This window comes from Pedobacter sp. TM02 (assembly GCF_059705275.1).
Genome location: NZ_AP046530.1, coordinates 805,883 through 921,225, shown reverse-complemented (window position 1 = coordinate 921,225; position 115,343 = coordinate 805,883). Strand labels below are relative to the sequence as shown.

Genomic DNA, 115,343 nt, shown 5'->3' with positions numbered 1-115,343 from the left:
TTAATCCAGCCTTTAAGTTTAAATGAGCCGGACTCGATTTCCATATCATCTTCATCAAAATAAGGTAGCTTATAATCGTATGGATCGCTACAAGTCGCTAATGCCCGTAAAAGAGCATCTGACGTTTTAGGTGAAACAAGTGCAGTTGAAATAAAAACAGTTTCTGTTCTTTCGTTATTCTTTTCATGCCAGCCTCCTTTTACATTGACCCACAATTCCCCGTTTGTTTTTGCCTGCATGTAATTCAAAAAATCCCCCTCTGTGATTTCAGTTTGCCAGGTATCATTCTTTTCTTCTGAAACCCACAAGGGCCTGTTTAGTGGCAACGGGTCTCTACAATCTGCCAGCCATTTGCCATCGGGACGTGTCAGTAAATGTCTTGATAGCCAGTAAGACCATGGTTCATCGTCCGAGTCATCTCTTGTTATGATTACCGGCATTTTTTGAATTAGCCTTGCAGCAACAACAAGCATAGCATGGTAGGACAAGTAAAAATCTAAATTGTCGGCTCTAGGGTAACTTCCATGATCATGCCATGTCTCCCGATCATTGTTGGAACGGTTCCAAAGGATAACTCTTGGATCATTATTATATCCATTTTTTTCTCCGAAATTCCATTCCTTAACAATAAGGTTCGCGGCCAAATCCTCTATTTGTTTACTGGAAATCCCAAATACATCGCCAAGCGGTTCATACCAGTATTTATCGAAATCCCATCCAAAATGGAAATCAATGCCAGGTTCAACTTCTCCTTGCTGATGCCAATAACTGCTGGTAGAATAATGGTATTTTTCCACCTGAACTGGCAGGTTGCTTTTTCCCACATTCATTATTGTTGCTAAAACCCCTGCTTCATAGGTTCCGGGGAATGCATTTTCAATCGCTACAATGATATCTGAAGCGAATTTTTGGATAATAACGTGATCCTGGGTTAACGCATATTGTAAAAACAAATCGTAGTGCTTAAATAGTATGGTAGGCTTTTCAATAGCTATCCTGGCAAATGCTATCAAAATGTACTGCCTTGCATGTAGGTTATAGAATGGAAACTTATGGTGTCCAAACGCACCTACTTTATCTCGGTTCAACCAAAAGACCAAAGCATCAATGATATCGGTACAATTAAAGTCTGCCAGCTTTCTGACACAATGTGCTGCATTCCATCTTACCGCTGCTCTTGGTGAACCGAGGGCTGACCATATAAATCCTGCGATGTTTGTGCAGGCATCACTGGTAACCTGTAAATCCTTACTCCATGTACCATCGCCAAAATCTTCTCCGAGGTGCAACTCAAAACGGGACAATGAATAATCAGTTAACTCAGCGGCATATTGTTCGCTGATATAGGATGACACCAGAAATACAAAACCGAAAAACTGTCGTGCATCAGCAATTTCATCACCATTTGCTAAGCCGGATGTGATTCCTGCAATCAATTTCTCAGTTAAAGGCTCATCGAGATTTAATGCCTTTTTGAAAGAGTTAAAAGAGTATTCATTTGTCAATTCATGCGCATAATGTTCTCCGAACCTATAGACAATGCCAGGGAATTTAGCCTGGTAACTCACTTTGCCTTTCCATTCCTCAGGAATGGAAGAAAGGATGTCCTGAACATCATAATGGTTAATGTCTTCAGAAAGGAAGATCATATCAATGAAGAGCCAAAGTGATTTTTCTTCCAACCTAATTATGGCGTCTTTTAATAAGTCTCTCAAGTCCCATCTGAAATCGTCTTTTTTCTGCTTCGATTTAAATCTCTCTATTAATGCGGCAAAACCTTCGGGTGTAACAATGTTTAGATCCTTCAAAAGATCGTCCCAATCTTGCTTAGATTCCCGCTTTTGCTGATTGCCGGATATATCTTCAGGGCTTTTAGCTTCTGTCTTTTGCTGTGCATAGAAGCCCGTAATAGACTTTAGTACTTCATTGCTTATGTTATTCTTAACTGCAATTTCTTCCAGTTTATCCCAATATGCATTGCCCGTGCCTTCTATCTGGAGCAAGTAAACAGCATCAACAACCAAGCTTTGCCGGATACTTTCAGATGCCTCGTTTTCTAAGCAGATTGTTAGTAGCCCATTCAATTGATGATAGGAGAAAAAACGGCTTAATGCCCAGCCTGCACTGGCCGAAATTGTGTTGGAACCGATTAATTCCATTAGCACTGCTTCCAATTGGTATTCAAAGCGGCCTATGTCCCTATCCCGCCACCTGCTTAGGGCCGATATAGCTATGCCTGGCGACATCTTGGCGCAAACACGGATCGCTTCGCTTCTGCTCCAATGCTTTTCCCTGGAAACATTTTCTCCCACTAACTCCGCACACCTGATGAAGCGATAACCCAATTCATCAGGGACTGTTTGCTTTATGCATGCTCTCTGAGCCAACGCAACAATAGCTTCCCATCTGGGAATAAGCTCTTCTCCAAATTTAGAAGCGACCTCAATAGCTTTATCAAAGTATACACTGGCATCATCAGGTGAAATGACCAAAACCGCACGAGCGATAGCAATGTATTTACTAGCAATTTCATCAGGTCCGTCGTCATGATTTGTTTTCGTTAATTCATAGGTAGCCTGTTCTAATGGCTGCCTTATATCTTGTAAATGTGGAGCCCTGCAAGCTGCACGAAGCAGTTGGGATTTATCCTGTAATCTGAAGGCTTTGTCATTAAGGAGAAATCTTTGGTAAAACTCAGTTATATCTTCTTTGCTTCCTTGTTGATAGAACGTCAATATATCAGCACAGATTTGGGAAATCTCGTAAGGAAGCATATCATAGCTCCTGTATCTATTGGTTCGAGCCTTTGTTGAAGTTTCATTAACTAAACCAACGACGTCTAGAAGTTTTATTTGTTTGTGAAATAGAACCTGAGCCCTTAACAAATACCAGGGAAATAAGCCATAGATTACCTCTTTAAATTCTTTAAAGTCACTGTTCAGCTCATGGTTTTTCGTCGTGTAGGAAAATTCATCTGGTGAAATAGCTTCTATATCTACTTCTGGTTTGTTCAACAATACTGCCCGTATAGCAAGCGCTCTAAGATAAATGGTTCTTTCACCTGATGGGTGAGTGCTATAAACCATTCGGTTAGCCTTGAGCGGCACATAGTGATTTAAAGCCCGTAATATCTTTTCCGCAGGTAAATCATTATACATGCATGCTTCGAGGAAGGAAATGATAGCTGGCGTTATCCTGTCATTGAAAAAGCCTCTCGATTTTTCAATTCTACTTTTCCGGGAACAGAGTAGATTTAGACATGTTTCTATTTCATTCGGTTCAGGAAATCTTCCAATTGCTACAAGCCTGCTAACTGTGGCAACCAGGTAATACGGTTCACGAATAAACCTGCCTGTCAGATCATTTATCTCATCAAACCGCCCCAGATCAACAAGCCTTTCTGCTAAATCCTGCACAGTCCTGAATAAGGCTTCTTTAGGCTTTAAACCAAATAGAAAATCAGTACAACCGCTTACACCATGAATGTTTAAATGGGCATAGGCAAGCTCCAAAATGTCATCATCCTGAACGCCGTCTTGGTTATAGCGGTCATCATTTTTTCTCTGCTCCTCAAATTGAATGTGAAGCCAATTCATAGCAGCCCGCAGGTAGCCTCTTCCTTCTCCTCTATAATCTGATATTCCCGAAAGCAATGAAGCGGAATAAACATTTTCAGAACCATCCCACCTGCTGCTTAATAATCTTTTAAAAGCAATTTCCTGAACTTTTTCCTTGCTTTGAAGAGTAGCAAGTAAGTCGATATTTGATCTGAAAAGCCCCATTTGCCGCTGATTTCCTGCTACTTCTTCGCCGGCTCTCATCGCCAGCTTAATGGCATCTTTAAAATTTTTGAGTTTAAGCGCTGCTTTAAAAGCAAATTGCAAACGATATACCCGAATATTACGGGCATCTATAGGGTTGTTTTCCGGCAAATAGTCATCTGAAAGTGCAATGGCAATTAGCTTATCGTATTGACCGGCTTGCAGGTATAGCTGCGGTAAGACCTCTGCCACATAAGATAACAGATGAGCGAGCGGCTCTAAAGCCGTTATATATTCTTCGTAGTTTTCTTTAGTAGCAAAGAATGTATTTCTAAACCAGGTTTCTGTTGGCTCATCTCTGAACTGTACAGAAGTATCATACAACCACAAGGAACGACCAATGTCGGAAACAAAACTTTTTACATGATCTATACTGACATTAGCCACTTTTGACAAAACATCAATGGGAATATGAGGAGGCAAGCTGGCTAAGCCCAGGCATATTGAATTAATTTGATGATGATGCTCCTGGGGAATCAGGTCTTTCATTTTAGATATAGCATCATTTAACTGAAGCTCTATTTGCTTTTCTACAGAGGTTCCCGACGGTCCTAATGAGGCTAATAACTTATGAATTGAGTCATGTTTTACATCCAAAGCATTTGCCTGCACCCGCGGATTTCCAGAGGTTAAACGGTGGAATTCAATCCCATCCTTTTCATTTGCATCAGGAAACCATTTTTTTAAATTTGCCAAAGTTTCCTCCTCTGAAAATGGTTCAAGCTCTAATTCGGTAATAAAGCTTTGCGGCTGTAATAAATGGATGCGCTCGGTTCTGCATAACAGCACCAGCTTACATCCATCCGGCATATTCTCACGTAATAACTCATGAGCAAAACAGGATTGCGTGTATTCTAGGGCTGCCATCTCTGCATTATCTGCAGCATCAATTAAAATGAATAGCAGCGCATCATCAGTTACTTTTTTTAAAGACTTCACAGAGGCTTCAATTCGTTGAAGGAATTTCCGCATGATATCTTCATCCAGTGTTGTATTCTGTACAATCAGCGGATCACATAAACCTTTGGCCGAAAGTTCATTTACGATTTGCACTAAAGCATCCCTATGTTTATGCCGGGATTCACTTCGATTTCTGTAGCTTCCTGCACCAAAACAATCATAAGCAATGCCTAGAGATCCTTCCGGCAAAGAATTGATTAGCTGACGACAGAAAACGGACTTGCCTACGCCACCTGCTGCATGCACGATAGCAGGATGTGATAAGCCAGCAACTGTGTCTTTAAGAATTGCGTGTTGCCTGCGTTCGATTATGTTAGTAAGTTCATCCCATTTAGCTGGCGCAGGGTATAGCTCTTTTTCAGAGGTTATACCAAAGCGCTTTAAAACGTCTTCCCGATTAATCTTGCCATCAGTATCGGGTAGCACCTTCTCTTGTACTAATGCAACAAGATTTTCAATTTGTGCATTTTCTATAGAACCTGCAATCAATTGAGCTAATTCTATTCTTAATTCATCTTTTTGAATATTGTAGTTCCCTTCACCATCCTCTAAATGGAGCATATTGCAGAATGACACCAAATCATCTTCAGAGAGATTTGTATAGGCCTCTATTGTTTTCTTAAAAACAGGGTTGACCTGCTCCTTTTTTATGATTGCCGATAAGTTTGCCCTGAATGAGTCTGCAACTTTTCTGTTTGTAATGATAGTAAAGGAAATAGAAACATCTGCGTTATTCTCATTTTTATGCTGGACATATCTTGCAGCAAACCCAGTGACGGTATCTTTTAGGTCGCTTATTGTAAATGGCTCATCTCCCTGAACAGTTGTGTGCTTCAACTGATAGTAGTCTATTTTTTTCTTCCCTGCATCTTCAATACTGTATTCCGAAACGTCTATTACATACTCTCCGGCTTTTTCCGTTTCGGGCGACCCTTCAATATATACTCCTGTCAGACAAGAGTTGGGGTATATTAGCCTTAGGCAGCGCCTGGCAGCCCACCTATAATGAAAAACATCTCCTGCCCTTGAATATGCTACTAAATCGTTTGGCATGTCAATAATAAAATTATGTAAGAATCAAAGATGGCTGTTGTCCTGCCTTTACACGTATCCTGGCGTAATCTCAAAATCTTTAGAGCTGATGAAAAATCATCATCCAACTTGATCGAAAACGGCTTCGTCATATAATCGTTCTTGTTGTATCGAACCATTGATTGATCTGTCATATTAAAGCAGGGGTTTGAGTCTTATATTTTCCGACAATCTAGTCTTGACTTTATTCTATATTTTGAGAAATAAATATATAGATTTGTTCTTCACAAATATTTCTATTGAAGAATTAATTTCAGAACATTGAATTAGTACATAACGGTGTTTCAGGATCTGATTTTAATAGATGAGATTGGTCTACAATCAAATATTGCAAAAGAACCGCTGAACGTTTGCAGGCTACCTATGACAATTTTGATTATGTCGAAACATGGTGCTCAATTCAATCCATTCTTGTAGCTGCAGGAAATGGATCAATAAAATCAATAAGATATCCTAGTCGTGCTTTCTTATACTATCTTCTGCTTTCTCCAAGGTACAAGTGGCTAAACGTTGCAAATTTTGTAGTGTCCGACCTAAAAGTTTCATCCACCACCTGATATCCTAGAATAATCGTTTGGATTACATCATTCAGTAAAGGCATTTCAATTGTATCAGGAACTTCTATTATGGTACAAGGGCCAAGCGTATGGCCACGGGCCTGCATTACAGAAAAGGACAGACGGATGCAGACCATGTAATTGCGCTGTCGCTTTACAAAAAAGGGCTTTACGCCGAAGCATTGGAGCTCTTTGGCAAAGCTCTATCAAATTACAAGAAGCTCGGAGATACTTCAGGCATGCCCCGGACATATATGGATATTGCCGTTCTGATGCGAAAGGGAATCGGCAGCCAGACCAAGATCAACTCCTATATGCAAAAGGCAATCGGGATCGGAAAACGCCTTGAAACAGCGTTTTGCACACCTTTTCCGGACATTTCACCAAAATGTCCTGGATTTTTATTGCTAAAATCGAACACATGATCCAGCAGAACAAAACTTTCTGACTGCCAATTATTTACGGACATAAAAAAACGGAACACCTCTATAAAGGTGGTCCGTTAAGTGCTTAACTGGACAAACATCGAACCGTTTTGTCGAGGATTTGAATAAGATTGCATCAATACTCAAGGAAAAAGCTATTGAAAATCAACAAGTCATAAGTTACCTCAACAAATACGAGTCTCCACCAAAAAAGAAGCTTGAGGTAAAGAGACAGCTTTAGGCACTCGGTACGACGCATTTATTTCACTGTAAGTGGATATGGCCACCAGTGACCCTTTTGCCTTTCTATTATTGTTCCCCACTCTCTTCAACTTCATGGTTGTTTTCAACGGCGGTTTTCCTGGCATATGGACGCCAGTAATCATTTGCATGCCTGATATCGTCAATTATTCGTTTCTCAGCCTGTTTAACTTCTGGACTTGTTGCAACGCCTATTTCATTGAAAGCATCGGTAATGCTTTCAGTCAGCTTAATAATAGAATGCCCTGTACCTTTGTGAAAATCTTTCACCAAAAAGCTGAAATTGTTGGTGTAGGTGTTATCCCTTCCAACTATTACAATATCTTCGATTACATTTTTCAGTATTATTTCCCAGTTGATTTCATCGCCGATCGAATATTTATCGGATGTTGGCGGATTACCGATGAGCTTTCTTTTTTGGGCTTGGGCAACAATTTCATCTGTTGTAAAAAGAACTAGATTTTTTCTAAGAGCCTCATTTACAAAGTCAGTAAAGAAAGATGCTATTGGATCAGTGTCAGGATTTTGCAGAATTTTCTGGAAAGTAGCAATAACCTCTGTCCTTTTGTCCTGATACAGTTTTTGCAACTCTAGCAGTTCTTTAAATGCACTTAAATTTTTAACATACGAACTTGAAAAGTTATCTAATTTGGATTCTGTTTCAAAACGCTTTTGGATAGTTTTAATAACCACTTCCCGGCTTCTTTCGAACTCTTGGATAATCTGATCAGTCAGAATAATATTTTCGATGTTATTGTAAACCTCCTTTAGCAATTCGATTGGATTATTGTTCGATCGATAGAAGTCCAGAAAGATATTTGTGTCGATAAGTATTTTCATATAAGCGTCCTGATAAATAACCGCAGATTACCATTCGGATGAATCTGCGACGGGCGCCAAAGGGGCATTCTTTTTAACAGATTCGATTCCGTTATCACGTCCGCTTGGCGTTTCGTATATTTGGCTGGTACCGATTACCTGATCATTACCTGCAACTAAGACAAAATAATACTTGCTGTTCGAGGAAGTTTTACGTTGGTAATTGCCATCGTAAGGAGCATATCGTTTCACTGTTTCAATACCATTTCTACAGCTTTGTTTTGCTATATAGCCCTCGCTTGTCAAGATTATCTCGCCATTACCGGACTTTAGGTTAAATTGGTATTCTCCATTAATTCTCTGACGTATCACGAACTGTCCCATTCCTTACTAAATAAATTTCTTCAAATTTAGAAATTTCAGGTTCTTTTTCGAATTAATAATTATCAGGATGAAAAATGCCTTCATTCTATTTGTTGTTGCCATTTAGAATCACTCCCATTTGTTAATTACATAAACCGTAGTAAACAATTTTGGTAGCATAACAAAGAGTACAGCGGATGATGGACGACCTTGCATTGGAGCATTTGATCATCAGAAAGTAGTAATGAAAAACTCTTTGAAGGAAAAAATGTTCTATTTCTTTACATTTCGTTTGTCTGAACGTTCCGGTTATATCAGAAAAGACGCAAGGTTTTGATACTACGGAAACCCTTTTTGATTTCCGGTCAGGATATTTTTATATTAGGACGAATTATATAAACCAACGCTCATGGAATTAAAGAGAATCGGAAGCAACCTTGATCTAAAAGGTATTGTTATCCACCAGTTGAAAAAGTCTGCAGGTGATCGAAACGTAGGCTTTAAAAAAGCAAAAAAGATCCTTGCAAAAAACGAAAAGGAAAGGACCTTTATAGGTAAGCTTAACGAATCGTACCACAAAAAATCAAATCCCACCTACGGGATTTTTGCCGGAGCAAGCCCCCAGTTCAAAAATATTTTAGAGGACTATCTAGCCTCGGGCCAGTTTTATGATTTTTCGGTCGACGCTGCTTCATTGTATAAAACCACTCTGGAAAATACCGTTAACGCAACAGGAGGATTTCTCATCTTCACCGATTTCACAAATACCGATACGCAGAACAGGTACATGCTCATTCTGACCATCAACAATAAGGACGGCTACGTCGTAAGCGAGGCAGACCTGACGTTGGAGGATATCAAAAATCTTGACCTCAGTAAGGTAGATGTTGCATGCATGATCAATCTAACCAAATGGAAGGAGATCGAAGAAGGTGTGGATACCGAAGCCAGGACATATCTTTCGTTTGTCAGGGGAAACAAGGGAGTGAGTTACTACTTTATGTCGTTTATTGACTGTGACAATAAGACCACGAATACAGAATCAACCAAAAGGCTGACCAGGGCCTTGGACGCATTCGCAAAGGAAAAGGGTTACGATCGCAAGTCTACAATCCAGATGAAGAATGCGGTCTACGAATACTGCAAGAACTGCATGAGGGACAAAAAAGAAATCCATCTCGCGACTATATCCGCACTATTAGATCCAGAAAACACAGAAGATTTCCTGCAGTTTGCGGCACATGAGGATTATGGAGTTAGCGAAACCATCAAGGGCGATAAGGCACAGTTGAAGCGGATCAAATACATCATGTACAAGGACAGTAAATACACGTTAGAGTTTGATTCCAATCTGCTTGGCGAAGATATTATTTACAATGCTCAAAAGAATGAATTGACCTTTAAGAAACTACCTGAAGGCCTAATCAGTCAAATCACATCTTAACGCAATGCTGAAAGAGGTAGTAGACATTATTGAGGCATCCAATCCCAGGATCGCAGATGGGGCGCTTTTCTGCTCGGACATTACTGTCGATGCGCAGACGAAAAAATGCATCGAATTTCTTGAAAAGGGTTCCGTAATCGAAAATACCGATTATGATAACAAGGTTGGTGAGCGCATTTCCTTGGAACTTTCCCTAGCTCGTTTGAACGGCATCGGCTACTATGAAACCAGTGAAAAACTGGTTCTCAAAAACAAATATTCTTTTCCGGACAAAGAATTCTATGTCGCTGACCAGAAGGCATTCAGTGACGACAGCAAGAATGAATTCTATATTAAACTTAAGGCTGTGCTCTCCTTGATGGTTGCAATTGAGCAGGTGGCGCAACATACATACGTCGATGTTGACGTCAAAAACTCTCTGATATTTAGGGACGACAAATCACTGATCATTTCCTTTTTATATAAATCGGCTCACATAGTCTCGTTGCGATCGGAAGACGTAGATAACATTGCTATCGTCGTGTCTACTTTGAGTGGAGCAAGCACGGAAAAGAAACTGCTATTCATCAATGAATTGATTGATATGCTTAACCCGGTTACGAAAACGGTTCGATTTGAATTCCTATTGAACAATGTTGACGTTTATGTCGATAAGTGTAATAACGCTTATCAGTACTACCTAAGGGACTTTTCATACAACAAGCTTAAGATCGAACTGGATTCAAAAGCATTGGAATTCACGCAGAAGATCCAGTCTGTTATCAATGATTCTCAGACTAAACTCATAGCCATTCCGACAGCGTTCGTCCTTGTCTTTGCCTCTTTTGACTTTGAAAAACTGGACTCCGCGAAGAACATAATCGCTATTATCAGCCTTTTCATCTTCTCTTTTATCATTCAGTTGTTCTTGAATAACCAGACCAGTTCTTTGAAGTTCACCAATGTGAACATCGAATCGTACAAGGAAACCTTTCAGCAGAAAAATATCGAAAAATTCAACGAAAGGTTTTCTTTGGTCAAAAAAGAGCTTGAAAAACAAAAGACCAGACTACTGTATGTAATCATCATCTTATGGTCTTTACCGGCGATTCTGCTCTTGACATGGCTATGCTTAAGATGAGACAACTAATGAATGGGTTATGCTATTTTAATATTCGGCTTAAATAAATTAAATATGATATTTATAGTCACGGGCAGGTTTTCTAATATAAGCAATGCTGCACCCGACACCGTACTGCTGACCTGGGACAATTGGAACGACTACTCCTACTATACACTTTTCGGCATTGAATACAAAGATACCAAATCTCGGACCCACGATCTGGGCAATGTACGAATCGGGCATTTTGGACAGGTAACTGTAAAGCGCCCGTTGGCACAAGGCGATCAATTTCCTCAACTGGGTCCTGACTATTTCTCTCTCGGTTCTGGAACGGAGTACTATGAAAATCTCAATAAGTTGCACCCGGATACCAGACGACAAATACTGACTGGCTTAAGAGATCTAGCCTTATTCCCAGATTTGCTGGAAAAAGCAAAAGACGAAGAAGTAACAAAAACTTCGCTCTTAAGGGGCCTTGACCTTGAAACGGTGAGGGGGCAATATAGAAGAATGGCCCTTGGAGGAGCTAGGCTTACCGCATTTCGATTTTCTTTTGAAAGCCCGCCCATTTCCAGCAATAGCCCTAAGATGGAACTATCATTTAAAGTTGTTCCCGAATCGAATCCTCCTACCAACGTACACGTAATCATCGGCCGAAATGGAGTTGGTAAAACTCACATGATAAACAACATGGTGGGATCACTGTACCATGCAGAAGAGGCAAAGTACGGACAGATATACTTCAATGAACGTGACGAGGACGTTTTTGTAAACGTGGTATTTGTGTCTTACAGCGCCTTTGATGCCAGCATACCATTCTTTGATACAACAAGTGAGACCACCAGGATGAAGTTCAGGTACATTGGCCTTAAAAAACCAGACACGACCATTAGAACTGGCTTCAGCATAAAATCGGCTGAGGAGCTAGCAGAAGAATTTATTTCCAGTTTTATGGAGTGTATGGAGAGTTTCAAAACCGAGACCTTACGACAGACCCTCACAGCATTAGAATCTGATTACAACTTTCAGGAAGCCAATATCGTGAAACTGCTAGAATTGAAACCTACGGAAGTTAGAGAAATAGGTCCGGTCGTCTTTAAGAAGTTAAGCTCGGGACATAAGATCATTTTACTGTCTATAACACGATTGGTAGAAACAGTGCAGGAAAAGAGCCTTGTATTTATTGATGAACCTGAGGCCCACCTGCATCCGCCATTATTGTCGGCTTTCACTAGGGCACTTTCAGAATTGCTTACTAAGGTGAATGGCGTAGCTATAATTGCAACACATTCCCCTGTAGTTCTTCAAGAAGTTCCGCGGAGCTGTGTATATAAACTGTATCGCGTTGGAGCAAATGCCTCTGCACAGCGACCAGAAATCGAAACCTTTGGAGAGAATGTAGGTGTCCTGACCAGAGAGGTCTTCACCTTGGAAGTTACCGAATCGGGATTTTATCAACTCCTTAAAAAAGCTGTTGCTGAGCTGGAAGATTATGACGCGTTACTGGAGCATTTTGATGATAGGTTGGGAATGGAAGCACGGTCGTTGGCAAGGGTTCTTTTCGCCAACAAACAGTCATAGCTGAAGTATGAGGTATCTGAATAAACCAACTGATAAACCGAGGACAGTATTTTTAAGATGTATCTCAGGCATACCAGATCCTGATCTTGTGACGAGATTGACAAATTGCGCAAATTCTGTTAACGCTGCCAGTCACGAGTTTGAAAGCAAAGTGGCGTCCAATGAACTCTACACGATTGTAAAGAACAAGGCGACAAAAGCCAACAAAAAAATACGCGTGCTGGATGGCGAAGTGACGATCGAGGAAATGAAAAATGTCTACACAGAAAATTTTGCTGCGATCGGATCTCCAGGACGACCCTTGTATGACACGATTATGGGATTACCATTGAATAGCAGATGCCCCTATTGTTTTCATAGGCAGGTAAGCACACTAGACCACTATTTGCCCAAAGCATATTATCCTTACCTTTCCGTAGTTCCTTCCAATCTTATCCCCAGTTGCAAGGACTGTAATATGAGCAAATTAGCAGGGCTGCCCACTAGCTCTACAGAAGAGATCTTGCATCCGTACTTCGACAACGTTGAGAATGAACCTTGGCTTATGGCAGAGGTAGTAAAGACTTCACCGGTTTCACTACGTTTCTTTGTGAAGCCATATTCTGGCTGGACTGTAACGCTTCAACAGAGGGTACGAAATCATTTCGATTCCCTGGACCTTGCAACGCTCTACGGCTCCGAGGCTGCCAACGAACTGATAAATATTAGATATCAGCTGAAAGAACAACTGCGGATCGGTGGTGGGAATGCTGTTCATAGGCACCTGCATACGGAAGCAAAAAGCAGGCTGGCCGCAAATGTTAACTCGTGGCAGACAGCTATGTATCTCGCAATATCGACAGACCCTTGGTTCTGCGATGGAGGATTTGAAAAATAAGCGCCAATGTTGTTGTAACTATCGTAACTAAACACCGATCCAGATGCTCAACGTTTTCCATAAATCGACGCTTCGATCTGAATAAGGGATTCTTGACGTCTGACTATGCTTGGCCTTGTTCGTAAATAGTACTGATATCCTCTCCATCGATTAATTTGACAGTAATACCATCGTCTACTTCAGCCCCAACAAATGCCTCGAGGTCTGAAGAGCTGAACCACACCATCGCCCTTTCGATTTGGTACAAAAATCCCAAGATGTTACCATCAGCACTATGAAGATTGTTCGCACTATTCATATTGTAATTGAGAGGCTTATATTATGGCAAACTTTAAATTTAGCAGATATTTGCCAACAAAAAAATATTTCTTTAAAGACTCCAGTTTGCCTTTACTATGTTGCGTCGTCATTCTAAGCAGCAGTTAGCCCCAACGTGCCACAAGAACATTGCAAATCTGCCTGATATTGTCATTATTTAAATTATTAACAATGATATATTTTACAATGAACTGATGAATTTTGATATTTAATTGCTCTTCCCATTTTAAGTAAACCGGGTGTTTAGACTTAGTCGTCAAAAGGCATTTCTTATTTTTTTTATCTCGTAGTTTATTAAGCCTCGACCTTTCAGGAAATCGTCCGTTAGACTATTACACTGATTTATCAGCACCTCCGGGCTCAGTTCCTGATTGAGAAATCGCTTCAATTTATTTATCGCCGAAACCGGAATGTCATATTCCATCAATGCGGCAAGGCTGGATGGCAAAAATGTGTGTTCCAGCAACCCGGCAAAAAAGGAATAGTTTCCAAAAGGCAAATTGTTCTTTTTAAGTACATATTCCTGCAAGTCTGAAATAACCGAAATCCATTTAGGCAACTTATAGTCAAACCAGTGTCTGGTTATGTTAAGGGCAAAGAACGTCAAAGTATTGATTCTGGTCTGCTGATCCGGATAGCGATTGATCTGGAAGGGGTCATTGATAATGTCGGTTATCAAAGCCGGTACAGACTTTAATTGGCTGTATTTTATAGTTAAGAATGCCAGCTGTTGTGGACTTCTGATGTCTGCTTTGTTTTCGCCTGGCTTTAATAGATTGTTCCATGCCAGATCTATAACAAGCAAAATTTGCTCATAGGTCGGATACGTCATCCAGTTTAACAAGCCTTGATACTGCCGAATATTCTCTTCTATCAGTTTTACGACCTTTAACTGACCGTCCAAATTGACACTGGAGTTTTTTCTGAGCACTTTTTTTAGATCGTCATCGAGATTGTTGAAGGCATCGAGCCTGTGCCTAACTCCTTTATCTACGTCCGCATCATCCAATGCTATCAGAATTTCAAGCGGTGCATTTTCCTGGTCAAAAAGAGGAATGTCAACAAATAGCTCCATCTGATCAGGTTGCTTTTCAAAACGGATAACATTTCCAATGAAATGCTTGTTCATGCGACCCGAGCGACCTGCTATGTTCTTATAGTCAAAAAAATCAATTTGCTTAGTCCCCTTTTCCTTGTCAAAAAATACAACGTTTTTCGCTGACGTATTTACTCCTTCGATAAGTGTGGAAGTACAAAACAGCCATCTGATGGACCCACTGTTAAAAGCATCGACAATAGAACTGCCTAAATGGCGTGGTAAGGCTCCATGATGAAACGCAACGCCTGATTCTATAGCTTCGATAAGTGACCAACGAGAATTGACGCTTTGTGCGATCCACTCGATCGTATCCTGTGTATCGTCCAAGTTACTGATTTGCGGGTCTATCGACAATTCTCTTAGATACGCAATAAACTCGATACCCAGTGTAGTTGCTTTATTGGGAGAAGAACAATAGATCAATGTCTGGTCTGTCAGCTCAGATAAATAGCTAAATAGATTTGCTTTCTTTTGCAGTTTTTTTTCGGTTGCTTTGATTTTGTCCTTTATTTCCAGGCTTCTTTCATCAACCGCCACAGTTGAAAACTCTGTTGGGAACCAAGTTAAATCGAATTTTTGCTTAAATGAAGCAGGAATGTTCTTGATCATTGGCCCAAGCAGGTAAAACTTGTTAGTTAATTTGAGTAACCTGCTGAAGGCCTGGTTAAGCGCAATGGCTCTATCGTCATCTCTATCTATACTAAGCTTGTAAAATTCGTCTATTACGAAGAAGTCAACATTGTCAAAATGTTCATATTCGACAACGCGTTCACCTGTGAACAAAAAAATATTGCCCCTCTCTTCTTCTGGCTCCTGGTTTGTTGATACAATTATTTTATATGAATCCCTGTATTTTAGCAATTTCTTCCGCGTTTCATCCAACAGGGCTAAAGTGGGTTGTATAATAACGATTTGTCTGTACAGTCGACTGGCAACTACTTCCTCGATCAGTAAACTTTTGCCAAAGCTGGTTGGCGCACTAACCACTACCGCTTTTTTACTTTGAAGCTCCACCGAAAGACGTTGCTGCTCCTCATGTAAAAAGACGCCTTCTATGTATGGTGATTTATGATACTCATATCTGAGCTGACTGCTCCGAGATAAGCTGTCTATTTCCAGATAAGGGTATAATCCCGCCGCTTCTGTTAGGTCATTCCATATCGGTTTTGTATTTTCTTGAAGCTTGGACCAGGCGTCGCGTACTCGAATTACGATGTCGCGACCGTACTTCTCGGCTTCCTTATTCCGCAGCAATTGGGCACAATATTTTGATAGATCAAAACTTTCGTTATACCCGATAAACTGTGATTCTGATATAAATTTTATTGCCTCTGGAACTGATTGGAATGTCATATACGCTGCATTGATTTTAATCTTGTGTCGAGTTCTGTATTTAGAATATCCTTATCAGGAACAGGCAATAGCATTAGAATTATCTCAACATTGATCGACCCTTTAAGTTTCAAAAATTCCGTATTAAGTGTATTCCATTCCGTAATAAAATCGGTAAAGCATTCTGGAGTATTGTCGTCATGAGCAGTAAACAGGTCGCTACTGTATGTGCAGACCATTGGTATCACAATACTGGAAAACACCACATCAAGCCGTTGATTTTTATCCATCAGACTGCGCCAATATTCTATTTCAGGAATTTCATTGGGAAGTTTTTTGGATATCAGATTGAATTCTCGTCGTAAATAGTCTGCATTGACATGTTTAACAATATCCTTTGCGAGATCTTTAACCCCGCCACTACCTGATTTATACAGTTTTGACTCTCCCAGCCATAGTTTTTTATCTTGACCATTGATACTGATCTGAACACCGTCAAAGCCATGGGCTGGAACATTGTGGGAATCTTTGAAATAAATCTTTGAAACCAGTGGTATGGTATTATGAAAGTCCCGCAATAAAAGATGCAAAATCAATTCGCCAAACTCACCTCTTGTCTGGTACTTGTCGGTCGTGTAGACTGTTTCTGCTGCTTCTTTCAGCCTATCAATAATCTCAGTTAGATGTATGTGTTCTCCGTTGTGGTAGCCTAAAGCAAATTCCGGAATTACACTTCTAATCACATCGACCAATGGCTGTAGTCGAAATTTCTTTTGATCAAATCCTACATAGTAGGCTTTAAGGCCAGGATCTGAGATTTTTTCTTCAATTACTAGTTCGGATTTAAACGGGCGAGGCATTAATATATAATCTGTAAAAAGGTTTATCAAATAAATATAGAACAAAACTTTAAAGAATATCAAATCGAAAATAATTCGTAAATATGAGAAGTGCATTTTTAGTGATGCTGATCAGCTTCTCTGGCCTACAATCTAAGATGTTCAAAATTTTGACAGATAATTGCGCTAATAAAATATTCTCATTCTATCACAGAATCCAACGAAGGAAAAACAATCCATTCGGTGAAATACCTACAACATTTTCCCTTTCGGACTGTTCTACCTGTAGCACAGGCTTCAAAATCTGGAAACTATAATTTTCATATGGAAACGGCATATCTATATGTGCGCGTCAGCACGGACGAGCAGAAAAGAAAAGGCTATTCGCTTCCGGAACAGGAAGACCGGCTCCTGAAATACTGCGGTCAATGTGACATAGAGGTCAAGGGCATTTTCCGGGAAGACTTTTCGGCCAAAAGCTTCAACAGGCCGGAGTGGAAAAAGCTTATTGCGATAATAAAAAAGGATCGTTCGGACAAGGGGAACAATATCCTGTTTATAAAGTGGGACAGGTTCAGCCGCAATATCGAGTATGCCTATGAAATGATTGGAATATTGCGAAGGTACCACACCACGGCAATGGCCATCGACCAGCCGGTCGATTTCTCCGTTCCGGAGAGTGCCGTAATGCTTGCCGTCTATCTTTCCGTCCCCGAGGCAGAAAACGCTAGACGGGCACTGAACACTGCAAACGGCATACGGCGGGCAAAACAGATGGGACGATATCCAGGAAGAGCACCTTTGGGCTACATCAACATGGCGGAACAGGACGGCAGGAAATATATAGCACCCAGAGAACCCGAAGCTACCATAATCGCCTGGGCATTCAGGCAGCTCGCCAAAAACTGCTATACCATCGACGAGGTCAGAAGGATGGCCGTTGCAAAAGGCCTGAAATGCTCCAGGTCCAATTTCTGGCAGATGGCGCGAAACCCTGTCTATTGCGGCCTTGTCGGCCTGCCATCAGAATCCGGAGGCCGGCAACTGATAAGGGGCATCCATGAGCCGTTAATCTCTGAGGCTCTGTTCTCCGAAGTGCAGAATATTATCGGAACAAAAAGAAAAGTAGCCGGCAAAACGGAAGAGCTAAAATCAACCTTTATGCTCAAGGGCTATCTGGCCTGTCCAGCATGTGGCCTTAAGCTGCGCGGAAGTTTTTCCCGCGGACGCACCAGACGGTACCCTTATTATCACTGTTCGGCAAAATGCGGCACAAGGTTCAGAGCGGAATCGCTCAATGATAGCTATATAGAGGAGCTGCAGCAACTGGTTCTTTTGACAGGCACTGCCGAGCTTTTCCGCCTTGTCCTGGAAGACGAGAATACTTCAGTGCAGAAGGCAAATTACCTGCATGACCGGAGATTGCTACTGAGGCAGCTTGAAGAACAGGAAACGGTGATATCCAAGGCAAGGCAGATGTTCGTAGCGGACAAACTGAAATTTGACGATTTCATCGAACTCAAACGGGAATACCGTACCATTTCCGGCCCGCTGAGAAAAGAGCTGGATACGGTCTCGGCCAAGCTGAAGTCCATCAAACATCATTTTATGCTGGACAAAAGTCCCTTGACGCATGTATTTTCCTGCTTTGCCGACTTGGACACTTCCGACAAAAAGCACATCATAAGTCTGGTTCCTCCAACTGGTATTGATGTACAGGCAGGGAAAGTCTCTATAGGTCCAAACGGAATAATATCAAAAATTCTTTCCCCTGGCACCAAGACCTCGGGGTTAAAGGGCAGGTCAACATCTTTGAAAATGGGTACTCCCACATTTAAAATAGCAAACTTCATCGACAGAAAGGTCTCGGTCAGACGAGCATCGGCCATACTGGCCAAGAATGGGATACAGGTCGATGACAGTGAAGCTGCCGCAGTATTGGATTTCCTATACCATATCGCAAGGACGTGGAAAAGACCTGGCAGCAATAAAAAGAAGCCAGAACCCTAAGCGGATATCGAACCTCGGGAAAACCGCGCTAATACTATCAGGAATAAGCATTTTCATCCGTCCAAAGGAAAAGGCCATAGAATTTTATGGCAGAAATCGAACCATATGGACAATCAGTTCTAATTGACTGCCCTTCAGCCATTTGCGGGCATAAAAAAACGAAACACCAGCATTGTGGTGTTTCGTTAAGTGGAGAATACCGGATTCGAACCGGTCACCTCTTGCCTGCCAGGCAAGTGGGCTAACGCCCAATTGAGCTAATCCCCTTGGTTTTTCCTTGTAATTGTCAATTGTACTAACTATGTACTAACAAACAGCCTGATTAAAAATTCTATTTATTGCATTCCAAATTTAACACTTAAATCATCCTTTTATCAGCAAAGCTATAGTAGCTTTCGCCATTTATAATCAAATGATCCCATATTACCATATCCAATAACCTGCCACCCTCAACCATTTTTCTTGTTAACTGAATATCTGCATCACTGGGCTTTAGGTTGCCACTAGGGTGATTGTGACAGAGAATTATTGAACTGGCATTAGCCTTTAATGTTATGGCAAAGATAATTTTAGGGTCAACCACTGTACCGCTAACGCCACCTTGTGAAATATCGGCAATCCCAAGTACCCTGCTGTTTCTGTTGAGCAGAAGTATCTTGAACTCTTCCAATAGCTCGATCTTTCCCTTGCTCCATCTTGATAAGAATAAATTGTAAGCCTGCTCTGATGTTGTAATCTTAGGCCTTTCCTGTGCCCTGAACTTTGGCCTGTAGGTCACTTCGACCTCGGCCACTTTGAATGTGTTTTCTTGTTGTACCATATTATTTTATTAATTATGGTACTGTATAAAGCTATACGCTCAACTAAGTCAAGAAGCAACGCAATAAATGGACAGTGCGTAGGCTACAGGAGGGTTTATGGCGGAATTTCTTGAAACGTGTTGAGGGTACTGGCTTAACTTTGTGCAAATGATTAATGCATTAATACTAAGGTACTCCTTTAATATCCAGTTTTCATCTAGTATTTTCTCTTTAAGGGGACAGTAAAAGTTTTGGATATTGGGTGGAGCTGTTGTTGATTTACCTCCCATCCCTCTACCGTTTACAAGGTAAAATAGCTGAAATGATTAACGGTGTTGACCTTATAAACAGGCAACAATCAGATATCCTATTATAATGGTTCTATTCAATGCCAGCCTTTGTAGGCCATAACAGCTTTTATATGACCCTTTGGCATGAAAAGAAAGTCCGAAAGGATTAAGTATAAGCAGTCAGCTATTTAACTGACGGCTCATTTCATCATTTTTAAGGGTGATTTATAATTTGGGTGGTTCTAGTATGAACTGCACCACCTACAGCTGATACATTAGTTGTTATAGTTCTTGCAGGGACAGATGTAAATGTAATATCTATAACATACCCTTCATCAGCATGAACATCACATAAATAAGCGACAGTATTTGGCGCCCATATAGCTGAAGTGTCAGGTCTACGGCAACGGATGCTTATATTGTTCTCCCCGTTATTTTGGCAATTTGGAATGATACATTGTGGCATAATTGAAATCGATTTAGAGTGTGAACTACTTTGATGAATTGAATATCGTTAATTTATTCCAATCAATTGCACCATTCTCATCACAAAAGTGAATCGCAAACTCTTTTGTAAACTTATTGAGCATTTGTGAATAAGATTCAATGAAATCATCATTTCGCTCCCTAGCTTTGTAACCTAATGGTTCAATTAATTCTGTATATAAACTAGGATCGCCAGAGATAAACTCCCAGAAACGCTGACCACAGTACTTAAAATAATCCCCTTTATCGGGCCTTTTATCTTTTCCGTAACAGCATCCATTAACAGCGACAACCTGCAATCCGGAACTACTAGTTCTAAGTGTTCTTTGGGCAGTTTTAAAGCTAGTCCTCATTTCAGCAAGCTGACGACTATTAGCCCAATTAGGGCCGGATTTTATTGTAACGATATATCTTATTCGATCCTTGTCAAACTCTAGATCAATTCCAGCAATACCAGACTTTCTACCTGCATAGACCTTTTCATTTATAAAAATTGCAAGTCCCTCAAGCCAATCTCCAAAGATTGTTTCTTCATTAGAAGAAATATGTGCATCAACAATACTCCTAACGATCTGATCGGCAGTCAGCATGTACTTTGCTTTAAAAAGATATGGGTTTTTGCGCTTAAGAACCTTGGTCAATTTCAAATCATCAAGGCTCTGTATTCTTTTAAGATGAAAAGAGCCAATATTTGCTTCAACATATTGCGAAACATCAATAAGGTTTAGCTTGTTCATATATTACTTAGTTCTTTCTCCGCCTTATTAAGTTCCTTTTCCTCTGGCTCTTTGTTTTGTTCTAGCTCTTCAATAGCAAGCTCTTCCTCCAATTCTGGCTTAAGTTCTTCTTTTACCATTTCATAATACTCTGGAAGTATCTCTATTCCTATACAGTTGCGGTTCATTCTTTTCGCTACGGTTAATGTTGTGCCTGACCCCATAAATGGATCTAACACAGTTTGACCAGGTTCTGAGAATAATTTGATAAACCATTCCGGTAATTCTTCTGGAAATGCGGCGCTGTGCTTTTTATTATTACATTCTGTAGCTAAGTGTAGCACGTTAGTAGGATAGGCCTTGTCGCGTTCAAGCCAATTTGATACATTCTTACCAAATCCACTTCCAACTTTAGAATTATCTCTTTTCTTATCAGTATCGCTCAGATTTTTTAGTCGACTTTTGGCCCAATCTCCCATAGGTACCATGACCTCGTCCTGGTACATGTTAAATTTTTTATGCTTGTTAAACTGCAATAACCTCTCCCAGCTATCCCTAAATCGATTAGGCCATTTGCCCGGATAGCTATTCTTTTTATGCCAGATAAACTCTTCTGTCCAAAGCCATCCTTGTTTTCTCATGCCAAGAATTAACTCCATAACATACGTGCTACGTTCACCTTCCACCACCTTCTCCTTGATGTTTAATATGAATGTCCCTGTAGGTTTTAAAACTCTCAGCAACTCTTTCGATATCGGTAGAAACCATTTTACATATTTATCGTGTGGTATTCCTCCATAAGTAGTTTTCCTTTGGTCTGCATATGGTGGTGACGTAACAATCAGGTCTACGGAGTTATCCGCTAGGCCTTTTAAGACATTTTTACAGTCTCCATTGAATAAATCGATTTGTATTTCCATAATGCCTTGCTTACAGCAAAGATATAACTTTGCATATCATCGAGTAGGTAATAATTGTGTAAGATTTGAAACTACTTATTTAAATTGAGATGGTTAATAAGCCAGTTGTCTAAATCATTAATTTTTGTCGCCCCATTTCTTATTGCATACCCACTAGGACTTAACGAGTCGAAAACAAATTCAATACCCTTATCTTTGCAAAGATCATGAATCGACTGCATAAAGCCTTTGAAACCATCTAATCCTAATGAATGTTCCTGAGGCTTGGTCTTCAATTGGTTTATTATCCTTCTGTTACCCATTGTATGTATCACTTTGGTTATCGACATGGTATCTCTTAAGGTACTTAAAATTGATTGGTTGTAAGTTCTTGTCAACAAGATTTGCTTTTTATCAATGCTTCGGCTCCATATTGTTTGATCTAAGAAATTAGAGAGCACATGGTCTTCTATAAATGAGTTAACCAGATCAAGATTTTGACCAGCAAAGGTTATGGCATTAATAACATCTAAGCAACAAAACCTATTAGTCATAACATGTAGCTTTCTATTAATGCCTTCTGTAATATCAAAGAAATAGTCTTTTTCTAAGCCCAGTACTGAAGCGATCCTAATCCAGAAATAATTACTTTTCCTACCATAATAATAGTCCAACTCATCATTTCGACTGTATGGATTGAAAGAGCCTAACACTAAAGTTTTTGGGGCTGGGATCTGCTGGGAGTAGTCCAGTTTAATTGAATGGATTGATGATAAACAACAGGCATATTATAAGTGATTGTGATTATTAAGATTGACAAGATAGGTCTATATGGCCTAATGATGAAAACGAAATATGTCTATTTTATGTTGAATAGTCAAGCGAACCGCCTGCGAACCGAAATCAATTGCCAACAGAGACAGTACACAGTATAAATGTTGGAGCGCTTGTTAGCTATCTCGTTTACTTTCTACTTAACCCATAACAAAGGCTAAGCTAAAATTATAATTGCCAAATAATAGACTATTTCAACTTGAAGTTGATTAATCTATGTAATTCGTGTACTTTTAGAATAATGATGGATTTATTATGCCTATATATTAAGATATGAAAACAGGTATTGTTTGTGTATTAGACGCATTAGCAACTAAAGGGGTTTGGAGTGTAGAAGAAACGAATATTTATATTCGGAAACTACATTCAATACATAAATTACTTAATGAATTTAAAACCTATGCGAAAGCTCAAGGGAAAATCATGTCACTTGACTTCATGACGTTTTCAGACACAATAATTATTACTATCCATATGAATGGAGAGCCCCATCCATTCATGATACCCCATTTCGCGAGGTCTATCGATGGGGTATTTGACAACTGTTTTGCCGAGGGATTATTAATGAGAGGTGCAATGTCTTACGGTAAATTTGTAAAACGGAAAAATATCATAGTAGGACCAGCTATAGATGATAGCGCATATTGGCACGATAAGGCTCAACTAATAGGCTGTGTACTTACACCTAACACCTCATTGTTATATGACGTTGGATTAGATTATTTAAAACATCATGGAAAGGATGATTATGATGTTAGCCAACATGTAATTAAATATAAAACCCCATTCAAAGACGGTAAATTTCATGAACTTTATAATATAAATTGGCCTTTAAGCACATATAAAGCCATTGCTTCTGTCGAAACACGTACACCAGTTTTTTCCCTAATGGAACTATTGGGCTCAAATCCAATACCTGCTGACGCATATGGCAAACATATAAACACAATCGATTTTTATAATTATAGTATATCAGAAGCACGTTCTAAAAGATATATTAAATAAAAAGATGGATTGGCCCATCACTTTATGGTGCGAACCGCCTGCGAACTGAGCCGAGGTGTTAAAGAAAAAGCACGATAGTGCGCCTTTAACTATGTTCTACACAAGCAAACCCTGTTTGCGAAGCCAAGGCGATTACGCAGGTTCGCCGAAAAGTGGAAAGCGGTTACAGCGGTACGCTGTAAAGAGAGCTTTCACGTAGCAAATTTCTTGAGCAATGCAAAACGAGTGACAAATAAGGGTGGCCAAGCCAGGATAAACCTATCCTAGCTGATAGCATTGGCATTTGGCATGATGTTTTGCGCTCACAACCTTTGCGTAGTACCGATCTTCCTAATCATTAACGCACTTCCCCAACCCAAAACCTACAGGCTGAAAAGTAAACGCAGTTGCCTTGTAGAACGTCAGTACCGATGATAAAGCCACTAAACAAAATGACTGGACTTAGCCTTTCCAATCTCTAAGCCGAAAAGAGTGAAAGGCTGAGTTCAGGAATGACATAAAGTAAAAATCATGAACACGCTTTTCTACTTCGAAACACTACGTTTTTAAGACAAAATATCCTAAATTAGAGTACCCATCCAACCGGAAAAAGAATGAACAAAAAGACGCTCCTGTTTGCCTTTACATTCCACATTATTTGCGGAATGGCCTTAGCGCAAACTCCTACAGCTTCAAGGAATTATGTAATGGAAACAACGGTAAAAACAAATGGAGTTACCGATGCTTCACAATTGGCTTCGTTAGATGTAGATTATGCCAACCGTACCATCACCTATTTTGATGGACTTGGCAGGCCAATCCAAATTGTTCAGTGGAAGGCAAGCCCGAACAGAAAAGACATCGTGCAGTTTATGGTGTATGATGCGTTGGGCAGAGAAGCCGTCAAATATCTTCCATACGCGGAACAGACAAGCAATAACGGAAGCTTTAAAGAAACTGCTTTGGCCAACCAGACGGGCTTCTACGGCTCGGGAAGCTGGGATGCAAATGTTGCAAGAAGTCAATACCCGTTAAAAAGAACAGTCTTCGAGGCATCCCCGCTCAATAGGGTTTTGGAGCAGGGTGCAGAAGGTGCTTCTTGGCAACCTTACAGTTCCGGCATATCAAACTCGGGCCATACCATTAAGGCAGACAGCAAATTCAATGCTGTCAACGAAGCGCTTCGCTGGACAACAACAGGCTCTGGAGCAACGGCATCTTCAACTTTTCTGCCGAACACTTTATATAAAACAATAACCAGGGACGAGAACTGGACAAGCGGGAAAGGTGGCACTGTCGAGGAGTTTAAGGATACGGAAGGAAGGCTGGTGCTAAAGAGGATCTGGCAGGACGAAAGCACTGCTCTGTCAACTTATTATGTTTATGATGAAACTGGAAACCTTAGATATGTAATCCCCCCTGCGGTTTCTTCGACAACCTTTACAGAGACTGATGCCGTTTTTAAGAATTTTGTCTATGGCTATCACCATGACGGCAGAAAACGGGTCATAGAAAAGAAAATCCCCGGAAAGGGCTGGGATCATCTGGTATACAACAAGCTCGACCAGATCGTAATGACGCAGGACAGCGTTCAGCGCATCAACGGCAAATGGTCTTTTGTGAAATACGACGCGATAGGGAGAACCATAATAACAGGAACAGCAAACAGTTCTTCAAGTCGCGCCTCTTGGCAGGCCAGCATCGATGGGCAATCCGTGCTTTGGGAAAGCAGGGACGACGCCAACAGCAATGGTACTGGCATAGGCTACAGCAATCTCTCCCTTCCTGTTGCAGGAATAGCCGAATACCTCAATATCAGCTATTATGACGACTACAGTTTCTATGGAAACAGCTTTGGCCAGCCTGTTTCTCCTCAGGTTGCAGACGGACGTACCAGAAGCCTTGCTACAGGAACAAGGATCGGAATATTGGGAAGTGGCAACAGGTTGCTCGCTGTCAATTATTACGACGACAAGGGCAGGATTGTACAGGCCAAGAGCGAAAACCATTTGGGTGGTACCGATATTATCGACAATGCATATAATTTCGCTGGAGAGCTGATTGCCAGTACAAGAACACATTTGGCCAATAGTATAACTACTGTTATTGCTAATTCCTACGTTTATGACCATGCGGGACGTAGGGTCAGCACCAAGGAAAATATAAACAGCCAAGGCGAAGTTGTGCTCAACAAGCTTGATTACAATGAAATTGGCCAACCGAAACAGAAAAGCCTGCACAGTACCGATAATGGGAGCACCTTTTTGCAGTCGACAAAATTCTCGAACAACGAGCGGGGCTGGCTTACCGGCAGTACTTCTCCCGAGCTGAGTATCAGGTTGGGCTATGACACAACGGCTAATCCACAATATAACGGCAATATCAGCACGCAGCTATGGGGCACTGGTTTTGGAAACAAATTCATGTATGCCTACGATAAGCTTAGCAGGCTGACGAATGCAACAAGCACGGGCATCTACATGAGCGAAGCGATAGGCTATGACGCAATGGGAAACATCAGCTCGATGAGCAGGGACGGTGCGACCGCAGGTGTATATGCCTATACGGGCAATCAATTGTACAACATTACTGGAGGGCCTTTTGCCTCTTGGAACTATGCTTATGACGGCAACGGAAACGCTACCACTGCTACCGTTGGTTCAGCGAGGACAGCGGTATCGATGGTCTATAACCAGCTAAATCTTCCTGTTGCCATAACGGGATCTGGCATCAGCCTATCTTACGTTTACGATGCCGTAGGGCAGAAACTGAAAAAGACGAATGGTTCGACAGGAACAGTATCAGATTATGTAAGTGGTATCCAATATTCAAACGGCTCTATTGAATTTATCCAGACGGAAGAAGGCCTTGCAAGAAATAATGGCACAAGTTACAGCTATGAGTATAATTTGACAGATCATTTGGGAAATGTGAGATATACTTTCAGCAAAAATCCGGTTACAGATGCTATCCAAAAACTTCAAGAAGACAATTATTATGCTTTTGGGCTTAGGAAATCTTCGCAGTTTGGCAATAACAAGTATCTTTATAATGGAAAAGAGCTACAGGAGGAACTAGAGCAGTACGATTATGGTGCGCGGTTCTACGATCCTATTATAGGTCGATTTAATGTTGTAGACAGGTTCGCAGAGAAATATGGAAGCCTAGGGCCTTATCAATATGGGGCTAATAATCCTATTATTAATATTGATGTGAACGGGGATTCAACTTGGACAACAACAAGGCAAGTTAAAAATGGCAATGATATTACCATCTATAGAACAACACACATAACAGGAAAAGTTCTAAAATCTTCTTTAAGTTATGGCTCTTCGTCAGATTTTGCAAGCGCTTTAAACCAGAAACTAAATAGTCAAACTGGTAAAAATAGTAGAGAAAATGGGTTAGGTGGGACAACAACAACAATTTACAATATTGATGCAAATTACACCGGCGCTAATTCAATGGATGATGTTAAACGAAGCGACCATTTGGTGGTTTTAGTTGACGATGTATTAGGGACTGCAGATCCACAACTAGATGGCGGAGAGTCCTCGGGTGTCGCAAAACTACCAGGAAAGATTGCTTATGCAGAAGCCGGAAGTGATGCACTAAATACAGCATTTCATGAAGTAGGCCATAATTTAGGGTTAAGCCATCCAAGTAAAAATTCGAGTTCAGACCCAATGTCTTACACTGGAAGAGGCGCAAAGTTTTCTTCTCTTCAGATGGAAATTATTGCTAATAATTCTGCTGTTGGGGCTCCTAACCGAGGGTATAATAGTGCAAGAATTACAAATATAAATAGTGGTAATAATAGTGTTTCTACAAATGAAAGGCCCTATTTAGGGAAGCGAACACAAGGAATGCGAATTCCGTTGCCGATAAAAAATTAATTATGTTAAGCAAAAGATTATTAGCAGTCATTGTGGCTATAGTCATAATTGGTTGTAAGAATTCAAATAGAAATGTGAGATTATTTTTTAATCCATCCCATGCATTTAATGTGGAAGAAATTCATTTAATCGCAAAGATAAATAATATGATTATTGTGGATACAATTTTGAATAATGATCATATTGACAAAAGCCACCTAATAAAGAATGTTAATTTCGAACTTAAGAACGATGATATTTTCTATTTAAAAATTAATGATAAAATAAAAAGCATCAAAGGCTCAGATTTCGGCAAAGATTGTTTAGATATTTTCACATTCTATGATGATCATACTGTAATAAACAATGTTGCTTCAGAAATGGAAGCTAAAAAAAATAATAAAGGGCTAATTGCCGATTATAAACAAATTGTTGATAGCCTAAAAAAAATATCAGAAAATAATTTCTACGATAAAATTGAAATCAATATAAAACCAAGAAACTGCGGAGAGTAATAAAAATTGATTAAACAAATTAAAAGTATAGCAGGTACGACAAAACCGTGAAGAATTGACCAACCTTGGTTAATTATTCTTAATATTCTTGAAATTGTAGTTTTTCAAAAAGAAAAATCTATTCCGATATTATTAAATATTTCAATCCTGCATATTGATATGAATAATATAAACAGAATTCTTGCGGGGTTAGTTATTTTGATCCTGCTTTTTCAACTCATTGCCATATTGCAAGGCGTATTAACCTACAGGCAGGGCAATTTTCAAGTCTTATTACTACTCATCATTGCATTACTACTTCCAGAAAAAGCTTCAAGAATATCATTACTGATTATCTCAGTTTGTGGAATTGGAATAATATTTTATTATGTCGAACAGCATCAGCACCAACTATGATGGAATTTACTTACGGAGTAAACCTTGCCCTTTTTGAAAGTGATGAAAGATCAATATGGAAGTTCCTAATACGTGTATTTCCATTTTATTTCTATCTAACGCAGATTATATTAACAGCCGTTTTCTTTTTTAAAAGAAAAAAACTCTTGCTCACTAAGTTTAGGGGAACTCTCTAATCGTAATAACGAAACGGACAACAATCATAATAAATATCATTTTTTACTGATGTTTAACAGTACCTGCCAGATGTAAAAATCCAAAATGAGCTGAAAAAGAAAACCTATAGCCGAGCAGACAAAGTAAGTTTTTACTATGAAGATCAAATACTACAACAATGATGAATAAGTTTTTTTTGTATAGCTACAGGATAGTCCTATTGCTTTCTATTGTATATATATGGAGCTTGATGTATTGGGCGCATAAAAGTGAATACGATGAAAATTATGGCTTTTTTATTAATGCAATGTTGGTATCTTTTATTATCACACTTAGCATTGTAGTTGGGTGGATATGGAAGCGAACGACGATGATTAAACATAGATTCTTTTGGATAATATTTCTAGTACTTGCATCTCCTGTATCTATTTTATTGTATATATATGTTTATCAGTTTTTTATTGGCCAATATTTTAAGGTGTAACATCTGAATTTAAGATATTACTTTGATAATCGGTAAAATCATAAGTCAATGATTAATTATGAGTTTATTAATCTAATTTTTATGCCATGAAATTATGCTTGTGCTTTTTATTGACCTTTGCGCTTTGTTCGCACGCTGACCTCTTTTATGAAAGGCTACTAAATGATTTTGACCGAAACAGCTGGTTTGTATGTATAAACGCAAGTTTTGGTACGGAGAAGAAGCAAATTATTATTGAGAACGACGACTTGTATTATCTAGTCAACGAAAAAAGCAAAACTAGCAAGGCAAAATATGACGAGCTTATCAAGGGAAAACTGCTAAAGAATGAAACAATATCATTGCCAAAAATCAATTTGGACAAATTGAATATTCTTGAAATGCAAAAAGCTGACAAAATCGAAAAAGATGCTAAAAAAGGTTTAGATGCATTTCTTAAGATATATTTTAAAAATAGGATGCTAAAAAAAGAGTTCATAGATTATCAAAATGCTATTATCTACCAGTTGTTCAAATGGAAGGTACTTTCCAAAATAGATGATGTTAGTGGGTTTCTGATTTTCTACCGTTAAAAGGAGCCATATTACTATGCCCCCTAAAGTTGTTCAGCTTTTATAACATCAGTTGAACTGGTACACCTTGCCGTTGATCGGAATGTTGAGTATCACTCCGTCTGCCTTTTCAAACCTGATGTTCACGTAGCCAGTGATCCGTGTACTTGAAAACAGCGTGTTCATCTTTAGGTAGCCTTCCGAAATAGACTTCCTGATGCTGTACTGCCTGTTTGCATACTTTTCCATGTTTGCATTCGTGGTCTGCTGTGCCTGATATTGGTTTGCTCCGCTGTAGGCTACGGTTGCCGAACTTCCAGCTACAACTGTATTGGTATTGGTCGTTGCGCTTGCATTTACAGGATAGATATTGTTTTCCTTTTTGTGCTTAACAACACTTTAAAATAAACCATAATACTCGAGTTATGATTGTTTGATGTATAACAGTGTACTAACAAAATCTAACAGTAGGTTAGTGCTTTGGACTTTCTAACAAACAAAAAAGCCTTTCAACTTTCGTTAAAAGGCTTTGTGTAGTGGAGAATACCGGATTCGAACCGGTCACCTCTTGCCTGCCAGGCAAGCGCTCTAGCCAAATGAGCTAATCCCCCATTTTTGCCCAAAGGTTTTACCCTTTGGGCTGGCAAAAATAATAATTAGTTTGTTTAATACAAATAATGTTTGCAATAAACTGATTAAATAATGCTGTTATTTACAAATCTGCTTTTCCTTGGAAACGATAAAGCCCCATCAGCCACATACGCCAACTTACTTTTTCTCGCTGGCTACGATAGCTAGTTTTAGCGTATTCGTTTTTTCTTTGCTTTTGGTAATCAGCCTGATACGGTAAATCTTATTGCCCCACATCTTTACAATGCGGTCATCGTCAATGGCCTGCTCGTCTACCTTGGCTTCTAGCTGGTTCGTATCGTAATTCATGGCTGTTCCCGTTTGGCCGAAAACAATTTTTCCAGGTTTTAATTCAACGGCATAAGGTGTGATGAAATTAAGTTCGGAAGCTTCCTTAAAGTTGTTGAGCTTGATGGCCTCGGTCAAGTTGATGGTATTTTTAGTCCGGTTGAGGCTAATGGTCCGCTCCCATTGCTGCACATCGGCTGTTGCCGGATAGGCCTTTGCAATGTCCATGGCAACCATAGCCATACCGGCAGTATTGCTAAACCTGAAATTTGTGGCCGCAAATTGCCTTCCGTCTTTTTGTAGCACGCCATTAATGGTGGGACAATTGTGCCATTGCGATTGGACATTCCAAAGTTCATAGCGCCTGCTGCTAAACGTTTTGCTGGTATAGGTACCTACGCCCACATCAATCAGCAAAGGTTTTCCATCATAATACACAATAAAATTCCCAATATCGTTATGGTTATGGCTCTCGGCATTATGGCCTCCCTTAGCGGCGAAAAAGAAGCCTTTGGTGCTTCCGGCAACCGTACGGGCATTAAAAACCTGTAAATCTGGAAGTGCGGCATAAAGCGGATATGGGGCTTTGGCCGGCGTATTATTCAAAGCTCCATAAGCTGCTGCAGTAGCCAGAAAATCGGTAATATCATTGCCCGACACTTGCTTGCCCCTTGCCTTGAACAAAAACGAAGCGTAGTCTTTTAGCGTTTCATCTTTAAACAATACCCCATATTGATAAACGCTTTCGGGGTTTTGCGTGTAGGTCGGAAAAGCATCGGCAAAATTAACCATATACGTATCGCTGATCTGCATTTTATAGGCATAGGCTCCAATTTGGTGCAACAGCTCCTTGTCACTCCAATTCAGTTTACCCTCAGAAACCTGATTAAGGAGCGACAGCAAACGGATCAGTCGGCCACCTGCCATGTCCCAGTAAGACGGACCTTCATCACATCCCCCATCTTCGGGATATTGGTTAATGAAAATATCAGTGCTTCTGAGAACCTTGGCGCTCAGCGAATCGAGTTTTTTGCCTGGTTGCAGCACCTGCAAGGCCGCTTGTAACGTATTGCTGTTCACATAGGTATTCCAGTTGTTTACCGAATTGCCCTTAAAGCCCATCCAGCCAAAACTGTATTTGAGGTAGGGATCAAAAAGCCTACGGTTCAGTTCGTAAACAATCCTGCCATTAACCACCTTTGAATATTTGGCAAATTTGGCCGACAACATATTATAAATAGTAGCTACGGTAAGTCCGGTGCTCGAGGCATGCAAATCAATGTATGGGTTTTCGATATTCGGCAAATCGGCGCCCTCTTTTTGTACAACGATATGCGCAGGGGCTACCCAGGTACTCTCTTCGAGCACCAGCCACAAGCCGTTTACAATCTGCGGTATAAACCTTTCCTTGTTTTCGATCAGTTCGCCTGCCACCAGCAACGATAACATGCGCCGACGTTCATTGACCAGGTTTTCGTAAGTGGTGCGGGTACCTGTAATTTTATAATCGAGATATAAACTTGCCGGCAACGAAGGCCATTTATAGCTCAGAGCGGCTTCGGCCTGTTTCAAGATGCGCTGCTTTACCGAGTCGGGCAGGTTGGCCACATTTTTCAGGGCATTCGCATTTTGTTCTTTTTGCCAATTTAAAAGACCGGGGAAGGCATCGCCATTGGCATAGGTTTGCTGATAGGCTTTGGTGAGCCAATTTCTTTGGGTTGTTTTTTGAGCGTATACACTCAGCGAAATGCTCCACAGGACGAAGCAATAGCAGGCAATTTTTTTCATATGAAGAGGATATTGGAAGGGATTAAGGTTTTAAAAAATATAGGCCAAATTCGGCCAAGGTTGGGTTTAGTCTGGATGAAAGGATATGAAACCTGATTTGACTGGTGGTCAATTCGTTAAACTTGAGCAACCTTTTATAGCCCACTGTAGTTCCTGTTGCAAATACCTTCCACGACACCCCATCAAAATATTCGGCTTCAAATTTTTCGATCCGTTGTCCAACCGCAATATTTTCCTGCAATGCCAATACATTAAAAGTAACGGGCTTAGCCCAGTTCAGTTGAATGGTGGTAGTAGTATCTTTGGTTGTGGTGGTAAAATAGGTTTGCAACTTGCCATCAAATAAACTACTTAAGTTTTTTCCGTTTGCGGCCTGTAACTTAGCTGTTTTGGCTAGATTTTGTCTAAAGGTAGTTTTCATTTGGGTGGCAAATCCTTGGAGGCTCTTGCGATCGGCCTCGGCAATAAGGCCTTGGGTATTTGGCGGAATATTAAGCAACAACACGCCATTGCGACCAACCGAGGTGAAGTAAATATCCATCAATCGCTTATCGCTCTTCACTTTGGCATCTTCTGCCGGATGATAAAACCAACCTGGTCTGATGCTTACATCGGTTTCGGCGGGGTACCAAACTAATCCGCTGGCATTAACCAACTTATCACGACTTCCCCTATCTTGGTCTTTATAGCTGCCCAACACACCCGGTATCACGTTTACTTCTTGTTGCGAGGCGGCCGCGATTTTCTCTTGGCTCTGCTCAGAAACCGGCAATACGCTCCACTCTGTTTCCCGGCCTACGCCACTTTCAGTGCCTACCCAACGTACATCAGGGCCTTGTACCGCAATAACGGCCTGTGGTTGCAGCTTCCTGATCAGGGCGTACCAGCGGTCAAAATCGTAAACCTGTTTCTTGCCGTTTGGCCCCTCGCCATTGGCTCCGTCAAACCAAACCTCATCTACTTTTCCATACTGGGTGAGGAGTTCTGTTAATTGATTAACGAAATAAGTATTGTAAGCCTCAGTTCCGTAACTGGGCGCATTTCTGTCCCATGGCGACAGGTAAACGCCAAAACCCACATCCAATTTGCGGCAAGCCGCGGCCACTTCTTTGACGATATCACCATGGCCGTTTTTATAAGGTGTGTTTTTGATCGAATGCTCGGTAAATCTGCTAGGCCACAAACAAAAGCCATCGTGGTGCTTGGCCGTGATGATAACCTGCTTAAAGCCGGCATCCTTCACGGTTTTAACCCATTGCTCTGCATCAAGTTGTGTGGGATTAAATTGGGAAATGTCTTCTTTGCCATCGCCCCATTCGCGATTGGTAAACGTATTGATGCCAAAATGGAAAAAAGCGGTGAGCTCCAGCTGCTGCCAGCGCAATTGTCTGGCCGATGGGGTTACGGATGCGGCCTTGGCCACAATCGTGTGGAATGTGTCTGTTTTTTTGATCTCGATAAAATGATGTTGCTGGGCTTGGGTAGCCAGGGCCAGACAACATAAAATAACGATCATGCTGTTTTTCATAATCAAGAAATGATTTAAGGTAGTTTAATCTTGTAATAATAAGTTTTTTGGAAGAAAAACCCATCGTGCAAACATAAAAAGGTTGTTATAAAACCGAAACTACGCAAACCCAGCTGATGCGAAAACACCAGAGCTGGTTAAATTGTTGTCGGACTTGTGCCTTAACACTTTAGGCATTGTTGATTTTGCCCCAATACAATACGCAATTATTGTTATTTTAGGGGCAAATGATCCGCTTTAAACCAACCTTGCCAACCTTCGTATTCTTGCTGCTCTTTTGGGTGGCCTGCCCTAGTTATTGGGCAATGGCGCAAGACCGCATACCTCCTCCTGCCAAGGATATTGCAGAGATCAGGCAACTTTATCCCTCGACAGAAAAGACCATGTACTTGTTGCGGTATGTACGTAACCCCAAAACCATTTATACGGAAGAACTTAAGAATCTGCTCGAAGAAGCTTTGCAGCACTCGAAAAACAGTGCCCGCGAAGACTTGGTTGCAAGTGTATTGGCTACCCAAGCCATTACCGAACTGGGACTAGGCAACCGCGCACAAGCCCTCACCTTGATCCAGCAAGCCGAGAGTTACCTGCCCAAATTGCCTGAACAGCTCATCATGAGCGTACTCAACGACCTCTCGAGGGTATATAGCCGTATTGAAGATCCAGAGAAAAGCATTTATTATTACAATAAAATTGAAGCCTTTACCAAAGACAAGCCTCAGTATATTATTCCTCGTGTTTTTAACCTCAGGAACCGTTCTAACTTCGAAATCCGAAGGGGAAATCCAGCAAAAGCAAAAGAATATCTCCAAATGGCCCTTAGTCTGGCCAAACAGAGCGATAATGCAAGTCTCTATAAAGATACCCGTTTCGCCTATGCCAATCTGTTGGTCAACCTCGACAAGGAAAAGGAAGCTTTCGAGTTGCTGAAGGAACTGGTTCCAGACCTCGAAAACAATATTAATGACCGTACCGTTCAGTTTTTTGGAATATTGGCTCGCAACTACGAATCCCTTGGCGACTACAAGAATGCTTTTCTTTATACGGAAAAAGCCTTTAACCTGCCGAATGTCAGCACACAACAGCTTGCGAACAACATCAATAAAATGATATTGCTAGCCTACCGACTGCAAGACTTTAGCCGTTTTGACGATTTTTTTGCCCTACACCGCAAATATGGCATGGACCAAAACAGCCTGCATTCGAAAAAGATGTATGAAATGGCCGAAGCCTATTATTACGAAGCCAAAAATCAGCCTAAAAAAGCCAAGGCCAGCTTTATAAAAGCCTATCGTTTAAAAATAGGCACCCAGCAAGTACCTGGACTCGATTTGGAAATACTAAGTGGATTGGCCAATTTGTACGCCAGCGAAAACAAGCGGGATTCTTCCGACTATTATTTTAAGCTGGCCGGCGCCATTTTAAAAAAACACGACATGCCTCCTGCGCTCAAACTCTTGTATTCGAATTCGCTTAAAACTGCGCACCAAGCCAATGGAGGCAACCCCGACACCTTGATCAAGAGCTTAGAGCAACAAATACAGCTTAAGGATACCCTGTACCAAATGGCCATGCAACAGGCATCGAAAGAGTTGGAAACCAAGTACAAGGTAAACGAAAAAGAACAGCAGTTGGCCTTAGCCCAAAAACAACAGGAAGTACAAAAACTGGAACTGCAACAACAAAAACAACGCAATTGGATCATTTTTATAGGATCGGCAGTTGTAGTATTGCTATTGAGCGGCCTTGCCTATATTTTGTTTCAGCGCAAAAAACAGGCTGGTATTTTACATCGGGCTACTTTGAATAACCTCAAGCAACAGCACCAGCTCGATTTGATGAATACGCTTACCGAAGTACAGGAGCAAGAGAAAAAGCGCATCGCCACACAGCTGCACGACGAGGTTGGCGCCATGCTTTCTATTGCCAAACTCAATATCAATACGTTAAACGAGGAAGTGTTTGCGGCAGGCAGTGGGGCCAACAAAAAACTGGAAGTGGCACAAAACCTTTTGGGCAACATCAGCGAAACCGTGCGCAACATCAGCCACGCCCTGATGCCGATAGCTTTGGAAAAATATGGGTTCAAAGCGGCTATCCAGGATTTGATCAGCGCGATTAAAACAGCCAATCGCTTAACCGTTGAGCATATAATTGAAGGCTTTGAACATACCGAAAAATGGCCACCGCAATTTACGCTGAGCACTTACCGCATTATTCAGGAAATACTGAACAACGCCATTAAGCATGCCGAAGCCAAACATCTGTTCATCCAGCTCATCGAACTGGAAAACAGCCTGACCATTTATGTAGAAGACGATGGCAAAGGTATTGCGCAAGAACGCGACACAACTGCCGGTGCCGGCATGAAGCTATTGCAAACCAATATTGCCTACCTTTCGGGCAAACTCGAAATAGAAGGCAAGCCCAACGAAGGAACTTTTGTATTAATTGAACTTCCTATCCCCCCCATTAAGTTGCCATGAAAATCCAATTGATATTAGCTGATGACCACCCCGTTGTATTGCATGGCATCAAGGCACACTTTGACAACGACGAGCGTTTTGAAATCATAGGCATGATGAACAATGGCCTCGAGTTGCTCAATTCGCCTTTGCTCGTTCAGGCCGATATCATTCTACTCGACCTGAATATGCCTGGTGTGGACGGGTTAAAAGCCTTGCAGGAACTAAAAAAGCGAAAAATCAAAGCCAAGATCATTGTGCTCAGCAATTACCATTCGCAAGAGCTGATCAAAAATACCAAGGTTAATGGGGCCAATGGCTATATCGTCAAATCAGATGAGCTGCACAAGTTGGCCAACAGTTTACTGACCGTGATAGACGGCCAGGATATCTTTCCGGATTTCAATCCAAAAGCGCCCAACGAAAGTCCTTTCTCTTATTTCGACGATTTTCTCAAAAAGCACAAGCTTACGAAAAGAGAAGTAGAAATTATCAGGCTGGTTTGCCAAAACCTGCGCACCAAAGACATTGCCGAACGCCTGTTCCTTTCAGAATTTACCGTTCATACGCACCGCAAAAATATCATGCGGAAACTCGACCTGACTGATTCGACCGTTGCGCTTTACGACTTTGCCTTGAAGGCGAATTTGATTAATCCCCAATAAAGGTTAAAACAGGGGGAAGGTGGAGGGTTGAAGGCTGGAAGGTTGAAGGTTTAAAGTTGAAGGTTAATTGACGAAAGGTCTTTTATGGCCTAAATTTCGGTTGCCCATCGGCCAGTGAACTCATGAATAAAAAAGGCAGCACTTTCGTACTGCCTTTTTGCTATTTCGCTGTTGAAAAAGAGTAAGGGAATGCACTTTCGCTGGTTCCTCTGGTTTTGTTTGGCGTGGCCGACATGCTGAAATCGAGCACAGCTCCTTTTTGCAAGGCCGAATGGCTCAGCCAGTTTTTATCGTAGTTGGCCCCATTTACTTTGAGGCTTTGGATATAGCGGTTATCTGCGCTGTTGCTAGGCGCATTGATCACCACCGTTTTGCCGTTTTCCAAGTTCAGGGTTACTTTCTTAAACAATGGCGCACCAATTACATATTGGTCAACCGCTGGCGTAACCGGATAAAAGCCCATGGCCGAAAACACGTACCAAGCCGAAGTTTGACCGTTATCTTCATCACCACAATAGCCATCTGGTGTAGCATGGTACAGCCTGTTCATGGCTTCGCGCACCCAGTATTGGGCTTTCCAAGGTGCACCACCATAGTTGTACAGGTAAATCATGTGTTGGATGGGCTGATTACCGTGCGCATATTGGCCCATATTGGCAATCTGCATCTCCCTGATTTCGTGGATTACACCACCATAGTAAGTGTCGTCGAAAATTGGAGGCAGCGTAAATACCGAATCCAGTTTTTGTACAAATTTCTCCTTGCCCCCCATCAGCTTGGCCAAGCCGGCAATATCCTGAAACACCGACCACGAGTAGTGCCAGCTGTTGCCTTCGGTAAAGGCATCGCCCCATTTAAACGGACTAAACGGCGATTGGAAAGTGCCATCCTGGTTTTTGCCACGCATCAGGCCGCTTGCCGGATCGAACAGGTTCTTATAATTCATGGCTCTTTTGGCGTAAATGCCGATTTCGCTTTCAGGTTTGCCTAAAGCTTTGCCCAATTGGTAAATCGCAAAATCATCGTAGGCATATTCCAAAGTACGGGCTGCATTTTCGTTTATTTTTACATCGTAAGGCACATAGCCCAATTCGTTATAGTACTTCACGCCTTTGCGGCCAACAGCGGTCATTGGGCCTTCATTGTTGGCACCATGTTTTACAGCTTCCCAAAGGGTTTCGATATCATAACCACGGATACCTTTGATATAAGCATCGGCCACTACCGAAGCAGAATTGTTGCCAATCATGATATCGGCAAAACCTGGACTGCTCCACTCGGGCAAGAAACCGCCTTCCTTATAATCGTTGATGAGGCCTTCCTGCATCTCTTTATTGATAGACGGATAAACCAGATTTAAGAAAGGGTACAAAGCCCTAAAGGTATCCCAAAAGCCGGTTCCGGCAAACATATAACCAGGCAATATCTTGCCATTGTACGGACTCCAGTGCACAATTTTGTTGTTGGCATCGATCTCGTACAATTTATTGGGGAAGAAAAGCGTACGGTAAAACGACGAATAAAAAGTACGGGTTTGGTCAACCGTGCCACCTTCTACGCTAATGCGGCTCAGGGTTTTGTTCCAAATGGCTTTGGCTTTTGTTTTGGTGGCATCGAAGCTATCGTTGGCCAACTCTCTTTTCAGGTTCAATTCGGCTTGTTCAAAGCTGATGAAAGAAGAAGCTACCTTGGCATGAACTTTCTCGCCATTTTTGGTCTTAAAGCCGATAACCGCACCGGTATGGTCGCTTTGCAGCTCTAAATCTGTTGCGTTTAACTTATTGCCCGACCAGGTTTTGGCCACGGTAAAGGCTTTATCAAAATAAATAACGAAGTAGTTTTTGAAATTGCTCGGCAATGGTCCGCGGGCATATTTAGAGGTATAGCCAATAATTTTGCGTTCTTCAGGGATGATTTTGATGTATGAGCCTTTGTTCAGCGCATCGACCACTACAAAAGCGCTATCGGTTTGCGGATAGGTAAACCTGAACTGCGCAGCCCTTTCGGTTGGTGTAATCTCGGTGGTTACATTGGCATCGGCCAGGTACACGCTGTAGTAGTAAGGCTTGGCTACCTCTGCCTTGTGCGTAAACCAGCTGGCGCGGTCGTCTTCGGTAAACTTCAGCTTTCCGGTTACGGGCATAATGGCAAACTGGCCATAGTCGTTCATCCAAGGCGATGGCTGATGCGTTTGCTTAAAGCCCCGTATTTTATCGGCATCGTAGGTATAAGCCCAGCCGTTGCCCATTTTGCCGGTTTGGGGGGTCCAGAAATTCATGCCCCATGGCACTGCAATGGCCGGATAGGTATTGCCGTTAGACAAATCGGGCTTTGATTGGGTACCCATTAACGGATTGATCCATTCTACAGGATCGGTAATCTTGCCCACAGTTTGTGCCGAAAGCCCCAAACCTGCAAGTACCAATGTAGCGGTGAGTAGTTTCTTGATCATTTTTAAATATTGAGATAAGAGAATATTTTAAGCATTCGGATTAGCGGCATAAGCAGCCCAAAGTTCGTCGACAGTTTTGCCTGTCAGGTCTTTCCAAACGGTTGCTGCATAGGTATGGCTGCGCATAATGTTGTCGAGCTTTACCACGATGCCTTTATTGCCATGCGTTTCGAGCCAGTTTAAAAAACGTGCTGTAATGCGATAGGCATTTTTATAGCTCTGCTCTGGCTTAAACGGCGTTAGGGTCCAACCCGCACCCGGATTGTCAACGCCATATTTAAAGCGTACATAATCGGCAATGCCTTCGGTTAGCCAGCCTGGTCCGCCACCATTACCATAATTTTGTACCACGTGCATGACCTCGTGGGTTACCACATCGATATCGCCAGGATGTTTTACAAACCACTCGGGATTGTACACAATACGGCCGCCGCCGGTAGCGGCTACGCCTTTGTAGGCGGTATCGATGCTAAAAGTTACGGCTTTATCGGCATTTTTGTTAAAGTCTTTGGCCAATACGGGATAAACCTTAAAGAAAGTTTCGATCATGCGCTGCTTCAAAGCCGGATCAAAAGAAGCCGAATTGCTCAAAAAAGTTAAGGTATAGCCTTTTCTGGTTATCGTTTCGGGGTTTTGGGCCCTTACGCCAACCACCATTAAAACGAGTGCTAAACCTGTTAAAATTGTTTTGTTCATTGTGCTGTTATGTTTAGGGGTTATAGTTTAAGGCTGATGGTGGCAAATTAGTACTGCCCCAAGTTTTGTTGGGCAAACTGCCCATCTGCAAGGTTAACACGCCGCCGTTGGTTAATTCTTGATGTGTAAACCACGAACGGTTCAAAACCTTGCCGTTTAAGGTTGCGCTTTGGATATACTTGTTGCTTGCCGAATTGTTTTTGGCCAATACCGTAAAGGTTTTGCCATTATCGAGCCTGATGCTCATTTCATTAAACGTAGGACTGCCGATGCTGTACACCGGAACGCCTGGCGTAACCGGAAAAAAGCCCATCATAGAGAATACCACAAAGGCCGTCATGCCACCCCCATCTTCGTCGCCCGGAATGCCAAACAGGTTGTCGGTGTACCAAGTGTCCATCAACATGCGGATGCGTTTTTGTGTTTTCCATGGGGCACCCAAATAATTGTAGAGATACGGAATATGAAAGCTCGGCTCATTACCCATTACAAATTGACCCACCAAGCCCGTAGCATCCGGGAAGGTGTACCAGAGGTTATATTTGCTCCGGCCCAAGCTGGCCCTGAACAAGTCGTCGAGTTTTTCTTCGGCCTTGGCCCTGCCCCCCATTAACTGGAAAAGTCCATCTAAATCGTGTTTTACATCCCAGTTGTAGGTATAAGCATTGTTTTCGGTAAAGTATTCGCGACCGCCTTGTCCGCCAGAAAACTTAGGATCGAAAGGTTCTATCCAATTGCCATCGCTGTCCTTGGGCCATACAAAGCCCTTGTCTTCGCGGAACACGTTTTTGTAATTGGCTGCGCGTTTTAAAAACAAGGCTCTATCGGCTTCGTTGCCACTTTTGCTGGCCAGTTGGGCCAGGCACCAATCATCGAAACTGTTTTCTAAAGTAACCGAAACGCTCTGTCTTTTTTCAAAGCCATGCACTGCGGCCACGGTTTCCTTTTCGCCGGGCTTGAGTGCCGGCATGTAGCCTTTTTCGGCATAAAAAGTATCGAGCACAGTTGCCTTGCCGTTTTTCCAGGGCAATAAGGTAGCTTCGAGCGAATTCTTTTTAATGCCTTCGTAGGCTTTTTGAAGGTCGAAGCCACGAACCCCTTTTTGGTACGAATCCAAGAACCAGGCGGCGGCGTGGTTGCCCGTCATGCAAGGGTTATCGCCAAACACGAGCGCAAAAGAAGGCATCCAGCCACTCTGCTCGTACATCTGCACATAAGAGTTAAGCTTGTCGCCCTCCATTTTTGGATTTAAAATGGTTTGCAAAGGTTCAAGTGCGATGTAGGTATCCCACAGCCAATTGTCTACAAAAAAGGGACGGTTGGAACGATGCACCTGATGATCGTAGGCACTGTAGTATTTGCCGTATTCGTTAATGTCGACCATCCGCTCGTAAGAACGATACAGCGACGTATAAAAAACCCGTTTTTGTGCAACTGTTCCACCTTTTACATTCACTTGCGACAGCACTTTGTTCCAAGCTGCTGTAGCTTTGCTTTGCAGTTTGGCCCTGTCCCAGTCGGCAATTTCCTTGTTCAGGTTTTCTTTGGCCTGCGCCATGCTGATGAAGGAAATACCATATTTAAAGGCTACCTTTTGTGCCTGACCTTCAATTTTGATCAATGCACGTTTTTTGCCTTGTCCGTTTTGGTAGCTGACATCGCCCAAGGTTACGTTCGTTTCGGCGTAGAAATAGGCTTTCATCCCCTGAAATTCTTCAATACCACTCAGGGCATGTTGGTTTTCGAGGTTGATTTCGCCGTTGTTCAAAATAGTAAGGCGCAGATAGTGATCCACCTTATCGGCAAAGGCAAATTCAAAAAAACCGGCTTTGGCACCTGGTATAAAACTGATTTTGGTGCCGTTATCTTCTAGGAGGCCAGTATAGGAATCGGGGCTGATCTGCTCGTTGTCTGAAGTAAATTTCTTGCCCCAAGCCTGTTCGTTAATTGGCCCCGAATAAGGCATCAACCCGAAAAGCCAATTTTGGCGATGCGAAGAAATGGTGAGCGGAAAATAGGCAATTTGATCGTCCAGCTGATCGGCACGCGCCGGAAAAACCCGCACCATGCTATTGGGCAGGTGTACCGCTGGCCGGGTGGGCTCTAAAATGAGGCCTACGCTGCCTATGGTGGGATCTACATAGGACAAATTGCTGGCTTGCTGCTGTGCCAAGCCTTGCCCAGCCAACAGCGATAGCGCCAAAGCGGCCACGCATTTCAGTTTGCCTATTTTTACTGTCTTCAACATATTTTATTTCAGCAAGGCTGGTTTTTCGTTATAAATTTTCCATAAAAACTCGCCAAACAGGGTATTGGCCCAAGCAAACCAGCTGCGCGTAAATTTAGTCGGGTCGTCTTTATGGAAGCTCTCGTGCATAAAGCCTTTGCCTGCATGCGTGCTTTTCAGCATGGCGATACACTTTTTGATTTCGGCGTCGCTTACCGAAGTTATTCCCTGCAAAGTAATCGCCATTGGCCAAATCATATCGGCACCAACGTGTGGCCCGCCCACACCTTCGGCCGCCTTGCCTTTAAAAAAGAAGGGATTGTCGGTTGACAGGATAAACTTGCGGGTATTTTTATAAATTGGATCATCCACTTTGATGGCTCCCAAATAAGGCATAGACAGCAAGCTAGGCACATTGCTATCATCCATCAAATAGGCACTGCCAAAACCATCGACCTCAAAGGCGAATATTTTGCCGTAAACCGGATGGTCTTTGGTGGCGTATTTTTTCAAAGCCGTTTCAACCTCATTGGCCAAAGCGGTTAACTTGCCGGCCAAAGCGTTATCATTATACAAGGCAACAAGCATCTCGGCCGCTTGCCTTAAGCTGCTTACCGCAAAAAAGTTAGACGGGATCAGGAAAGGATAAATGGTGGCATCATCGCTCGGACGGAAGGCCGAGCAGATCAAACCGACTGGCTTTACCGGAAAGCCATAACCCGCCATGGGCAACGAATCGGTTGGAGCCGTGGTTTCGCGCTGGAAATGATACGGCCCTTTATTGTCTTTGCGTTGCTGCTCTACAAAGGTTTTATAAATCAATTCGATGGCTTTTTTCCAGTCGGCATCGAAAGGCGATTTGTCGCCTGTTTTTTTCCAGTAGTGGTAAGCCAAACGGATGGGATAGCACAGCGAATCGATTTCCCACTTGCGTTCGTGTACGCCTGGCTTCATATCGGTTTTGTCGCTTTTCCACTCGCCTACTTTATTCGGATCGTTGTAAAAGGCATTGGCATAAGGATCTTTTAACACATAGTGGGTTTGACGGTTGATCACGCCTGCGATCAAATCCTTCAGTTTCGGATCTTCGTTTACAAACTGCAGGTACGGCCAAACCTGCGCCGAACTGTCGCGCATCCACATGGCATCAATGTCGCCGGTAATGACATAGGTATCTGGCTTGCCGTTTTTCACCGCATAGGTTACCGTGGTATCTAAAGTATTCGGGAAGCAGTTTTCGAACAGCCAAGCCAATTCTTTATCAGCCACGTGTGCCTGAAAGGTTTGAATGGCCTTTTCTACAGATGCACTGGTAAAGTGTCGCTTAGCGGCCGCAACCCTAACTACCGGAAATTCGGGTGTCAAAGCCGAAGCAAAGGAAAACTTCGAAGCCAGCACGCCGGCCCCCAATAAACCTGTGTTTTGAATAAACTTTCTTCTTTTCATAGCTTAGGTTTTTGTTTTATGGCGCGTGGTTCGTGCGCCTTTATTTTTTATCGATTATTTTTCAGTTTGAGAGGTCTCCAGATTCCAATTACTGGCTGCGCCAATTAAGGCGGCATGCTCATTCAGCTCCGTTAGCTTAATGGGTATGTTCAGCCCCTGCTTGCCCAGTCCAATATTTAAGCTTAGCGCAAAGAGATCGAAAGCCCGTGCAATATTCCCTCCTAAAATTACCACTTCGGCCTCATGTTTTTTAATTATCGGAGCTAAAAATTGAGCCAGGTTAGCCCCAAATTCTACAAATACCTGTTTGGCCAGAGCATCGGTTGCTACCAAACCCGCCAATTCCTTTACGCCATCCAAGCTTTTGTGGCTCAATTCGTTGTAACGACCTACAAACCAGCGGGTAGAAAGGTAATCTTCGGCTATGCCATCCAAAAATGCCGAATCCCACAACTCGGCGTCAGAAGCCATGCCATTGATAGACAATGCCGAACCTAATCCCGTGCCTAGGGTTAAGCCCAGTACCCGGCTATGGCCTTTGGCCGCGCCACTAAAAACTTCGCCCTGCATAAAGCCGGCTGCATCATTAATAAAGCGGATGGCACTTGGCTTAAGCTGCAGACGCTTGGCAAGCTCTTCTTTGATGTTGGCCAAATAAAGGGCATTGAATTTATCCTGCTCCTTGATCAGCGAAATGCCATTTTCATAATCGAACGGGCCAGGCATGGCAATGCCGATGTATTTTTCATTGCCATTGGCATTGGCAAAAGCAGCTTCAATTACATGGCACCAGGCCTTTAATATATCTTCCTTCTCTTGTTTAGCATTAACTGCGTTACGCTTTATCGACTCTTCAATTAATGTTCCTTTTTTTAAATCTACCAGTGCAGCCGTAATATGCGAGCCACCTATATCAACACCCAATACAGCAGGTTTTTCCATTTCTATATATTTATTATATTCTTCTTTTCGCTTACTAAAACCTTTTACTTAGTGAGCGAAAAGGGTTTATCTTCTTTATGCAGCCCTCTGTTCCTGGCTGGCTGGCTATCCATTTCTAATTTCAGTGTCCCTCCACTAACCAAATCGGCATGGCTAATGTAATTGCGCGTGTAGGGCTTGCCATTGAGGGTTGCAGACTTAATGTATACGTGAGATGCGTCATTAGCCGGTGCTTCAATTACAAATTTTTTCCCATTCGCTAAAGTAAGGGTAATTTTTTTAAAAAGCGGACTTCCCAATACATATTCGCCGGTGCCAGGGGTTACGCTGTAAAAGCCCAAAGCACTGAGCACATACCACGACGAGGTTTGGCCCTGGTCTTCGTCGCCAGGATAGCCGTTCTCGGTGGCATTGTAAAGTTTTGTCATGACCTCGCGGGCATGAAACTGCGCTTTCCATGGCTCATTGGCATAATTGTACAAATAAACCATGTGCTGAATGGGTTGATTTCCGTGTGCATACTGGCCCATATTGGCCATCACCATTTCGGCCATTTCGTGAATCATGCCTCCGTAAGTGCCCACATTTACCTTGTTGGGCTCTGAAAAAACAGAGTCTAACTTGGCCGTAAAATTTTTATTACCTCCCATTAAATTGATGAGGCCTTGGATATCTTGAAATACCGACCATTGCCAATGCCAGGCATTGCCCTCGGTAAAAGGGCCTCCCCATTCTGTAGGGTCAAACTTAGGCGTCCATTGGCCATCAGCATCTTTGCCACGCATAAAACGGGTTGCCGGATCGTACACGTTTTTGTAGTTATACATTTGGCGGGCAAACACCGATTGGTAAAAATCGTTGCCGGTTAGCCTGGCCAATTCGTAGCCGCAAAAATCGTCGTAGGCATATTCGAGGGTCTTGGCGGTGGCTTCGCGATACTTGGGATAAGGCACATACCCCAGCTCAAAGTATTCTTTCCAGCCATCGCGGCCATTTGCCGGCCCCCAAGGGCCTTTGTTCATGGCTTCGTGGGCATAGGCTTGCAGGGCTTTTTTCGGATCGAAAGTTTTAATGCCTTTTACCCAGGCATCGGTAAACAGCGAGATGGCATGGTTGCCAATCATACTGCCTGCTTCGCTCGGAAAAGACCACGAAGGCAACCAGCCACATTGTTCGTAGGCATCGAGCATGGCTTGCAGGTAACGGCCGTGCATTTCGGGATGGATTAAGGTATTTAAGGGGAATTGTGCCCTAAAGGTATCCCAAAATCCGGTATCGGTAAACATGTAACCAGGATGCACCTTGCCATCGTAAGGGCTGAAATAATAAGGCTGGCCATCTTTGCCGATTTCGTAAAACTTGCGCGAAAATAGGCTGGCCCTAAAAAAGCATGAATAAAAAGTGGCGATATCCTCTTCGCTGCCCCCTTCAACCAAAATCTTGCCTAACGATTCATTCCAAACCGCAGCCGCCCTGTCCTTAGTCTGCTCCAGGTTTTTGTCATTGCCCAGTTCTTGCTGCAGATTGAGTTCGGCTTGCTCGGCACTGATGTAAGATGAGGCTATCTTAGCCTGCACCTTAACGCCCGCCCTAAATTCGATGTAGGCGCCCTTGCCTAAGCCTTCGGCCGTAGTAGAATCGGCTTTAACGGTATTGGTTTTGTTATCCCAAGTGCCATAGGCTTGAATGGGATGGTCAAATTTGATGACAAAATAGCTCTTCCAGCCTTTTTTAAAGCCCTCGCCATTGTTAACATAGCCCGTAATTTTTTGTGCCTTCGGAAAAATCTGCACACCACTTAAACGGGTATAGCCATCAAGCACCAAATAGCTCTTTTTGCCTTTAGGGTAGCTGAACCTAAGGTGCGCACCACGCTCGGTTGGGGCAATTTCGGTGGTCAGCCGGTTATTAAAGGTTACCTTGTAGTAATTGGGCTTGGCCACTTCGTTTTGATGGCTAAATTGGGCCTCGCGCTTGTTTTCGTCAACTACCAATTCATCAATCATGGGCATGAGCGAAAAAACGGCATAATCCCTGGTCCAAGAGCTGCACTGATGTGCCTGTTGAAAGCCACGGATCTTATCTTTAAAATATTGATATTTCCAGCCATCACCATTTTTGCCGGTTTGTGGTGTCCAGGTGTGCATGCCAAAAGGCAGGGCCGTGGTTGGATAAGTATTGCCTCGGGTAAGTTCGTGTTTGGAATTGGTGCCCTGCAAAGTATTGACATAGCGTACCAAATCTCTTTCTTGCGCCGTTAAGTTGGCAATCGTGCAAATTATTAAAAAGCCTAATAGTTTAAGTTTCATGTGGTGTGTTTGTGTTGTTGTATTTACCAGTTGATGTTCACATTTACGCCTTCGCTGTAATTGTCGAAGCTCAACAAAAGAGTTTTAGACGGTTCGTCCCAGTCATTTTTAAAGAGTTCGAGGTTTTTACCGTTTAACTTGGCCGTTACCTGTTTTGGCTTTTTGGGCAACAAAATGCGCATGGCGTTAACGGTATTCGATGGACTCTTGATTACAAAAGCATAGCTGTTTTTGGTAATTTGAACAGATGCATCGTCCAAACGTCCCGCAGCGGCCAACACTTGGGGCTTATTTTTGGCTGTAGCTTTGTTTACATCGTAGAGGTAAGCCTGGGTGTTTGGGGCCACGGTTTTTTGGTGCAGAATAGGTAAAGCAGGGTCGAATAGGTCGATGAAAGTTCCGGTTAAGGTTAGGGGTTCGTCGTTGGCGGTTTCGTTTAAAACGGCAACCATTTTAAATGGTCCGCGATCGAGCATAAAATTGTTTTTGAAGAGCAGTTCGCCCGCATGGGCATCTTTTTCGTAGGCTTTTTTAACGTTGGCCAAGAAATCGGCATCGCCATTGGCTTGCATTACCAGTTCTTTGGGGTCTTTGCGGATGATGAAAACCTTGCCTTTGCCCACGCCATATTCAGCCTGATTATCGTTGGGACCCAAGCCAAACAATTTGAACAAATGTTGCGAAGGTGCCGTAAAATTATTGCCATGGGTATTCCACCACTCTTTTACGTTTTGGAAAGGATCATTATCACGGCCGTAGTACAAAAGAACGCCTCCGTTTCTCACCCATTTGGCCAGTTCTTCGTGGTAACTGGCCGCTAAAGGCTTCATGTTGGCGTAGCTCATAATGAGCACTTTGATGTCTTTTAGGGTGTTTTTATTAACCAGGTTTTCCATGTGGACAGTCTCCACCGGAATGCCTTTTTTGAGCAAAGGGATAGCCATGCCATAAAAGTTCGACAAATACGGATCGTCATAACCTGCATGGGTAGGAAAACGCTGAAACATCATGGAGTTGGCCAACAAAATGCCAATGCCATGGCTACCGTTCAATTTATTGTCGGATAGTGGCATTTGGTTGAGCGAATTGACCATCACCTGCATTTGGGTGGCATAAGCCTTTGAAATAGGCTGTTTTTCTTTTTGACCTTCTACGCTGAATTTGCCGTTGTAAATGCGGTTTGGCCAAGGCATCACTTCATAATTATCAACCATGGGGTACAAGAGCTTGGCCGTAAAAGTGGCTTCATAATTTACTTTGTAATCGTCCCAGCTACGGGCACGGTCTTCTATCGGGTCGGTTAAGAAGAAGATTTTCCGACCGGTTGGGGCGGTCATCGATACCATAGAACCGTATTCTAAAAAGGCATTTTCAAACACGCGTTCCTTGGCTTTGCCATTGTAGTAAACCGGCTCTCTCGAAGTGCCTGTCCACACCTGTGCGATGTAGCCATCCATGCCTTCCAAATTGGCCAAACTAGCTTCCGGGCTCACGATTTGCCATGAAGAATAGTTGATGAGCGAATGTGTAGGCACATAGCATTTTACCCTTTTGCCCAAGCTTTCGCTGTAGCTTTTCACATAAGCGAAAACTTCTTTCAGCGCATTGAAATAAAGCTGGTATTTAAGCTTTGACGAAAGGTAAGTGGCTTCTGGCGACTCGTGCTGAGCCATCCAAGGCGAGCCATAATAGTTTTGCCATTCCTTTTTAAAGGCTTCGCCGTAACCTGCACGTGCCCAGAACTCGGGTTCTTCCAAGTAAATGGCGCTTACGCCGGCATCGATAGCACGTTTGACATGGGTTTTCATGTAGGCCAGGAAATTGGCCGACGGCACGATGTAAGGTACGTTTTTGCCATGCCAAATGGTTTCGCCGCTGCGCATGACCTGGCCTTCGTCTAAGTGGTTTTTGCCATCCCACTCGCCTAAAAAGTAATCCTGGTATTGGCCCCAGGCAATGCCGGTCATAAACTGTACTTCGTAGCCCTTATCGCGGTAACTTTTTACCCTTTCTTCAAAATTGCCCCCGGCGTCGTTAATGCCGTATACCATGGCAATGTCTGAGCGTACGTCGTAATTGGCGCTCCAAGGGGCCGCTACCTGAAAAGAGGTTTTCTGTTTCGATTTGTTTTGTGCAAATCCGTTGGCCGATACAATCAGCAGCATCACGGATAAGATGCCCATTAGCTTTTTCATCGCATGAAGTTGTAGGGTTAAAGCAATTCAAATCAAGGTAGCGCAATCACTCGCACTACCTGATCAATTATTAAGATTTGGGAATAATTTACCAGCCTGGGTTTTGTACCATCAGGTTATCCGCATTCACATCCTTAGCCGGAATTGGGAACAGGTAATGCCTTTTGGTGAAAGTCCTGGTTTCGAAAACGGTTTTTTGGAAGAAATCAGGCAGGTTTTTGGTGATGTTCAAGCCATACATCGGACCGTTATCGGTGGTTTCGGCAATTTTCCATCTTCTGGTATCGAAATACCTTACGTTTTCGAAGGCCAATTCAGACCTGCGTTCTTTCCTGATGGCATCGCGCATAGCAGCCTGGCCAACCGGTGCCGGTATTTGGCCTGCACCGCTGCCATACTCTGGAATACCCGCCCTGTTTCTAATCTGGTTCAAGTAAATTAAAATATCAGGGTCGCCAGGAGTTGATTCGTTCAGCGCTTCCACATAATCCAAAAATAAGTTACCTACACGATACAAAATTACCGGGCGGTTGCTTTCTCTCCAGTTGCCCAAGCCCATGGCTTTTCTTACCGCATAGCCGGTAACGCTGTAATCATTGCCACCGGTTGCCTTGCCAGAATTGCCGTTGTTGTTAAACTGGGTAACCACATTGCCAAAATTGGTGTTCAGCCACACACTGTTATGATAGGTAATGTTTACGTAGAAACGTGGTTCGCGGTTTACCCATTGGTTGTAGGTATCGGTAGCAATAGGACTGCCTGGAGCCTGATACATGGTAGTTCCGGTTTGTACGTAGCCACCCAGCGGATCGTCGATGCTACGGCCATTGGCCATAAAAAAGGCATCCACCTGATTTTGGGTTGCGCCCAAACCCGCCGAACCTCTTACCTCCGAGTTGTAGCCGTTGTGGTAAGGAGTCATCTCGTACTGACGGGCCTCGATAGAAGATTCGACGCGCATCATGATGATTTCGCTGTTGAAACGATCAATAAAGATATCCCTGCACGATAAATACGGATCGAAAACACCCAACGAGTTGTTTTTTCTAAACAAACTGTAAGTGCCCGGCACGAATTGGGTGATATAAGCCTTGTAGGCATCCGCTGCTTTTTTCCATTTGTTGACATCGTAGGTTTGACTGATCAATTGCTTGCCGTCCTTGTTTTTCAGGCTAGCCAAATCGGTATTGCCATTGTATAGCGGACTTGCGGCCAACAACAGGGCCTGCAGTTTGTAGCTTAAGGCCATGCCTTTGGTAATGCGGCCATAGTTGTTGTCGTTGGCCGGATTGGTTGGCAGGTTAGCCGCGGCGGCATCCAGTTCGGCAACAATATAGTTGATGCATTCGTCCATGCTGCTGCGCGGCAACCTGATGCTTTCGGTTGGGGCATCCGGCTCTATTACGTTTTCGCCGATAAGCACCACCGGACCATACATACGCACCAAGTAAAAATAGTACATGGCACGCAAAGCCCTGGCTTCGTTTTTATACTGTGTAACCAATTGGGGCGTAATATCCTGGGTTACTTTGTCAATATTGGCCATAAAGAAGGTAGCCGATCGGATGCCTCTATAAAAGTTGTTCCAATAATCGTTAACAAAACCAGAGTTGGAATCCCAGCTTCCGATATTGATGTTATTGCACTGGTTAAAGCCCCAAACCCATTCTGCCTCGTCAGATGAACCTGTCCATACACCTGCATTACGGCCGGTATTGGGGTTACGCTGTCCAAATTCGTCGGGGATTTGGCTGTATACGTTGTTGAGGAATTTTTCGGCGGTTGCCCTGGTTTTAAAGGTTTCGTCGAGCGTAAGCCTATCGTTAGGCACTTGATCTAAGAAGCCTTTTTTACATGATGTAGCCAGCGTTAAAGCCAGTACAAGCGAAAGATATATATACTTTTTCATGTTCGTAAGAATTAAAATTTAAGGTTAACACCTAGAGACAAAGTTGCGGTTGTTGGATACCTGGCTCCATTTGCCCTTCCGTTCACGTTGGTATTCAACTCTGGGTCCCACAATTTCCAGCTGCTGAAAGTAAGCAGGTTGGTGCCGATGAGGTAAACGGCTGCGTTTTTGACATGGATTTTACTGGCCCATGATTTAGGCAGGTTATAGCTGAGCTGTGCCGTTTTTAAACGCAGGAAGTTCACGTCTTTTACCCACCAAGAACTCTCCTGGGTATTGTTGGTGTTATCAGCTTCGCCGTAGGCCAAACGTGGATAAAATGCATCCTGACGCGGATTTTCAGGTGTCCAGCGATCGGTAGCAATAGAATACGCATTACTTAAGCCACCACCACCGTTAAACGGAAATATACCCGAGCCGCCCAACATGATATCGGCGCCGTGTACCCCCTGGAAGAAGGTGCTCAAGGCAAACCCCTTGTACGAAACATTTACGCCAAAACCATAGACCTTGTTCGGCACATCGCCACGGCCAATCCTGGTTTTATCATAGTCGTTAATTAAACCATCGCCGTTCAGGTCTTTGTACTTGATATCGCCGGGTTTAACAGAAGCTTTGGAGCCTGGCGTAGCGCTGTTATTGATCTCGTCTTGCGAATCGAACAGCTTCTCGGCAACGTAGCCATACCTCGACAATACATTATCGCCAATACGGTTCATCCACGGATAAGGCTGTACCGGACGATCGTCTTCTACAATTTTATCTTTGTTATAGGTAAAGGTAGCACGGAAGCCCAAATCTACCTGCCCTAGTTTGGTGTTGTATTCTAAAGTGGCATCGATACCCCTGTTGTCAACAATACCCAAGTTGCCGTAAGGCTGGTTGGTTAAACCCACATAGCCCGGAATAGATTGGCGCTGGAAGAAAATGCCTGTTCTGTATTCCTTAAATAAATCAACGATCAGGTAAAGGTTGTCTTTCAGGGTCCTGATTTCCACACCCAAATCCTGCTTTCTCGATTCGGCCCAGCTCACATCAATACCATAATCGGTTACGTTGATGCCACCAGTATTGGAAAAATTTTTGCCAAATTGATAGCCATTGGCATTATCGGCCACCAAAGTGAGGTAGGCAAACCTACGGCCCGGCAAATCGCCTATACCGGTTTTACCATCAGAGTACCTGAATTTTAAGAAAGAAATCACGTTTTTAATATTACCCCAGAACTTCTCGTTAGAAGGAATCCATCCCACACCAAAGGCTGGGAACGAGCCGAAACGCTTTTTGGGATTGAAGTTTTCTGAACCGTTATAGCCGAAGTTGAACTCGGCAAAGTAGCGATCGTCATACGAATAGGTAGCCCTTGCCGCAGCGGCCAATTGCCTGAAAGGAATAGAAGCCGTAAAATCGCCGGCAAAAGGCTCTGTCCTGTCCTCAGAATAGCCCAAAATCAAGCCTCCTACACGATGTTTGCCAAAGCTCCTGTCGTAATTGATCGAAGCCTCGGTATAAAACTTGCGGTTGCCGCCTCTCGCGGGTTCGTAGGTCAGGTAATTTTGCGAGCTGGTATAAGTCTGAATCAGGTCTAAGCTCCCATCAGCTTTGTAAGGATTGTTGATATCCCTTAAAAAGTAAGTACTCTCCCTTTTCGATCGCTTGATGGAGTTGGTATTGGTCGCATCGAAAGCAATCATGGCCGAAGCACTCAAGCCTTTAACCAGGGCGCCAATATCTTGCGTTACCCTTAAATTACTGTACACCTGATTGGCAAACTCCGTTCTGTAGCCCCTGCGGGTTAAATCGGCATAAGGGTTGCGAAAACCACCGTTTGACGAACGGCCCGGAACCGAACCATTAGGATAGATTTTGGGATATTCAACCGGCGACACATCCAGGGCCGAACCGAAGATGCTTTCGGTAGTCTCGCCCGGATAGTTGCCATTGGCGGCGAAACCTTGTATGCCCAGGTCTAATTTGGTGGTTCCGGTAATTTTGAGATTCAAGTTACTGGTAAAGTTATAACGGGTATAATTCATGGCCGAATTATAAGCCGCCAAGTCGTCGGTTTTTAAAAAGCCATTTTCGTTATAGTAAGCCAACGATACATAGTACTGTGCATTTTCTACGCCACCTCCGGCATTCAAATTGGCCCGGCGCACGCTGCTGTATTGCTTAAACAGTTCATCCATCCAGTTTACGTTTGGATAAACCAAAGGGTCGACACCCGAAGCCGTTTTGTTGATGTAATCTTGGGTATATTTTGCAGGCTGCCCCCTACCGGTTAAAGCTTCGTTGGCCAAGTTCATATAGGTAACTCCGTCCAAAGCTTTGGGGTGGCGCGTAAAAGTGCTCAAACCTTCATTATAATCGAAAAAGATAGAGGGCTTGCCTACCTTGCCCGTTTTGGTCTTCACTAAAATTACACCATTGGCACCCCTCACGCCATAAACCGCTGTTCCAGATGCATCTTTCAATACGGTAAACGATTCGATATCTTCTGGGTCGATGTTGGAAATGCTACGCTGCACCCCATCAACCAAAACCAATGGCGATGCCGAACCGCCACCAAAAGTAGAAATACCACGTACCCAGATATCGGCAGCGCTACGGCCCGGTTCGCCGCTTCTTTGTACGCCAACCACACCGGCAATCCTACCGGCTAGCGATTGGGTAACACTGGCCACGGGCAATTTGAGTTCTTTGGCATCAACGGTTGATTGGGCTCCGATCAATGATACCTTGCGTTGCGTACCAAAACCCACAATGGCCACTTCTTCGAGCGCATTGCTGCTGGGCTTAAGTTGTATGGTGATATTTTTTTGGGTGCCTACCGTTATTTCCTGTGTTTCGTAGCCTACATAGCTAAATACCAGCACCGAATTTTCTGAGGGCACGGTAATGCTGAAACTACCGTTTACATCGGTGGCTACGGTAGTTAGGACACCTTTTACCCTCACGCCTACTCCTGGTATGCCCGCTCCGGTTTCGTCTTTAACAATACCTCTGATTACTATGTCTGCAAGCGAGCGCTGCAGTTCGTTTTTAAGGAGATGCGGTGCTGGCGCATTCTTGGCATCTGCCGATGCGTTGAACGCCAAACAAACCGCCATTGAAAAAGCACCAACCCTAAGGGTGCTCTCTTTCGGCATCAGCCTGCGCCTGATGAGTCGAGTAAATGTTTTGTTCATCATGTTTTGTTTATAGTTGGTTTTTATTGATTTTTTTAAGCTGTTATGTGATGTGGTTTTTCTCTTTTTATTTTTCCATAGGCTATTGTTTCTATTTTTTTTCACCGGTCTGTGGTCACAGACCGGTAACATCGATTAGTTTTATTTCCCTGGCCTGTGAGCCACAGGCCAGGGATGTTCGGTGTTTAGCGTTTATTTTTCCACTGGTCTGCCAATAATTTGATGAAGTAGCCCCCCACTACGCTCCTGGCCTGAAAGCCAACCATTTTGCCGTTGGTGGTTTCGTGCCAATCGCTGAGAGGCACCCTGCTGGTGGTTTCGCTCGCATAGCGGAATACCGGATTAACGAGTTTTTGAAAATCGGTTTCCTGATCGGCCAAGGTAGCAGTCCATAAAATCCAGTCTGATTTGGTATAGGTTTTACGGCTGTCAAGCGGAAGGCCATACGCTTGTTGCTTGGTTAAGTAATAGCTGATTTCCTTTTCGTACACTGCCTTAGGGAACAGGTTCAGTTGCAAAAGCTTGTCCCAAACCAGGTTATATTTCTGGCTCCAGGTACCTTTGCCATTAAAGGTTAGGGCATAATGGTCGCCATCGGCAGCCAGCTCCATCCATTTTTTGACCATAGCCTGTGCTTCGGTTCTTACTTTTTGGGCTTCTTCGGTTTTACCCAATGCCTGGGCCAATTGCGCATAGCCACCCAAGGCAACAATGGCTTTAACCGATAAGTTGGCATTTCTGGCCAAATGACCGGCAAAATCGTCGGTGCATAATTGGTTGGCCGAATCAAAGCCTTCTTTTAACAAGTAATTGGCCCAGGTAGAAAGTGTTTCCCAGTGTTTTTTGGCATAATTGGCGTTGCCTTCTGCCTTGGCGATGGCCGCAGTGAGAATAATCATGTTGCCAGCTTCCTCAACCGGCATGTCTTCGCCGTAGGTTTGTCCGTTGGCCAATGGATAAGTACCCAAATCGTGCGCGGCAAAAGGTTTTTTCCATTTGCCACTTTCGGAATAATAGAAAATGCCGTTCATCATGCCTTTCAGCAATTCGGGGTTATACACCAAATATTGAGGTGCCGAGGGATAAGTGATATCAACCGTATTGATAGAGCCGTTGCTAAAGTTTTCTTTAGACAGGAACAAAAGGTCGCCATTTGGCGCATAAGCAATTTTATGCGCAGCTATGCTCTGTCTGTAGGCCAGCTTGCACAAATCGGCATAAGCCTTGCCTCCCGCACGCAAGGCATCGGCATACAGCTTTTGGTCAAATTGTGCACATCTTTGTTTAATAGAGCCATAATCCCTACTCGCTTTGATCAGCTGGGTTTCGAAGTTCCGACCGGATTTTTTCCAGATCGGTTCAAGCTGCGTCCCAAAATACTCTACCGATTTCACATCATCGTAACCCAGCATCAAGTATTTGTAAACAGGAGCTTTGCCCACTTTTCCGAAGGGGATGACCGAAGCCAAATTCAGTTGTCTGCTGTTGGTTATTGCTTTGGCCGTTGGATATTTCTGACTAATAAACTGCAGCAGGCTCTCGTTTTGCGGGGCCAGGTATTGAACTGGTTTAAATTGTGCGGGTACAGCCACATACATGTAGCCCCAATCTATCCTGACATCGTCGCCCCTCTTTTGCAGGATAGGCTGTTCTACCGTTCCAGCTTTTTGCATGGCCAGGCCGTTACTATTGCTCTGCCAGGCATTTACCGGCTGATTGGGCTGGTTAACGGCCAAAGTAGAAGAAGCACTGAAATAAAGGTCTACCTGATGAGGTTTTGCATCGGCCGATTTAACGGCATAGCTGATGTAACTGATGGGTCTGGCAGTTAACTCGATATCATTAAGCAACAAAGGCGAGGTGAAACTTACTTCGAGCTTTACTGGTCCACAGGCAAAATTATAAACGGTACTGGTAGCGGTCAGCTTTACGTTTTGCTGCACGGCCTCCAACACTTTAGCGCCATCAGGAATTTCCTCCACAAGGCCTGCATCCAAATGCCTTCCACCGGCCGTATTCTTGCAATGGATGGCCAAAGTGTTCTCCCCGGCTTTTAAAACTCCGGCCGCTATAGGAATATAGCTGTACTCATGCACCCAGCCTTCTTTTTGGTAAATCGTTTTACCATTTAGGTACACAATCACATTATCGTCGTGGTTTAACTTCAGGTATTTTGGGGCAGCCGACAATTTTTCGATCGAAAAGGTTCTGCGGAAATAGATATCATCTGTATTCCATTTGGTTTTGGCTGTGCGATCGTCGCCAAAAGGTGCATCGGCTTTGCTCCAGCCCTGCTCGTTAAAACCTGTCTCTATCCAATTGCTGGCTGGCGAATTAAAAGTATAGCTTGCTTGGTAGGCCTGCTCGTCGGCTGCAGGCAATAGGCTTTTATAGTTTTTGGCAGCCGCGCCTAGAAAACGGTAAAACAGGCCATCAACTTTGAGCACTCCCAATAACGACTGCTCTCTTCCGGTCCAGTGCTTGGTTACCGAGCCATTAAGCTTATCGCCAAAAGACCATATGCTAAAATAGGTATCGTGGGTAATTAAGGGATAGGCAGGTGCTTTATCCTGCGCTTTGATGGTTAGGGCTAAGATCAGGCAGCAAAGTGCCAGAAGACATTTTTTCATCATACAGTTTATTTTTGGTTACGCCTTATTAAAACGTTTTAGTTAAGCTAAAAACAAGTATCTTATTGAATGTGCGCGAGGCCTTAAACAAAAAACTACTTGGAGGGCGATTTAGAGCTGAAAATGCTAAAACGTTTTACTAAATCAATTTTAAACAAAAAAATACTCAGATGAAATACACCTTTGTAACTTTAATGATACATTTTTAATTATAAAGAAATATTGGGGTTGCCTTATTTGCGCAAAATCAACTTGGCTGGAATAATGACCTGCTGATCGGGAAGCTTGCTTTTAGAGGCCAGTTGGTTGAGGATAAGCTTGATGATGGTCTCGGCAATTTCTTCCAAAGGTTGTTGAATGGTAGAAATGCTGGGGGTATGCAGTTCGAAAGCCTCGTGGTCGTCGTAGCCGATTACCGCAAAGTTCTCACCTATGGTTTTATGCAGTGCTTTCAGCACTTTTAAGCCACTAATGGCCAAATAATTGGTGGCAAACAGCACGGCATCTACCTGTTTGTTTTTGAAAAGCTGTTTGATCTGCTTAATGGTATCGGATTCTGCTTGGTTAAAAGGAATTTTGAGCAACAGTTCTTCATCAAAGGCAATGGCATGATCAGCCAGCGCTTTTTGATAGCCTTCGGCACGTTCAATAATCTGTGGCACATTGATATCGGTTGTAACCAGGGCTATATTTTTCTTGCCTTGCTTGATAAAGCTTTCGATGGCCTGGTGCGAAGCTACAAGATGGTTGGCACCTACATAATTGGTATGGAGTTCGGGCAGGTTCCTGTCGAACAAAATCACGGGTTTGTTCTCGTTCAGCAAAATCTGGATGTCTTCCTCTATGCCCTTTATCGGCGAAATGATATAGGCATCTACCTTTCTCGATTTGAACATGTTAATAAGCTCACGGGCTTTTTCTACACTGTTCTCGGTGCTCGAATAAATAATTTTGTAGCCTCTTTTATAGGCCTTGTCTTCTATTAAACGTGCAATCCTGGAGAAAAACGAGTTGGAAATATCTTCAACAATAAGCCCAATGATGTTCGAATTGCCGGTTCTTAGGCTTCGGGCAATCTGGTTGGGCTTGTAACCGCTCTCGGCAATGATTTTTTGTACCTTCTTGATCACCGCATCGCTAATCGACTTTTCTTTGGCCTTTCCATTAATGATAAATGAAACCGTGGTAATAGATACCTTGGCCTTTAGTGCTATGTCTTTAATAGAGAGGGCTTTCATGTTTAGATTTTGCTGATCGCTTCAAATATATCATTAAAGTTCGAAAATAGCTTATTTAGAGCAGTTGTAGCACTTGCCATTTGTTAAATTATGTTATTTCAAGGCATCCACAATAAGCTTGGCTGTTCGCTGCGAAGCGCCTGCACTACCCATTTTAATGGCCAGTTCTTCATAATCGGCCAACATTTTTACGCGCCCCTCTCCTTCGGTAACAAGTTTGAGGTTTTTTGCGATAAGTGCCGCATTGCAGTCTTCCTGGATCAGTTCTTTGACCACTTCCCTATCCATAATGAGGTTAACCAAAGCAATAAACCTGATTTTTACCAGTAAACGCGCAATGGCCACCGACACGTTGCCGCCACGGTAAAGCACTACTTGGGGCACTTTGAACAAAGCGGTTTCTAAAGTGGCCGTGCCCGATGCTACCAAAGCTGCATGGGCATGGTGCAGCAACTGGTAGGTTTGCGAGAAAACCAAGTTGGCCGGCCTCTCGTTAATGTACTGCTGATAATACTGCTCGCTAAAGGTTGGTGCCGCGCCAATCACAAACTGATAATCGGAGAACTGGCTTACCACGGCTAACATATCGGGCAACAAACGCTCTATTTCTTGTTTGCGGCTGCCTGGCAACAAGGCCACAATCGGTTTATCGCTCAACTGGTTGTCGGCCCTGAAATTAGGATTAGGCACAAACTGTCCGATTTCATCCAACAGGGGATTGCCCACATAATTTACCTCCATGCCCCATTCCTTGTAAAAACTAACCTCGAAAGGCAGGATGCAGAACATCTGGTCGACTATACGTTTGATTTTGAGCACACGTTTTTGGTTCCAGGCCCAAACCTTTGGCGAAATATAATAGCAAACCTTGATGCCTTGCTGCTTGGCAAACTCGGCGATTTTGAGGTTAAAGCCCGGAAAATCTATCAATATCAGCGCTTCGGGCCGGTAGACTAAGATGTCGGCTTTGCAGGCTTTGAGGTTCTTGAAAATAGTGCGCAGGTTAAACAGTACTTCGGTAAAGCCCATAAAAGCCATATCGGCGTAGTGCTTAACCAGCTCGCCACCTTCTGCCTGCATCTTATCGCCACCAAAATACCTGAACGTGGCGGTTGGATCTTCTAATTTCAATGCCTTCATCAAATTGGCTCCATGCAAATCGCCAGAGGCCTCGCCTGCTACAAGGTAATATTTCATTTGGTTTGGTTCATTAGTATCATTGGTGTCACCAGTTCATTAGAGGATTAGTCATGGGTTGATTGCCTTGTTGTTCAATTGCTATATTGTTTAATTGTAAACTATTCAACTTCGGGCCCCCATTTTAAAGCACCTTATAAAAAAAGAAGGCAAAGGCCCATAAAAATGTGATGCTTAAAATGCCGCGCCCCACATGCTCCTTATTGATTTTAAAAAAGTAGTTCATCAGAAAGGCATTGATGGCTACGCAACCAATGAGCAATAAATCGGCATGTTGCAAAGCTTTAACATGTTGCATCAGGTACCAAACCAGGAAACCCGGCACCAGCGGGGCCAGCAAACCAACAGCCATGCCCATCCAAACGTTGTTTTTGATTGCCTTGATTTTTTCTTGCATGGCTAACCTAGATTTGCGCCATCCGGGCCTGCGGTTTTCTCCACTTTCGATTGTGCCTTTGGCCTGGCGTTGAAGTCCCAGCCATTCAAAATTGGGATGGCATGGTGTGCAGTCAAGTCGAACTGAACCGGCACCACCGAAGCATAGCCATGATCCAATGCCCAAACATCGGTATCTTCGCCTTTGTCGTAGTTTTCGAACACACCGGTTAACCAGTAGTAAGGCCTTAGGTAGGGATCTTTTCTTTCTTCAAAATCTTCGGCCCATTTGGCATTGGCCTGCCTGCAGATTTTAATGCCTTTGATGTGTGCCCCTTTTGGAAAATTGACATTGAGCAGCGTAGCTTCAGGCAATCCGTGGCTCAGCACTTGCAGGGCGATAGTCTTGATAAATGGCTTGCAGTGGCTAAAATCGGCATCCTGGGCAAAATCATCGAGCGAAAACCCAATAGAGGGGATTTTCTCGATGGCACCTTCTACCGCGGCCGACATGGTACCCGAGTAAATGACATTGATCGAGTTGTTCAGTCCATGGTTGATGCCCGATACGCAAAGATCTGGCTTTTTGCCTTTAAACACCTTGTTGACGGCCAGTTTAACGCAATCGACCGGCGTACCCGAGCATTTGTACATCTCTACGCCAGGATAAAGGTCTACCCGATCGAACCGCAGCGGCTTGCCAATGGTAATGGCATGGCCCATGCCCGATTGGGGGCCATCGGGTGCCACTACAACAACATGTCCGATTTCCTGCATCACTTCGATGAGGTTTTTAATACCGAGAGCGGTAATTCCATCGTCGTTAACCACCAAAATGGTAGGCTTTTGGGTATCTTTATTCATACGGTAAAAATACGAGAAATAATCAGAAGCCCGGCTCCCGTTTTACAATAGTTAATTTTCATCCCATTTTTTTGGAAAAGTAATCGCCAGCCACTTATATTTGATCACTAACTTATTGGCCATCAAACATTCTTAACCGCAAGCCAGGCTTGTCTTCGAATCTTGACCCACTTAAATCATATAAAACTGATGAAAACCAAACTCTTACTCTTTGTCTGTCTTTTGCTGGCGGGCAATCAATTATTGGCGCAGTCTACCTATCAATGGAAAACGGCCACCTCTGGGGGATACACTTATAAATATGTAACCAACGACCCTTCTAAAACCCGTTTTTATACTTTGAAAAATGGACTGACCGCTATTCTTTCGCCCAACAACAAAGAGCCTAACATCCAATGGCGCATGAGCGTAAGAGCCGGCAGCAACACCGACCCTAAAACCAATACGGGTTTGGCGCATTACCTGGAGCATTTGCTTTTTAAGGGTACCGACAAATTTGGCACTAACAACTGGACCAAAGAAAAGCCCCTGCTCGACAAAATCGATGCGCTTTACGAAAAGTACAACAAAACAACCGACCCGGCCCAGCGCAAGGAAATCTACAAAGAAATAGACAAAACTTCTGGCGAAGCCTCGAACTTCTCTATTGCCAACGAATACGACAAAATGATTGCCGGCATTGGTGGCAATTCTTCTAATGCGCATACCTGGTACGAAGAAACCGTCTATAACGAAGATTTTCCTTCCAATGCCATCGATAAATTCCTGGCCATCCAAAGCGAGCGTTTCCGCAAGCCTATTTTCCGTATTTTCCATACCGAATTGGAAGCAGTGTATGAAGAAAAGAACCGTGGCTTAGACGACGACGGCAACAAATTGGATGAAGCCATGATGGACAAGCTTTTTCCTACGCACAACTACGGGCAGCAAACTACCATTGGTACCATCGAACACTTGAAAAACCCTTCGCTGGTAGAGATCAAAAAATACTACGATAAGTATTATGTGCCTAACAACATGGCCATCATTTTCGCAGGTGATTTCAATCCTGACGAGATGATCAAGAAGATAGACAAATCTTTCAGCTATATGGCACCCAAACCTGTAGTGCTGTACAATCCGGTTCCCGAAAAACCATTAACCAGCATCCAGAAAGTTGATGTGTATGGCCCTAGCGCCGAGGCAGTAGAAATCTACTACCGCGGCTATCCCGAAAATTCGCAGCAAAGCCTATTGCTCGAATTGATCCGTAGCATATTGACCAATGGCAAGGCCGGCTTGATCGACATTAACCTGAACAAGCAGCAAAAAGTGCTTAGGGCAAGTGCCAGCTATCAGCAAATGAAAGACTACGGCGTATTCAATCTTTCGGCCCAACCGAAACAAGGCCAAACTTTGGAACAAGTAGCCAAATTACTCTTGGAGCAGGTTGACTTGCTTAAACAAGGCAATTTTGACGACGAACTGCTCAAAGCGATCGTAGCCAACAGAAAGCTAAGCTTTTTACAGGCTTTCGACAGCAACAACAACAGGGCCGAAAACCTTTCGACAGAATTTATCCTGAACAGGGGTACCAAATGGGACAAAAACTTAGGTGAAATTGAAGCAACTTCAAAAATTACCAAGGCCCAAGTGCTAGCCTTTGCCAAAGAGTTCTTTAAAGACAACTACGTTATCGGCTATAAGCACAAAGGCGAAGACAAAAACGTAATCAAGGTAGAAAAACCTGCCATTACGCCAATCAACGCGAACGCCAACTTGACCTCGCCATTTGTAAAAAGCATTTTAGAGGCTCCGGTAAAACCGATTGCGCCTAAATTCTTGGATTACCAAAAAGACATCGCCTATGGCAAAGTTGGTATTGCCGATTTGTTGGCCACCAAAAACAACGACAATTCTATCTTCAGAATGACTTACAGGCTGAACATCGGTGCCAACAACTATAAACTGTTACAATATGCCTCAAGCTACCTGCCTTACCTAGGTACAGACAAATATAGCGCCGAAGACCTGAGCAAGCAGTTTTATAACATTGCCTGCACCTACAACCTAAGCGTTGGCGCAGATAACACAACCATCAGCATCAGTGGTTTGCAGGAAAACTTCGACAAAGCGGTAAGTTTGGTTGAGCATATCCTTGCCCACGTAAAAGTAAACGAAAAAGCGCTGGAAGAACTGAAAAGCAGCATCTTGAAAGGCCGTGAAAATGCCAAGCTCAACAAAGGCCAAATTATGAATGCCCTGACTTCTTACGCACAATATGGCAGCTTAAACCCTTTCAATAATGTGCTGACCAACGAAGAGGTAAAAAACATCAAAGCCTCCGACCTGGTTGATTTGCTGCACAACCTGACCAATTACGAGCACATCATTACTTATTATGGACCAAAAGATCTGGCCAGCATTGCACCTGAAATCAAGAAACAGCATTTATTGCCCAAAGAGTTTACTCCGGCTGCCCCTGCAAAAGTGTACACCTATACAACGCAGGATGCCAATAAGGTATATTTTGCCAATTACGACATGGTGCAATCGGAAATCCGCTGGTTGAGAAACACCGGGGTTTACAACAAAAACGATGCGGCCAGCATCCAGGTATTTAACAGTTATTTTGGCGGAGGCATGGGTTCTATCGTTTTCCAAACCATTAGGGAATCGAAAGCATTAGCCTACTCTACTTTTGCCACTTACGTATCGCCAGACAGGGCCGACAAACAGTATAGCATGGTAGCTTATGTTGGCAGCCAAGCCGATAAAATGACTGATGCCGTAAACGGAATGAACGAGCTGCTGAACGTGTTGCCAAAAAGCGAAAAATCGTTCGATGGCGCCAAGGCAAACGTGGTTAACAATATAGAAACCGCCCGCATTACCAAAGATGCTGTGATTTACAGCTACCTGGCCGACAAAAAACTAGGCTACGACCACGATTCGAGAATTGATCTTTACAGAGAACTTAAACCGATCAATTTCGACAGCATCAAAGCCTTCCATGGCGAAAAAATTGCCAATAAGCCATACACCTACCTGATTGTGGCTTCTGATAAGAGAGTGAAATTGGAAGACATGCAGAAATTTGGCACAGTAACCACTTTAACCTTAGAGCAATTGTTCGGCTACTAAGTCAACAGCAGCTCATGTGCAAAGGCCGTTTCGATGATGTCGAAGCGGCCTTTGTGTTGATTAGACAACCCATTTCCTATTTTAGGAGATTAAAGCTATTTTTAACGCATGCGCTTCCTACCCCTCGTTATCTTGTTTGTGTTCTTAAGTTTGTGGGCAAATGCCCAAGACCCTTTAGACAACCGCCTGAAGGCTTATGGCGAAGCCAAACAAAATGCCAACCTCTTTGTGCATTTCGACAAAAACGTTTACACCAACTACGAAACGGTATGGTTTACAGCCTACCTGATCAGGAAAAGTAAATCTCCCATCAATGAGCACAAACTCATTTCGGTAGCTTTGATTAGGGATGCCGACAGTACAGTGGTGATTGAAGAACGATTTCCGATGCAGAACGGCCTGGCTTTTGGCAGCCTTGTTTTACCCGATTCGTTATTAACGGGCGATTATCGCTTGCTAGCCATCACCGATAGACTGGTCAACAATAGTCCTGAAGCCATGTTTGTACAGCCGATTACCATTAAAACCAATATGAGCGAACCGTTTAAGGCCAGCATGAAACTATTAGAACCCAGCAACAACAAAGTGCTGCTTTCGGTTACCTCTAAAGACAACCGCTTTTTGCCCAAGCCAACTACCGTAAGTTATAAATATGGTAATTTGACAAAAACAGCCAAAACAGATGCATCTGGACAACTTTTGTTGGAACTCCCCAAACAAGAAAACATTTCGGACCCCAACTTGCGCGTTAAGCTCAAATACGAAAAAGACAGCAGCTTGATCAGTATGGCCCTACCATTGGATAAAAACAGGGCAAGCGTAAAGTTTTATCCCGAAGGTGGAAATTTAGTTACCGGTTTGCCCATGAACATTGCCTGGGAGGTGAAAGACCAATTTCAGATGCCACTTGCGCTCTCCGCCTTGCTGTTCAAGAACAACAAAGTAATCGACACCATCGAAACCAGCAGCTATGGCATGGGCAAGTTCAGGTTGCTGGCCGATGCTGGCGCGGATTATACGGTAAAACTGATCCATTCGGGCTTGAGAGACAGTATTTATCATTTACCTATGTCGTTAGAGAAAGGCATCAGCTTAAGTATTGCCGAAGCCCTTGCGCAAGACAGCCTCCGGATCGGCCTGCGCACCAACAACCCTAAAAAACTGATTATCCGCATCCATAACTTCAGGGAAAACTTTATATATGCACCTTTTGAGATGGAACAACAGTTCAGAACCCTCAAAATTCCACTAACCGAGGTTCCCAAAGGACTTAACACCATCACCATTACCGACAGTTTGGATAGGCCATTGGCCGAACGTATGTTTTTTGCCCATTACGACAACAACCCGAAACTGAGCCTCAATACCGACGAACAAAATTACACGCAAAGGCAAAAGGTAAGCCTGAGCCTAAAGCTCGACAGTAAAATCGAAAATGCCATCGTCTCTATCGCCTGTGTACAAGACAATAGGCTTAACGGCAAAAATGCCAACGATATCGAGAGCTATACTTTTTTGAACAACGAACTTGAACAACTGCCCCTCAATCTTAACGGCCAAGCCTACAAAGACAAGGCTTACCTTGAGCAGGTGTTATTGGTTAAAGGCTGGCGAAGATATACCTGGCAAGAGCTACAGCAATTCAACACCATCGCTGCTGACCTTAAAACAGATAGCCTGGAAGTGATCGGAAAAATCACCAAATCGAAAAAAGAGCTGACAGAGCCCGTTACCATCGGCATATTTAATCCGCAGCAAATGGCTTTTGCAACCAGCAGCAACACCGGCTTGTTCAATTTCAACACCAGCGAGCTGATGGCAGAAGCCGGCAAAAAAATGTACCTGTTTATCAATGCCAAAAACAAACTGCCATACCACATTGAAGTAATCGATGCATTTAGCGATATGAATGCCAAATTGAGGCACCAGATTTCCTATCAAAACAACATTTTGCCTTCCAACCTGTTAAACAACAGCGAACTCGTGCTCAAAAGCAACGAAAAAGCCATCAGGCTTAAAGAAGTGACCATTACAGCCAAAAAAGACAACCATCTCAATTTTGGCAGAGGGCTACCCGGCAGCAATGCTTGTGGCGATTATGTATGCCGGTACAACATCCTCAATTGCCCCAACCATATTGGTGACCCAAACAATACCCAGCCAGTTCCAGGCCGAATGTACATAACAAACGGCCATTCGATGTTGTACACCGAGTGCAAAGAGAGCATAGCCAGCAATGGCAACGAAATCTTCACGCCGGTAAAGGGCATCCGATTACAGAAGGAATTTTACCTGAACGACTATAAAGAACCCCAAGAGCCTGCATTCTTCTCAACGGTTTATTGGAATTATGCAACACTGCTCAAAGGCGGAAAAACTCAAGATATCAGCTTTTATACCAGCGACATTACCGGAAAATTCAGGATTGTGGTACAGGGCTTAACCGACAACGATGTGATCTATGCCGAACGCTTTTTCGAAGTGAAAGCCAAACAAAAAAGCGACCCCTAAAAGAAGTCGCTCGTTGATGTAAAAATCAGAGAGAATTAATCCATTTTACCAATTCGTCTCTTGCTTTACCAGTTTTTTGCTGCAATCGGCCCAACAATTCGTCGTCCTGGCCCTCTTCGTGTTTCAGATCATCGTCAGTTAAATCTGCGTAGGCCTGCTTCACCTTTCCTTTGATCTCGTTCCACTTTCCTTTCAATTCTAGCTTATCCATAGGTTTTTTGATTTAGTTCAATACTCTATTTGTTAGCTAAATAACAGACCAGCACGGTTATTGTTTTTAAAAGATTGGATAGTTATGTTTTGGGATTATTAAAGGGGTAAATTAATTCCAGCTTTAGACTTTCACCTTCCGCCACTTAAAGCTGTCTCGATTTACCAATAATCTCCTGTACCACCGCTGGATCTAGCAAAGTGCTGATATCGCCTAAATTCGAAGTATCGCCTTCGGCCACCTTGCGCAAAATACGGCGCATAATTTTACCCGACCTCGTTTTAGGCAAACCCGATACAAACAAAATCTTATCGGGTTTGGCAATTGCTCCAATAATACGCGTTACGGTTTGCAGGATATCCTTTCTGGTCAATTCTTCATCCTTGCTCAATCCCGGATAGATGACAAAGGCAAAAATGCCTTGTCCCTTAACCTCGTGCGGATAGCCGACCACGGCACTTTCGATTACACCAGCGTGCATATTGATGGCATTTTCAACTTCGGCCGTGCCAATACGGTGGCCAGAAACGTTAATTACATCGTCAACCCTTCCGGTAATGCGGTAGTAGCCATCTTCGTCGCGCAAGCAGCCATCGCCTGTAAAATAAAGGTTTTCGTAGGTAGAAAAATAAGTTAAACGGCAACGCTCATGGTCGCCATAAGTGGTACGCAACATGCCAGGCCACGGAAACCTGATGCACAAATTACCATTAACACCATTGCCTTCGATTTCCTTGCCCTGCTCATCAACCAAGATAGGCTGTATGCCCGGCAAAGGCAGGGTAGCAAAGCTCGGCTTGGTTGGCGTTACAAAGGCGATAGGCGAAATCATGATCCCTCCGGTTTCGGTTTGCCACCAGGTATCAACAATCGGGCAGTTTTTCTTGCCTATCTCTTCGTCGAACCAGTGCCAAGCCTCTTCGTTAATCGGCTCTCCTACCGAACCCAATACACGCAGGCTGCTCAAATCTTTGCCCTGAACAGGCGCTGAGCCAAATCCCATTAACGACCGGATGGCCGTAGGTGCGGTATACAATATATTGACCTGATGCTTTTCTACAATATCCCAGAACCTCGAAGCATTCGGATAAGTCGGAATGCCTTCGAACATCAGCGTGGTGGCACCTTGCGAGAGCGGTCCGTAAACAATATACGAGTGGCCGGTAATCCAACCGATATCGGCTGTACAGAAATATACTTCTCCTGGCTGGTAATTGAATACATTTGAAAAAGTATAGCCGGCATACACCATGTAGCCACCACAGGTATGCACTACCCCTTTGGGCTTGCCGGTAGAACCCGAAGTATAGAGGATAAACAGCATGTCTTCGGCGTCCATTTCTTCGGCCGGGCAGTTCGAATCAACCAATTTGATCTCGTCTTCCCACCAGCAGTCTCTTCCTTTAAGCATCGATACCGGCGTACGGGTATGCGTAAGCACGATTACTTTTTCGATGGTAGGACAACCGATCAGGGCATCGTCTATCACTTCCTTCAGCTGGATCTGCTTATTGCCACGGAATGCGCCATCGGCGGTTACCACCACCTTACAGGCGGCATCGTTGATACGGTCGGCGATAGATTTGGCAGAAAAGCCACCAAACACCACCGAGTGCACGGCGCCGATACGGGCACAGGCCAGCACGGCCACGGCCAATTCGGGTACCATAGGCATGTAGATGCACACACGGTCGCCCTTTTGCACGCCATTCTTTTTAAGCACGTTGGCAAACCTGCAAACCTGCTCGTGCAGTACACGGTAAGTCAAGGTAATGCTTTCCTTTTCAGGATCGTTGGGTTCCCAAACAATGGCGGGCGTATCGCCATTTTCGGCAAGGTGCCTGTCTAGGCAGTTTTCGGTAATATTGAGTTTGGCTCCTTCGAACCATTTGATATCGGGTGTGGTAAAATTCCACGACAGTACATGGTCCCATTTCTTTTTCCAAAGGAAATGGGAGGCTATGCCTGCCCAGAACTCTTCTGGCTGGTTAATGCTTTTTTGGTACGTTTCTTGGTATTCTTCAAAGGAATTGATCTGCATATAGGTAATTTTAGGTATATGGTTAGCCAAATATAATCGTTAATCGCCAAAAATTTAGAAAAACCATGGCCATAAATACCGCAAATCGTATATTTGATACAATTACTATTAACTGAAACACACCATGAAACAAAAACTTTTCCTTTTGCTATTCCTTTTTATTGGAATAGCCACGGCTAATGCCAGCATTATCAAGAACAGCAACCTGCAAACCGACACCTTGAAAAAAGGCAAGAATTATATCCTTTTTAACAAATCGGCCAACATAGACGAGGTGAATTTCAGCGTCAACAAAAAGAAAGAGAACGTATTGGTTATCCGTTTCGGCTATCCTAATCCGGGTGCGCCTACCAACAACATTAACGGCGCCATACAGCAAAGCAAAACGCAATATGGCGAACCTGAAGCCATTCCGGTTTTCGACAAGATCGAAATCGTTAAAGGCAAATACGAAAACATCAAAGTGGAGAAGGAAAATACGCTCAGAAACAGATTTACGTTAACAGAGCTTCAATTTCCTTTGCATTTAAAGTTAACCAGCGGCAAGGAAACCATCGAATTTGAGCTTCAGGAGGCTGGTTATTGGAACATGGCCATTATGCTCAAAAAAAATAATTAGCATTCGCTTGACGTTTACAAAAAAAATTCTGATATTTGCAAACTCTTAAAAAATTAAGAAGTAGCGAACAATCAAATAATAATAAAGTCATGTCAAGAGTTTGTGATTTAACCGGAAAAATGGCGATGTCGGGACATAATGTTTCTCACTCGAACGTTAAAACGAAACGCAAGTTTTACCCGAACCTACAGCTTCAGAAATTTTATATCCCTGAAGAAGATCGTTGGATAACACTAAAAGTGTCTACTTCGGCTATCAAAACCATCAATAAAATTGGTATTTCAGAAGCCATCAACCGCTTCGTGAAAAAAGGATATTTGTAAAAAACACTTGCTGATCTGTATCGGCATTAACAAAAAATAAAATGGCAAAAAAAGGCAATAGAGTACAGGTTATTTTAGAGTGCACTGAGCATAAAACTAGTGGTATGCCAGGTATGTCTAGATATATTTCTACCAAGAACCGTAAAAACACTACCGAGCGTTTAGAATTGAAAAAATTCAACCCTGTATTGAAAAAAGTAACCGTACACAAAGAAATTAAATAAGGTTGAAGGCCGGAAGCAAAAGGTTTAAGGCTTTAAATCCTCATTCACTTGATCTTTCACTCAATCATTAAACTTAATAAGACATGGCAAAGAAAGTAGTTGCAACCCTTAAAACAGGTACCGGAAAAGAGTATTCGAAAGTAATTACAATGACAAGATCACCAAAAACTGGTGCTTATTCTTTCAAAGAAATCATTGTACACAACGATCACGTAAAAGATGCGCTTGCTAACAACAGCAAGTAGTCTTATCCACGAATAGCATGAAAGGCCGTTCCGTATTAAACGGAAGGGCTTTTTTTATTTTAACAACATTTTATGGGTCTATTTGATTTTTTCAAGAAAAAAGAAACCGCGCCAGAAGCTCAGGAAGCTTTAGACAAAGGCCTGGAAAAAACCAAAGAAGGTTTTTTGAGCAAAATCACCAAGGCGGTTGCCGGCAAATCGACGGTAGACGACGACGTGCTCGATAACCTGGAAGGCGTTTTGATTACTTCTGACGTCGGGGTAGCCACTACCCTAAAAATCATCGAACGCATTGAGGCCAGGGTAGCCAGAGACAAATATTTATCGACCGCCGAGTTTAACCACCTGCTGCGCGACGAAATCCAGCTCATGCTGGCCGAAAACAACAGCAATGATTTCCGTAATTTCGAATACGGCAACCACAAGCCTTACGTTATTATGGTGGTAGGCGTAAATGGCGTGGGCAAAACTACGACCATTGGCAAACTGGCGCACAAACTAAAAAATGAAAACCTGAAAGTGGTATTGGGCGCGGCCGATACTTTCCGCGCCGCGGCTGTAGACCAGATCAAACTTTGGGGCGAGCGCGTAGGCGTACGCGTAGTGGCACAGGCGATGGGTTCTGATCCTGCTTCCGTTGCCTTCGATACCCTGCAATCGGCGGTTGCCAATCAGGAAGATGTAGTGATTATCGATACGGCCGGCCGTTTGCACAACAAAATCGGCTTGATGAACGAGCTGGGCAAAATCAAGAACGTGATGCAAAAAGTAGTGCCTCATGCTCCACACGAAATCTTGCTGGTACTAGATGGCTCTACCGGGCAAAACGCATTTGAGCAATGCAAACAGTTTACCGAAGCCACCGACGTGAATGCATTGGCCATTACCAAATTAGACGGTACGGCCAAAGGCGGCGTAGTGATCGGTATTTCCGACCAGTTTAAAATTCCAGTAAAATATATCGGCGTTGGCGAAAAAATGGACGACTTGCAGTTGTTCGACAAAAAAGAATTCGTTAACTCCCTTTTCAAATAAAATGATTACAAAAAAGGCTATAAAATCGGTTACCAAACCTAAAATCAACGTGATTACCCTGGGCTGTTCTAAAAACACCTACGATTCGGAAGTATTGATGGGACAGCTGCGTGGCAATAACCTTGCCGTTGAGCACGAATCCAATCGCTTAGGCAAAGATGATATCGTGGTAATCAACACCTGCGGTTTTATCGACAATGCCAAGCAGGAATCGATTGATACGATTTTGCAATATAGCCAGCTTAAAGACGAAGGCAAAGTTGGAAAAGTAATTGTTACCGGCTGTCTTTCTGAGCGCTACAAGCCCGAACTCGAATCGGAAATTACCAACGTAGATGCCTATTTTGGCACCAACGACCTGCAGAATATCCTGCATACCCTTGGCGCCAATTACAAGCACGAGCTGATTGGTGAGCGTTTGCTCACTACTCCATCGCATTTTGCCTATTTTAAGATTGCCGAAGGCTGTAACCGTCCCTGTTCATTCTGTGCCATTCCGTTAATGCGTGGCAAGCACGTTTCGAGAGACATGAACGAATTGGTAAATGAAGCCAAAATATTGGCGGCCAATGGCACCAAGGAACTGATTTTGATTGCACAGGATTTGACCTACTACGGCCTCGACATTTATGGCAAACGCAACCTCGACGAATTATTGCGCCGCCTTTCTGATGTAAACGGCATCGAGTGGATCAGGTTGCAATACGCCTACCCTTCTGGCTTCCCCATGGAAATTCTGGATGCCATGAACGAACGCGAAAACATCTGCAAATACCTGGACATGCCTTTGCAGCACATTACAGACAACATGCTGAAATCGATGCGCAGGGGAATTACCAAGCAAAAAACCATCGATATCGTGAACGAAATCAGGGCCAAGGTACCGAAAATCGCCATGCGTACCACTTTAATTTGTGGCTATCCCGGCGAAACCGAAAGAGATTTTGAGGAAATGTACAACTGGGTAGAAGAAACCCGTTTCGATCGCCTGGGCTGCTTTACCTACTCGCACGAAGAAAAAACACATGCCTACAATTTGGTTGACGATGTTCCTGAAGAAGTGAAACAAGAACGCGTAGATGCCATTATGGAACTGCAGCAAGGTATTTCTTTCGATATCAACCAAACCAAGATTGGCCAAACCTACAAAGTATTGGTAGACAGAAAAGAAGGCGATTTCTTTATTGGCCGTACCGAGTTCGACTCGCCCGAGGTAGACAACGAAGTACTGATCGATGCCCATTCTGGCTATGCCGCCGTTGGCAGTTTTGTTCAGGTTAAAATAGACCGTGCCGAAGATTTCGACCTGTATGGACAAATTGTAAAATAAACATAGCTGCTATCATTTTGACCGCATTAATTTGCAACTTGCCCGAATATTGTCAAAGTTCAAACCCAGATGAAGGCTAAATACATCTCCTACCAAGATACCCACTCGTTTTCTAAACTTGTTTTAGATTATGTAGACGACGAAGAATTCCTGCGCCCTTTTTACAACTTCAGGCCCGATATGCAAGGGCTGAAACAAGCCGTGGCCGCCAGGAATTTTAAAGGAGACCGAAAAATACTGGTCGACGTTTTAACCCAGCAATACCAGCACCTTCAAACCCATCAGGCCGTTAGCCAAAATATTGCGCTCCTGGCCAATGAAAATACGTTTACAGTAACCACGGGCCATCAGCTCAACCTCTTTACCGGCCCCCTGTATTTCATCTACAAAATAGTAACCACCATTAATTTAGCCATCGAGTTAAAAATGGCCAACCCCGAGAAGAACTTTGTTCCGGTGTATTGGATGGCTACCGAAGACCACGATTTTGAGGAAATCAACCACGTTAGCGTGGATGAAAAAAACATCAGCTGGATTCAGCAGACCAATGGTGCTACCGGTCGTTTGAGTACCAAGACCGTTGTGGCCGCCGTCACGGCATACAAAGGTTATTTGGGCATCAGCAAAAATGGCAAGAAATTGGCCAAACTGATAGAAAATGCCTACCTCAACAATGATAATTTGGCAGAGGCTACCCGTGTATTGGTCAACAGCCTATTTGAACAGTATGGCTTGGTAATCATCAATGCGGATGATGCCCAGTTCAAAAAAGAATTCGCACCGATTATTGAGCGGGATATTCTTGGACAACACAGTTCAAAACTGACCGACCAAACCAGCGAAGAACTGACTAAAAACGGCTATAAAACACAGGTTAACGGACGTGAAATCAATTTCTTCTACCTGATAGACAACCTGAGGGAACGGATAATCGAAAAAGATGGCTTGTATACGGTTAACCATACCGATATCAGCTTTACACAGGCCACATTGGTTAAGGAAATAGACGAACATCCTGAAAGGTTTAGTCCGAATGTGATCATGCGACCGCTTTATCAGGAAGTGATTTTGCCCAATATTGCCTACATTGGCGGTGGCGCCGAAGTTTCTTATTGGATGCAGCTCAAAGCCAATTTCGATTATTATCAAATCGATTTTCCTGTTTTGTTGCTGCGCAATTCGGCTTTGCTGATTGATCAGCGCAGTGCAGACAACCTCCACAAACTCGGCTTCAAATTTGAAGATGCCTTTTTAAGTACCGAGACCCTGCAAAAAAGATGGATCAATGAAAACAGCGAGGCTAATTTAAACCTGGCCGACGAAACCCGGGCTATACAGGCCGTTTTTGACCAGATCAAGCTGCATGCCTTCAAAATTGACAAAACCCTGGAAAGTTCGGCCGATTCGGCTAAAACAAAAACCAGCCACTTGTTGGCCAATTTGGAGAAAAAATTGTTCAGGGCCGAAAAACGCAAACATGATGTTTCGTTAAAACAGATAGAAAATGTAAAGAACAGGCTTTTCCCTAATGGCACCTTGCAAGAACGCGTGCTTAACCTGGCTCCGATGTATGTCAATTATGGCGACGATTTTATTGCTTCGCTCATTGAAAATTTCCAGCCATTGGGTGGCGATTTTACTTTGCTGCTTCCATAAAGTATAGGTTAAGGCTCAAGTCTCAATACTCATATCTCAATACTCACATCTCAAAACCCACGTCTCATAGCCCACCAAGAATGAACTTTATCACTTTTACCGAAGAACAGCTCCGAAGCTTTACCTACAGTGTTTTTAAACAGATGGGCTGTACCGATGCGCACGCCAATCTGGCAACCGATGTACTGATCCGTTCTGATTTGCGTGGCATTGATTCGCATGGAGTAGCCCGTTTAAGTGGCTATGTGCGTCTTTGGGAAAAACAGCGGATCAATGCTACTCCCAATATTAAAGTTGTACATGAAACACCTACCACCGCCACCGTTGACGGTGATGGCGGATTGGGCCTGGTGGTAGCACCATTTGCCATGCAAATTGCCATGCAAAAGGCCAAGCAATATGGCAGCGGCTGGGTAGCGGTTAAAAACTCGAACCATTTTGGTATTGCTGGCTATCATGCTTTATTGGCTGTTGAGCAAGATATGATTGGCATGAGCATGACCAATGCAAGCCCACTGGTAGCCCCAACTTATGCCAACGAACGGTTATTGGGCACCAATCCTATTTGTTATGCTTTTCCGGCAGGACAACATCCTCCTGTGGTAGTCGACATGGCTACCGCAGCAGCAGCCAATGGCAAACTGGAAATTGCGCAAAGAGCCAATACGGCTATTCCGGATGGCTGGGTGCAAGACGCCAACGGGCAACAATCGACCAACCCGAACGAATTAAAAAACGGAGGCTCATTATTGCCTTTAGGAAGCGATAAGGCCCATGGCAGCCACAAGGGCTACGGCCTGGGTGCTACGGTCGATATTTTATCGGCAGTACTTTCTGGCGCCAATTACGGTCCATGGGTACCTCCTTTCGTGGCCTTTTTAGAGCCTCCTACCGATCCGGTGGGCGAAGGCATTGGCCACTTTCTGGGTGCCATGCGCGTAGATGGATTCAGGCCCATTACTGATTTTAAAAACCACCTCGACAACTGGATTGAACGTTTTAAAGGCGCTGCCACGGTTGACCCAGACCAAAAGGTGATCATCCCCGGCGAGCCCGAACACGCTTTTGAACAAGCAAGAAAACTGGAAGGCATCCCACTCATCGATGTGGTGGTTCACGACCTGAACGAATTGGCCGCCAAGCTCGGCATAGCTAAACTCCATTAAAAAAGAAAGGGAAGCCCTAGGCGTTCCCTTTCATCACCAACTTATAAACTATAAGCTAATCTACATCACATAACAGCTTTGATGCAGATCATCTTATCTTACTATTCTATTTAAGGCATCCAGTACAGTTTTTTGGCTGATTGTGCTGTTTTATCGGCTCCTCCGGTCACTGCTGTCCAATTGGTACCGTTGTTGGTCTGCTCATCATCTGGATAAGGCAAACGTACAATGTTCGATGGCGCAGCCGTAGCATCTCGTGGTACCAAACCAGTCCTTCTTACAATGGCCCAAGCTTCTGCCGGCTGCCAGGTAGTGGCAATCCAAGCCTGCGTAGCAATTTTGGTTAAGGCATCATTGTCATTAGCACCATTGTACAATACTTTGGGGTTGCTTAACATCGTTGTCATTTCTGTCGCCGTTGGCGGTGTAGGCACGCGACCAGCCCATCTTGGCGATTTTTGGGTATAATAGTACCAGAAATCGACCGAAGCTTTAACTCCTGCTTCGTATTCGGCTTTTGCAGTTACGATGTTTTTGCTCACACCCATACCACGCTGGTAGATTTCGGCCTTTAGGAAATGTACATCGGCCTCTGAAATAATCAGTGTTGGACGGTATTTATTATCGGTGGCCAAGTAAATGTTAAAGGCCGAGAATATATTTCCCGGATCGCTGCCAACTGGTTTCTTAACGATTGAGTTAACAGGATCATTAGGATAAGGGTTTCCCCCATCCACAACAGAGAGGTTTTGCGGAGCAGGCACCCATTTATCGGCATTGTTGGTCATGAACCAGATTTTGCAGCGCGGATCGAAGATGCCCGAACCATCGTTGGCCATTGTTGACGACATCTGGTTCCACATATTGCTGCCCATACGTAAAGCCGAAACTGAGGCTTCGCGGAATATGTAATAATAGTCTACTTCAACATTTACCGCTGCTGGCCAAAATCCGAAGTTGTCTTTTTCAAGGGCTCCCAGGCTCTGTGCATTAGGCAGAGGCTTATTGTTATTGATGATATCGGTAATGATGCCACTGGCAAGCGCCTGCTCTTTATTGTACAAGCGTACGGCATAACGGAGCAAGATGGCGTTTCCAAATTTCCTGTAGGCTGTTATGTCATTGCCCAGGAAAGAATCGGAAGACCCGATGTTGGTTTGTGTGGCATCGGTTGAAAGGCCATTTACTGCCGCCTGCAGTCCTGGAAGAACGCTTCTATAGATATCTGCTTCCTTATCATAACTAGGACGATAAAAATCTGCCCCGGTCGAAGCCACACCTGCTTTAGAATAAGGGATGTCACCATAATAATCCAACATATGCAGGGTTTTGGCCGCCATCAGGATAGCGGCCATGTTTTTTACATTGGCAAAAGTTCCACTATTTGGGTTCTTGTTGATCAATGCCATCATCTGCTGGTAGTTTTTCAACGAGGTGTAGTAGTTTGACCAGGGACTATTGATGTAATTAAGGTAATTGGCCGTTTTACTTTGTACAGCCTGCTGGTTGGCGGCATGCCAAAACAAAGCCACGTACATGGTTTGGTCTTCGTCTTTGATCATGCTGGCAGCCACGTTATTGAATAGGGCTGGTATAGAAGCCGAATTAACGCTGCCTTCGTTGTAGGGCGTATTCATTTCGGTAAAATCCTTCGTACATCCGGTTAAGGCAAGGATTGCTAAAACAACCCATTTGCCATATATTTTTCTTGCTTTCATGCGAATCTCTTATTATGATTAAAATGATGTTTTAACAGACAAACCAAACGACCTTACTCTTGGCAACGACGAGTATTCTATACCCTGCATATTGCCAATACCGGCCACGCCCTCAGGATTTGTGCCTTTTGGCGCGGTTGTGTAGATATAAAACAAATCACGGCCTATTAATGAAACACTAAGGTTTTGCAATACTTTGGTTTTTCTGACCCAAGTTGCAGGCACAGTATACGTTAGGCTTACCTCGCGGAGCTTAACCCAGGTATTTTCAAAAACAGAAGCCGAACGTGGCAAACCGAAGTGGTTCCAAGAGCCATAGGTACCCAAATAGTACCAGGCCGGATTAACCACATTGGTATTTGGTGTGCCATCGGCATATACGCCGTCGAAAACAATACCGTTGTTGCCAACACTGCCATCAGGATAAACTATAGGCAAACCGCCCCCATCGCGCTCTTTAGTGGTTTCTTTGAGCAAACCGTTGCCCATGGCTGCACTCCAGGTGCCGAAAAAGCTGTCGCCGCCAATCTTGGCATCAACCAAAGTATAGAGCGAAAAGCCTTTATAGCTGAAGGTATTGCTGATGCCTCCGGTCAATTTAGGCTGCGAATTGCCGATTGGCACTTCAGAATCGGTCAGTACCCATTGCGTACCTGCAGTATAGGTTTTGCCGCTAACCGGATCGGTAAAGGTCATTTTATTACCGAGGTTGTCAACGGCATCTTTCACAACTTTTTTGCCGTTCAGGTATTTGAAGTCCTTGCCATAAATGGTTCCGTAGTTATCTCCCACCTTAACCCGCTGCGAAATGCCATAACCGCCAAACAGGTTACCTAGCTGCAATTCGTTGATGCCATCAACCAATGCCAACACTTTAGACCTGGATGTGGCGCCGTTTACAGCAATATTCCAAGTAAAGTCTTTATTTGCGATTGGTGTGGCATTGATGGTAAACTCGAAGCCTTTATTGCCGATAGAACCGCTATTGATTACAATAGACGAATAACCCGACGACATTGGCAGGGCACTGGTCAAGATCTGGTTAAAGGTTTTCATGGTATAGGCGCTCATCGTCAAGTTGAGTCTGTTCTTTAAGAAACCAAGGCTCAGATTCAACTCGTAATTGCGCGAACGCTGTGGCTTAACACCTTCATATTTTAAGGCATCTGGGAATGTTTGCGAAGCCTGTCCATTGTATTGGCTTGTATTGAGCAGGTTGTAAATGGTATAAGGATCGGTATCGCTTCCGGTTTCGGCAAACGATAAGCCCAATTTACCAAAGCTTAGCCAAGGCAATGCCGTCTGCAACTTTGGAATGCCATCGGTAAATACATAGCTCAAACTTGCCGACGGATAAAAATAAGAGTTATAGTTAGAGGCCAAGGTAGACGACCAGTCGTTACGTCCGGTTACATTTAAGAACAAGTAGTTTTTGTAAGACAGGTCTAAGAAACCGAAGGTAGAATTGATCTGCTTTTGGTAGCGTATTTCAGGCACATAGTCGCTCCAATCTTCAGCTATATTGCCGTTGTTGGCGGAAAAGATAAAAGGCCTGATAAAATCTCCTCTGGTTCTGCCAGAAGTTGTATAGTCGTTACGGTAATACGACTCGCCTCCCAGCGTCAAAGCCGCATTAAATTGGTCGAGGAAGAAATTATCCTTGTGCAGCTTTAGAAAACCTGTAATGGTACGGCTCAGCAATTTGGCCTGTGCTTCTTGGTAAGAGCCTTTTGTACCCTGAACATTGGTTGGATAGTTTTTGACTTGTATCACATCGTTCGAATTGTCGATGCCACCTTGGCCAATCATGGTTAACCAATCGGTAACGTCGGCTATAACTTTGGCGCCACCGATAAACTGGTTTCTGTTTAAGGTACTGTTGTTCTTGTAGATATTCCAAAAGGAATTGGTCAGATAGCCTCCATCAAAAGGATAAGCTGGCGCATTTGTAGGAAAATTAGACCTGTTGTTTACATCGTTTTGCGAACCGTCGGCCTTAAAGTCATTCAGTTTCTCTACCGCCGGATCATAACCTCGCTGCGCACCATAAGCCAAGCCCACCCCATAGCCACCACCTATGGTAGGGGTATTTAATCGCGTGTAGTTTACATAGCTTCCGGTAACTTCGGCTCTTAACCTATTGCTTACCTTAACCGATGAACCCAAATTAAAGATATTGCTGTTGTAATTGCTGTTCAATATATTGGCATCGCTCTCATCTCGCGTGTAAGAAAAGCGCAAGGAGCCTAAATCGCTACCGCCAGACAGGGCCACATTGTGTTGTCGAACAAATCCGTTTGGAAAAAACTGCTTCCAGTCGTTTTCAACGGCACTGTAAGGGCGTTGCACGCCGTCGTACCACAATATGGGCTGGCCATCAAATTTTGGTCCCCAAGAAAGTGCACTAGGGAAAGAAAAATATTGCCAGGCATCCATGGCGTTATTGTATGGCAAACTATTGAATGCGCCGCCCACGTAGTCGGTTCCACTTGCGGCAGACCATAGGCCAGTTTGGATTCTTTGGCCGGCCCCATTAATTTTGAACCTTTTGCTCTCGTTGGCAGTCCACATAGAACTGCGCAATCCCGCGCCATATTCATTTTGAAAATCCATGTACTGATAAGGATTGGTGGTTCGCGTGCTGAAGCTATAATCAACACCCAACCCTTTTTTGGCGCCGCCTTTTTTACGGGTAATCAAGATGACGCCATTTGCTCCCCTGGCACCATACAAAGCGGCCGCTGCAGGCCCTTTTAAAACCGTTACATCTTCTATATCTTCCTGATTGATAAAGTTCATGCCTGTGCCCCAGTCTTTGTAACTGCTCACATCCTGGTTTTTATCTTGGGTTAAGCCCATGCTTCTCGAGGCATTGTTGTTGCCGTTATTGTTCAGCGGATCGTTATTGATGGCTACCCCGTCTACAATAACCAAGGCACGGTTATCGCCGGTTAAAGAGGTGTTGCCCCTCACCACAATCCTTGCCGAACCGCCTTCAACTCCTCCGGCCGATTGCGAAATCTGCAAACCAGCTACTTTGCCCATTAAACCCTGGGCAATGGTTGGCGCCTGGGCAATGGTGAGGTCTTTTCCAGCCACGCTTTGCGTTGAATAGCCCAACGCCCGCTTTTCGCGCTTTACGCCAAGGGCCGTTACCACGACCTCGTCGAGGTTACTCGTAGCCGATTCCAGCATTACTGTTAAGTTGTTGGCGGTGCCTACCGTTACTTCCTTGGGCTTGTAGCCAATGTACTTGAATACCAGAATATCACTTTCTGATACCGAAATCGAGAAATTTCCGTCGGCATTGGTACTGGTTGTTTTTGGCGTATTCTTGACCTGAATACTAACGGCTGGCAGCGTTTCGCCACTTGGATCTTTTACCGTTCCCGTAACGGTTTTTTGTGCATAAGCTGCCGTGGCTAAGCCGCCCAGCAGGAGTATGCCTAAACACATTAGATAGATTTTTTTCATAGTTTTACTGGTTTAGTTTTTATTGGGTTAGTGTGTGTTCTAAGTTGGCATGGTTGTCGTGATTAAGGGATGGTCAAATGTTAAAAAATCGGTTTCTCTAGTTAAAAAGGCTATGGGCTATCACCAAGCTTGCCGAAGCCATTAATTCGGCATCTTCTATAAGCTTAGACAAGACAATCGTTGTTTTTTCGGCTATACGCGGAATACAGAATTCGTTGATAGCCTGTTCTATGGCCGGCAACAGCATTTTTCCGGCTTTGGCACCCCTACCGCTCAATACAATGCTTTCGGGGTTCATGATATGGATTAAAGTAGCCAGGCCCTTGCCGATCTGAAAGGCGGCATCTGATAAAATAGCGATGGCCAGGGGATCTCGCTTCACAACCGCATCCAAAAAATGATCGGCTCTGTGTTTTTGTTCGTCTTTAAACAGCTCGCTCATGATTGATACCGAGCCATCGGCCAAAGCTTTTTCTGCATTGGCTACCATCACCAAAAGCGAGGTATCTACTTCAAGGCAACCTACTTTGCCACAAGAACACAGGTTGGAGGTTTTTGACAATGGAATGTGGCTAAATTCGCCTGCATACCCGCTGCTGCCACGGTAAAGGCTTCCATTTACAATCATACCCAAGCCTGTACCCCAGCCAATGTTAACCACCAGCACATCTTTTTTGTCGCGGGCCACCCCAAAATTGAGCTCGGCCAAGGCAATTAAACTCGAATCGTTGTCGATGTGTACCGGAAGGCCCAAAGCCTGGGCTAGGTATTGGCGTAAATTGGAGCCATCTGCAGGCTTAAGGCACGAATAATTGATGCCTTCGGTAATGTTGACAAAGCCGGGCATACCGATGCCTACGCCTAAAATCTGGTTTTTGGCCAAACCTGTGGCCTCAATCTGCCGATTGATAAACCGGCTAAGCTTAGCTACCGCCTCCTGATCCTGAATGTCAAGGTCGAGATTTTTAACGGGCATTACGATTTCTTGGGCCAGGTTGTAAATCACCATTCTGGTTGTAAGCTGATCCATGGCCACTGCAACCACATATTTTTCTTTCTTTGGATTGAGCAAAAACGTTTGTGCCCGGCGCCCACCAGTTGATGGCGCCAAACCTTGTTCAATGATATATTGCTCTTTGATCAACATATTTACGGTAGCCGTAATCAAGGGCAGGCTTTTCTTGGTACGCTTGCTGATTTCGGTCAGGGAAAGTGCTTTTCTATAATAAAGTTGCTTAATAATATCAGCCCTAAGCTGTTGTCCTTTTGTTGTTACAGTCATGTTTATTGGGGATGTAACATTAAACTTACTAAATAAATAATTAACAATACAAATCTTTTTAAAAAAATTATAAAGATTTAAAAACTTAGCCATAAAAAAAAGAAGCCACCCTGATGATCAGGATGGCTTCTTGCTATTTCTTTAAAGGTCTCTGCTAGTGGATGCCTTTAAACAATCTATTCCAACGTATTTTGCCGAACCATGAGCCTTCGCTATCAAAGCTCATCCAAATGAACAGGGCCTTGCCAACCACGTGGTCTTCAGGCAGGAAGCCCCAAAAGCGCGAATCGATAGAATTATGGCGGTTATCGCCCATCATCCAGTAATAGTTCATTTTAAAAGTATATTCGGTGGCAGGTTTATCGTTCAGCATCCACACATTGCCTACCTTTTCCAGCTTATTGCCTTCGTAGGTTCTGATGGCACGGTAATAAACCGGCATGGTATTGCTGTCTAACTTTACTGTCCATCCTTTTTTAGGCACGATAACCGGCCCGAAATTGTCAATATTCCACTTCCGGTTAGGATCATAGGTAAACAGGTTGCCATCGTCAACACCTGGCGCGGCCACATCAAGCGCTACGGATTTTACAAAATCCAGTTGCTTTACCTTTGTGATCATTTCGGCCGTTGCAAAAGCGCCATAACTATTCGGGCCTATCATCGAGCCTTCGAGGCCCAAATCGGTCAATACCTTTACGTTTACCTCTGCCGTGCTGAACTCTATTTTGTAGGGCATTTTTCCGGCATTGGCCAAAGGCTCAGGCTTGCCATTTACCACAACCAGGCCATTGCTCATGCTAATGGTATCGCCGGCAATGCCGATGCAGCGCTTAATAATGTTCTCGCGCTTATCTACCGGCCTGGTGATAATGGTATATTGATTATTGACGGCCTTCCAGCCCATTTGTCTTACCAAAGTGTAATAGCTGACGTCTTGATTTTCGAGGGCTACCGTATCTCCAACCGGAAGGTTGAACACGACTATATCGTTGCGCTTGATGTTTTGGAAACCCGGCAACCTCCTGTATTTCCACTGCACGCCATCCCAATAGGCTTTGGTGCCGGTAAGGGGCATGGTATGGTGCGCAAAAGGGAAGGCAATGGGGGTCATCGGAATGCGGGCGCCGTAGTTGACCTTGCTCACGAAAAGGAAATCGCCTACCAGCAACGAGCGCTCCATCGAACCCGAAGGAATGGTATAGGCTTCGATAAAGAATACCCTGATGATGGTGGCGGCCACTACTGCAAAAATGATGGCGTCAGTCCACTCTCGGGCCTTGCTTTTTTTCTTTTTGGGCTCGCCTGTATTATTTTTTTTCCAAAATTTCCAATTCATGTCGTTTTACATTATTTTATTCAAAGACAGGGTTAAATTAAACTTTTTTAAACATTTTAGAGCTAGACATTTTTATTTTGTTACATCGGTGCCCTATTACAAAAAAAGCACCGCCTGGGCGCGATGCTTTGTAATTTTTAATAGTTAATTAGTTGATGCCTTTAAAAATCCGGCTCCAGCGTATTTTGCTGAACCATGAACCCGAACTGTCAAAGCTCATCCAGATGAACAGGGCCTTGCCAACTACGTGGTCTTCGGGCACAAAACCCCAATAACGCGAATCGGCCGAATTGTGGCGGTTATCGCCCATCATCCAGTAATAGTTCATCTTAAAAGTATAAGAAGTTGCTTTTTTGCCGTTGATTAGCCAGTCGTTGCCCGATTTTTCTACTGTATTGCCTTCGTAGGTGCGAATGGCCCTATAGTACAGCGGCATGGTATTGCTGTCTAACTGAACGGTCCAGCCTTTGGCCGGAACCTTAATCGGTCCAAAATTATCCCTGTTCCAATTTCGGTTTGGGTCATGTGGAAATATGCCTCCCAATTCGGTATCTGTTGGCAAAGCCGGATCCATCATTGCCGATTCTACAAAGTCGAGCTTCCTCAACTCGTCAATCATGAGTGCCGAGGCATTAACGCTAAAAGTATTCGGCGCAGGAGTTGGCGTAATTTCGTTGGTTGCGAACCCTAATTTTTCCAATACCTGCATGTTTACTTCTGGCGACTTAAACTTAACCAAATAAGGCATCATGCCTGTATTTTTTAGGGGTTCGTCTTTGCCATTTACATTAGCGATGCCGTTTTTCATGCTCACTACGTCGCCGGCAATGGCAATGCAGCGCTTAATATAGTTTTCGCGCTTGTCGACTGGCCTGCTGGTAATCGTATATTGACTGTTGACTTCCTTCCAACTTGAATTGCGTACCAAGTCGTAATAACTGGCATTTTGGTTTTCGAGTGCTACAGTATCGCCTTCGGGGAAGTTAAACACCACAACATCGTTGCGTTTGACATCCTGAAAACCCGGCAACCTCCTGTATTTCCACTGCACGCCATCCCAATAGGCTTTGGTGCCGGTAAGGGGCATGGTATGGTGCGCAAAAGGGAAGGCAATGGGGGTCATCGGAATGCGGGCGCCGTAGTTGACCTTGCTCACGAAAAGAAAATCGCCTACCAGCAACGAACGCTCCATCGAGCCTGAAGGGATGGTGTAGGCCTCGATAAAGAACACCCTGATGATGGTGGCCGCCACTACCGCAAAAATGATGGCATCGGTCCACTCGCGGGCCTTGCTTTTTTTCTTTTTGGGCTCGGTGCCTTTATTTTTTTTCCAAAACTTCCAATTCATCTTTGTTAGGCTTTAAAATTAAAAATATCGGCAATGCTATAAAAGCCTTTCTTGTCTTGCAACCACTCTGCCGCGATTACGGCACCCAAGGCAAAACCAGCCCTGCTGTGCGCCGTATGCTTGATCTCGATATCGTCAACCTCCGAGCTGTACACCACGGTGTGCGTACCCGGAATATTTTCGATACGGTGCGATTCGATAAGCAGCTGCTCGTTTTTTACCACATCTGGAATGGGCGTACCGATCACTTCGTTAAGCCATTCGGATTTGCGGTCTATTGCCTCGATAATGTCTTCGGCAATGGTCATGGCCGTACCGCTTGGCGAATCGAGCTTTTGGGTATGGTGTATTTCTTCTACCTGTACATCGTAAGCCGGATAGTTGTTCATGAGCTTGGCCAATACCTTGTTGAGGTGAAAGAAAATATTAACGCCAATGCTAAAGTTAGAGCCGTACAGCAAGGTATGGTCGCCGGCCGCACAGTCGTTTTTGAGTTGCTGCAGGTTGCCATACCAGCCGGTAGTACCTACTACAACAGGCACCTGGGCTTCAAAACATTTGTAGATATTATCGACCGCGGCACCTGGCGCACTAAAATCTATAGCCACATCGGCTTGGGCCAGGTTGGCTTTGTTCAGGTCTTCTAAGTTATCGATGCTTATTTTGAGTACAACTTCGTGTCCTCTTTCTATGGCAAAGCGCTCTATAATCTGGCCCATCTTGCCATAACCCAATAATGCAATTTTCATTTATACTAATTTTATTTTATCGATCGGCTTGTTGTATGCCCAACGGGCTAAAGGTAACGAAACTGTTTTGCACTTTAAAGCATCGAGCCGCAGCTCTTTGTTTTTCATAGCTTAATAACCAGCTTTAATGCCGGAGCGGGCGAATTGAACCCGTACATGGTATTGGGGCTGATAAACGAAGGCGCTACTTTAAACGACAGGGTTTCGTCTACGTTGAAGTATTTGAGGCGGGCGGTTACATAGGCATCAACAGCGCTCAATCCGTACAGGCCCACCAATGAAATGAGTACGATTTCGCGGTTACGCTTATAAATGTTCTTAGCTATGGTTAATGCGTCGGTATTGGGATATTGGCTTAAGCCGCCGTTCGGATCGGGTTTGTTGTTATGCAGCTGCCTGTATTGAAGCTCGGCCAGAAACTTACGGTACATTTTGTTATTGTCCATATAAGAAATAACCAGCATTGTACCTCCACCATAAATAGCGCCCAATTTAGCCAGGATATAGGTTTTTTGCCAAAATTTGCTTCCTTCTACCCTGCCGCTCCTTATATCGTCTACAACCAGGCCATAATTGTACATCTGACCCAATCCCGGAAAGATGAGCGAGCGATGAAAAGCTTTTTTTCCTGCAATTTTACCTTGATTGATGTATTTGGGCTCCGTGTCTATGGTATCGGTCCTACTTTTGAGCGTATCTTTCGGTTTTTTGGCTATAGGGTCTTGTGCCTTTGCAGCTACAAAAGCAAAAAACAGAACCATCAAAAGCAAAATGCGCCGCATTACCAATCTAAAAGTTCCAAAATACGGTTCAGGTCGTCATTCGATACAAAAGGAATTTCGATGGCGCCTTTGCCATTTTCGTTCACTTTAAGCTTCACTTTGGTTGCAAATTTAGAAGCCAGATCGGTTTGCAGTTTTTGGTACTCGAAAGAAACCCCGCTTGGCTTAGCCTTGTTGGGTTTAACCTGTACATGGTTGATGCTGCGTACTAATTCTTCTACCTTGCGTACCGAAAGGCCTTTGTCGAGGATTTCCTGATGGATGAACAGCTGTTTTTCGGCCTCTTCTACATTGATGAGCGCGCGGGCATGGCCCATTGATATTTTGCCATCGCGAATGGAAGCCTGGATTACCGGAGGCAATTTGAGCAAACGCAGGTAATTGCTTACCGTGGTGCGGTTTTTGCCTACACGGTCGCCCAACTGCTCGGGCTTAAGATTGCACTCGTCAATCATCATCTGAAAACTGAGTGCCACCTCAATGGCGTTCAGGTTTTCGCGTTGGATATTTTCGATCAACGCCATTTCCAACATCTGTTGGTTATCCGCATCGCGGATATAGGCAGGAATCTGTGCCAGTCCGGCCAGTTTCGAAGCCCTTAGCCTGCGTTCTCCAGAAATGAGCTGGTATTTATCGCCATGCTTCCTCACGGTGATGGGCTGGATCAGTCCTTGTACCTTGATCGATTCCGAAAGTTCGTTCAAAGCCACCTGATCAAACTCCGTACGTGGCTGATAAGGGTTGGTTTCTATGTCGTTGATATTAACTTCGCTAATGTTACCGGCCAACAAGGTTGGCGCCGGCGCTTCGGCCACCGCTTTTGGCTGGTTTACCGAATCATTATCATCTAAGAGCGCACTTAATCCTTTTCCTAAACCTGTTTTTCGCTGAAAAGATGTCATCTATATAATTTATATGGTTGCCGTATCTACATTTTGTTCTTCGTCGGCTAACAAACCGTTTTTGCGAACAATTTCCCTGGCCAAGTTCAAATAGTTAATTGCCCCTTTACAGTTGGCATCGTGCATAATTACCGATACGCCATAGCTAGGCGCCTCGCTTAAGCGCGTATTGCGCTGGATGATGGTATCGAAAACCAGGTCCTGGAAGTGGGTTTTCACTTCTTCAACCACTTGGTTAGACAGGCGCAAACGCACATCGTACATGGTGAGCAGAATCCCTTCAATCTCCAGTGCAGGATTTAAACGGTTTTGAACGATTTTAATTGTGTTCAGCAATTTGCCCAGTCCCTCCAACGCAAAATACTCGCACTGTACCGGAACGATAACCGAATCGGCAGCGGTTAATGAGTTGATGGTAATCAGGCCCAATGACGGCGAACAGTCGATGATGATAAAATCGTATTGGTCTTTCACCTTGTCGAGCACGGCCTTCATTTTGTACTCGCGACTGCTCAGGTTGATCATCTCTATCTCGGCACCCACCAAATCAATGTGGGCAGGCAACAAATCGAGGTTAGGGGTATCTGTTTTGAGGATGGCATCTTGAGGCTCTACATCGTTGATGATGCACTCGTAGATGCTGTTTTTGATATTTCGTGGATCAAAACCTATACCCGATGTAGAGTTGGCCTGCGGATCGGCATCAACCAATAGCGTTTTGAATTCCAAAACCGCTAAGCTGGCAGCTAAATTAATAGACGAGGTAGTTTTACCTACGCCTCCTTTTTGGTTTGCTAAAGCAATAATTTTACTCATCTATCTTTCTAAAAATCGCCAAAATTGGACATGGCTTTATTTCACAATTAAAAATCTTTAAAAAATGCTATTTTTGTATCGATTTAGGCACTTTTTAACAATTAGCTAAGATACAAACTAAATCAGAATATTAGTAGCCTAGCCATAAGTGTTTTGAACATCTTATCAACAATTTCAGCATGATTACCATCGTATCCGGCACCAACAGGCCTGCAAGCAATACCTTGAAAGTGGCCCAATATTACCAGAAAGAGCTGGCTAAAAAGGGATTGCAAACCGAGTTGCTCAACCTGCAGCGCCTGCCTGCCGACCTGATCAGTTCGGATCTTTATGGCCAAAGAAGTGCGGCTTTTGAAGAAATACAGCAACTGGTATCGGCTACTTCCAAATTCCTGTTCATCATACCCGAATACAACGGCAGCTTTCCGGGCGTACTCAAAACCTTTATCGACGCCTGTACTTTTCCCGAAAGCTTCTACGACAAGAAAGCCTGTTTGGTGGGCGTTTCATCGGGCAAATACGGCAACATCAGGGGCATAGAGCATTTTAACGGGGTTTGCGCCTACCTGCATCTTCATGTCATGCCTTTGCGCCTGCACATTTCGAGCATCAAAAACGAACTTGACGAAGCCGGCAATCTCTATCAAGCCGATACGCTCAAGTTTACCAACGAGCAAATGGATAAGTTTGTTAAATTTTAGGGGTATTAATTGCCAAATGCCTAGACTAATCACCAAGAACTTGTGGTTTACAAGAACAACCGCCTGACTACATTGCGATTCGCAACAGCAAGCTCGCCTCATTTACAGCACCAGGCCTTGCAACCTTACAGCGCCTCGCTAAACCGAAAACCTGATCCAGCGCGAACCTTCGTGGCCAAAGATAAAATGCCCAGGATGGATCATTTCGGCCATGTCTTCTATTAAAGTGATGGCATTTTCGGGTGTACGTTGCCTTTCGGCATCGTCGTTCAGCAAAATAACACGCCCGTTTTTTACGGCCTGCCATTCCCTATCCAATAGGGCCGGCACTTCGCGCATCAGGTCTGTCAACGTTTTGTTGGGCTGGTAATAGATGATATAAACAGCGCCCAGCACATCGGTTTCAAGCATTCCTCCAGCCGCCTTCATTTCTTCGGCCAACAACAGGCTCGGATTATTGCCCAGGTCTAAACAAACTACAGGCACCTGTTCAATAAACTTGATTTTATGGGCTACTATATCCACGCGTTCTTGCAACTCTTCGCGCAGAACGGGGTCATTTTCACTATTTATCAACTCATTTAAAAAAGACATCTGAATTTATTTATTAATTTGTACAAAAATAGTATTCCTCAACCGATGCGTAGAATTATAAGCGATATATTTTGGATTTTCCTCCTGCTTTTGTTGGTTTCCTGCAAAGGCAAGCCCGAAAACGACAACAAAAAGGTGTTCAACATCAACCTCGACCAAAATGTAACCTCGCTCGACCCGGCTTTTGCCCGCAACCAGAATGCCATCTGGATGATTAACCAGATTTTTAATGGCCTGGTACAGGTAGACCGGCAACTGAACACCGTGCCCTGCATCGCCAAAAGCTGGACTACCTCGCACGACGGGCTGGTTTACACCTTCAACCTCCGCAACGACGTTTTTTTTCAGGACGATGCCCTGTTTAAAAACGGCAAGGGCCGAAAGGTAGTAGCCCAAGATTTTGTCTATAGCTTTAACAGGCTCATCGACCCCAAGGTAGCTTCGTCGGGAGGATGGATCTTTAATGACAAGGTAAAGGATTCGACCAGCTTTAAGGCTGTGAACGACACCACCTTCCAAATCATCCTGCTTAAGCCTTTTCCGGCATTCATGAACCTTTTAACTGCCCAATACTGCTCGGTGGTGCCCCAAGAAGTGGTTGAGCATTATGGCAAGGATTTCAGGAGCCATCCGGTAGGCACGGGCCCGTTCAAATTCAAGTACTGGAAGGAAGACGAGATTTTGGTACTGGTTAAGAACGAAAATTATTGGGAGAAGGACGGCACGCAGCAATTGCCTTACCTCGATGCCGTAAAAGTGACTTTCATTACCGATAAGCAGAGCGCTTTTATGAATTTCATCAAAAAAGATCTCGATTTTTTTAACAGCGTAGACGGCAGCTACCGCGACGACATCCTGACCAAGAGTGGCCACATGACCAGCAAGTACAAAGGCAAGTTCCAACTGATTAAAGGCCCCTACCTCTGTACCGAATATATCGGCATCTTGGTCGATACCTCCAAGGCCATCGTCAGGAAATCACCCTTACGCATCCAAAAAGTACGGCAGGCCATTAACTATGCCATTGACCGTCCAAAACTGATCAAATACCTGAGAAACAGCATTGGTACGCCCGCAACCGCCGGTTTTGTGCCCAAAGGCATGCCCGGTTTCGACAGCACGCGCGTAAAGGGCTACGACTACAATCCGGCGCTATCGGCAAAACTATTGGCCGAAGCGGGTTTCCCCAACGGAAAAGGCATGCCCGAAGTTACGCTCAGCACTTCAACCACTTACAAAGACCTGATCGAGTTTGTACAAGGCGAACTAAACAGCATCGGCATTAAGGTAAAGGTAGATGTGAGCCCAAATGCAAGTCTGCGCGACATGATGGCCAAAAACGAGGTCAATTTTTTTAGGGGTTCGTGGATAGCCGACTATCCCGATGCCGAAAATTACCTTTCTGTTTTCTACTCGAAAAACCGCGTTCCTTTTGGCCCCAATTACACGGGCTATTTCAACGATGAATTCGACAAGCTGTTTGAACAGAGCTATTACGAAAGCGACCCTAAAAAACGCTACGAGCTTTACTACAAAATGGACAACATGGTGATGCAGTATTCGTCGGTAGTGCCTTTGCTGTACGACCAATCGGTAGTGATGCTCCAGAACAACATCAGCGGCTACCCTACCAATGCCTTGAGTTTGATGATTTTAAAGCGGGTGAAGAAGAAGTAGCTTATTGGTTCATCAGTTCATTGGTTCATTAACTTGTTCGTTCACTGCTAGATTGTTAACCGAAAACAATCAACTGAGAACTGAAAACTGTCAACTGATCCAATAACCCAAAACTAAAAAGCCTCTAATGCAATTGCACCAGAGGCTAGAAATTATATTTGGTTGTTTTGAATCTCTTTTTTAACCCTGCCTGTCTGTAGTTTGAACAGGGTAGTTTTTCAAAGATAAAAGAAAATCCGATTCCAAACGAATCGGATTAAAAATAATTTCAAGTATTTTTTGAGTGGCTTAGCTACAACAAAACTTCGATAGGCGGGCCTAAATCCAAACCATCGCCAACAAAAAAGACCTCCGATTTTATTCAGAGGCCTTTTGGTTTATTTGTGTTTTTGTTTCTTGTTATTGGTTACCGCCCATTTGGCCTCCACCGCCCATGCCACCTTGTTGCTGGTCTTGTTTCACGTCGTCGTTTTTGATTTTCTTCTTCTCGGTGAATTTCAGCTTACCAAATTTGTAGCTAAAGTTCAATCCGAAAGAACGCAATGGATAATAGATATTTTGACGTTGAAGGTTGCCATCGCCTTGGGTAATGGTTTTGATGTGCAAATCGCGGTTAAACGGATTTAAAACGTTCAAACCAATGGTTCCTTGTTTCTTCAGGATATCTTTTTTAACTGCTCCTCCATAAAAAAACATCGGATCAGTTTTGCTTTGATAGGTATAACGAGGCGAGTTAACCACGCCGAAAAGCTCCAGGTTCCAACCTCCTTTAAATGCATTTGCCGAACGGAAGAAGAAGTTATAGTTTAAAAACGTTCCTTCGTTCATTCCCTTGATGTCTGGCCTGCTTTTAATCTCGTAGGTATTTAAGGCAATGTTACTCATCAGCGTCCATTTAGGCGTAGGATTGTAAGAGCCAAATAGATTAAAGCCATAGCTTTGCGTCGTACCCACATTCTCAAAGGTAGATAGAATCCTGCCGTCTACATTTTTATTAAGTGCTTCGATGATGTTTTTGGTATTACGATAAAATACAGAGGCATTAATGATTGAACCTTTAATAAAAGTCGAATAGCCAAATTCTAGATTATCGCTTAGCTCAGGAGCCAAATCCGGATTTCCCTGAAAATCGAAACTCAGGTTGCTTTTATTTAAAAATGGATTCAGATATGCTAAACTTGGGCGTTGTACTCTACGGTTATAGGCTAATTTCAACGTGGTTTTACCGTTAATGGTTTGCGATAAAATGGCACTTGGAAATAAATTTAGGTAGTCGTTTTTGCCTACATTAGAACTAACATCGGTATATTCTGCCCTAAGACCTCCTTTAAACTGTATTTTTTTAGTCAGGTTAAAAGCAATTGTGCTGTAAGCGGCCCCTACGTTTTGGGTATAGTCAAAATCTTCGCCAACACCATACTGACTCTGGATGTTTCTAAAAATAGCTTTACCACCGGCCTCAAAAGTTACGGTTTTGCTGAAAGGATAAACGTAGTCTGTCTGGGCCGTATACTCTTGGTTCTTGCCAATGTTATTGCTTCCCACATAGCTGATTGGCACACCTGCAGCAGTCCTGTAATCGTTTACAAATTCATTGGTGTTTCTTCCTGTGGTTAACTGGCCAGATACCGTAAGCTCTTCGCCTGGTTTTTTAGAAGTGATTCTATAATCTATGTTCCAGTCCAGGTTGCCATTGCTCATATCGGTACTGCTTACAATGTTTCCGGTTGCGACATCGTTGGCGAAAATAGCCGATTTTCCAGGTCCGCCGTTATAAAAACGAGTGTACTTGGCATTGGTGCTGATGTTGTTATAGGCATTAAAGTCATAATCCAAACCCAAACTGCCATTAAATGCCTGTCTGGTCCAGTCAGAAGTTCCATCTTGAAGAACAGCGGTTGTTGCATTATTAGCCGTAGTTTGGTTAAAAAACACCACCCTTGATTCTTGTGGATAAGCTAATTGGGTACCCAAAGCCGTATTGACGCTCAAGCGACTGCTTTTAGCCGTCAAATTAAAGGCACCTGCATTTTGCCTGGTTCCAGCGGTTGCATTTACGCTGCCGCTAACCCCTTCTGCATTGCTTTTTTTGGTGATGATGTTGATGATGCCACCAGAACCTTCGGCATCGTATTTGGCCGATGGGTTGGTAATCACCTCTACACTTTTGATCTGATCGGCAGGCAACATCTTCAAGGCATCGGCTACGCTGTTGGCCATCGTACCCGATGGTTTGCCGTTAATCAAAACCCTTACCGAACTGCCTCGCAACTGCACGTTGCCATTGATATCAACCGAAAGCATTGGTACTTTGCGCATCACGTCGGTTGCATCACCACCCGCATTGGTGGCATCGGCCTCCGCATTATACACCATCCTATCGATCTTGTTCTCGATCACATTTTTCTTGCCCTCTACGGTTACTTCTTTCAACGTATTTGGACTAGGTTTCAACAAGATATTGCCTAAGCTATTATCTGGCTTGCCAGGCGTGGTTTTAACAATGATTGTTTTTGAATAATAACCAATAAAACCTACCGAAAGCTTATACTCATCGGGTGCTACGTTTTGAAGGGTCACTTTTCCTTTTTCATCGGTTACGCCACCATTTACCGCTTTGCCGTCTTTCACTTTGGTTAGCGAAATTGTTGCATAATCAATCGGTTGCTTGGTTAACGAATCTATGACGGTCGCAGTTATACGTCCAGTTATTTTGGGCGCCGTGCTACCGCCCCCCAAACCCGGGAATTGGGCCTGGGCACCTAAAACTGCAATTAAACCGATACATAGAAGTAGAATTTTTTTCATGTTATATTGTTTGTTTGTATTTAGTCTGCCAAAATTAGCTTTTGTTACAGCAATGCCTAGCGATTTTTGACCATTTGTTGGTAAAAATCGGTGAATGGAGCTTTTGAAGCGGTGAACTGTATCTAGGCTTTTTCAAAGTGCTCGATTTCCTTCAGGAATTGCCCCGATTTAACAATAGCGGTCCATTCTGCGCCACTAAACAACAGTTTGAACCACTTTTTGTGCATATTTTTGATATTGATGTTTCGATACAGCCAAATTGCGGCCAATGCAAAAAGGAACACGATGGGCAGGTGAATAAAATAGAACGAGTTCGGCGATTCTTTGATCCATTGAAAATTGATATACCAGGTAGAATAGAATGGCAGCTGCAACAGCAATATCCGCACTATTTTCAATGTAGAAGTTTGCAAGTCGGCCAGTTTCTGTTGGATGTGGATTACGCTTTCGCTGTTGTCTATATCATTAATCAGGTAGAGCTGCTGGATATAAACTACAATGGCAATAAGCGTAATGACGATGCTGATGCCCAGCGAGGCCACAAAGAATATGTTCTCGAATTTTAGGGAGTTATACACCAAAAACGACAAAAGGGCGACATAGATCAGGCCCGCCACTACGGCCAATCTTTTGATTTGTTTGGCTGGCCTTAAGGCATTTTTTGCTTTTTGCTGCTGCAGTTCGGCAATAACCCTACGGTTTAGCGAAATGGATTTTTCCAGTTTCTCGTCGTATTGTTTCCAAAGATTGATGATTTCTAATTCTTGCATGATGTTAAGCTTTTAGGTTGGAAAATTTTTGTTTGAGCTGTTCCTTGATCCGGCCAATCTTGGTCGCCACGTTGGTAGTGCTGATGCCTATGATTTCGGCGATTTCCTTTTGCGGCTTTTCTTCCAGGTAAAGCAGCATCAGCGCCTTGTCTAAGGGCCTGAGCTGCTCAATAAATTGTTGCAATAAGCCCAAATTGCTTTCTAAACCTGCGTCCAGGTTTTCGTCGGCCATTTCTATAACCTGCTCGCCTATCAGCAGGGTACCTGTTGATTTTTTTTCGCTACGGTAAAATGAAATGGCTACATTCAAGGCAATGCGGTACATCCAGGTGGACAGCTGATAGGCATTGTTAAAGCTGCCCCACGATTTCCATAACTGAAAGATGATTTCCTGTGCCAAATCTTCCCTGTCGCTTGCATTACGGCAATAAGAATTGCATACCTTAAAAATGATGCGCTTATTGGCTTCGATAAGCTGGAGAAAATCTTGTTGTGCTACAGGTGCTTGTTGCATAGATCTTGGAAACTGTTTTTCCTATTATTCGCAACAAGGTCAGAAAAATCACAAGGACTAGGAAAATATTTTTAAGCATTAAAAAGCCACAGATTAACAGATCTCTATATTCAATCTGTTAATCTGTGGCTAACACTTGGTTTGTTCTTCTTGTTGGAGTGCTAAACTACCATATTTACAATCTTTCCTTTGACGAAGATGATTTTCTTAGGCGATTTGCCTTCCAGGTGTTTCTGCACCTGCTCATCGGCCAATACCGCTTCGTGAACCTGGCTCTCGTCGAGGCTGAGGCTCAAATTGAGGTTCATCTTCATTTTGCCATTAATCGAAATCGGATAGGCAAATTCGTTTTCTTCCAGGTAGGCCGGATTAAAGGTTGGATAAGGCGTTGTAGACAAGTTCTCGTTGCCCAACAACGACCATAGCTCTTCGCAAATATGCGGCGCATACGGCGAAAGCACAACAACCAGGTCTTCCAACACCTGACGGCTTTTGCATTTCAGGTCGGTTAGTTCGTTTACGGCAATCATAAAGCTCGACACCGAAGTATTGAACGAGAAACGCTCGATATCGTCCTGCACCTTTTTGATGATTTTGTGCAAGGCCTTAAGTTCAGCTCTGGTTGGTACCGAATCGTTAACGTGGAACTGCCATTCTTCGTTGTGGAACAGGCGCCAAAATTTGCGCAGGAACTTAAATACGCCTTCAATGCCATTGGTGTTCCAAGGCTTGCTCTGCTCAAGTGGCCCTAAAAACATTTCGTACATGCGCAAGGTATCGGCGCCATAATGCTCAATCAACACATCGGGATTTACCACATTGAATTTTGATTTCGACATTTTCTCTACTTCAACCCCACAGATGTACTTGCCACCCTCTAAGATAAACTCAGCGTTTTCAAACTCTGGCCTAAATGCTTTGAATTTCTCGATATTGAGTATGTCATTCTCTACAATGTTTACATCTACGTGCAAAGCGATGGTTTTGTAATCTTTTCTTAGGCCATAAGACACCAAGGTATTTGTACCCCTGCCTTCAGCATCAACCACACGGTAAACAAAATTGCTTCGACCTTGGATCATGCCCTGATTGATCAATTTTTTGAAAGGCTCCTCTTCGGTTACATAACCCAAATCCTTTAAAAACTTGTTCCAAAAACGGCTGTACAGCAAGTGGCCGGTTGCGTGCTCCGAACCACCGATGTACAAATCAACATCTTTCCAATAAGCTACTGCATCTTTCGAAGCGAATTCTGACTCGTTCTGTGCATCCATGTAACGGTACCAGTACCAGCTGCTGCCCGCCCAGCCCGGCATGGTGCTCAATTCGTATTCGTACTCGTCATTGTATTTCCAGTCGGCAGCACGGCCCAAAGGCGGTTCGCCGGTTTCGGTTGGCAAATATTTATCGATTTCCGGCAGTACCACCGGCAATTCTTCCTCGTTAACCAAATAAGGCAGGCCATACTTAAAATAAACCGGAATAGGCTCGCCCCAGTAGCGTTGGCGACCAAAAATAGCATCGCGCATGCGGTAATTGATTTTAGCCTTGCCTACGCCTTGCTCCTCTAGCCAGTTGTTTAAAAAGGCAACCGCTTCTTGATAGTTGAGGCCATTGATAAAACCCGAATTGATGTATTTTCCTTCTTTGGTAGCATCGGCCTGTACATCAATATCCTGTTGGGCATCCAAAATCTGGACAATCGGCAAGTCGAAATGCGTAGCAAACAGCCAGTCGCGCTGGTCGCCACTAGGCACGCCCATCACCGCACCCGTACCATAGCCAGCCAGTACATAATCGGCAATCCAGATTTGTACCTTTTCGCCGTTAACCGGGTTCAGCACATAGCTGCCTGTAAAAGCGCCCGAAACCGTTTTGGTATCGGCCATGCGGTCTAACTCCGATTTCTTCTTGGTTTGCGCAATGTAATTTTCTACTACCTCTTTTTGCTCCGGCGTAGTTAGGCTTTGTACCAATTCATGCTCTGGTGCCAATACCACAAACGAAACACCAAAAATGGTATCTACACGTGTAGTAAAAACCTCTATATAATCGTCAAGCTTTTCACTTTCAATTTTAAACTTTACGCTGGCCCCAACGCTTTTGCCAATCCAGTTGCGTTGCATTTCCTTCACCGGCTCTGGCCAGTCAATCGTATCTAATCCTTGTAACAAACGCTCGGCATAGGCCGAAATGCGCATGCTCCATTGCATCATTTTCTTTTGCTCAACCGGAAAGCCACCGCGCTCCGAGAAGCCGTCTTTCACCTCATCGTTGGCCAATACGGTTCCCAAGGCCGGACACCAGTTTACCGTACTCTCCTTTAAATAGGTTAAGCGGTATTTCAACAGTTCTTCTTGTTTTTCTTCGTCGCTAAAAGTAGCCCAATCGCTAGGCAAAAAGCTGCGCGTATCTTCGTCGCAAACCGCTTTTACCTCGGCGCTGCCCGAAGCATTGAACTTTTCGATCAACGTAGTGATATCTTCTGCACGATCGGTTTCGAGGTTGTACCAGGAATTGAACAGCTGCATAAAAATCCATTGGGTCCATTTGTAATAACCCGGATCGCTGGTGCGCACTTCGCGACTCCAATCGAAAGAAAAACCAATTTGGTCTAATTGCCTGCGGTAGGTGGCGATATTGGTTTCGGTGGTAATGGCCGGATGCTGACCCGTTTGAATGGCATATTGTTCGGCAGGCAAACCAAAAGAGTCGTAGCCCATGGGGTGCAATACATTAAAGCCTTTCAATCTTTTGTACCTGGCAAAAATGTCTGAGGCGATATAGCCCAGCGGATGGCCTACGTGCAGCCCCGCACCTGATGGATAGGGGAACATGTCGAGTACATAATACTTTGGTTTATCCGAATTGCTATCGGCTTTAAAAGTCTGATTGGCGGCCCAGTACTGCTGCCACTTTTGCTCTATCTCTTTAAATTGGTAGTCCATTAAAATACTCTTGCTTAAATAGTTTGCAAAACTACGGAAATAAAGCCTGTTTTTGAAGTGGGATTCGAAGATTTAATATTGCTGGCATCTCCGGCAATGACTGCGAGACATTCCTGTTGTAAACATTGCCTTGCTTAACTAGGGCATCAACAATGGTGGTTACATTGCCATACCTTAAGGCTGAGCGCTTTTTCAACAAAAAAGCCTTGGCTGCCAGACAGCCAAGGGTCTTATCTTTAACCCCTTAGCCTGCTTAACGGCTCAGGTAATAGGTTTCTGTTACTTTGGGATTAGATCCTACCACGGTTCCCGTAAAACGGAATTCCTGATCGCCAATTACTGTGGCGGTACATTCAAGGTCTTTTTGTGAAAAGTCGAGGAAAAACGAATCGTTGATCCTCACCTTGTAAAAGCCCAAAGCTCTGTTGTTTGCGCCCAAGCTCAATTCTACATCGTCGCTTTCGGTGTCTTTAAAGTCCATGTAGTCGGTTGCCGCATAGGTGGTGGTTACTGTGGTTGGGGTACCCGATGTATTGTAAGTTGTGACATCGACTTTGTTGACCTGCCATTTGCCCAGCATCTTGGTGCGAAGGGGCTCGGTAGACTGGTTTTGTTTCTTGCAGGCGCTGAAGCCGGCTACCATGAAGAGCATCATTCCTGCTAATACTAATTTCTGTTTCATTTAGTTTTTTGATTTTAGTTTAATAAGAAACGCCAATGCTTTGCCCGGCACAAAACATGTGCCACTTATTTAACTACAACGAAAAGTTAAATAATGTTAAGAGGCCTTGCCACTATAGGCCATTTGCGTAATTTGCGCTTATTAAATTTGATCGTTTGTAAAAACAAAGGCCATTTAATTTACATTTTTACTTATCTTTCTTTATTTTCGCAAAACAAAAACATAGCTACATGGAAGAATTTGAAGTAAGCGAAGCCTCTAAAAAAACGAAGACCATTTACATTTCGACCATTTTTAGTATTGCATTGGTGCTATTGATGCTCGGCATGCTAGGCCTAATTTTAGTACACGCTAAAAATCTCTCCAATTATGTAAAAGAAAACATCGTACTCAACATCATTGTTGACGAGGGTGCCAAAGAAACCGATATCCTGGCTTTTAAGAAAGAACTGGACGGCAATATTGCCATTAAACAGACCCAATACATAAACAAAGAGGTTGCCCAGCACAACCTGACCAAAGATTTGGGCGAAGATTTTGTGAACTTTTTGGGCTATAACCCTTTGCTCTCTACCATCGATGTTTACCTCAAGGCCGATTACGCCAACAACCAGAACATTGATGCGCTGAAAAAGCAGATCGAGAAAAACCCGATTGTGAAGGAAGTGGTTTACCAAAGTTCGCTGATCGATATGGTAAACAAGAACATCAACACCATCAGCTTAATTGTGTTGGGCTTTGCCATTATCCTCTTGGTTATTGCGGTTGCGCTCATCAACAATACCATCCGCCTGGCCATTTTCTCGCAACGTTTCTTGATCAAGAGCATGCAGCTGGTAGGCGCCACTAAGAACTTTATCAGAAAGCCTTTTATTTGGGTAGCCATCTTGCACGGACTGATTGCTTCTTTTATTGCCATCATCATTTTATTGGGTTTATTAACCTATGCGCAAAAAGAGCTCGGCGAAATCAAGATCCTCGAAAGCTATACCGAATTCGGCTTTGTATTCTTAAGCCTGGTGGCTATTGGCATTTTCATTACGGCCATTAGCACCTGGTTTGCAGTAAGCAGATATTTACGTTTAAAAATTTACGACCTTTATAGATAATGGCAGAAAAACAAACTGTTCCGACCAACAAGGAACAAAAATCAGAAATGGTCTTTACCAAAAAGAACTATCAGTTATTATTGATCAGCATTGCAATTGTACTGGTTGGTTTCTTATTGATGATGGGTACTACTGGCGACATTTACGATACCAGAAGAACCTTATTGGCGCCTATGGTGGTCCTGTTTGGTTTTGGCTTTGGCATTTATGCCGTTCTCAAAAAATAAGGCCAAATGAGTTTTCTACAAGCGCTGATCCTTGCCATTATTGAGGGATTAACCGAGTTTTTGCCAATTTCTTCGACTGGGCACATGATTATCGGCTCTTCGGTCATGGGCATTGCTTCCGATCCTTTTGTCAAATTGTTTACCATTTGCATCCAGTTGGGGGCTATCCTATCGGTAGTGGTGCTTTATTTCAAGCGCTTTTTCAAAAGCTTCGATTTTTACATCAAACTGCTGGTTGCCTTTATTCCGGCTGCCATTTTTGGCGTTTTGCTCAGCGATAAAATCGATGCCATGCTCGAAAGTCCGCTTACCGTTGCCATTTCACTGGTAGTTGGAGGGGTTATCCTGCTTTTTGTAGACAAATGGTTTAACCAAGCCACTGTTACCGAAGAAAAAGACATCAACTATTTAACGGCATTGAAAATCGGTTTCTTCCAATGTTTGGCCATGATACCGGGCGTATCGCGCTCTGGTGCTACCATTGTGGGTGGCATGAGCCAAAAGCTGACCAGAAAGGCCGCCGCCGAATTTTCTTTTTTCTTGGCCGTACCTACCATGTTTGCCGCCACCGCCAAAAAACTGCTCGACTTTTTTAAAGGGGGCCATACTTTTACCAAAGATCAAATAGAGATTTTGGCCTTTGGCAACATCGTCGCTTTTGTGATTGCCCTTTTGGCCATCAAGAGCTTTATCGGCTACCTGAACAAAAACGGATTTAAGGTATTTGGCTGGTACAGGATTGCCGTAGGATTGGCCATTATCATTTTGATCCTTTCAGGGCACGAGCTTTCTGTGATATAATCCGTAGCTTTGCCGCAACATTAATTTAAGCTATTGGACCCAAAAAATCCGACATTTCCCGAATTCAATTTTGCAGAAGGCGAACTTTTGCTCATCAATAAACCCTACAAATGGACCTCGTTTGATGTGGTGGGCAAAATCAGAAACTCGCTAAAACCGCTGAAACTTAAGGTTGGGCACGCAGGCACTTTAGATCCGCTGGCTACCGGCCTTCTGATTGTTTGCACGGGCAAACTGACCAAGCAAATCGATACTTTCCAGGCCGAAGAAAAAGAATACACCGGTACTTTTACTTTGGGGGCCACTACGCCATCGTTCGACCTCGAAACAGCTATAGACCAGGAATTTCCGATTGACCAGTTGACCGAGGAAGCCATTTATGCGGCCACGGCGCCTTTTATTGGCGAAATTGAGCAATATCCGCCAGCCCATTCGGCGGTAAAGGTGAATGGCGAAAGGCTGTACGTAAAGGCGCGTTTGGGCGAAGAAGTGGAATTGCGCAAACGTCAGGTTACGGTAAGCGAATTTGAAATTACCCGGATTGCCCTGCCCGAAGTCGATTTTAGGATTGTATGCAGCAAAGGTACCTACATCAGGTCGCTGGCCTCCGATTTTGGCAAGCAGCTGGGCAACGGCGCCCATCTTTCTAAACTGACCCGGACCCGCAGCGGCAACTTTTTATTGGCCAACGCATTTGAGGTAGCAGATTTGGTTCAGTATCTTCGTAGCAAAAGAGAAGAAGCAAAGGCAAAAACCGACCAGTAAGGCTTATGGAACATATCAAAAACAACAGTTCGCGTTTAATCAAGGAAATTGCACTTATTGTTTGCGGGGTGGTATCGGCTTGTTTCGGCCTGAAAAGCTTTTTGATACCCAACCATTTTATTGACGGCGGCGTTACCGGTATTTCGCTTTTGGTGAGTACCCTAACCGGCTGGAAACTGTCGTATCTTATTGTAGTCATCAACATTCCCTTCGTTATTTTAGGCTACCGGCAAATCGGCAAAACCTTTGCCCTGAAAACTTCTATTGCCATTATTGCACTTTCATTGGCCTTGATATTTTTGCCTTTTGCACCCATCACACACGAAAAACTGCTCATCGCCTTTTTTGGAGGCTTCTTTTTAGGTGGCGGCATCGGACTGGCCATGCGTGGCGGCTGTGTAATTGACGGCACCGAGGTTTTGGCGCTTTACATCAGCCGGAACAGCCAACTGACGGTAGGCAACATCATCCTGATCCTCAACATCATCATCTTCGCATTTGCGGCCTATTTCATTAATATAGATACGGCGCTGTACGCCATCCTCACTTACTTATCGGCCTCCAACACCATCGATTTTATTGTAAACGGCCTTGAGGCTTATACCGGCGTAACCATTATTTCGGAAAAGAACGACGAAATCAAAGCCTTCATCATTTCGAACATGAAAAGAGGGGTAACCATTTACAAGGGCGAGGGTGGCTATTTGGAAAAGAAAGACATCGACATCATCTACACGGTGGTAACCAAGCTCGAAATGAGCAAACTGCAGGCCGAAATCAGGGTAATTGACCCCGATGCTTTTGTGGTGCAGCAACAAATTGCCGACATTAAGGGCGGGGTAGTTAAGCGACAGGCCTTTCATTAACCCTATTCGTTTTGAAATGCGCCTTGGTTAAAGGGAGAACAAGCTACCCCAGCCAAGCGCTCCAGCAAATGAACACCAAACGATCACACACAGATGAAAATATATAACCAGCTATCGGATTTTAAAAAACTAGACCATGCCGTGGTTACCATTGGCACTTTTGACGGCGTACACTACGGCCATCAAAAAATCATCAAAAGATTGTGCGAACTGGCCCAGGCAACTGGTGGAGAAAGCGTTATCCTTACTTTTTTTCCGCATCCGCGGCTGATCATCGATCCTGAAAACCAGGACCTGAAAATGATCAATACCATCAAGGAAAAAGCACAAATTTTGGAGAATTTAGGTGTCGACCATCTGATCATCACCCCCTTTACCCGCGATTTTTCTAACCTTACGCCCGACGAGTACATCAAAAACATATTGGTAGATACCATCGGCACCAAACAGCTGATTGTAGGCTATGATCATCGTTTTGGCAAAGACCGCAAAGGCGATATGAACCAATTGCTGGCCAATGCCCAACAATACGGCTATACGGTTGAGCAAATTCCGGAGCAGGATATTAACGATGTAGCGGTAAGCTCGACCAAAATACGCAAAGCGCTGCTTGAAGGCGATGTTGCCCTTGCCGCCGAATACCTGGGCTATTATTTTTCCATCAACGGGCCGGTTATCAAAGGCGATAAGATTGGCCGTACCATCGGTTTTCCTACTGCCAATATCTTTGTAGAAGAAACCTATAAGCTTATTCCGAGCGACGGCATTTATGCGGTGACCATTGAAATGGATTCGGAGGGGGAAGGTGCAAGGACAGCAGGCGGAAGGCAAGAAGACGAAGGCACAAAGTCTAAAGTCCAAAGTTTAGAGACGGAAGAACAATCCCTCCTACCTTTGAGCCCTCAACCTTCAACTTTTAAGGGGATGGCTTATATCGGCCAACGGCCAACCATTAACGGCATGACCCGTAACATCGAAGTCAACATTTTTGATTTTAACCGCGAAATTTATGGGCAAACCATTACCATGAATTTCCTAAAGTTTTTGCGCCACGATGTAAAATTTACCGGATTGGAAGCCCTAACCGCTCAACTGCATCAGGATAAACTCGATACTTTGGCGTTTTTTGACTCTATTTCTTAATTTTTAACATATCCTTCATGGAAGAAACGCCTCTCACAATCGAAGTCCCTTCAAAAAAAATCTATTCGGAACGAAAAGTATGGACTGGTACTCTCTTAGGCGGTCCCTTGGTTGCAGGTTATATGATTGCTTCAAACTTTAAAGCATTTAATGATCCTAATCATGCAATTAAGACTTGGGGCTATGCGATTATTGCAACCGTTATTATTTTCGGGGGTGTTTTAATGGTTCCTGAAGGGAATCGATTGCCTCCTCAAATAATCCCTCTGATCTATACAGGCATTGCCTCTTATTTAGTTCAGCGCTTTCAAGGCAAGCAATTAGCAAAACATGCTGAAGAGGGTGGGAAATCATATAACTGGTGGCGAACCATTGCGGTTGGACTAATTGGCCTTATATTAACCATTGGTACATTAATTGGTTTTTTGCTTGTCAAAGAATCAATTGGCAATGGTTCATTAAGTACAAAAACGTATGGATCGAAGAAGCATGAAATAGTTTACAACAAAAGCAACCTTGTTGAAGAAGAAGTAGATCAGCTTGCAACAAAACTAACCGCAACAGGCTTTTTTGATGATTTTCAAACAAAATCAATATTTGTAGAAAAAATTGCTGGGGGTTATGAATTATCAATACCAGTGGTTGCAGGAATAGAAAAAGATCAATCGGCTTTTGCTCCATTTATTCAATTGAAAAATGACCTGCAACGCTTATATCCTGATCAAAAAATCCATCTCAAGCTTGTTTTAGATAATTTGGAGAACGTTATTAAGCGCATAGATTAATTTTCTCTTTCTGAAAATCGTCAAAAAAATGGTCGGAATTAAGAAAAAACCATAAGAAATCTATTTAATCAAAGTCTCCGGAAAATCCGCTATTTTCTCGCAGGAAAGCTGTTCCATCACTTGTTTCAGCTGAGCCTTGAACATCGAAATGGTATGGTCGCCACCTTTTTTGCCCAAAGCACCAACTCCGTACATAAACGGACGGCCCATAAAGGTAAAATCGGCACCGGTTGCCAAAGCCCGACCAATATCTGGTCCTGAACGCATGCCGCCGTCAATCATCATGGTCAGCTTTTCTCGATAAGCCGGCGTGGCCATCAGCTTGCGCAACGAAACGATAGTCGATTCGCCTGCATCAATTTGACGGCCGCCATGGTTAGACACGATAATGCCATCGGCTCCAACGGCAATACTGGCTTTGATATCTTGCTCGGTGGTAATGCCCTTAAGTACCATAGGCCCCTTCCACTGATCGCGAATGGCTTTGATCTTATCGGTATCTACCCTGCCTGTAAATGTTTTGTTCATAAATTTGCCCAATTGGGCCATATCCAAACCTTTTTCCATGTAAGGCTTTAATGTGGCAAACGACGGGATGCCGTGCCTCAGCGTTTCAATACCCCAGGTTGGACGAATAGCCGCCTGAAAAATATTGCTGATGTTCATTTTGGGAGGCATAGACAAACCGCTTTTAATTTCGCGGTACCTCAAGCCAAAAGAAGGCACATCGACCAAAACCACCAAAACCGGGCATTGTACAGCTTCTAAACGTCGCAAGATATCGTCTCTTAACGAATTTTCTGTAGGATGGTAAAGCTGGAACCAGGCCTGGCCTTCGGAAACTTCGGCAATTCGCTCAATACTGCTGGTTGACACCGTGCTTAAAATATAGGGCACATTATGCTTGAAAGCGGCCCTGGCCAATATTTCTGGTGCATTGGGCCACATGAGCCCCTGCAAACCAATAGGCGAAATCCCAAAAGGCGCATCGTAGCGATGGCCAAACAAAGTAGTCGACATGTCGATGCCACCGAACTTTTTAAGGTAGCTGGGTTGCAGCAATACATCATGATAATCGGTTTCGCTTCTGCTGAGGTTTACCTCTTCATTGCAGCCACCTTCCAAATAATCGAAGGCAAATTTGGGCATCCGTGCCTTGGCACGTTTTTTAAGATCCTTAACTGAAGGATAGTTGGGATTGTAAGTTAGTTTTTCGATAGGCATGCCGTAAATATAATTAAAAATCCACGGCTTCGTCAAAGTCTGATGGTAGGAAAAACCTATCTTTTTTAGGTGATTTTTCACCAAAATCAGGCTTTTTTCACTATATTTAGGGCAATGAGAACGTTAATTGCCTTTTTATTGCTCAGCTGTTTGTGCTTGGCCTCGCGCGCCAAAACCAAGCTTAGCCTACCAGGCCCTTCCATTACCGTTCAGTTACCGACAGCCAGCATCAGGACAACCGTTCAGTTTAAGAGGGTTAAATCGGCCTTACAAAAGGAAAACATAGCCAACGAAAACGAGCTGATTTATCAGCACATTACTTCCTTCTCGCTTACTGCCACTGTTTTTTCCCGTATTCAGCACAGTTTTTTAGTATTAGCCAATTCGGCATTTAGGATTTTTAGGGATAAGCGCAACCACAGCTATGATTTTACGTGGAGCTGCCTTTATCCGAAGCATACTTTTTGGTAAATGTAATGCCTCAACAGCACTATTATTTATTTAACAAAATTATACTTTATGATCCATTTACCTGTATTAATTGCAGATTTAGGCCTCATTCTGGCCGCCGCTGGAGTTACTACGCTCCTTTTCAAAAAAATTAGACAGCCCCTCGTACTGGGCTATATCCTAGCCGGCATTTTGGTGGGGCCGCATATTAGTTTCATGCCAACCGTTACCGACCACGAAAGCATTACCATTTGGGCCGAAATTGGGGTAATCTTTCTGTTGTTTAGCCTGGGCCTCGAGTTCAGCTTTAAAAAGCTGGCCAAGGTTGGGGGCTCGGCCGGTATTACCGCCGTTATTGAAGTCGTGTTTATGTTGCTGATCGGCTATGCTGCGGGCCAGCTGATGGGCTGGAGCAACATGGACAGCATCTTTTTGGGCGGTATTCTTTCTGTTTCTTCTACTACCATCATCATCAGGGCCTTTGAAGAACTCGGTGTCAAACACAAGAAGTTTGCAGGCTTGGTGTTTGGCGTACTGATTGTGGAAGATCTGGTAGCCATTTTATTGCTGGTGCTTTTGTCTACCCTGGCGGTAAGTCAGCAGTTTGCAGGCAGCGAAATGCTTATTTCCATCTTAAAACTGTGTTTTTTCCTCATCATCTGGTTTTTGGGTGGCATATTCCTCATCCCTACCTTTTTAAAAAAGACCAAGAAACTGATGAACGATGAAACCATGCTCATCGTTTCGCTGGCGCTTTGTCTGGTGATGGTGCTTTTGGCGGTAAAGGTTGGCTTTTCGCCGGCGTTGGGCGCGTTTATCATGGGGTCTATTTTGGCCGAAACCACGCAGGCCGAAAAAATAGAACACCTCACCAAATCGGTTAAAGACTTGTTCGCGGCTATCTTTTTTGTATCGGTAGGAATGCTGATCGACCCTAAAATATTGCTCGATTATGCCTTCCCTATTTTGGTGGTTACCTTAGCCACGATTCTGGGCAAACTGATTAGTTCTACCTTTGGAGCACTCCTTTCGGGCCAGCCTTTAAAAACTTCCGTGCAGGCAGGTATGAGCCTGGCTCAAATTGGCGAGTTCTCTTTTATCATTGCCACTTTGGGACTTACACTGAAGGTAACCAGCGAGTTCCTCTATCCTATTGCCGTGGCGGCATCGGCCATTACCACCTTTACCACACCCTATTTGATTAAGGTATCGGAGCCCTTCTATAACTTTTTAAACAGGGTGCTGCCACAAAAATGGCTCGACGGGATTAGCCGATATAGCTCTGGTACGCAAGGCATTACCACCATGAGCGACTGGAAAACCTTGTTGCGAGGCTACGCCTTTAACACCATTATCCACGGTGCCATTTTAACCGGCATTGTGCTACTGGCCTCAAAATACCTGCAGCCTTTTGTAAACAAGCACCTGCTTGATGGCAACAACGGCATTATCTTATCGCTGATTATCACATTGGTTATCATGTTGCCCTTTCTGTATGCCTTAGCCATTAGGCGAATTGAACGCAAAGCTTACTCGCACCTTTGGCTCAACAAAAGATATACCCGCGGACCGCTTATTGCCATTGAACTGTTAAGGATTGCCCTGGCGATTTTCTTTGTGGCCTTTTTGATGGTGCAGTTTTACAACACCTGGATAGCCATCAGCATTGCCTTGCTTTTAATTGTAGGAGGCATGTTTATTTTCTCCAGAAAGCTGCAGAGCTTTTATGAACGCATGGAACACCGCTTTTTGTATAACCTGCATGCACGCGACGAAGAGAACAAACAACCCGAAATATTGCCTTGGGACAGCCATTTACTGGAACTGACCGTTGCGCCCGAATCAGAATTGGTGGGTAAAAGCCTGATTGATTTGGCCATGCGCGAAAAACACGGGGTTAACATTGCCTTGATTGAACGCGGCAAAATTATGTTGCCTACGCCCAGTCGCGATGAACGCCTTTATCCCAACGACAAAGTTTTGATTATAGGCACCGACGACCAACTGGCGGCCGTAACACCTTTGTTTGAAGGTAAAGTTTCGGAAGACAGCGCTACTTTTCCAAAACAGGACATGTCGCTGCAAAAAGTAGTGATTACCAGCAAATCGCCGGTTTTTGGACAGAGCATCCGCAGTTCTGGCATCAGGGAACAGACCCAAGGTCTGGTGGTTGGCATTGAGCGCAACGGACAACGCATTTTAAATCCCGATTCGAACATGATCTTCGAAAACGAAGACATTGTGTGGATTGTAGGTAACAACAAGCGCATTCCGGAGTTGCTTAAATAAATCCTCTTTGCTAAATTGATCTACCAATTAGCGCCATATGAAACAATTCGACGAACGTGTAGATGCCTATATCGAGCAATCGGCTGGCTTTGCCCAACCCATTTTAAAACAGTTGCGGACCATAATTCACGAAGCCTCGCCCCTTATTAACGAGACGATCAAATGGGGCTTTCCGCATTTCGACTACAAGGGCACCGTTTGTTCGATGGCTGCCTTTAAAGCCCATTGCGCTTTTGGCTTTTGGAAAACTTCCTTAATGAAGGATCCCTATCAGCTGTTTGAAGACAAGGAAAATGCCATGGGCAGCCTGGGACGGCTAACCAAGCTGGAAGATTTGCCTGAAGCGAAGATTCTGATCGAATATGCGCTGGAAGCTATCAAACTTAACGAAGCAGGAGTTAAGGTAAAAAAAGTAGCTGTTCCAAAAGCGCCCATTGCCATGCCCGCGGATTTTGCCAGTTTATTGGCCAAACACCCTAAGGCACAGCAACAGTTTGAGGCTTTCAGTCCTTCGCACCAGCGCGAATACCTAGCATGGATTACCGAAGCCAAAACCGAAGCAACCAAAAACAAGCGCATGGAAACCGCAATAGATTGGCTTAACGAAGGCAAATCTAGAAATTGGAAATATGAAAGGTAGTTGGGTTGTTGGTTTTCAGTTGACAGTTGTGAGTTGACAGTTGAAAGCCCGGTCATTGCCATCTAACCATTCCCCTCCCATGGAGGGGTGCCCAAAGGGAGGGGTGGCTAACCATTGAGCAACTTACCATTAACCTACTTCCCAAGTGCCGATTTGATGCTTTCGCGATTGGGTTTCGACACCGGAATTTTATCGCCATTGTCGAGCAAGAGTGTCCCACCATCTTCTTTGAGCCAGCTTTTGACATAGGCGGGATTAACCAAATGGCTTTGGTGCACCCGCAAAAATCCGTAGGGCTTTAACAAATCGGCATACTCTTTCAGCGATTTCGAAATCAGGATCTTTTCGTTGTTCAGTACAAAATTGGTATAGTTGTCGTCGGCCTCACAACGGACGATATCGCTTATTTTAACATACCTGATTTCGCTCTGTTGAGGCAAGGCAATTTTCAAGTCGGCGGCCAAAGTGGGTATATCTTTAGGCTCATCGGCTGGTTTCGTTGCTGTGGTTGACGGCGCTGGGCGGAAATCCTTCAATGCTACCTGATCTGGATAAACCACTACAGGGATTTTTGGGGCACCGGTTTGCCTGGCCAAGTACACCACAAAGAAAATAACCGCCCCAAACAATAGCGCACAAAAGACACTTACAACTAAAAGGAGGATAATTTCGGGCGTACCAAGGTTTAACATAGGGCTAAAGTTAATGAACAAAATTTTAATTTACCTACCTATTTCGGTTTGCGAGCTTTTTCAGCAAAAAGACAACCAAAACGATTAAGGCTATAAAAAAAGTGGCCGTAATAGCAATCAGGATAATTTCGGGCGTGCCTAAGTTCAACATCTCCATTTAATTTAAGGTTTAAGAATCGCATCCTCCATTGGATTTGACAAGTCCAAAATTAAAGCAAGCCCGCCATGGTAAAAGCCCTACCGAGTATTTTACCACATCGAATGAGTATTTGTAGGCTATTTCAGTTGGCAGTTGTGGGTTACGAGTTGTGGGTTTTCAGTTGGCAGTTGTGAGTTGCGAGTTGACAGTTGCGAGTTGACAGTTGACAGCCCAGTTATTGCTACCTACCATTCCCCTCCCATGGAGGGGTGCCCAAAGGGCGGGGTGGTTAACCATTGCGCAACTTACCATTAACCTACTTCCCAAGTGCCGATTTGATACTTTCGCGATTGGGCTTTGATACCGGTACTTTTTGCTCGTTGTTGAGCAAGAGCGTACCTCCATCCTCCTTGAGCCAGCTTTTGACATAGGCCGGGTTAACCAGGTGGCTTTGGTGTACCCGCAAAAATCCGTAGGGCTTTAGCAGGTCGGCATACTCTTTCAATGATTTTGAAATCAGGATTTTATCGGCATTGGCCAGGAAAAAGAAAGTGTAGTTGTTTGACGATTCGCAACGTACAATATCATTGATGGCTACATACATGATTTCGTTGAGTTGCGGCAAGGCTATTTTGGGTGAAGAGAAATCGGTTCTTTTAAGCTGCTGAAGCAAAAAACCAAGCTGGTTGTTTGCCGTTTTATGTTTGATGCGGTCGGCTGCCTTGTTTACGGCCAGCACCAGTTCGTCGGGGTTCACAGGTTTGAGCAGGTAATCGAGCGCCGCAAACTTTACCGCTTGGATGCCATACTGATCGTACGCTGTGACAAAAATCACTTCAAAAGATTTTTCGGGCAATAGATTCAGTAAATCGAACCCCGATTGCTTGCCCATTTGTATATCGAGAAAAAGCAGGTCTGGCTGGTGCAATTGTACAAGCTGAACAGCCTCCTCTATTTTATGGCTGGCCGCCACAATAGTTACCATCGGACAATAGGTGGCCAGCATGGTCTGCAGGTTTTGCAGGTTGGCCTTTTCATCATCAACTAAAATTGCCCTCATTTTATAGCCATTGGGTTAAGGTTATGGTAATGGTAGTTTCGTTTGCCCGGCCGTTTAGGTGCAATAGAAAAGGTGTTTGTTTGTAAATGGTATTCAGCAAAGCTATTCTATTTTTGCTTAGCTGCAAACCCAAGCCTTCGTAGCTTTTGGTTGTATCGAAACCTTGGCCGTTGTCCTTTACCGACAAGACAAGGTTTTCATCATGCTTGGCGAATTCGATACTGATTTGGCCAGCCTCTTCCATTTCGGCGATGCCGTGTTTTACGGCATTTTCTACAAAGGGCTGCAGCAACATGGCCGGGATTTCTACATCTGCAATAACCAATTGTGGATCAATGTTGATTTGATAGGCAAAGCCAAAGCGTAGCTGCTCCATCTGCAAGTAATCGTCTAGCAGTGCTTTTTCATCGGCCAAACTGATGAGCTCCTTATTGTCGAGCACGTTGCGGGTCAACCTGGCAAATTTGGCCAAATAACGGTTGGCATCGTCGGTTTTATGCTGGTTCATCAGGTTTTGGATGCCGGCCAAAGCATTGAACAAGAAATGCGGGTTAAGTTGCGACCGTACCGTTGCCAGCTGTGTTTTTGCCAATTCTTTTTGTTGCTGTTCGGCTAGCAACTTCCTTTTGTTCTTTCTTTTGATGGTCACTATAATCACGGCAAATACCAGCAGTAACATTAAGAACACCAATCCGGCATATAAGCCAATCTCTTTGGCGCTCAAGGCAGGTTTTCGCATCTCGAAATTAATTTTTACCGCATTTTCAATTTTATGGACATCTATTTTTCCTACCCGTGGAAAGATGACGATTTCATACTTGCCCGGCTTTAAAAAATTTTTGATGTCTAAATGCGTAGTCAGGTTGCCATAGGTGTCTGCTATCCAATTCTGGTTATCGAGCAAGGTCGTCTCTACATTATCACCTTCTTGGCGCTTGATTAAGATTTGGTACAAAAAGATATTTTCTGTAGGGTCAATCATAATCTCGGCATAGCTGCGCTTGGCATCCATCGGCACCAAACGGCCTTGGACATCCAGGTTCACCCCCTCACTTTGCTTTGTAACAATAGTTGTGGTTGTAGTAATCGTATCGTTTTCTACTTTCTTTTCGACTACCGGCTTTTCGTTTGCCCTTATTTCTTTAATCAATTGTGCCGAAATAAGGCTAACTGGATTTAGCTTTTTATTATAAATAATCGTTTCTCTGCCATTGGCCCTATCGCCAACTTTATAGGCAATCAATACCAGCTTTTTGTTGGCGATGTCATAGGTTCCCAAATCTGCACTAAACATCCGATTTCCCTCAATTGCGGCTGGCGTTAACTCTTTGGCCAGTACGATAGAGTCGTCGGCAATTACCGAGTAATGATAGTTCTTAAGGCTGTCTTGCGCAATATTCGCTCTTAATTTGATTTGGCGGGCTCCCTCCAAGTAGAAAAAGAAGGTTTTGGGCTTAGCCGGGTAAATCAGCATCTCCGATGCTTTTTGAGTAGCGCTATCAGCCGACAAAAAAATGGGCTCAGCACTCTCATTATACCCCAAAATCATAATGCCGATGTAATTTTGGTAATGCCCCGGAAAAGGGTTTAGCGTAACCGATTTCATACCGCCTATTTGTCCAAAACAGGATGAGGCAATGAATAGCAGGATAATAGCAAGATAGTTCTTCATAGTTTTCAAGTTTAAGTTTCCTCAAACCTGCGGGTAATTTGGCTTTTAAAAAAAGCGAAGATAGCAATTGTCCAAAACCGTTGAGCATTTTTGGGAAACGAGATAGAATTTGAAATTCAGTTTCGGTTGTTGGTTTTCAGTTGCGGGTTTTGAGTTGTAGGTTGTGGGTTGTGGGTTATAAGTTATGGGTTGTAAGTTATGGGTTGTAAGTTAGCTCGAACCTATTCAGCAATGGCCTACGAACTAATGACCAATCACTTGCCCAAAGCAAGTTTAATCTGCTCGCGGTTGGGTTTCGAAACCGGAATTTTATCGCCATTGTTCATCAAAAGCATACCCCCGTCTTCCTTGAGCCAGCTTTTAACGTAGGCCGGGTTAACCAAATGGCTTTGGTGGGCGCGCAAGAAACCATGGGGCTTGAGCAGGTCGGCGTATTCCTTGAGCGATTTTGAAACCAGTATCTTATCGCCGTTAGAGAGGAAAAAGAAGGTATAGGTGTTGGCCGCTTCGCACCTTACAATATCGCTTACCTGTACATACCTGATCTCGTTCTGCTGGGGCAATGCAATTTTGGGTGCGCTTTTTTCGCCTACATTCAATTGTTGCAGCAAAAAGGAAAGCTGTTCGTTTTGCTGCTTATGCTTGAGCTTATGCAGAGCTTTATCAACCGCTGCTTTCAGTTCATCGGCACTTACCGGCTTGAGCAGGTAATCTAAAGCCGCAAACTTAATGGCCTGTATGCCATAATTGTCGTAAGCAGTTACAAAGATTACCTCAAAGGTTTTTTCCCTTATCTCGTTCAACAGGTCGAAGCCCGAGTTTTTGCCTAACTGTATATCCAAAAACAACAAGTCGGGCTGATGAAGCTCCATCAGGCTTTTGGCCGTGGCCACATCCGAGGCACAAGCCACTATTTTTACGGCCGCACAGTATTTTTCTAAAAGATGGCGCAGATTTTCTAAGTTGGCCAGTTCGTCGTCTACCAGTATTGCCCGCATTTTACAGCCATTGGGTTAAAGTAATTGTAATGATGGTACCCTTATCATTGGCCTGCATGGTTAAATAAAGTGGCGAATCCTGATAAATGGCATTCAATAAAGATATTCTGTTTTTACTCAACTGCAAACCCAAACCTTCATAATTTTTGGCCGTATCGAAACCTTGGCCATTGTCTATTATGGTTAATATCAAGTCTTTTTCGCGTTGTTCGAAAGCAATGGCAATGTGCCCGTTTTTTTCTTTTGCAGCAATTCCGTGCTTTACCGCGTTTTCTACAAAAGGTTGCAGCAGCATGGCCGGAATTTCGATGTTATGGATATCCAATCCCTGGTTTACCTTAAGCTCGAAGCTAAAGCCAAATCGTTGCTGTTCCATTTCCAGGTAATCGGTTAGCAATGCCTGTTCTTCGGCCAAACTTACCTGCTCCTTGTTGTCGAGCACATTTCTGGTTAGCCGTGCAAATTTGTTCAAATAGTGGTTGGCTTCCTCGAGTTGTTGCTTGTTCATCAGGTTTTGGATACCGGCCAGGGCATTGAACATAAAATGTGGGTTTAGCTGCGCGCGCACTGAAGCCAACTGGGTTTTGGCCAGTTCTTTTTGCTGTTGCTCGTCCTGCACACGTTGCTGGTTCTTCTTTTTGAGCTTGGTAACCACCGCCCCAAAAATGCCTCCCAAAACGGCACACAACAACAATCCGAATAAAGCGATTTGCTTGCTGGAGAAGAGGTGCTTCGGATTTTTTTCCGGCAATACCTCAAACCGATAGCTCACCGCCTTATCTTTTAAATAGACAACTGGCGTACCACCCGGTCTAGGCAATTTCGGGGTTAAGATCAATTCGTATTGTCCTGGTTGCTCCCAATACTCTTTATAGATGAAAAACACCCTATTGTTCGTACCCAAATCCAGTCTTTCGGTCTTACCGCTTATGTTGCGGATCAGCTCGATTTTAAATTCGTAGTTATAGGTGTAGTTTTCCGGTAAGACATGCAGCCTCACCAACGAATCGCCTAAATTGAATTGATGCCAAGCGTTTTTTGCTTCTTTGGCTTTCCCCGGAGGAGTTTTGCCATCAATCGACTTGTAGAGCAAATCGATTGGAAAATTCTTATCGTTGTACTCAAGCCCTACGCTAACGGCTAAGGGCTTGACTGGTCTCCAATCGACCATAATGCCGTCTCTCCTTTTGTAATTATGGATATTATACAGCTCGATCCTAATATAACCATTGGGTTGGGCGGCAAAGCTGCCGAAATAGGCATAAGCATATTTGCCATCAGAGGTGGTTTTAAAATTGTTGGGCGTGGTCCAGCCCACAATCTCGGTATCGTCATTGGTTACTACGTGGTAACGGTAGTCTTTGGCATTTTGTGGGGTAATGCTTACATCGGCAAATTCGATGTTCACATCTTTATCCAACAAATACCTGCGCAGGCTATTACGACCGCTCCAGCTCCAATCTAAACCCTCGTACACCGTTGCACTTGTATTTTGCTGAAACCGCAACGCCATGGTTTGGAACGCCGGACCAAGGTTTTCTCCTATCGAAAACAAAAAGTGGTCTTTACTAATGGCCTGCAAGCGCTTTTTACGTGCTATTATCTGTAGTTGTGCCGGAGTTGCCTTTCTAATATCAACCAGCTGATTACCCGCAAATTCGAAGTATTTACGTTCAACAGCGCTATCTACCGTTTTTTGTTGCCCAAAAGCCAACATGCTACAGAGCAATAGGATCAATAAACTTATGTTCTTCACTTTATTTATTGATTTCATGGTTTAAAATAGCGATTAATTTTTCGGGTTCGCTTGGCCTAACCGCATCGCTGTCTACAATCCGTCCCTCTTTATCGATGATGATGAACCTCGGAATAAAATTGGCCTGGTAGGATTTGGCAAAAGCATCGTTCGTGTCTTCGAGCTGCAGCCAGTCCATCCCATCTTTTTTAATGATGTCGTACCTGTATTTTCTGTTCTTG

At 43.8% G+C, this 115,343-nt stretch carries 83 protein-coding genes, 1 tRNA gene and 1 pseudogene (2 of these 85 running past the window's edge); 34 read left to right on the top strand and 51 right to left on the bottom strand.

Annotated features, from left to right (window positions below; translation table 11 throughout):
• A protein-coding gene (locus AC6H1S_RS03930; RefSeq protein WP_497565199.1) for a P-loop NTPase family protein crosses the window boundary here: on the bottom strand, positions 1-5,834 show its 5' portion. Its footprint begins 430 nt before the window's first position; only the first 5,834 of its 6,264 coding nucleotides appear in the window; it begins with the start codon at positions 5,832-5,834; the stop codon falls past the left edge of the window.
• A gap of 685 nt (positions 5,835-6,519) precedes the next feature.
• Here AC6H1S_RS03930 and AC6H1S_RS03925 point away from each other — a divergent pair.
• Positions 6,520-6,855 carry a hypothetical protein gene (locus AC6H1S_RS03925; protein WP_497565198.1) on the top strand — a complete coding sequence of 112 codons (336 nt, stop codon included), beginning with the start codon at positions 6,520-6,522 and terminating at the stop codon, positions 6,853-6,855.
• Between the two features lie 309 nt (positions 6,856-7,164).
• Here the strand turns inward: AC6H1S_RS03925 and AC6H1S_RS03920 are convergent, their stop codons facing one another.
• Positions 7,165-7,956: a PIN domain-containing protein gene (locus AC6H1S_RS03920; RefSeq protein WP_497565196.1), complete on the bottom strand. Its 792-nt coding sequence runs from the start codon at positions 7,954-7,956 to the stop codon at positions 7,165-7,167.
• A 27-nt stretch (positions 7,957-7,983) separates the two neighbouring features.
• Positions 7,984-8,319, bottom strand: coding sequence for a YegP family protein (locus AC6H1S_RS03915; RefSeq protein ID WP_497565195.1), 336 nt, complete (start codon positions 8,317-8,319; stop codon positions 7,984-7,986).
• 388 nt (positions 8,320-8,707) lie between these two features.
• Here AC6H1S_RS03915 and AC6H1S_RS03910 point away from each other — a divergent pair, with 388 nt between their 5' ends.
• Genes AC6H1S_RS03910 through AC6H1S_RS03895 form a run of 4 tightly spaced genes read left to right on the top strand, consistent with a single transcriptional unit; the run spans position 8,708 to position 13,302 of the window.
• Complete coding sequence (locus tag AC6H1S_RS03910) at positions 8,708-9,742, top strand: nucleoid-associated protein (RefSeq protein ID WP_497565194.1); 1,035 nt, start codon at positions 8,708-8,710, stop codon at positions 9,740-9,742.
• 4 nt (positions 9,743-9,746) lie between these two features.
• Complete coding sequence (locus tag AC6H1S_RS03905) at positions 9,747-10,862, top strand: hypothetical protein (RefSeq protein ID WP_497565193.1); 1,116 nt, start codon at positions 9,747-9,749, stop codon at positions 10,860-10,862.
• A 54-nt stretch (positions 10,863-10,916) separates the two neighbouring features.
• Positions 10,917-12,425 carry an AAA family ATPase gene (locus tag AC6H1S_RS03900; protein WP_497565192.1) on the top strand — a complete coding sequence of 503 codons (1,509 nt, stop codon included), beginning with the start codon at positions 10,917-10,919 and terminating at the stop codon, positions 12,423-12,425.
• Between the two features lie 7 nt (positions 12,426-12,432).
• Complete coding sequence (locus AC6H1S_RS03895; protein ID WP_497565191.1) at positions 12,433-13,302, top strand: HNH endonuclease; 870 nt, start codon at positions 12,433-12,435, stop codon at positions 13,300-13,302.
• 574 nt (positions 13,303-13,876) lie between these two features.
• Here the strand turns inward: AC6H1S_RS03895 and AC6H1S_RS03890 are convergent.
• Positions 13,877-16,072, bottom strand: coding sequence for a DEAD/DEAH box helicase (locus AC6H1S_RS03890; RefSeq protein ID WP_497565190.1), 2,196 nt, complete (start codon positions 16,070-16,072; stop codon positions 13,877-13,879).
• Entirely contained in the window at positions 16,069-17,007 is a 939-nt protein-coding gene (locus AC6H1S_RS03885) for a HamA C-terminal domain-containing protein (RefSeq protein WP_497565189.1), read from the bottom strand. Before AC6H1S_RS03885 ends, AC6H1S_RS03890 begins: the two co-directional genes overlap by 4 nt.
• Before the next feature lie 207 nt (positions 17,008-17,214).
• Between AC6H1S_RS03885 and AC6H1S_RS03880 the strand changes: the two genes are divergently transcribed.
• Complete coding sequence (locus AC6H1S_RS03880) at positions 17,215-18,900, top strand: recombinase family protein (RefSeq protein WP_497565188.1); 1,686 nt, start codon at positions 17,215-17,217, stop codon at positions 18,898-18,900.
• 358 nt (positions 18,901-19,258) lie between these two features.
• On the opposite strand, the gene AC6H1S_RS03875 is transcribed toward AC6H1S_RS03880, so the two are convergent.
• From AC6H1S_RS03875 to AC6H1S_RS03860, 4 genes and pseudogenes are all read right to left on the bottom strand, one after another.
• The gene (locus AC6H1S_RS03875) at positions 19,259-19,720 is read right to left on the bottom strand and encodes a JAB domain-containing protein (protein WP_497565187.1); all 462 of its coding nucleotides are present in this window, start codon (positions 19,718-19,720) and stop codon (positions 19,259-19,261) included.
• A gap of 761 nt (positions 19,721-20,481) precedes the next feature.
• Positions 20,482-21,213: a PmeII family type II restriction endonuclease gene (locus tag AC6H1S_RS03870; RefSeq protein ID WP_497565186.1), complete on the bottom strand. Its 732-nt coding sequence runs from the start codon at positions 21,211-21,213 to the stop codon at positions 20,482-20,484.
• Positions 21,214-21,380: 167 nt separating this feature from the next.
• Positions 21,381-22,112, bottom strand: a pseudogene (locus AC6H1S_RS03865) (DNA-methyltransferase); the annotation flags it as partial.
• 71 nt (positions 22,113-22,183) lie between these two features.
• Positions 22,184-22,804 carry a hypothetical protein gene (locus tag AC6H1S_RS03860; RefSeq protein WP_497565184.1) on the bottom strand — a complete coding sequence of 207 codons (621 nt, stop codon included), beginning with the start codon at positions 22,802-22,804 and terminating at the stop codon, positions 22,184-22,186.
• A 394-nt stretch (positions 22,805-23,198) separates the two neighbouring features.
• On the opposite strand from AC6H1S_RS03860, the gene AC6H1S_RS03855 reads away from it, so the two are divergent.
• The 4 genes from AC6H1S_RS03855 (at position 23,199) to AC6H1S_RS03840 (ending at position 29,907) form a co-directional block, all read left to right on the top strand.
• Positions 23,199-23,930, top strand: coding sequence for a hypothetical protein (locus AC6H1S_RS03855; RefSeq protein WP_497565183.1), 732 nt, complete (start codon positions 23,199-23,201; stop codon positions 23,928-23,930).
• A 593-nt stretch (positions 23,931-24,523) separates the two neighbouring features.
• Complete coding sequence (locus tag AC6H1S_RS03850; RefSeq protein WP_497565182.1) at positions 24,524-27,805, top strand: DUF6443 domain-containing protein; 3,282 nt, start codon at positions 24,524-24,526, stop codon at positions 27,803-27,805.
• Positions 27,806-27,807: 2 nt separating this feature from the next.
• On the top strand, positions 27,808-28,299 hold the full coding sequence (locus AC6H1S_RS03845) for a hypothetical protein (protein ID WP_497565181.1): 492 nt from the start codon (positions 27,808-27,810) through the stop codon (positions 28,297-28,299).
• Positions 28,300-29,421: 1,122 nt separating this feature from the next.
• Positions 29,422-29,907, top strand: a complete 486-nt coding sequence (locus AC6H1S_RS03840) for a hypothetical protein (protein WP_497565179.1) — start codon at positions 29,422-29,424, stop codon at positions 29,905-29,907.
• A gap of 48 nt (positions 29,908-29,955) precedes the next feature.
• On the opposite strand, the gene AC6H1S_RS03835 is transcribed toward AC6H1S_RS03840, so the two are convergent.
• From AC6H1S_RS03835 to AC6H1S_RS03820, 4 genes are all read right to left on the bottom strand, one after another.
• Positions 29,956-30,135 carry a hypothetical protein gene (locus tag AC6H1S_RS03835; RefSeq protein ID WP_497565178.1) on the bottom strand — a complete coding sequence of 60 codons (180 nt, stop codon included), beginning with the start codon at positions 30,133-30,135 and terminating at the stop codon, positions 29,956-29,958.
• 288 nt (positions 30,136-30,423) lie between these two features.
• Positions 30,424-30,497: transfer RNA gene (locus tag AC6H1S_RS03830), tRNA-Ala, on the bottom strand.
• A gap of 157 nt (positions 30,498-30,654) precedes the next feature.
• Positions 30,655-32,592 carry a heparinase II/III domain-containing protein gene (locus AC6H1S_RS03825; protein ID WP_497565177.1) on the bottom strand — a complete coding sequence of 646 codons (1,938 nt, stop codon included), beginning with the start codon at positions 32,590-32,592 and terminating at the stop codon, positions 30,655-30,657.
• 22 nt (positions 32,593-32,614) lie between these two features.
• Positions 32,615-34,120, bottom strand: a complete 1,506-nt coding sequence (locus AC6H1S_RS03820; protein ID WP_497565176.1) for an alpha-L-fucosidase — start codon at positions 34,118-34,120, stop codon at positions 32,615-32,617.
• 227 nt (positions 34,121-34,347) lie between these two features.
• On the opposite strand from AC6H1S_RS03820, the gene AC6H1S_RS03815 reads away from it, so the two are divergent.
• A complete protein-coding gene (locus tag AC6H1S_RS03815) occupies positions 34,348-36,606 on the top strand; it encodes a tetratricopeptide repeat-containing sensor histidine kinase (RefSeq protein ID WP_497565174.1) in 2,259 nt (752 codons plus the stop codon).
• The gene (locus tag AC6H1S_RS03810; protein ID WP_497565173.1) at positions 36,603-37,250 is read left to right on the top strand and encodes a response regulator transcription factor; all 648 of its coding nucleotides are present in this window, start codon (positions 36,603-36,605) and stop codon (positions 37,248-37,250) included. Before AC6H1S_RS03815 ends, AC6H1S_RS03810 begins: the two co-directional genes overlap by 4 nt.
• Positions 37,251-37,410: 160 nt before the next feature.
• Here AC6H1S_RS03810 and AC6H1S_RS03805 read toward each other — a convergent pair whose 3' ends face one another.
• The 14 genes from AC6H1S_RS03805 to surE all read right to left on the bottom strand — a co-directional run bounded on the left by AC6H1S_RS03805 (position 37,411) and on the right by surE (position 60,918).
• Positions 37,411-39,702, bottom strand: coding sequence for a GH92 family glycosyl hydrolase (locus AC6H1S_RS03805; RefSeq protein ID WP_497565172.1), 2,292 nt, complete (start codon positions 39,700-39,702; stop codon positions 37,411-37,413).
• A 27-nt stretch (positions 39,703-39,729) separates the two neighbouring features.
• Positions 39,730-40,398 (bottom strand): basic secretory protein-like protein, encoded by a 669-nt coding sequence (locus AC6H1S_RS03800; protein ID WP_497565171.1) that lies wholly within the window; start codon positions 40,396-40,398, stop codon positions 39,730-39,732.
• Between the two features lie 13 nt (positions 40,399-40,411).
• Complete coding sequence (locus tag AC6H1S_RS03795; protein WP_497565170.1) at positions 40,412-42,646, bottom strand: GH92 family glycosyl hydrolase; 2,235 nt, start codon at positions 42,644-42,646, stop codon at positions 40,412-40,414.
• A gap of 3 nt (positions 42,647-42,649) precedes the next feature.
• Positions 42,650-44,071: a glycoside hydrolase family 125 protein gene (locus AC6H1S_RS03790; RefSeq protein WP_497565169.1), complete on the bottom strand. Its 1,422-nt coding sequence runs from the start codon at positions 44,069-44,071 to the stop codon at positions 42,650-42,652.
• 54 nt (positions 44,072-44,125) lie between these two features.
• On the bottom strand, positions 44,126-45,013 hold the full coding sequence (locus tag AC6H1S_RS03785; protein ID WP_199141157.1) for an ROK family protein: 888 nt from the start codon (positions 45,011-45,013) through the stop codon (positions 44,126-44,128).
• A 44-nt stretch (positions 45,014-45,057) separates the two neighbouring features.
• A complete protein-coding gene (locus AC6H1S_RS03780) occupies positions 45,058-47,322 on the bottom strand; it encodes a GH92 family glycosyl hydrolase (protein ID WP_497565168.1) in 2,265 nt (754 codons plus the stop codon).
• Between the two features lie 23 nt (positions 47,323-47,345).
• On the bottom strand, positions 47,346-49,517 hold the full coding sequence (locus tag AC6H1S_RS03775) for a hypothetical protein (protein WP_497565167.1): 2,172 nt from the start codon (positions 49,515-49,517) through the stop codon (positions 47,346-47,348).
• A gap of 88 nt (positions 49,518-49,605) precedes the next feature.
• A complete protein-coding gene (locus AC6H1S_RS03770; protein ID WP_497565166.1) occupies positions 49,606-51,426 on the bottom strand; it encodes a RagB/SusD family nutrient uptake outer membrane protein in 1,821 nt (606 codons plus the stop codon).
• 11 nt (positions 51,427-51,437) lie between these two features.
• A complete protein-coding gene (locus AC6H1S_RS03765) occupies positions 51,438-54,617 on the bottom strand; it encodes a SusC/RagA family TonB-linked outer membrane protein (RefSeq protein ID WP_497565165.1) in 3,180 nt (1,059 codons plus the stop codon).
• Between the two features lie 182 nt (positions 54,618-54,799).
• Positions 54,800-57,244: a glutaminase family protein gene (locus AC6H1S_RS03760; RefSeq protein ID WP_497566018.1), complete on the bottom strand. Its 2,445-nt coding sequence runs from the start codon at positions 57,242-57,244 to the stop codon at positions 54,800-54,802.
• 233 nt (positions 57,245-57,477) lie between these two features.
• Positions 57,478-58,482, bottom strand: coding sequence for a LacI family DNA-binding transcriptional regulator (locus AC6H1S_RS03755; protein ID WP_497565164.1), 1,005 nt, complete (start codon positions 58,480-58,482; stop codon positions 57,478-57,480).
• A 93-nt stretch (positions 58,483-58,575) separates the two neighbouring features.
• Positions 58,576-59,679 carry a lipid-A-disaccharide synthase gene (gene lpxB, locus AC6H1S_RS03750; protein ID WP_497565163.1) on the bottom strand — a complete coding sequence of 368 codons (1,104 nt, stop codon included), beginning with the start codon at positions 59,677-59,679 and terminating at the stop codon, positions 58,576-58,578.
• A 124-nt stretch (positions 59,680-59,803) separates the two neighbouring features.
• The gene (locus AC6H1S_RS03745) at positions 59,804-60,076 is read right to left on the bottom strand and encodes a stationary phase survival protein SurE (RefSeq protein WP_199140280.1); all 273 of its coding nucleotides are present in this window, start codon (positions 60,074-60,076) and stop codon (positions 59,804-59,806) included.
• A 2-nt stretch (positions 60,077-60,078) separates the two neighbouring features.
• Entirely contained in the window at positions 60,079-60,918 is an 840-nt protein-coding gene (gene surE / locus AC6H1S_RS03740) for a 5'/3'-nucleotidase SurE (RefSeq protein WP_199140278.1), read from the bottom strand.
• Between the two features lie 189 nt (positions 60,919-61,107).
• On the opposite strand from surE, the gene AC6H1S_RS03735 reads away from it, so the two are divergent.
• The gene (locus AC6H1S_RS03735; RefSeq protein ID WP_497565162.1) at positions 61,108-64,041 is read left to right on the top strand and encodes a M16 family metallopeptidase; all 2,934 of its coding nucleotides are present in this window, start codon (positions 61,108-61,110) and stop codon (positions 64,039-64,041) included.
• A 108-nt stretch (positions 64,042-64,149) separates the two neighbouring features.
• Complete coding sequence (locus tag AC6H1S_RS03730) at positions 64,150-66,552, top strand: hypothetical protein (RefSeq protein ID WP_497565161.1); 2,403 nt, start codon at positions 64,150-64,152, stop codon at positions 66,550-66,552.
• A gap of 25 nt (positions 66,553-66,577) precedes the next feature.
• Here AC6H1S_RS03730 and AC6H1S_RS03725 read toward each other — a convergent pair whose 3' ends face one another.
• A complete protein-coding gene (locus tag AC6H1S_RS03725; RefSeq protein ID WP_199140272.1) occupies positions 66,578-66,763 on the bottom strand; it encodes a CsbD family protein in 186 nt (61 codons plus the stop codon).
• A 145-nt stretch (positions 66,764-66,908) separates the two neighbouring features.
• Positions 66,909-68,804 (bottom strand): acetate--CoA ligase, encoded by a 1,896-nt coding sequence (acs, locus tag AC6H1S_RS03720; RefSeq protein WP_497565160.1) that lies wholly within the window; start codon positions 68,802-68,804, stop codon positions 66,909-66,911.
• A 124-nt stretch (positions 68,805-68,928) separates the two neighbouring features.
• Between acs and AC6H1S_RS03715 the strand changes: the two genes are divergently transcribed.
• The 8 genes from AC6H1S_RS03715 (at position 68,929) to AC6H1S_RS03680 (ending at position 75,402) form a co-directional block, all read left to right on the top strand.
• Positions 68,929-69,423, top strand: a complete 495-nt coding sequence (locus AC6H1S_RS03715; RefSeq protein WP_199140268.1) for a hypothetical protein — start codon at positions 68,929-68,931, stop codon at positions 69,421-69,423.
• Positions 69,424-69,512: 89 nt separating this feature from the next.
• A complete protein-coding gene (rpmB, locus tag AC6H1S_RS03710) occupies positions 69,513-69,746 on the top strand; it encodes a 50S ribosomal protein L28 (RefSeq protein ID WP_199140266.1) in 234 nt (77 codons plus the stop codon).
• Positions 69,747-69,787: 41 nt separating this feature from the next.
• Positions 69,788-69,970 carry a 50S ribosomal protein L33 gene (rpmG, locus tag AC6H1S_RS03705; protein WP_008242799.1) on the top strand — a complete coding sequence of 61 codons (183 nt, stop codon included), beginning with the start codon at positions 69,788-69,790 and terminating at the stop codon, positions 69,968-69,970.
• Between the two features lie 83 nt (positions 69,971-70,053).
• On the top strand, positions 70,054-70,215 hold the full coding sequence (locus AC6H1S_RS03700; RefSeq protein WP_199140264.1) for a DUF4295 domain-containing protein: 162 nt from the start codon (positions 70,054-70,056) through the stop codon (positions 70,213-70,215).
• A 72-nt stretch (positions 70,216-70,287) separates the two neighbouring features.
• Positions 70,288-71,250, top strand: coding sequence for a signal recognition particle-docking protein FtsY (gene ftsY, locus AC6H1S_RS03695; RefSeq protein WP_199140262.1), 963 nt, complete (start codon positions 70,288-70,290; stop codon positions 71,248-71,250).
• Position 71,251: 1 nt separating this feature from the next.
• Positions 71,252-72,580 carry a 30S ribosomal protein S12 methylthiotransferase RimO gene (gene rimO, locus AC6H1S_RS03690; RefSeq protein WP_497565158.1) on the top strand — a complete coding sequence of 443 codons (1,329 nt, stop codon included), beginning with the start codon at positions 71,252-71,254 and terminating at the stop codon, positions 72,578-72,580.
• Positions 72,581-72,649: 69 nt separating this feature from the next.
• The gene (gene bshC / locus AC6H1S_RS03685; RefSeq protein ID WP_497565157.1) at positions 72,650-74,236 is read left to right on the top strand and encodes a bacillithiol biosynthesis cysteine-adding enzyme BshC; all 1,587 of its coding nucleotides are present in this window, start codon (positions 72,650-72,652) and stop codon (positions 74,234-74,236) included.
• Between the two features lie 80 nt (positions 74,237-74,316).
• A complete protein-coding gene (locus tag AC6H1S_RS03680; protein WP_199140256.1) occupies positions 74,317-75,402 on the top strand; it encodes an Ldh family oxidoreductase in 1,086 nt (361 codons plus the stop codon).
• Positions 75,403-75,512: 110 nt separating this feature from the next.
• Here the strand turns inward: AC6H1S_RS03680 and AC6H1S_RS03675 are convergent, their stop codons facing one another.
• The 9 genes from AC6H1S_RS03675 to AC6H1S_RS03635 all read right to left on the bottom strand — a co-directional run bounded on the left by AC6H1S_RS03675 (position 75,513) and on the right by AC6H1S_RS03635 (position 87,812).
• Positions 75,513-77,120: a SusD/RagB family nutrient-binding outer membrane lipoprotein gene (locus AC6H1S_RS03675; RefSeq protein ID WP_497565156.1), complete on the bottom strand. Its 1,608-nt coding sequence runs from the start codon at positions 77,118-77,120 to the stop codon at positions 75,513-75,515.
• Between the two features lie 18 nt (positions 77,121-77,138).
• A complete protein-coding gene (locus AC6H1S_RS03670) occupies positions 77,139-80,594 on the bottom strand; it encodes a SusC/RagA family TonB-linked outer membrane protein (RefSeq protein ID WP_497565155.1) in 3,456 nt (1,151 codons plus the stop codon).
• A 97-nt stretch (positions 80,595-80,691) separates the two neighbouring features.
• Positions 80,692-81,876, bottom strand: a complete 1,185-nt coding sequence (locus AC6H1S_RS03665; protein ID WP_497565154.1) for an ROK family protein — start codon at positions 81,874-81,876, stop codon at positions 80,692-80,694.
• A gap of 154 nt (positions 81,877-82,030) precedes the next feature.
• The gene (gene lepB, locus AC6H1S_RS03660; protein ID WP_497565153.1) at positions 82,031-83,215 is read right to left on the bottom strand and encodes a signal peptidase I; all 1,185 of its coding nucleotides are present in this window, start codon (positions 83,213-83,215) and stop codon (positions 82,031-82,033) included.
• Positions 83,216-83,363: 148 nt separating this feature from the next.
• Positions 83,364-84,563: a signal peptidase I gene (gene lepB, locus AC6H1S_RS03655; protein ID WP_199140246.1), complete on the bottom strand. Its 1,200-nt coding sequence runs from the start codon at positions 84,561-84,563 to the stop codon at positions 83,364-83,366.
• A gap of 5 nt (positions 84,564-84,568) precedes the next feature.
• Positions 84,569-85,312: a 4-hydroxy-tetrahydrodipicolinate reductase gene (dapB, locus tag AC6H1S_RS03650; RefSeq protein WP_199140244.1), complete on the bottom strand. Its 744-nt coding sequence runs from the start codon at positions 85,310-85,312 to the stop codon at positions 84,569-84,571.
• A 104-nt stretch (positions 85,313-85,416) separates the two neighbouring features.
• Entirely contained in the window at positions 85,417-86,073 is a 657-nt protein-coding gene (locus AC6H1S_RS03645) for a DUF5683 domain-containing protein (RefSeq protein ID WP_199140242.1), read from the bottom strand.
• Positions 86,074-86,093: 20 nt separating this feature from the next.
• Entirely contained in the window at positions 86,094-86,996 is a 903-nt protein-coding gene (locus AC6H1S_RS03640; RefSeq protein ID WP_199140240.1) for a ParB/RepB/Spo0J family partition protein, read from the bottom strand.
• Positions 86,997-87,005: 9 nt separating this feature from the next.
• On the bottom strand, positions 87,006-87,812 hold the full coding sequence (locus AC6H1S_RS03635) for a ParA family protein (RefSeq protein ID WP_199140238.1): 807 nt from the start codon (positions 87,810-87,812) through the stop codon (positions 87,006-87,008).
• Positions 87,813-87,991: 179 nt separating this feature from the next.
• Between AC6H1S_RS03635 and AC6H1S_RS03630 the strand changes: the two genes are divergently transcribed.
• Complete coding sequence (locus AC6H1S_RS03630) at positions 87,992-88,513, top strand: NADPH-dependent FMN reductase (RefSeq protein ID WP_497565152.1); 522 nt, start codon at positions 87,992-87,994, stop codon at positions 88,511-88,513.
• Positions 88,514-88,651: 138 nt separating this feature from the next.
• Here the strand turns inward: AC6H1S_RS03630 and AC6H1S_RS03625 are convergent, their stop codons facing one another.
• Entirely contained in the window at positions 88,652-89,107 is a 456-nt protein-coding gene (locus AC6H1S_RS03625) for a hypothetical protein (RefSeq protein WP_497565151.1), read from the bottom strand.
• Positions 89,108-89,152: 45 nt separating this feature from the next.
• Here AC6H1S_RS03625 and AC6H1S_RS03620 point away from each other — a divergent pair, with 45 nt between their 5' ends.
• Entirely contained in the window at positions 89,153-90,784 is a 1,632-nt protein-coding gene (locus AC6H1S_RS03620; protein WP_497565150.1) for an ABC transporter substrate-binding protein, read from the top strand.
• Positions 90,785-91,183: 399 nt separating this feature from the next.
• Here the strand turns inward: AC6H1S_RS03620 and AC6H1S_RS03615 are convergent, their stop codons facing one another.
• The 5 genes from AC6H1S_RS03615 to AC6H1S_RS03595 all read right to left on the bottom strand — a co-directional run bounded on the left by AC6H1S_RS03615 (position 91,184) and on the right by AC6H1S_RS03595 (position 98,506).
• Positions 91,184-93,592, bottom strand: coding sequence for a TonB-dependent receptor (locus tag AC6H1S_RS03615; protein WP_497565149.1), 2,409 nt, complete (start codon positions 93,590-93,592; stop codon positions 91,184-91,186).
• A 122-nt stretch (positions 93,593-93,714) separates the two neighbouring features.
• Positions 93,715-94,362, bottom strand: a complete 648-nt coding sequence (locus AC6H1S_RS03610) for a hypothetical protein (RefSeq protein ID WP_497565148.1) — start codon at positions 94,360-94,362, stop codon at positions 93,715-93,717.
• 4 nt (positions 94,363-94,366) lie between these two features.
• Positions 94,367-94,876, bottom strand: a complete 510-nt coding sequence (locus tag AC6H1S_RS03605) for an RNA polymerase sigma factor (RefSeq protein WP_497565147.1) — start codon at positions 94,874-94,876, stop codon at positions 94,367-94,369.
• Positions 94,877-95,037: 161 nt separating this feature from the next.
• Positions 95,038-97,824 (bottom strand): leucine--tRNA ligase, encoded by a 2,787-nt coding sequence (leuS, locus tag AC6H1S_RS03600; RefSeq protein ID WP_497565146.1) that lies wholly within the window; start codon positions 97,822-97,824, stop codon positions 95,038-95,040.
• Between the two features lie 253 nt (positions 97,825-98,077).
• Positions 98,078-98,506, bottom strand: coding sequence for a hypothetical protein (locus AC6H1S_RS03595; protein WP_199140964.1), 429 nt, complete (start codon positions 98,504-98,506; stop codon positions 98,078-98,080).
• 230 nt (positions 98,507-98,736) lie between these two features.
• Here AC6H1S_RS03595 and AC6H1S_RS03590 point away from each other — a divergent pair, with 230 nt between their 5' ends.
• The 7 genes from AC6H1S_RS03590 to AC6H1S_RS03560 all read left to right on the top strand — a co-directional run bounded on the left by AC6H1S_RS03590 (position 98,737) and on the right by AC6H1S_RS03560 (position 104,202).
• Positions 98,737-99,615, top strand: a complete 879-nt coding sequence (locus tag AC6H1S_RS03590; RefSeq protein WP_199140963.1) for a cell division protein FtsX — start codon at positions 98,737-98,739, stop codon at positions 99,613-99,615.
• Positions 99,615-99,842: a DUF3098 domain-containing protein gene (locus AC6H1S_RS03585; RefSeq protein WP_199140962.1), complete on the top strand. Its 228-nt coding sequence runs from the start codon at positions 99,615-99,617 to the stop codon at positions 99,840-99,842. Before AC6H1S_RS03590 ends, AC6H1S_RS03585 begins: the two co-directional genes overlap by 1 nt.
• Positions 99,843-99,848: 6 nt before the next feature.
• On the top strand, positions 99,849-100,643 hold the full coding sequence (locus AC6H1S_RS03580) for an undecaprenyl-diphosphate phosphatase (RefSeq protein WP_199140961.1): 795 nt from the start codon (positions 99,849-99,851) through the stop codon (positions 100,641-100,643).
• A 33-nt stretch (positions 100,644-100,676) separates the two neighbouring features.
• Positions 100,677-101,408 carry a tRNA pseudouridine(55) synthase TruB gene (gene truB, locus AC6H1S_RS03575; RefSeq protein WP_199140960.1) on the top strand — a complete coding sequence of 244 codons (732 nt, stop codon included), beginning with the start codon at positions 100,677-100,679 and terminating at the stop codon, positions 101,406-101,408.
• 5 nt (positions 101,409-101,413) lie between these two features.
• Positions 101,414-102,274 (top strand): YitT family protein, encoded by an 861-nt coding sequence (locus AC6H1S_RS03570; RefSeq protein ID WP_199140959.1) that lies wholly within the window; start codon positions 101,414-101,416, stop codon positions 102,272-102,274.
• 93 nt (positions 102,275-102,367) lie between these two features.
• The gene (locus AC6H1S_RS03565) at positions 102,368-103,417 is read left to right on the top strand and encodes a bifunctional riboflavin kinase/FAD synthetase (protein WP_497565145.1); all 1,050 of its coding nucleotides are present in this window, start codon (positions 102,368-102,370) and stop codon (positions 103,415-103,417) included.
• 17 nt (positions 103,418-103,434) lie between these two features.
• Entirely contained in the window at positions 103,435-104,202 is a 768-nt protein-coding gene (locus AC6H1S_RS03560) for a hypothetical protein (RefSeq protein ID WP_497565143.1), read from the top strand.
• Between the two features lie 60 nt (positions 104,203-104,262).
• On the opposite strand, the gene AC6H1S_RS03555 is transcribed toward AC6H1S_RS03560, so the two are convergent.
• On the bottom strand, positions 104,263-105,426 hold the full coding sequence (locus AC6H1S_RS03555; RefSeq protein WP_497565141.1) for an alpha-hydroxy acid oxidase: 1,164 nt from the start codon (positions 105,424-105,426) through the stop codon (positions 104,263-104,265).
• A gap of 114 nt (positions 105,427-105,540) precedes the next feature.
• Between AC6H1S_RS03555 and AC6H1S_RS03550 the strand changes: the two genes are divergently transcribed.
• Genes AC6H1S_RS03550 through AC6H1S_RS03540 form a run of 3 tightly spaced genes read left to right on the top strand, consistent with a single transcriptional unit; the run spans position 105,541 to position 108,805 of the window.
• Positions 105,541-105,897, top strand: coding sequence for a hypothetical protein (locus AC6H1S_RS03550; RefSeq protein WP_497565139.1), 357 nt, complete (start codon positions 105,541-105,543; stop codon positions 105,895-105,897).
• A 48-nt stretch (positions 105,898-105,945) separates the two neighbouring features.
• Positions 105,946-108,165 (top strand): cation:proton antiporter domain-containing protein, encoded by a 2,220-nt coding sequence (locus AC6H1S_RS03545; RefSeq protein ID WP_199140954.1) that lies wholly within the window; start codon positions 105,946-105,948, stop codon positions 108,163-108,165.
• Between the two features lie 37 nt (positions 108,166-108,202).
• Positions 108,203-108,805: a YdeI/OmpD-associated family protein gene (locus tag AC6H1S_RS03540; RefSeq protein WP_497565138.1), complete on the top strand. Its 603-nt coding sequence runs from the start codon at positions 108,203-108,205 to the stop codon at positions 108,803-108,805.
• A 134-nt stretch (positions 108,806-108,939) separates the two neighbouring features.
• Here the strand turns inward: AC6H1S_RS03540 and AC6H1S_RS03535 are convergent, their stop codons facing one another.
• The 6 genes from AC6H1S_RS03535 to AC6H1S_RS03510 all read right to left on the bottom strand — a co-directional run.
• Positions 108,940-109,497 carry a LytR/AlgR family response regulator transcription factor gene (locus AC6H1S_RS03535; protein WP_497565137.1) on the bottom strand — a complete coding sequence of 186 codons (558 nt, stop codon included), beginning with the start codon at positions 109,495-109,497 and terminating at the stop codon, positions 108,940-108,942.
• Positions 109,498-109,952: 455 nt separating this feature from the next.
• Positions 109,953-110,696, bottom strand: a complete 744-nt coding sequence (locus tag AC6H1S_RS03530) for a LytR/AlgR family response regulator transcription factor (RefSeq protein WP_497565135.1) — start codon at positions 110,694-110,696, stop codon at positions 109,953-109,955.
• A gap of 1 nt (position 110,697) precedes the next feature.
• Complete coding sequence (locus tag AC6H1S_RS03525; protein ID WP_497565134.1) at positions 110,698-112,368, bottom strand: sensor histidine kinase; 1,671 nt, start codon at positions 112,366-112,368, stop codon at positions 110,698-110,700.
• 254 nt (positions 112,369-112,622) lie between these two features.
• The gene (locus AC6H1S_RS03520) at positions 112,623-113,366 is read right to left on the bottom strand and encodes a LytR/AlgR family response regulator transcription factor (protein WP_497565132.1); all 744 of its coding nucleotides are present in this window, start codon (positions 113,364-113,366) and stop codon (positions 112,623-112,625) included.
• Between the two features lies 1 nt (position 113,367).
• A complete protein-coding gene (locus tag AC6H1S_RS03515) occupies positions 113,368-115,140 on the bottom strand; it encodes a sensor histidine kinase (RefSeq protein WP_497565131.1) in 1,773 nt (590 codons plus the stop codon).
• Positions 115,124-115,343, bottom strand: partial view of a TlpA family protein disulfide reductase gene (locus AC6H1S_RS03510; RefSeq protein ID WP_497565130.1) — the end only. The gene runs 1,193 nt beyond the window's last position; the window shows 220 of its 1,413 coding nt (coding positions 1,194-1,413); the start codon falls outside the window, past its right edge; the stop codon is at positions 115,124-115,126. The genes AC6H1S_RS03515 and AC6H1S_RS03510 overlap by 17 nt, the downstream gene beginning before the upstream one ends.

What these genes read in the sequence shown, in the direction of transcription:
- AC6H1S_RS03925 (WP_497565198.1), top strand. Translation starts at nt 6,520, where the DNA reads ATGGCCACGGGCCTGCATTACAGAAAAGGACAGACGGATGCAGACCAT.
- AC6H1S_RS03920 (WP_497565196.1), bottom strand. Translation starts at nt 7,956, where the DNA reads ATGAAAATACTTATCGACACAAATATCTTTCTGGACTTCTATCGATCG.
- AC6H1S_RS03915 (WP_497565195.1), bottom strand. Translation starts at nt 8,319, where the DNA reads ATGGGACAGTTCGTGATACGTCAGAGAATTAATGGAGAATACCAATTT.
- AC6H1S_RS03910 (WP_497565194.1), top strand. Translation starts at nt 8,708, where the DNA reads ATGGAATTAAAGAGAATCGGAAGCAACCTTGATCTAAAAGGTATTGTT.
- AC6H1S_RS03905 (WP_497565193.1), top strand. Translation starts at nt 9,747, where the DNA reads ATGCTGAAAGAGGTAGTAGACATTATTGAGGCATCCAATCCCAGGATC.
- AC6H1S_RS03900 (WP_497565192.1), top strand. Translation starts at nt 10,917, where the DNA reads ATGATATTTATAGTCACGGGCAGGTTTTCTAATATAAGCAATGCTGCA.
- AC6H1S_RS03895 (WP_497565191.1), top strand. Translation starts at nt 12,433, where the DNA reads ATGAGGTATCTGAATAAACCAACTGATAAACCGAGGACAGTATTTTTA.
- AC6H1S_RS03890 (WP_497565190.1), bottom strand. Translation starts at nt 16,072, where the DNA reads ATGACATTCCAATCAGTTCCAGAGGCAATAAAATTTATATCAGAATCA.
- AC6H1S_RS03885 (WP_497565189.1), bottom strand. Translation starts at nt 17,007, where the DNA reads ATGCACTTCTCATATTTACGAATTATTTTCGATTTGATATTCTTTAAA.
- AC6H1S_RS03880 (WP_497565188.1), top strand. Translation starts at nt 17,215, where the DNA reads ATGGAAACGGCATATCTATATGTGCGCGTCAGCACGGACGAGCAGAAA.
- AC6H1S_RS03875 (WP_497565187.1), bottom strand. Translation starts at nt 19,720, where the DNA reads ATGGTACAACAAGAAAACACATTCAAAGTGGCCGAGGTCGAAGTGACC.
- AC6H1S_RS03870 (WP_497565186.1), bottom strand. Translation starts at nt 21,213, where the DNA reads ATGAACAAGCTAAACCTTATTGATGTTTCGCAATATGTTGAAGCAAAT.
- AC6H1S_RS03855 (WP_497565183.1), top strand. Translation starts at nt 23,199, where the DNA reads ATGAAAACAGGTATTGTTTGTGTATTAGACGCATTAGCAACTAAAGGG.
- AC6H1S_RS03850 (WP_497565182.1), top strand. Translation starts at nt 24,524, where the DNA reads ATGAACAAAAAGACGCTCCTGTTTGCCTTTACATTCCACATTATTTGC.
- AC6H1S_RS03845 (WP_497565181.1), top strand. Translation starts at nt 27,808, where the DNA reads ATGTTAAGCAAAAGATTATTAGCAGTCATTGTGGCTATAGTCATAATT.
- AC6H1S_RS03840 (WP_497565179.1), top strand. Translation starts at nt 29,422, where the DNA reads ATGAAATTATGCTTGTGCTTTTTATTGACCTTTGCGCTTTGTTCGCAC.
- AC6H1S_RS03835 (WP_497565178.1), bottom strand. Translation starts at nt 30,135, where the DNA reads ATGGAAAAGTATGCAAACAGGCAGTACAGCATCAGGAAGTCTATTTCG.
- AC6H1S_RS03825 (WP_497565177.1), bottom strand. Translation starts at nt 32,592, where the DNA reads ATGAAAAAAATTGCCTGCTATTGCTTCGTCCTGTGGAGCATTTCGCTG.
- AC6H1S_RS03820 (WP_497565176.1), bottom strand. Translation starts at nt 34,120, where the DNA reads ATGAAAAACAGCATGATCGTTATTTTATGTTGTCTGGCCCTGGCTACC.
- AC6H1S_RS03815 (WP_497565174.1), top strand. Translation starts at nt 34,348, where the DNA reads ATGATCCGCTTTAAACCAACCTTGCCAACCTTCGTATTCTTGCTGCTC.
- AC6H1S_RS03810 (WP_497565173.1), top strand. Translation starts at nt 36,603, where the DNA reads ATGAAAATCCAATTGATATTAGCTGATGACCACCCCGTTGTATTGCAT.
- AC6H1S_RS03805 (WP_497565172.1), bottom strand. Translation starts at nt 39,702, where the DNA reads ATGATCAAGAAACTACTCACCGCTACATTGGTACTTGCAGGTTTGGGG.
- AC6H1S_RS03800 (WP_497565171.1), bottom strand. Translation starts at nt 40,398, where the DNA reads ATGAACAAAACAATTTTAACAGGTTTAGCACTCGTTTTAATGGTGGTT.
- AC6H1S_RS03795 (WP_497565170.1), bottom strand. Translation starts at nt 42,646, where the DNA reads ATGTTGAAGACAGTAAAAATAGGCAAACTGAAATGCGTGGCCGCTTTG.
- AC6H1S_RS03790 (WP_497565169.1), bottom strand. Translation starts at nt 44,071, where the DNA reads ATGAAAAGAAGAAAGTTTATTCAAAACACAGGTTTATTGGGGGCCGGC.
- AC6H1S_RS03785 (WP_199141157.1), bottom strand. Translation starts at nt 45,013, where the DNA reads ATGGAAAAACCTGCTGTATTGGGTGTTGATATAGGTGGCTCGCATATT.
- AC6H1S_RS03780 (WP_497565168.1), bottom strand. Translation starts at nt 47,322, where the DNA reads ATGAAACTTAAACTATTAGGCTTTTTAATAATTTGCACGATTGCCAAC.
- AC6H1S_RS03775 (WP_497565167.1), bottom strand. Translation starts at nt 49,517, where the DNA reads ATGAAAAAGCTAATGGGCATCTTATCCGTGATGCTGCTGATTGTATCG.
- AC6H1S_RS03770 (WP_497565166.1), bottom strand. Translation starts at nt 51,426, where the DNA reads ATGAAAAAGTATATATATCTTTCGCTTGTACTGGCTTTAACGCTGGCT.
- AC6H1S_RS03765 (WP_497565165.1), bottom strand. Translation starts at nt 54,617, where the DNA reads ATGATGAACAAAACATTTACTCGACTCATCAGGCGCAGGCTGATGCCG.
- AC6H1S_RS03760 (WP_497566018.1), bottom strand. Translation starts at nt 57,244, where the DNA reads ATGAAAAAATGTCTTCTGGCACTTTGCTGCCTGATCTTAGCCCTAACC.
- AC6H1S_RS03755 (WP_497565164.1), bottom strand. Translation starts at nt 58,482, where the DNA reads ATGAAAGCCCTCTCTATTAAAGACATAGCACTAAAGGCCAAGGTATCT.
- lpxB (WP_497565163.1), bottom strand. Translation starts at nt 59,679, where the DNA reads ATGAAATATTACCTTGTAGCAGGCGAGGCCTCTGGCGATTTGCATGGA.
- AC6H1S_RS03745 (WP_199140280.1), bottom strand. Translation starts at nt 60,076, where the DNA reads ATGCAAGAAAAAATCAAGGCAATCAAAAACAACGTTTGGATGGGCATG.
- surE (WP_199140278.1), bottom strand. Translation starts at nt 60,918, where the DNA reads ATGAATAAAGATACCCAAAAGCCTACCATTTTGGTGGTTAACGACGAT.
- AC6H1S_RS03735 (WP_497565162.1), top strand. Translation starts at nt 61,108, where the DNA reads ATGAAAACCAAACTCTTACTCTTTGTCTGTCTTTTGCTGGCGGGCAAT.
- AC6H1S_RS03730 (WP_497565161.1), top strand. Translation starts at nt 64,150, where the DNA reads ATGCGCTTCCTACCCCTCGTTATCTTGTTTGTGTTCTTAAGTTTGTGG.
- AC6H1S_RS03725 (WP_199140272.1), bottom strand. Translation starts at nt 66,763, where the DNA reads ATGGATAAGCTAGAATTGAAAGGAAAGTGGAACGAGATCAAAGGAAAG.
- acs (WP_497565160.1), bottom strand. Translation starts at nt 68,804, where the DNA reads ATGCAGATCAATTCCTTTGAAGAATACCAAGAAACGTACCAAAAAAGC.
- AC6H1S_RS03715 (WP_199140268.1), top strand. Translation starts at nt 68,929, where the DNA reads ATGAAACAAAAACTTTTCCTTTTGCTATTCCTTTTTATTGGAATAGCC.
- rpmB (WP_199140266.1), top strand. Translation starts at nt 69,513, where the DNA reads ATGTCAAGAGTTTGTGATTTAACCGGAAAAATGGCGATGTCGGGACAT.
- rpmG (WP_008242799.1), top strand. Translation starts at nt 69,788, where the DNA reads ATGGCAAAAAAAGGCAATAGAGTACAGGTTATTTTAGAGTGCACTGAG.
- AC6H1S_RS03700 (WP_199140264.1), top strand. Translation starts at nt 70,054, where the DNA reads ATGGCAAAGAAAGTAGTTGCAACCCTTAAAACAGGTACCGGAAAAGAG.
- ftsY (WP_199140262.1), top strand. Translation starts at nt 70,288, where the DNA reads ATGGGTCTATTTGATTTTTTCAAGAAAAAAGAAACCGCGCCAGAAGCT.
- rimO (WP_497565158.1), top strand. Translation starts at nt 71,252, where the DNA reads ATGATTACAAAAAAGGCTATAAAATCGGTTACCAAACCTAAAATCAAC.
- bshC (WP_497565157.1), top strand. Translation starts at nt 72,650, where the DNA reads ATGAAGGCTAAATACATCTCCTACCAAGATACCCACTCGTTTTCTAAA.
- AC6H1S_RS03680 (WP_199140256.1), top strand. Translation starts at nt 74,317, where the DNA reads ATGAACTTTATCACTTTTACCGAAGAACAGCTCCGAAGCTTTACCTAC.
- AC6H1S_RS03675 (WP_497565156.1), bottom strand. Translation starts at nt 77,120, where the DNA reads ATGAAAGCAAGAAAAATATATGGCAAATGGGTTGTTTTAGCAATCCTT.
- AC6H1S_RS03670 (WP_497565155.1), bottom strand. Translation starts at nt 80,594, where the DNA reads ATGAAAAAAATCTATCTAATGTGTTTAGGCATACTCCTGCTGGGCGGC.
- AC6H1S_RS03665 (WP_497565154.1), bottom strand. Translation starts at nt 81,876, where the DNA reads ATGACTGTAACAACAAAAGGACAACAGCTTAGGGCTGATATTATTAAG.
- lepB (WP_497565153.1), bottom strand. Translation starts at nt 83,215, where the DNA reads ATGAATTGGAAATTTTGGAAAAAAAATAATACAGGCGAGCCCAAAAAG.
- lepB (WP_199140246.1), bottom strand. Translation starts at nt 84,563, where the DNA reads ATGAATTGGAAGTTTTGGAAAAAAAATAAAGGCACCGAGCCCAAAAAG.
- dapB (WP_199140244.1), bottom strand. Translation starts at nt 85,312, where the DNA reads ATGAAAATTGCATTATTGGGTTATGGCAAGATGGGCCAGATTATAGAG.
- AC6H1S_RS03645 (WP_199140242.1), bottom strand. Translation starts at nt 86,073, where the DNA reads ATGGTTCTGTTTTTTGCTTTTGTAGCTGCAAAGGCACAAGACCCTATA.
- AC6H1S_RS03640 (WP_199140240.1), bottom strand. Translation starts at nt 86,996, where the DNA reads ATGACATCTTTTCAGCGAAAAACAGGTTTAGGAAAAGGATTAAGTGCG.
- AC6H1S_RS03635 (WP_199140238.1), bottom strand. Translation starts at nt 87,812, where the DNA reads ATGAGTAAAATTATTGCTTTAGCAAACCAAAAAGGAGGCGTAGGTAAA.
- AC6H1S_RS03630 (WP_497565152.1), top strand. Translation starts at nt 87,992, where the DNA reads ATGATTACCATCGTATCCGGCACCAACAGGCCTGCAAGCAATACCTTG.
- AC6H1S_RS03625 (WP_497565151.1), bottom strand. Translation starts at nt 89,107, where the DNA reads ATGTCTTTTTTAAATGAGTTGATAAATAGTGAAAATGACCCCGTTCTG.
- AC6H1S_RS03620 (WP_497565150.1), top strand. Translation starts at nt 89,153, where the DNA reads ATGCGTAGAATTATAAGCGATATATTTTGGATTTTCCTCCTGCTTTTG.
- AC6H1S_RS03615 (WP_497565149.1), bottom strand. Translation starts at nt 93,592, where the DNA reads ATGAAAAAAATTCTACTTCTATGTATCGGTTTAATTGCAGTTTTAGGT.
- AC6H1S_RS03610 (WP_497565148.1), bottom strand. Translation starts at nt 94,362, where the DNA reads ATGCAAGAATTAGAAATCATCAATCTTTGGAAACAATACGACGAGAAA.
- AC6H1S_RS03605 (WP_497565147.1), bottom strand. Translation starts at nt 94,876, where the DNA reads ATGCAACAAGCACCTGTAGCACAACAAGATTTTCTCCAGCTTATCGAA.
- leuS (WP_497565146.1), bottom strand. Translation starts at nt 97,824, where the DNA reads ATGGACTACCAATTTAAAGAGATAGAGCAAAAGTGGCAGCAGTACTGG.
- AC6H1S_RS03595 (WP_199140964.1), bottom strand. Translation starts at nt 98,506, where the DNA reads ATGAAACAGAAATTAGTATTAGCAGGAATGATGCTCTTCATGGTAGCC.
- AC6H1S_RS03590 (WP_199140963.1), top strand. Translation starts at nt 98,737, where the DNA reads ATGGAAGAATTTGAAGTAAGCGAAGCCTCTAAAAAAACGAAGACCATT.
- AC6H1S_RS03585 (WP_199140962.1), top strand. Translation starts at nt 99,615, where the DNA reads ATGGCAGAAAAACAAACTGTTCCGACCAACAAGGAACAAAAATCAGAA.
- AC6H1S_RS03580 (WP_199140961.1), top strand. Translation starts at nt 99,849, where the DNA reads ATGAGTTTTCTACAAGCGCTGATCCTTGCCATTATTGAGGGATTAACC.
- AC6H1S_RS03570 (WP_199140959.1), top strand. Translation starts at nt 101,414, where the DNA reads ATGGAACATATCAAAAACAACAGTTCGCGTTTAATCAAGGAAATTGCA.
- AC6H1S_RS03565 (WP_497565145.1), top strand. Translation starts at nt 102,368, where the DNA reads ATGAAAATATATAACCAGCTATCGGATTTTAAAAAACTAGACCATGCC.
- AC6H1S_RS03560 (WP_497565143.1), top strand. Translation starts at nt 103,435, where the DNA reads ATGGAAGAAACGCCTCTCACAATCGAAGTCCCTTCAAAAAAAATCTAT.
- AC6H1S_RS03555 (WP_497565141.1), bottom strand. Translation starts at nt 105,426, where the DNA reads ATGCCTATCGAAAAACTAACTTACAATCCCAACTATCCTTCAGTTAAG.
- AC6H1S_RS03550 (WP_497565139.1), top strand. Translation starts at nt 105,541, where the DNA reads ATGAGAACGTTAATTGCCTTTTTATTGCTCAGCTGTTTGTGCTTGGCC.
- AC6H1S_RS03545 (WP_199140954.1), top strand. Translation starts at nt 105,946, where the DNA reads ATGATCCATTTACCTGTATTAATTGCAGATTTAGGCCTCATTCTGGCC.
- AC6H1S_RS03540 (WP_497565138.1), top strand. Translation starts at nt 108,203, where the DNA reads ATGAAACAATTCGACGAACGTGTAGATGCCTATATCGAGCAATCGGCT.
- AC6H1S_RS03535 (WP_497565137.1), bottom strand. Translation starts at nt 109,497, where the DNA reads ATGTTAAACCTTGGTACGCCCGAAATTATCCTCCTTTTAGTTGTAAGT.
- AC6H1S_RS03530 (WP_497565135.1), bottom strand. Translation starts at nt 110,696, where the DNA reads ATGAGGGCAATTTTAGTTGATGATGAAAAGGCCAACCTGCAAAACCTG.
- AC6H1S_RS03525 (WP_497565134.1), bottom strand. Translation starts at nt 112,368, where the DNA reads ATGAAGAACTATCTTGCTATTATCCTGCTATTCATTGCCTCATCCTGT.
- AC6H1S_RS03520 (WP_497565132.1), bottom strand. Translation starts at nt 113,366, where the DNA reads ATGCGGGCAATACTGGTAGACGACGAACTGGCCAACTTAGAAAATCTG.
- AC6H1S_RS03515 (WP_497565131.1), bottom strand. Translation starts at nt 115,140, where the DNA reads ATGAAATCAATAAATAAAGTGAAGAACATAAGTTTATTGATCCTATTG.